This window comes from Actinophytocola algeriensis (assembly GCF_014203735.1).
Lineage (GTDB): Bacteria > Actinomycetota > Actinomycetes > Mycobacteriales > Pseudonocardiaceae > Actinophytocola > Actinophytocola algeriensis.
Genome location: NZ_JACHJQ010000001.1, coordinates 1 through 115,343 on the forward strand (window position 1 = coordinate 1; position 115,343 = coordinate 115,343).

General features: G+C 70.7%; 109 protein-coding genes and 1 pseudogene. 72 read left to right on the top strand and 38 right to left on the bottom strand.

Going from position 1 to position 115,343, the window contains the following annotated elements; all coding sequences use genetic code 11:
* Nucleotides 1-77 precede the first annotated feature (77 nt).
* Nucleotides 78-284, bottom strand: a complete 207-nt coding sequence (locus tag FHR82_RS00005) for a hypothetical protein (RefSeq protein WP_221463230.1) — start codon at nt 282-284, stop codon at nt 78-80.
* Between the two features lie 295 nt (nt 285-579).
* On the opposite strand from FHR82_RS00005, the gene trpS reads away from it, so the two are divergent.
* Together trpS and yhjD are read left to right on the top strand one after the other, a co-directional pair.
* Nucleotides 580-1,599: a tryptophan--tRNA ligase gene (trpS, locus tag FHR82_RS00010; RefSeq protein WP_184808132.1), complete on the top strand. Its 1,020-nt coding sequence runs from the start codon at nt 580-582 to the stop codon at nt 1,597-1,599.
* Between the two features lie 46 nt (nt 1,600-1,645).
* Complete coding sequence (gene yhjD, locus FHR82_RS00015) at nt 1,646-2,662, top strand: inner membrane protein YhjD (RefSeq protein WP_376706373.1); 1,017 nt, start codon at nt 1,646-1,648, stop codon at nt 2,660-2,662.
* Between the two features lie 36 nt (nt 2,663-2,698).
* Here yhjD and FHR82_RS00020 read toward each other — a convergent pair whose 3' ends face one another.
* Together FHR82_RS00020 and FHR82_RS00025 are read right to left on the bottom strand one after the other, a co-directional pair.
* On the bottom strand, nt 2,699-3,736 hold the full coding sequence (locus tag FHR82_RS00020; RefSeq protein ID WP_311770804.1) for a D-alanyl-D-alanine carboxypeptidase family protein: 1,038 nt from the start codon (nt 3,734-3,736) through the stop codon (nt 2,699-2,701).
* 382 nt (nt 3,737-4,118) lie between these two features.
* Nucleotides 4,119-4,301: a YegP family protein gene (locus tag FHR82_RS00025; RefSeq protein WP_184808135.1), complete on the bottom strand. Its 183-nt coding sequence runs from the start codon at nt 4,299-4,301 to the stop codon at nt 4,119-4,121.
* Between the two features lie 205 nt (nt 4,302-4,506).
* Between FHR82_RS00025 and FHR82_RS00030 the strand changes: the two genes are divergently transcribed.
* The 18 genes from FHR82_RS00030 (at nt 4,507) to FHR82_RS00115 (ending at nt 29,555) form a co-directional block, all read left to right on the top strand.
* Nucleotides 4,507-5,622: an ROK family protein gene (locus FHR82_RS00030; RefSeq protein WP_184809207.1), complete on the top strand. Its 1,116-nt coding sequence runs from the start codon at nt 4,507-4,509 to the stop codon at nt 5,620-5,622.
* Between the two features lie 366 nt (nt 5,623-5,988).
* Nucleotides 5,989-7,221: an ROK family transcriptional regulator gene (locus tag FHR82_RS00035; RefSeq protein WP_184808136.1), complete on the top strand. Its 1,233-nt coding sequence runs from the start codon at nt 5,989-5,991 to the stop codon at nt 7,219-7,221.
* Between the two features lie 91 nt (nt 7,222-7,312).
* Nucleotides 7,313-8,803, top strand: coding sequence for a sugar ABC transporter ATP-binding protein (locus tag FHR82_RS00040; protein ID WP_184809208.1), 1,491 nt, complete (start codon nt 7,313-7,315; stop codon nt 8,801-8,803).
* A gap of 95 nt (nt 8,804-8,898) precedes the next feature.
* Nucleotides 8,899-9,861, top strand: coding sequence for an ABC transporter permease (locus tag FHR82_RS00045; protein ID WP_311770905.1), 963 nt, complete (start codon nt 8,899-8,901; stop codon nt 9,859-9,861).
* A gap of 54 nt (nt 9,862-9,915) precedes the next feature.
* A complete protein-coding gene (locus tag FHR82_RS00050; RefSeq protein ID WP_184808137.1) occupies nt 9,916-10,968 on the top strand; it encodes a substrate-binding domain-containing protein in 1,053 nt (350 codons plus the stop codon).
* 52 nt (nt 10,969-11,020) lie between these two features.
* Nucleotides 11,021-12,175, top strand: coding sequence for a Gfo/Idh/MocA family protein (locus tag FHR82_RS00055; RefSeq protein WP_184808138.1), 1,155 nt, complete (start codon nt 11,021-11,023; stop codon nt 12,173-12,175).
* 121 nt (nt 12,176-12,296) lie between these two features.
* Complete coding sequence (xylA, locus tag FHR82_RS00060) at nt 12,297-13,457, top strand: xylose isomerase (RefSeq protein ID WP_184808139.1); 1,161 nt, start codon at nt 12,297-12,299, stop codon at nt 13,455-13,457.
* A 164-nt stretch (nt 13,458-13,621) separates the two neighbouring features.
* Nucleotides 13,622-18,190 (top strand): ThuA domain-containing protein, encoded by a 4,569-nt coding sequence (locus FHR82_RS00065; RefSeq protein ID WP_184808140.1) that lies wholly within the window; start codon nt 13,622-13,624, stop codon nt 18,188-18,190.
* Between the two features lie 87 nt (nt 18,191-18,277).
* Nucleotides 18,278-19,567: an inositol-3-phosphate synthase gene (locus FHR82_RS00070; protein WP_184808141.1), complete on the top strand. Its 1,290-nt coding sequence runs from the start codon at nt 18,278-18,280 to the stop codon at nt 19,565-19,567.
* Nucleotides 19,564-20,415, top strand: a complete 852-nt coding sequence (locus FHR82_RS00075; protein ID WP_184808142.1) for an SCO3242 family prenyltransferase — start codon at nt 19,564-19,566, stop codon at nt 20,413-20,415. Before FHR82_RS00070 ends, FHR82_RS00075 begins: the two co-directional genes overlap by 4 nt.
* Entirely contained in the window at nt 20,412-21,899 is a 1,488-nt protein-coding gene (locus FHR82_RS00080) for an EboA domain-containing protein (protein ID WP_184808143.1), read from the top strand. The genes FHR82_RS00075 and FHR82_RS00080 overlap by 4 nt, the downstream gene beginning before the upstream one ends.
* Complete coding sequence (locus tag FHR82_RS00085) at nt 21,896-22,762, top strand: TatD family hydrolase (protein ID WP_184808144.1); 867 nt, start codon at nt 21,896-21,898, stop codon at nt 22,760-22,762. The genes FHR82_RS00080 and FHR82_RS00085 overlap by 4 nt, the downstream gene beginning before the upstream one ends.
* A complete protein-coding gene (eboE, locus tag FHR82_RS00090; RefSeq protein WP_184808145.1) occupies nt 22,759-23,895 on the top strand; it encodes a metabolite traffic protein EboE in 1,137 nt (378 codons plus the stop codon). Before FHR82_RS00085 ends, eboE begins: the two co-directional genes overlap by 4 nt.
* The gene (locus FHR82_RS00095) at nt 23,892-25,280 is read left to right on the top strand and encodes an alkaline phosphatase family protein (protein WP_184808146.1); all 1,389 of its coding nucleotides are present in this window, start codon (nt 23,892-23,894) and stop codon (nt 25,278-25,280) included. Before eboE ends, FHR82_RS00095 begins: the two co-directional genes overlap by 4 nt.
* Nucleotides 25,277-26,281 carry a sugar phosphate isomerase/epimerase family protein gene (locus FHR82_RS00100; protein WP_184808147.1) on the top strand — a complete coding sequence of 335 codons (1,005 nt, stop codon included), beginning with the start codon at nt 25,277-25,279 and terminating at the stop codon, nt 26,279-26,281. The genes FHR82_RS00095 and FHR82_RS00100 overlap by 4 nt, the downstream gene beginning before the upstream one ends.
* Before the next feature lie 556 nt (nt 26,282-26,837).
* Nucleotides 26,838-27,674: a sugar phosphate isomerase/epimerase family protein gene (locus FHR82_RS00105; protein ID WP_184808148.1), complete on the top strand. Its 837-nt coding sequence runs from the start codon at nt 26,838-26,840 to the stop codon at nt 27,672-27,674.
* Nucleotides 27,675-27,726: 52 nt separating this feature from the next.
* Nucleotides 27,727-29,124, top strand: a complete 1,398-nt coding sequence (gene xylB / locus FHR82_RS00110) for a xylulokinase (RefSeq protein ID WP_184808149.1) — start codon at nt 27,727-27,729, stop codon at nt 29,122-29,124.
* An 80-nt stretch (nt 29,125-29,204) separates the two neighbouring features.
* Nucleotides 29,205-29,555: a hypothetical protein gene (locus FHR82_RS00115; RefSeq protein WP_184808150.1), complete on the top strand. Its 351-nt coding sequence runs from the start codon at nt 29,205-29,207 to the stop codon at nt 29,553-29,555.
* Between the two features lies 1 nt (nt 29,556).
* Here FHR82_RS00115 and FHR82_RS00120 read toward each other — a convergent pair whose 3' ends face one another.
* A complete protein-coding gene (locus FHR82_RS00120; RefSeq protein WP_184808151.1) occupies nt 29,557-30,021 on the bottom strand; it encodes a hypothetical protein in 465 nt (154 codons plus the stop codon).
* Between the two features lie 106 nt (nt 30,022-30,127).
* Here FHR82_RS00120 and FHR82_RS00125 point away from each other — a divergent pair, with 106 nt between their 5' ends.
* From FHR82_RS00125 to FHR82_RS00170, 10 genes are all read left to right on the top strand, one after another.
* Nucleotides 30,128-31,300 carry a saccharopine dehydrogenase family protein gene (locus FHR82_RS00125; RefSeq protein ID WP_184808152.1) on the top strand — a complete coding sequence of 391 codons (1,173 nt, stop codon included), beginning with the start codon at nt 30,128-30,130 and terminating at the stop codon, nt 31,298-31,300.
* A 163-nt stretch (nt 31,301-31,463) separates the two neighbouring features.
* On the top strand, nt 31,464-32,783 hold the full coding sequence (locus tag FHR82_RS00130) for a hypothetical protein (RefSeq protein ID WP_184808153.1): 1,320 nt from the start codon (nt 31,464-31,466) through the stop codon (nt 32,781-32,783).
* Nucleotides 32,780-33,775: a hypothetical protein gene (locus tag FHR82_RS00135; protein ID WP_184808154.1), complete on the top strand. Its 996-nt coding sequence runs from the start codon at nt 32,780-32,782 to the stop codon at nt 33,773-33,775. The genes FHR82_RS00130 and FHR82_RS00135 overlap by 4 nt, the downstream gene beginning before the upstream one ends.
* Entirely contained in the window at nt 33,772-34,158 is a 387-nt protein-coding gene (locus tag FHR82_RS00140; protein ID WP_184808155.1) for a hypothetical protein, read from the top strand. The genes FHR82_RS00135 and FHR82_RS00140 overlap by 4 nt, the downstream gene beginning before the upstream one ends.
* A 175-nt stretch (nt 34,159-34,333) precedes the next feature.
* Nucleotides 34,334-35,488, top strand: coding sequence for a BMP family lipoprotein (locus FHR82_RS00145; protein ID WP_184808156.1), 1,155 nt, complete (start codon nt 34,334-34,336; stop codon nt 35,486-35,488).
* 81 nt (nt 35,489-35,569) lie between these two features.
* Nucleotides 35,570-37,159, top strand: coding sequence for an ABC transporter ATP-binding protein (locus tag FHR82_RS00150; RefSeq protein ID WP_184808157.1), 1,590 nt, complete (start codon nt 35,570-35,572; stop codon nt 37,157-37,159).
* Nucleotides 37,156-38,247 carry an ABC transporter permease gene (locus FHR82_RS00155; protein WP_184808158.1) on the top strand — a complete coding sequence of 364 codons (1,092 nt, stop codon included), beginning with the start codon at nt 37,156-37,158 and terminating at the stop codon, nt 38,245-38,247. The genes FHR82_RS00150 and FHR82_RS00155 overlap by 4 nt, the downstream gene beginning before the upstream one ends.
* Nucleotides 38,244-39,524 carry an ABC transporter permease gene (locus FHR82_RS00160; RefSeq protein WP_184808159.1) on the top strand — a complete coding sequence of 427 codons (1,281 nt, stop codon included), beginning with the start codon at nt 38,244-38,246 and terminating at the stop codon, nt 39,522-39,524. Before FHR82_RS00155 ends, FHR82_RS00160 begins: the two co-directional genes overlap by 4 nt.
* A gap of 144 nt (nt 39,525-39,668) precedes the next feature.
* Nucleotides 39,669-40,052, top strand: coding sequence for a cytidine deaminase (locus FHR82_RS00165; RefSeq protein ID WP_184808160.1), 384 nt, complete (start codon nt 39,669-39,671; stop codon nt 40,050-40,052).
* 4 nt (nt 40,053-40,056) lie between these two features.
* Nucleotides 40,057-41,325: a thymidine phosphorylase gene (locus FHR82_RS00170; RefSeq protein ID WP_184808161.1), complete on the top strand. Its 1,269-nt coding sequence runs from the start codon at nt 40,057-40,059 to the stop codon at nt 41,323-41,325.
* A 321-nt stretch (nt 41,326-41,646) separates the two neighbouring features.
* Here FHR82_RS00170 and FHR82_RS00175 read toward each other — a convergent pair whose 3' ends face one another.
* The 6 genes from FHR82_RS00175 to FHR82_RS00200 all read right to left on the bottom strand — a co-directional run bounded on the left by FHR82_RS00175 (nt 41,647) and on the right by FHR82_RS00200 (nt 49,158).
* Nucleotides 41,647-42,948, bottom strand: a complete 1,302-nt coding sequence (locus FHR82_RS00175; protein WP_184808162.1) for a M20 family metallopeptidase — start codon at nt 42,946-42,948, stop codon at nt 41,647-41,649.
* A gap of 171 nt (nt 42,949-43,119) precedes the next feature.
* On the bottom strand, nt 43,120-43,437 hold the full coding sequence (locus tag FHR82_RS00180; RefSeq protein WP_184808163.1) for a hypothetical protein: 318 nt from the start codon (nt 43,435-43,437) through the stop codon (nt 43,120-43,122).
* Nucleotides 43,438-43,501: 64 nt separating this feature from the next.
* Nucleotides 43,502-44,461, bottom strand: a complete 960-nt coding sequence (locus FHR82_RS00185) for a DUF6183 family protein (protein ID WP_184808164.1) — start codon at nt 44,459-44,461, stop codon at nt 43,502-43,504.
* A gap of 14 nt (nt 44,462-44,475) precedes the next feature.
* On the bottom strand, nt 44,476-45,459 hold the full coding sequence (gene meaB, locus FHR82_RS00190; RefSeq protein ID WP_184808165.1) for a methylmalonyl Co-A mutase-associated GTPase MeaB: 984 nt from the start codon (nt 45,457-45,459) through the stop codon (nt 44,476-44,478).
* Nucleotides 45,443-47,629, bottom strand: a complete 2,187-nt coding sequence (gene scpA / locus FHR82_RS00195; RefSeq protein WP_184808166.1) for a methylmalonyl-CoA mutase — start codon at nt 47,627-47,629, stop codon at nt 45,443-45,445. Before scpA ends, meaB begins: the two co-directional genes overlap by 17 nt.
* The gene (locus FHR82_RS00200) at nt 47,626-49,158 is read right to left on the bottom strand and encodes a methylmalonyl-CoA mutase subunit beta (RefSeq protein ID WP_184808167.1); all 1,533 of its coding nucleotides are present in this window, start codon (nt 49,156-49,158) and stop codon (nt 47,626-47,628) included. Before FHR82_RS00200 ends, scpA begins: the two co-directional genes overlap by 4 nt.
* Before the next feature lie 87 nt (nt 49,159-49,245).
* Between FHR82_RS00200 and FHR82_RS00205 the strand changes: the two genes are divergently transcribed.
* Genes FHR82_RS00205 through FHR82_RS00225 form a run of 5 tightly spaced genes read left to right on the top strand, consistent with a single transcriptional unit; the run spans nt 49,246 to nt 54,402 of the window.
* Nucleotides 49,246-51,105: a serine/threonine-protein kinase gene (locus FHR82_RS00205; RefSeq protein WP_184808168.1), complete on the top strand. Its 1,860-nt coding sequence runs from the start codon at nt 49,246-49,248 to the stop codon at nt 51,103-51,105.
* Between the two features lie 21 nt (nt 51,106-51,126).
* Nucleotides 51,127-51,921, top strand: coding sequence for a purine-nucleoside phosphorylase (locus FHR82_RS00210; RefSeq protein WP_376706374.1), 795 nt, complete (start codon nt 51,127-51,129; stop codon nt 51,919-51,921).
* Nucleotides 51,918-53,537 (top strand): phospho-sugar mutase, encoded by a 1,620-nt coding sequence (locus FHR82_RS00215; RefSeq protein ID WP_184808169.1) that lies wholly within the window; start codon nt 51,918-51,920, stop codon nt 53,535-53,537. Before FHR82_RS00210 ends, FHR82_RS00215 begins: the two co-directional genes overlap by 4 nt.
* A gap of 59 nt (nt 53,538-53,596) precedes the next feature.
* The gene (locus FHR82_RS00220) at nt 53,597-54,010 is read left to right on the top strand and encodes a flavodoxin family protein (protein WP_221463314.1); all 414 of its coding nucleotides are present in this window, start codon (nt 53,597-53,599) and stop codon (nt 54,008-54,010) included.
* A gap of 23 nt (nt 54,011-54,033) precedes the next feature.
* Nucleotides 54,034-54,402: a VOC family protein gene (locus FHR82_RS00225; protein WP_225943988.1), complete on the top strand. Its 369-nt coding sequence runs from the start codon at nt 54,034-54,036 to the stop codon at nt 54,400-54,402.
* A 109-nt stretch (nt 54,403-54,511) separates the two neighbouring features.
* On the opposite strand, the gene FHR82_RS00230 is transcribed toward FHR82_RS00225, so the two are convergent.
* The 6 genes from FHR82_RS00230 to FHR82_RS00255 form a co-directional block, all read right to left on the bottom strand.
* Nucleotides 54,512-54,904 (bottom strand): MerR family transcriptional regulator, encoded by a 393-nt coding sequence (locus FHR82_RS00230; protein ID WP_184808171.1) that lies wholly within the window; start codon nt 54,902-54,904, stop codon nt 54,512-54,514.
* Nucleotides 54,905-54,944: 40 nt separating this feature from the next.
* On the bottom strand, nt 54,945-55,328 hold the full coding sequence (locus tag FHR82_RS00235) for a type II toxin-antitoxin system death-on-curing family toxin (protein ID WP_221463316.1): 384 nt from the start codon (nt 55,326-55,328) through the stop codon (nt 54,945-54,947).
* Between the two features lie 37 nt (nt 55,329-55,365).
* A complete protein-coding gene (locus FHR82_RS00240) occupies nt 55,366-55,572 on the bottom strand; it encodes a ribbon-helix-helix protein, CopG family (RefSeq protein ID WP_184808173.1) in 207 nt (68 codons plus the stop codon).
* 214 nt (nt 55,573-55,786) lie between these two features.
* On the bottom strand, nt 55,787-56,410 hold the full coding sequence (upp, locus tag FHR82_RS00245; RefSeq protein ID WP_184808174.1) for a uracil phosphoribosyltransferase: 624 nt from the start codon (nt 56,408-56,410) through the stop codon (nt 55,787-55,789).
* A 19-nt stretch (nt 56,411-56,429) separates the two neighbouring features.
* Nucleotides 56,430-56,966 carry a hypothetical protein gene (locus FHR82_RS00250; RefSeq protein WP_184808175.1) on the bottom strand — a complete coding sequence of 179 codons (537 nt, stop codon included), beginning with the start codon at nt 56,964-56,966 and terminating at the stop codon, nt 56,430-56,432.
* Nucleotides 56,963-57,763, bottom strand: coding sequence for a methyltransferase domain-containing protein (locus FHR82_RS00255; RefSeq protein WP_184808176.1), 801 nt, complete (start codon nt 57,761-57,763; stop codon nt 56,963-56,965). The genes FHR82_RS00250 and FHR82_RS00255 overlap by 4 nt, the downstream gene beginning before the upstream one ends.
* Nucleotides 57,764-57,786: 23 nt before the next feature.
* Between FHR82_RS00255 and FHR82_RS00260 the strand changes: the two genes are divergently transcribed.
* From FHR82_RS00260 to FHR82_RS00310, 11 genes and pseudogenes are all read left to right on the top strand, one after another.
* Nucleotides 57,787-58,437, top strand: coding sequence for a DUF1707 SHOCT-like domain-containing protein (locus FHR82_RS00260; RefSeq protein WP_184808177.1), 651 nt, complete (start codon nt 57,787-57,789; stop codon nt 58,435-58,437).
* Nucleotides 58,438-58,579: 142 nt separating this feature from the next.
* Nucleotides 58,580-59,733 (top strand): annotated as a pseudogene (locus tag FHR82_RS00265) (IS30 family transposase).
* Nucleotides 59,734-60,286: 553 nt separating this feature from the next.
* Nucleotides 60,287-61,255 carry a deoxyribose-phosphate aldolase gene (gene deoC, locus FHR82_RS00270; protein WP_184808178.1) on the top strand — a complete coding sequence of 323 codons (969 nt, stop codon included), beginning with the start codon at nt 60,287-60,289 and terminating at the stop codon, nt 61,253-61,255.
* Nucleotide 61,256: 1 nt separating this feature from the next.
* Nucleotides 61,257-62,684: an aldehyde dehydrogenase family protein gene (locus tag FHR82_RS00275; RefSeq protein ID WP_184808179.1), complete on the top strand. Its 1,428-nt coding sequence runs from the start codon at nt 61,257-61,259 to the stop codon at nt 62,682-62,684.
* Nucleotides 62,677-63,543 carry an aldehyde dehydrogenase family protein gene (locus FHR82_RS00280; protein WP_184808180.1) on the top strand — a complete coding sequence of 289 codons (867 nt, stop codon included), beginning with the start codon at nt 62,677-62,679 and terminating at the stop codon, nt 63,541-63,543. Before FHR82_RS00275 ends, FHR82_RS00280 begins: the two co-directional genes overlap by 8 nt.
* Before the next feature lie 110 nt (nt 63,544-63,653).
* Nucleotides 63,654-64,019, top strand: coding sequence for a hypothetical protein (locus FHR82_RS00285; RefSeq protein ID WP_184808181.1), 366 nt, complete (start codon nt 63,654-63,656; stop codon nt 64,017-64,019).
* A gap of 73 nt (nt 64,020-64,092) precedes the next feature.
* Nucleotides 64,093-65,190 (top strand): C40 family peptidase, encoded by a 1,098-nt coding sequence (locus FHR82_RS00290; RefSeq protein WP_311770806.1) that lies wholly within the window; start codon nt 64,093-64,095, stop codon nt 65,188-65,190.
* Nucleotides 65,187-66,251 carry a hypothetical protein gene (locus tag FHR82_RS00295; protein WP_184808182.1) on the top strand — a complete coding sequence of 355 codons (1,065 nt, stop codon included), beginning with the start codon at nt 65,187-65,189 and terminating at the stop codon, nt 66,249-66,251. Before FHR82_RS00290 ends, FHR82_RS00295 begins: the two co-directional genes overlap by 4 nt.
* A gap of 56 nt (nt 66,252-66,307) precedes the next feature.
* Nucleotides 66,308-66,718, top strand: coding sequence for a YbaB/EbfC family nucleoid-associated protein (locus tag FHR82_RS00300; RefSeq protein WP_184808183.1), 411 nt, complete (start codon nt 66,308-66,310; stop codon nt 66,716-66,718).
* The gene (locus FHR82_RS00305; protein ID WP_184808184.1) at nt 66,715-67,203 is read left to right on the top strand and encodes a YbaB/EbfC family nucleoid-associated protein; all 489 of its coding nucleotides are present in this window, start codon (nt 66,715-66,717) and stop codon (nt 67,201-67,203) included. The genes FHR82_RS00300 and FHR82_RS00305 overlap by 4 nt, the downstream gene beginning before the upstream one ends.
* Nucleotides 67,204-67,281: 78 nt before the next feature.
* Complete coding sequence (locus tag FHR82_RS00310; RefSeq protein WP_184808185.1) at nt 67,282-68,607, top strand: SatS C-terminal domain-containing protein; 1,326 nt, start codon at nt 67,282-67,284, stop codon at nt 68,605-68,607.
* 57 nt (nt 68,608-68,664) lie between these two features.
* On the opposite strand, the gene FHR82_RS00315 is transcribed toward FHR82_RS00310, so the two are convergent.
* Nucleotides 68,665-69,765, bottom strand: coding sequence for an adenosine deaminase (locus FHR82_RS00315; protein ID WP_184808186.1), 1,101 nt, complete (start codon nt 69,763-69,765; stop codon nt 68,665-68,667).
* A gap of 261 nt (nt 69,766-70,026) precedes the next feature.
* Here FHR82_RS00315 and FHR82_RS00320 point away from each other — a divergent pair, with 261 nt between their 5' ends.
* Nucleotides 70,027-71,205 carry an apolipoprotein A1/A4/E family protein gene (locus tag FHR82_RS00320; protein WP_184809212.1) on the top strand — a complete coding sequence of 393 codons (1,179 nt, stop codon included), beginning with the start codon at nt 70,027-70,029 and terminating at the stop codon, nt 71,203-71,205.
* Nucleotides 71,206-71,275: 70 nt separating this feature from the next.
* On the opposite strand, the gene FHR82_RS00325 is transcribed toward FHR82_RS00320, so the two are convergent.
* Both FHR82_RS00325 and glpD read right to left on the bottom strand, forming a co-directional pair.
* Complete coding sequence (locus FHR82_RS00325) at nt 71,276-72,484, bottom strand: glycosyltransferase (protein ID WP_184808187.1); 1,209 nt, start codon at nt 72,482-72,484, stop codon at nt 71,276-71,278.
* 233 nt (nt 72,485-72,717) lie between these two features.
* The gene (gene glpD / locus FHR82_RS00330; RefSeq protein WP_184808188.1) at nt 72,718-74,445 is read right to left on the bottom strand and encodes a glycerol-3-phosphate dehydrogenase; all 1,728 of its coding nucleotides are present in this window, start codon (nt 74,443-74,445) and stop codon (nt 72,718-72,720) included.
* Nucleotides 74,446-74,628: 183 nt separating this feature from the next.
* Between glpD and FHR82_RS00335 the strand changes: the two genes are divergently transcribed.
* The gene (locus tag FHR82_RS00335; RefSeq protein ID WP_184809213.1) at nt 74,629-75,375 is read left to right on the top strand and encodes an MIP/aquaporin family protein; all 747 of its coding nucleotides are present in this window, start codon (nt 74,629-74,631) and stop codon (nt 75,373-75,375) included.
* Nucleotides 75,376-75,395: 20 nt separating this feature from the next.
* Nucleotides 75,396-76,910 carry a glycerol kinase GlpK gene (glpK, locus tag FHR82_RS00340; RefSeq protein WP_184808189.1) on the top strand — a complete coding sequence of 505 codons (1,515 nt, stop codon included), beginning with the start codon at nt 75,396-75,398 and terminating at the stop codon, nt 76,908-76,910.
* 155 nt (nt 76,911-77,065) lie between these two features.
* On the opposite strand, the gene FHR82_RS00345 is transcribed toward glpK, so the two are convergent.
* The 5 genes from FHR82_RS00345 to FHR82_RS00365 all read right to left on the bottom strand — a co-directional run bounded on the left by FHR82_RS00345 (nt 77,066) and on the right by FHR82_RS00365 (nt 82,010).
* The gene (locus tag FHR82_RS00345) at nt 77,066-78,361 is read right to left on the bottom strand and encodes an efflux RND transporter periplasmic adaptor subunit (protein WP_184808190.1); all 1,296 of its coding nucleotides are present in this window, start codon (nt 78,359-78,361) and stop codon (nt 77,066-77,068) included.
* Nucleotides 78,361-79,575 carry an ABC transporter permease gene (locus FHR82_RS00350; RefSeq protein WP_184808191.1) on the bottom strand — a complete coding sequence of 405 codons (1,215 nt, stop codon included), beginning with the start codon at nt 79,573-79,575 and terminating at the stop codon, nt 78,361-78,363. Before FHR82_RS00350 ends, FHR82_RS00345 begins: the two co-directional genes overlap by 1 nt.
* Entirely contained in the window at nt 79,572-80,243 is a 672-nt protein-coding gene (locus FHR82_RS00355; protein ID WP_311770807.1) for an ABC transporter ATP-binding protein, read from the bottom strand. Before FHR82_RS00355 ends, FHR82_RS00350 begins: the two co-directional genes overlap by 4 nt.
* A 73-nt stretch (nt 80,244-80,316) precedes the next feature.
* Entirely contained in the window at nt 80,317-81,429 is a 1,113-nt protein-coding gene (locus FHR82_RS00360; protein WP_184808192.1) for an efflux RND transporter periplasmic adaptor subunit, read from the bottom strand.
* A 128-nt stretch (nt 81,430-81,557) separates the two neighbouring features.
* On the bottom strand, nt 81,558-82,010 hold the full coding sequence (locus tag FHR82_RS00365; RefSeq protein ID WP_184808193.1) for a gamma-glutamylcyclotransferase: 453 nt from the start codon (nt 82,008-82,010) through the stop codon (nt 81,558-81,560).
* A gap of 105 nt (nt 82,011-82,115) precedes the next feature.
* Between FHR82_RS00365 and FHR82_RS00370 the strand changes: the two genes are divergently transcribed.
* Entirely contained in the window at nt 82,116-83,519 is a 1,404-nt protein-coding gene (locus FHR82_RS00370) for an NAD(P)H-quinone dehydrogenase (RefSeq protein WP_184808194.1), read from the top strand.
* A gap of 136 nt (nt 83,520-83,655) precedes the next feature.
* On the opposite strand, the gene FHR82_RS00375 is transcribed toward FHR82_RS00370, so the two are convergent.
* From FHR82_RS00375 to FHR82_RS00395, 5 genes are all read right to left on the bottom strand, one after another.
* The gene (locus tag FHR82_RS00375; RefSeq protein ID WP_184808195.1) at nt 83,656-84,471 is read right to left on the bottom strand and encodes an ESX secretion-associated protein EspG; all 816 of its coding nucleotides are present in this window, start codon (nt 84,469-84,471) and stop codon (nt 83,656-83,658) included.
* Nucleotides 84,472-84,478: 7 nt separating this feature from the next.
* Nucleotides 84,479-85,873 (bottom strand): hypothetical protein, encoded by a 1,395-nt coding sequence (locus FHR82_RS00380; RefSeq protein ID WP_184808196.1) that lies wholly within the window; start codon nt 85,871-85,873, stop codon nt 84,479-84,481.
* A gap of 8 nt (nt 85,874-85,881) precedes the next feature.
* Entirely contained in the window at nt 85,882-86,193 is a 312-nt protein-coding gene (locus FHR82_RS00385) for a PE domain-containing protein (protein ID WP_184808197.1), read from the bottom strand.
* A 205-nt stretch (nt 86,194-86,398) separates the two neighbouring features.
* Complete coding sequence (locus FHR82_RS00390; protein WP_184808198.1) at nt 86,399-86,830, bottom strand: DUF1707 SHOCT-like domain-containing protein; 432 nt, start codon at nt 86,828-86,830, stop codon at nt 86,399-86,401.
* 69 nt (nt 86,831-86,899) lie between these two features.
* On the bottom strand, nt 86,900-88,660 hold the full coding sequence (locus FHR82_RS00395; RefSeq protein WP_184808199.1) for an acetyl/propionyl/methylcrotonyl-CoA carboxylase subunit alpha: 1,761 nt from the start codon (nt 88,658-88,660) through the stop codon (nt 86,900-86,902).
* 134 nt (nt 88,661-88,794) lie between these two features.
* Here FHR82_RS00395 and FHR82_RS00400 point away from each other — a divergent pair, with 134 nt between their 5' ends.
* Complete coding sequence (locus FHR82_RS00400; protein WP_184808200.1) at nt 88,795-89,484, top strand: hypothetical protein; 690 nt, start codon at nt 88,795-88,797, stop codon at nt 89,482-89,484.
* Here FHR82_RS00400 and FHR82_RS00405 read toward each other — a convergent pair.
* A complete protein-coding gene (locus FHR82_RS00405) occupies nt 89,468-90,088 on the bottom strand; it encodes a Maf family protein (protein ID WP_184808201.1) in 621 nt (206 codons plus the stop codon). The genes FHR82_RS00400 and FHR82_RS00405 overlap by 17 nt on opposite strands.
* Nucleotides 90,049-91,668 carry a DHA2 family efflux MFS transporter permease subunit gene (locus tag FHR82_RS00410; protein ID WP_184808202.1) on the bottom strand — a complete coding sequence of 540 codons (1,620 nt, stop codon included), beginning with the start codon at nt 91,666-91,668 and terminating at the stop codon, nt 90,049-90,051. Before FHR82_RS00410 ends, FHR82_RS00405 begins: the two co-directional genes overlap by 40 nt.
* Before the next feature lie 69 nt (nt 91,669-91,737).
* On the opposite strand from FHR82_RS00410, the gene FHR82_RS00415 reads away from it, so the two are divergent.
* Nucleotides 91,738-92,013 (top strand): hypothetical protein, encoded by a 276-nt coding sequence (locus FHR82_RS00415; protein WP_184808203.1) that lies wholly within the window; start codon nt 91,738-91,740, stop codon nt 92,011-92,013.
* A gap of 316 nt (nt 92,014-92,329) precedes the next feature.
* Here FHR82_RS00415 and FHR82_RS00420 read toward each other — a convergent pair whose 3' ends face one another.
* Both FHR82_RS00420 and FHR82_RS00425 read right to left on the bottom strand, forming a co-directional pair.
* Nucleotides 92,330-92,527 (bottom strand): acyl-CoA carboxylase subunit epsilon, encoded by a 198-nt coding sequence (locus FHR82_RS00420; RefSeq protein WP_184808204.1) that lies wholly within the window; start codon nt 92,525-92,527, stop codon nt 92,330-92,332.
* Nucleotides 92,524-94,161, bottom strand: a complete 1,638-nt coding sequence (locus tag FHR82_RS00425; protein ID WP_184808205.1) for an acyl-CoA carboxylase subunit beta — start codon at nt 94,159-94,161, stop codon at nt 92,524-92,526. Before FHR82_RS00425 ends, FHR82_RS00420 begins: the two co-directional genes overlap by 4 nt.
* Before the next feature lie 44 nt (nt 94,162-94,205).
* On the opposite strand from FHR82_RS00425, the gene FHR82_RS00430 reads away from it, so the two are divergent.
* The 9 genes from FHR82_RS00430 (at nt 94,206) to FHR82_RS00470 (ending at nt 101,365) form a co-directional block, all read left to right on the top strand.
* On the top strand, nt 94,206-95,033 hold the full coding sequence (locus FHR82_RS00430; RefSeq protein ID WP_184808206.1) for a biotin--[acetyl-CoA-carboxylase] ligase: 828 nt from the start codon (nt 94,206-94,208) through the stop codon (nt 95,031-95,033).
* A gap of 95 nt (nt 95,034-95,128) precedes the next feature.
* The gene (locus FHR82_RS00435; RefSeq protein ID WP_184808207.1) at nt 95,129-95,719 is read left to right on the top strand and encodes a PH domain-containing protein; all 591 of its coding nucleotides are present in this window, start codon (nt 95,129-95,131) and stop codon (nt 95,717-95,719) included.
* 24 nt (nt 95,720-95,743) lie between these two features.
* Complete coding sequence (locus FHR82_RS00440) at nt 95,744-96,685, top strand: hydroxymethylglutaryl-CoA lyase (protein ID WP_184808208.1); 942 nt, start codon at nt 95,744-95,746, stop codon at nt 96,683-96,685.
* Nucleotides 96,686-96,688: 3 nt separating this feature from the next.
* Entirely contained in the window at nt 96,689-97,246 is a 558-nt protein-coding gene (locus FHR82_RS00445; RefSeq protein WP_311770808.1) for a GNAT family N-acetyltransferase, read from the top strand.
* A complete protein-coding gene (locus FHR82_RS00450; RefSeq protein WP_184808209.1) occupies nt 97,243-97,836 on the top strand; it encodes an adenosylcobinamide amidohydrolase in 594 nt (197 codons plus the stop codon). Before FHR82_RS00445 ends, FHR82_RS00450 begins: the two co-directional genes overlap by 4 nt.
* 82 nt (nt 97,837-97,918) lie before the next feature.
* Nucleotides 97,919-98,368, top strand: coding sequence for a YbaB/EbfC family nucleoid-associated protein (locus FHR82_RS00455; RefSeq protein ID WP_184809216.1), 450 nt, complete (start codon nt 97,919-97,921; stop codon nt 98,366-98,368).
* Nucleotides 98,352-98,675 (top strand): hypothetical protein, encoded by a 324-nt coding sequence (locus FHR82_RS00460; RefSeq protein WP_184808210.1) that lies wholly within the window; start codon nt 98,352-98,354, stop codon nt 98,673-98,675. The genes FHR82_RS00455 and FHR82_RS00460 overlap by 17 nt, the downstream gene beginning before the upstream one ends.
* Complete coding sequence (locus FHR82_RS00465; RefSeq protein WP_184808211.1) at nt 98,676-101,099, top strand: TNT domain-containing protein; 2,424 nt, start codon at nt 98,676-98,678, stop codon at nt 101,097-101,099.
* The gene (locus tag FHR82_RS00470; RefSeq protein ID WP_184808212.1) at nt 101,096-101,365 is read left to right on the top strand and encodes a hypothetical protein; all 270 of its coding nucleotides are present in this window, start codon (nt 101,096-101,098) and stop codon (nt 101,363-101,365) included. Before FHR82_RS00465 ends, FHR82_RS00470 begins: the two co-directional genes overlap by 4 nt.
* Here FHR82_RS00470 and hisN read toward each other — a convergent pair.
* On the bottom strand, nt 101,332-102,108 hold the full coding sequence (gene hisN, locus FHR82_RS00475) for a histidinol-phosphatase (RefSeq protein ID WP_184808213.1): 777 nt from the start codon (nt 102,106-102,108) through the stop codon (nt 101,332-101,334). The genes FHR82_RS00470 and hisN overlap by 34 nt on opposite strands.
* 12 nt (nt 102,109-102,120) lie before the next feature.
* Nucleotides 102,121-102,369 carry a hypothetical protein gene (locus FHR82_RS00480; protein ID WP_225945323.1) on the bottom strand — a complete coding sequence of 83 codons (249 nt, stop codon included), beginning with the start codon at nt 102,367-102,369 and terminating at the stop codon, nt 102,121-102,123.
* 62 nt (nt 102,370-102,431) lie between these two features.
* Here FHR82_RS00480 and FHR82_RS00485 point away from each other — a divergent pair, with 62 nt between their 5' ends.
* The 6 genes from FHR82_RS00485 (at nt 102,432) to FHR82_RS00510 (ending at nt 106,619) form a co-directional block, all read left to right on the top strand.
* Complete coding sequence (locus tag FHR82_RS00485; RefSeq protein ID WP_184808214.1) at nt 102,432-103,295, top strand: helix-turn-helix domain-containing protein; 864 nt, start codon at nt 102,432-102,434, stop codon at nt 103,293-103,295.
* A complete protein-coding gene (locus FHR82_RS45575) occupies nt 103,292-103,450 on the top strand; it encodes a DUF397 domain-containing protein (protein ID WP_184808215.1) in 159 nt (52 codons plus the stop codon). Before FHR82_RS00485 ends, FHR82_RS45575 begins: the two co-directional genes overlap by 4 nt.
* Nucleotides 103,447-103,923, top strand: a complete 477-nt coding sequence (locus FHR82_RS00495) for an orotate phosphoribosyltransferase (protein WP_221463235.1) — start codon at nt 103,447-103,449, stop codon at nt 103,921-103,923. Before FHR82_RS45575 ends, FHR82_RS00495 begins: the two co-directional genes overlap by 4 nt.
* Complete coding sequence (locus tag FHR82_RS00500; protein WP_184808216.1) at nt 103,853-104,515, top strand: response regulator transcription factor; 663 nt, start codon at nt 103,853-103,855, stop codon at nt 104,513-104,515. Before FHR82_RS00495 ends, FHR82_RS00500 begins: the two co-directional genes overlap by 71 nt.
* A gap of 18 nt (nt 104,516-104,533) precedes the next feature.
* Nucleotides 104,534-105,826: a sensor histidine kinase gene (locus FHR82_RS00505; RefSeq protein WP_184808217.1), complete on the top strand. Its 1,293-nt coding sequence runs from the start codon at nt 104,534-104,536 to the stop codon at nt 105,824-105,826.
* Nucleotides 105,827-106,388: 562 nt separating this feature from the next.
* Entirely contained in the window at nt 106,389-106,619 is a 231-nt protein-coding gene (locus tag FHR82_RS00510; RefSeq protein WP_184808218.1) for a hypothetical protein, read from the top strand.
* 7 nt (nt 106,620-106,626) lie between these two features.
* Here FHR82_RS00510 and FHR82_RS00515 read toward each other — a convergent pair whose 3' ends face one another.
* From FHR82_RS00515 to FHR82_RS00525, 3 genes are read right to left on the bottom strand one after another with little or no spacing between them, the layout of a single operon-like run.
* Nucleotides 106,627-107,172: a GtrA family protein gene (locus FHR82_RS00515; protein WP_184808219.1), complete on the bottom strand. Its 546-nt coding sequence runs from the start codon at nt 107,170-107,172 to the stop codon at nt 106,627-106,629.
* A gap of 26 nt (nt 107,173-107,198) precedes the next feature.
* A complete protein-coding gene (locus FHR82_RS00520) occupies nt 107,199-107,759 on the bottom strand; it encodes a GtrA family protein (RefSeq protein ID WP_184808220.1) in 561 nt (186 codons plus the stop codon).
* Between the two features lie 51 nt (nt 107,760-107,810).
* A complete protein-coding gene (locus tag FHR82_RS00525) occupies nt 107,811-110,027 on the bottom strand; it encodes a sigma-70 family RNA polymerase sigma factor (RefSeq protein ID WP_184808221.1) in 2,217 nt (738 codons plus the stop codon).
* A gap of 234 nt (nt 110,028-110,261) precedes the next feature.
* Here FHR82_RS00525 and FHR82_RS00530 point away from each other — a divergent pair, with 234 nt between their 5' ends.
* From FHR82_RS00530 to FHR82_RS00550, 5 genes are all read left to right on the top strand, one after another.
* Nucleotides 110,262-111,098 (top strand): GGDEF domain-containing protein, encoded by an 837-nt coding sequence (locus FHR82_RS00530; RefSeq protein ID WP_311770809.1) that lies wholly within the window; start codon nt 110,262-110,264, stop codon nt 111,096-111,098.
* Between the two features lie 91 nt (nt 111,099-111,189).
* Nucleotides 111,190-112,398: a glycosyltransferase 87 family protein gene (locus tag FHR82_RS00535; RefSeq protein ID WP_225943986.1), complete on the top strand. Its 1,209-nt coding sequence runs from the start codon at nt 111,190-111,192 to the stop codon at nt 112,396-112,398.
* 10 nt (nt 112,399-112,408) lie between these two features.
* A complete protein-coding gene (locus FHR82_RS00540; protein WP_184808223.1) occupies nt 112,409-113,599 on the top strand; it encodes a 5-(carboxyamino)imidazole ribonucleotide synthase in 1,191 nt (396 codons plus the stop codon).
* A 40-nt stretch (nt 113,600-113,639) separates the two neighbouring features.
* The gene (gene purE, locus FHR82_RS00545; RefSeq protein WP_184808224.1) at nt 113,640-114,158 is read left to right on the top strand and encodes a 5-(carboxyamino)imidazole ribonucleotide mutase; all 519 of its coding nucleotides are present in this window, start codon (nt 113,640-113,642) and stop codon (nt 114,156-114,158) included.
* 37 nt (nt 114,159-114,195) lie between these two features.
* Nucleotides 114,196-115,341, top strand: a complete 1,146-nt coding sequence (locus FHR82_RS00550) for an acyl-CoA dehydrogenase family protein (protein ID WP_184808225.1) — start codon at nt 114,196-114,198, stop codon at nt 115,339-115,341.
* Nucleotides 115,342-115,343 lie beyond the last annotated feature (2 nt).

Genomic DNA, 115,343 nt, shown 5'->3' on the forward strand with positions numbered 1-115,343 from the left:
TTCACTAGCACTCCACGTCCAGGCGCAACAAGTGCTCACCCACTGGCGGCCAGACCCAAGTCTGCCCGATGACCGACTCACCACCCATTAGGCGCTTTCAGGACGTGGCCCGATGGCATGAAGGGCCCCTTCATCACACCGCGCGTTACGAAGGGGCCCTTCATCACGGTGAGCACAACGAAGGGGTCCTTCATCACGGTGAGCACAACGAAGGGGTCCTTCATCACGGTGAGCGCAACGAAGGGGTCCTTCATCACACCGCGCGTTGTGAAGGGGTCCTTCATCACGCCGGGCGCAGCGAAAGGCCCCTTCGGGACGTGTTGAGTGTCCCGAAGGGGCCTTTCGTGACATCGCAGCTGTCCGAAAAAGCGTCTTTCGGGGCCTCCTGCGGATGGGTGCGGGCGTACGGGGCAGGACCGACAGTTCCGGCCCGTCCCGTGCTCGCCTGTGGACAACCGCGCCACCTGTGGACAACCACCCGCCGCGCACGCTCGACCGTCGCGAGAGTGTCGGTGGTGTGCCGTAGCGTGGTTCGAGGGGGCCGGCGGCCACGGCGACGCGTTCTGGGAGAATCGAGCCGTGCCGGAAACGCAAGAACGTCGCCCCCGAGTCCTGTCCGGGATCCAGCCGACGGCCGACTCGTTCCACCTCGGCAACTACCTCGGCGCGGTGCGCCAGTGGGTGGCGCTCCAGGAGACGCACGAGACGTTCTACTGCGTGGTCGACCTGCACGCGATCACCGTCGAGCACGACCCCAAGCTGCTGCGCAAGCGCACCCGGGGGTCCGCCGCACAGCTGCTGGCGCTGGGCATCGACCCCGAGCGGGCCACCCTCTTCGTGCAGAGCCACGTGCCGGAGCACGCGCAGCTCGGCTGGGTCATGCAGTGCCTCACCGGTTTCGGCGAGGCCAGCCGCATGACGCAGTTCAAGGACAAGTCCGCGAAGCAGGCACAGGACCGGATCACGCTCGGCCTGTTCGGCTACCCGTCGCTGCAGGCCGCGGACATCCTTTGCTACCAGGCGAACCACGTGCCGGTCGGCGAGGACCAGCGCCAGCACCTCGAGCTGACGCGTGACCTCGCGCAGCGGTTCAACTCCCGCTTCGGCCGCACCTTCACGTTGCCGGAGCCCTACATCCTCAAGGACGCGGCCAAGATCTACGACCTGCAGGACCCGGGCGCCAAGATGAGCAAGTCGGCGTCCTCGCCGGGCGGCATCGTCGAGCTGCTCGACGACCCCAAGGTCTCCGCCAAGAAGATCCGCTCCGCGGTCACCGACACCGAGCGCGAGATCGTGTACGACCCGGAGCGCAAGCCGGGTGTGTCCAACCTGCTGGCGATCCTGTCGGCGTTCACCGGCCGCACGGCGGCCGAACTGCAGGCCGACTACGTCGGCAAGGGTTACGGCGACCTGAAGAAGGACGTCGCCGAGGCGCTCGTGGAGTTCGTGACGCCGGTCCAGGCCCGCGTGAAGTCCTATCTGGACGACCCGGCCGAGCTGGACAAGATCCTTTCGCGGGGTGCGGAGCGGGCGCGTGAGGTGGCCTCGCGGACCCTGGCGCGCACGTACGACAAGCTGGGCCTCCTGGCTCCCGCGTAGCGGTGTTCGTGCTGCGGACGCGGTCCGTGAGGGCTAGCGTTTGCCTGTGGCGGACAAAGAATCCTTCCTGACCCGGCAGCGCGGGAAGCGGCCGTGGCTCGACCACCTCGTGCGCGCGGGCGAGGCGTACACCGAGCGGTACGGCAACCACTACGCCGCCGCGATCACGTACTTCAGCGTGCTGTCGTTGTTCCCGCTGCTGATGATCGCGTTCGCCATCGCCGGTTTCGTGCTCGCGGGCAACGCGGCCCTGCTGCAGGAGATGAAGTCCGGCATCACCGAGGCGGTGCCGTCCGGCCTCGGCGAGACGATCAACGAGGTCGTGGACGAGGCGATCACCTCCCGCAGCACGGTCGGCGTCATCGGCCTGCTCGCCGCGCTGTACTCGGGGCTCGGCTGGATGTCGAACCTGCGCGACGCGCTGACCGCCCAGTGGGGCCAGGAGAACAAGCCGCGCCCGTTCCTCGCCACCACGGTCAAGGACCTGCTCGCGCTGCTCGGTCTCGGCCTGGCCCTGGGCGTGTCGTTCGGCCTGTCCGCGGCGGGCGGTGGCCTCGGCTCGTGGCTGCTCGGGCTGGTGGGCCTGGACGACGACGCGTGGGCCCTGTTCCTGTTGCGCCTGGCGACGATCGTGCTGTCACTGGCGGCGAACTGGCTGGTGTTCCTGTGGGTGCTGTCCCGCCTGCCGCGCGAGAGCGTTGGCGTCCGCTCGGCCGTGAAGGGCGCCGTCATGGCGGCGATCGGGTTCGAGGTCCTGAAGCAGGTCTTCACCATCTACCTGGCGAGCGTCACGTCCTCGCCGTCCGGGCAGCTGTTCGGCCCGATCATCGGTCTGCTGCTGTTCGCGAACTTCGTGTCGAGGTTCCTGCTGTTCATCACGGCATGGACCGCGACGGCGCGGGAGAACGTGGTCAAGACACCGCCCCCGCCGCCCCCACCCGCGGTGATCAGCCCGAGGACGGTGGTCAGGAAGGGGCCGGACGCCCGCAGCGCGGCGGGGCTGGTGGGCGTGGGAGCGGTGCTGGGTCTGTTGCTGCGCAAGAAGAAGCGCCCAGTGGAGTGACAGCGGCCCCGCCATGACTACCCCTGCTGGGACACCTCAGCCGCGCGCGGCTCGGGCGGCGCGCGCTCGGCGGCGCCGCAGCCACATGGCCAGCGTGACCAGGACCGCGACGCCCGCCAGGATCACCAGCGGCAGGCCCACGTTGCCGAACGCGGACCGCTCGGGCTCCGCCTCGGTCGTCGTCGAGGACCTGTCGTCCACCGACTCGGTGACCTCGGTCTGCTTGTTCGGGTTGGGCTTCGGCTGGGCCTCCGGCGACTGGGTGACCAGTTCGCCGACCGGTTTCGCGCCCTGCTCCGCGAGTTCGAAGCCGTAGTCCAGCAGCGACGCGCCCTGCTCCGCGAGCGGGCTCTGCTCACGTTCGCCGCGCAGGAGGACCACCACCAGGCGCTTGCCGTCGCGTTCCGCCGCGCCGACGTACGTGTGGCGCGAGTCGTCGGTGAAGCCGGTCTTGCCGCCCAGGAAACCCTCGTACGAGCCCAGCAGCCGGTTGTCGTTCGTGACCTGGAAGCCTTCCCGGCCCGCGTAGCCCGGGAAGTCGATCCGCTCGGTCTTCGCCGCGTTCGCGAACTCCTCGTGCTGCATCGCGGCGCGGAAGATCAGGCTCTGGTCGTACGCGGAGGTCATCATGCCCGGGCCGTCGAGGCCGGACGGGGTGGCCGCGCGGGTGTCCAGCGCGCCGAACTCCTTGGCCAGCGCGTTCATCTTCTCGAGCGCGGCCGCTGGCCCGCCCAGGGTCCTGGCCAGCGCGTACGCCGCGTCGTTGCCGGAGCGCATCACCAGCGCGTGCAGCAGCTGGTCGACCGTGTACTGGCCGCCGGGGCCGATGCCGACCCGCGTGCCTTCCTGGTTCGCGTCGTCCTGCGTGCCCTCGACGACCGTCTCGGGGCGCAGTTCGCGGATCACCACGATGGCGAGCAGCACCTTGATCAGTGACGCGGGGCGCTCGCGGGCGTGCGGGTCCTTCGCGGCGAGGACGGCGCCGGAGTCGAGGTCGGAGATGATCCACGTCGCCGCGGTGACGGGCGGTGGGGCTTTGCTGCCCTCCGGCTGCACGATGCCGCACTCACCCATACGAGTTCCCCCTACCGGGTCCTCGGGTACGGGGAGTGGCTCCGGGCTGGGCTCGCCGGGCTTCGGCTCCTCCGACGTGTCGATGGGCGGCGGAGGGAGCTGCCGGTTCTGGCACGCGCCCTGGGCCGAGTCGTTGTCTCCCGGAGAGGGCTGTGCGTGACGCGTGTGGCGTGCGGCGACGGCGCCAGGAGCAGCGACGATCGCGGTGGTAACCAGAGCGCACAGTGACAGGACGAGTGCCGGAACGAACCTGGTGGCTGCAAGGCGCACGGGGGCAGCCTAGGGCGTCAGCGTGGTGCGGCCGCGCCGACCCTCTGAGAAGGCCCCGAAAAGGGCTTTGCTAGCGGCCGCTTGCAAAGCCCCTTTTCGGGTGAATCCGAAATCAGGTGGTCTTGTCGTCGATCTCCGCTTCCGAGGCCGCGCGCTTGACCGCGTCGACGCCGTTGATGACGCCCGACTTGGTCTTGTAGCTCTCACCGGTGGCGACGACCTCGCCGTTGCCCGCCTTCAGGCGGAACCGGTACTCGCCCTTCGCGTCGGTGTAGATCTCGAACTTCGCGGCCATGTAGTACTCCAGTCAGCGTCGACGTGTGGGTTCGCCGCGGCCTCGGTGGGGATGACGGGGACGCGCGGGAGCCGCAGTTTACGTCCGCGGACCACGTGATTGGGGCTAGATTGGACACGTGAACGCGCCGAGCCCAGGCCAGCAGGCGAGGGTGTCCTCCCGGCAGCAGTCGCGGCTGCTCGCGCTCCTCCGTGACGAGGGCCCGATGTCGCGGGTCGCGCTGGGTGAGCGACTGGACCTGCCGCGCGCCAAGCTGACCGGTGAGCTGTCCCGGCTGGTCGACACGGCACTCGTCGAGATCGGCGGACCCGCCGCGAGCCGGGGCGGGCGCCGTTCGACGCTCGTGCACCTGGCCGACGACCTCCGGTTCGTCGCGGCCGACGTCGGTGCGACCTCGGTGAACGTGGCGGTGACCGACGGGCGCTGCGAAGTGCTCGCGAGCCAGAGCGAGGAGTGCGAGGTCCGCCTGGGGCCGACGCCGGTCCTCGGCCGGGTCGTCGACCTCGCGGAACGCGTGCTGGAGAAGGCGCCGGGCCGGTTGATGGGCGCGGGCATCGGCCTGCCGGGACCGGTGAGCTTCCGCGACGGCATGCCGGTGGCGCCGCCGATCATGCCCGGCTGGGACCGCTACCCCGTGCGCGACGAGCTGGCAGGCAAGTGGGGCTGCCCGGTCACGGTCGACAACGACGTGAACGTCATGGCGCTCGGCGAGCGGCACGCTGGGGTGGCGCGGTCGCTCGACGACCTCATCTTCGTGAAGGTCGGCACCGGCATCGGCTGCGGGATCGTGCTCGGCGGCAAGGTGTACCGAGGAGTGGCCGGCACGGCCGGCGACATCGGGCACATCCGGCTCGACGACTACGGGCCCGCGTGCGCGTGCGGGGAGGTCGGCTGCCTGGAGGCGTACTTCGGTGGCGCGGCACTGGCCCGCGACGCGCTGACGCTGGCGCGGTCGGGCCGCTCGTCGATGCTCGCGGAGACACTGACCGAGCACGGCAGGCTCAACGCCATGGACGTCGGCGACGCGGCGGTGGCGGGCGATTTCGCGGCGGCCAACCTGGTGCGCGAGGGCGGGCGGCGGCTCGGGCACGTGGTCGCGTCGCTGGTGAGCTTCCTGAACCCGGGGATGGTCGTGATCGGCGGCGGCGTGTCGCGGCTGGGGCACCCGCTGCTGGCGGAGGTCCGCAGCTCCGTGTACCGGCGGTCGCTGCCGCTGGCGACGGGGAACCTGCCGATCGTGCTCTCGGAGCTCGGCGACCTCGCCGGCGTGACGGGCGCCGCGTGGTCGGCGACGGACCGCGCCTTCGCCCCGATGAACTGAACCCCGATGAACTGAGCCCGGGCCTGCCGGCCGGCGGCTGATGCCCTGAAAGACGCTTTCAGGGCACGTCAACGTCCCGAAAGCGTTTTCAGGGCCGCGGCCGGCCGTGGGGTGGCCCGGCCGGTGTGCGCTGTGGACAACTCGCGCGCCCGGTGTTCGTCACAGGTGTCTGTGTTCTCTTTCACGGTGGGTGGCCAAAGGGTTGACTTCTCGCTGGTTTGACAGGACTTTTGCGTGGAACATGCGAAAGATCGATCGGGATGTTGCGCCAAACGGGGTATTGCGAGACCTAAGACCCCTGCGACACCCTTCTTTGTGAGTTAGAGCACCGGTCTTCGATCGGGCCCTCAACGAAGTGGAGCGCCGGTGGGCCAGAGTCGCCCAGCAGATCAGGCTGGTCTGCGCCGAGGGAACCTCGCGCTGCTCGTGCGGACCCTCCGCGAGCACGGCGCGCTGTCCCGGGCGCAGTTGGCCGTGCGCTCCGGACTCTCCAAAGCCACCGTCTCCAGCCTCGTCACCGACCTCGAGACGCGCGGGCTCGTCCACGACGCCGGGATCTCCGCCGGCGGCCAGGGCAGACCAGGACAGCTGGTCGACCTGCGGCCCGACAGCGTGTGCGGTGTCGGGCTCGACGTGCACGTCGGGCACATGGGTGCGTTCGTCACCGATCTCGGTGGGCAGGTCCTCTTCCAGCGCCGCGTCGTGTGCGACGTGCCGGGGATGGGGCCGGAAAGGGCACTGGACCAGCTCGGGGAGCTCGCCGCCGAGGCCATGGCCGGGCTGAAGAACGCCGTCGGTGTCACCGTCTCGGTGCCCGGGCTCGTCGACACCGCCGCCGGGGTCGTCACCTTCTCGCCGCGGTTGCGCTGGCGGGACGTCTCCGTCGCCGACGGGCTCGCCGCGCGGACCGGGCTGGGGCTGGACCGGATCGTCGTCGACAACGACGCGAACCTCGGGGCGCTGGCCGAGCTGGCCGACATGGACGTCGCCGACCTCGTCTACCTCACCGGGGACTTCGGCATCGGCGGCGGCGTGATCGCGGGCGGCCGCCTCGTGCGCGGGTCCATCGGGTTCGCGGGCGAGATCGGGCACATGGCCATGGACCCGCTCGGTCCCTACTGCTCGTGCGGGCGCCGGGGGTGCTGGGAGACGCAGGTCGGGCTCGGTGCCCTGCTGCACGCGTGCGCCGACCCCGACGACCCGATCCGCGACCCCGCACTCGACCTCGACCAGCGGATGCGCATGGTCCGCGCCCGCGCGGCGCAGCAGGACCGGCGCACGCTCGACGCGCTCCACCAGATCGGCACGGCCCTCGGGCTGGGGGTCTCGTTCCTGGTGAACCTGCTCAACCCGGCCGTGGTGGTGCTCGGCGGGTACTTCGCCGCGCTGCCGGAGTGGCTCGTCGAGCCGATCCGAAACCAGGTCGTGGCCCACGTTCTCGCACCAGGCGCGGGCGGCGCCCGGGTGGTCGGCTCGCGGCTCGGCTTCACCGCGGCGACCACCGGCGGCGCGCTGGCGTCGTTGCGCCGGGTGCTCGAAGACCCGACGGTCGTGCCCGTCATCCAGACCGAGGAAGAACCAGAGGAGGCGCCGGCATGAGCGGAGCTTGCGTAGCGAATCGTGGATGTGCCCGCCGCCACGGAGCGTGCGAGGTGACGGCGTGAGCGAACCTGGCGATGTGTTGCTGACGATGTCGGGCATCGTCAAGACGTTCCCGGGCGTGCGTGCCCTCGACGGCGTGGACCTCGAGGTCCGCGCCGGTGAGGTGCACTGCCTGCTCGGGCAGAACGGTGCGGGCAAGTCGACGCTGATCAAGGTGCTCGCGGGAGCGCACCAGCCGGACGAAGGCGTGATCACCTGGCGGGGCGAGCCCGCCACGCTCGGCTCGCCGGTCGCCGCGCTCAAGATGGGCGTCGCGACCATGTACCAGGAACTGGACCTGGTCGAGGGCCTGTCGGTCGCGGAGAACATCTTCCTCGGCCACGAACCCGCCACGTTCGGCTTCACGAACCGGCGTTCGGCGAACAACCAGACCCGCAAGCTGATGGCCCGCCTCGGCCACCCCGAGATCCCGCCGAGCCGCGAGGTCGGGCTGCTGTCCGCGGCAGGCCAGCAGCTGGTGTCGATGGCCCGCGCACTCGTGCACGACGCGCGGCTGATCGTGATGGACGAGCCGACCGCGGCACTCGCCGCCGACGAGGTCGACAACCTGTTCCGGGTCGTCGAGGACCTCACCGACGACGGCGTCGCGGTCGTCTACATCTCGCACCGCCTCGAGGAGATCCGCCGCATCGGCGACCGGGTCACGGTCCTCAAGGACGGCCGCACGGTCGGGACGAACATGCCCGCCGACACCCCGACCTCCGAGCTCGTGAACCTGATGTCCGGGCGGCAGGTCGAAACCGTCTTCCCGCACCGTGATGTTTCCACTGTGGACGAGGACAACGAGTTGCTGCGGGTGGAGAACCTGTCGCGCGGCGGCGAGTTCGAACACGTCAGCTTCACGGTGCGGGCGGGGGAGATCGTCGGCATCGCCGGTCTCGTCGGCGCCGGGCGCAGCGAGGTGCTCGAAACCGTCTACGGGGCGCGGAAGTCCGACACCGGGTCGGTGTGGGTGAACGGCAAGCGGCTCAAGCCGGGCAGCGTCATGGCCGCGGTCGCCGCCGGGATCGGGCTCGCGCCGGAGGAGCGCAAGAGCCAGGGCCTGCTGCTCGACCAGTCGGTGGCGAACAACGTGACGCTGGCGAGCCTGCCCGAGTACAGCAGGCTCGGGTTCACCGACCAGCGCAGGGAGTTGAAGGACTCGCGCGCGACGCTGGAGCGGCTGGACCTGCGGCCCGCGGACCCGCGCCGCGAGGTGCGCACGCTGTCGGGCGGCAACCAGCAGAAGGCGGTCGTCGCCCGCTGGCTGGTGCGGGGCACGAAGGTGCTGTTGCTGGACGAGCCGACCCGCGGTGTGGACGTCGGGGCGCGGGCCGAGCTCTACCGGCTGATCCACGAGCTGGCCGCGACCGGTGTCGCGGTGCTGCTCGTCTCCAGCGAGGTGCCCGAGGTGCTCGGGCTGTCCGACCGCGTGCTCGTGATGCGGGAGGGGCGGGTGCTCACCGAAGCGCCCGCCGGCGAGCTGACGGAGGCGGCCATTTTGGACATGGTGATGGAAGGTAGCGAGGTAATGGCGTGAGTGGGCTTGCGAACGAACCATCGACACGGGGTGACGTGAGCGAGAAGTCTCCGTCCACTGTGGAGGAATCGGTCCAGACGGGACCGACCAAGGGCGTGCGGACGCCGAGCGGGCTGCGGCTGGACATCCGGCTGACCATCCTCATCGGCGTGCTCGCCGCGCTGTGCGCGGTCGGCTACATCCTCAGCCCGGAGACGTTCCTCGGCGAGAGCAACATCTCGATCATGCTGCGGCTCGCCGCCGCGATCGGCGTGGTGAGCGTCGGCATGACGTTCGTCATCATCTCGGGCGGCATCGACCTGTCCGTCGGCTCGATGGTGGCGCTCGCGAGCGTGTGGATGACGACGCTGGCCACCCAGGAGTACGGCCTGTTCGTGATGGTGATCTGCGCGCTGGCCGTCGGTCTCGGCGCCGGGTTGATCAACGGGGTGCTGATCTCCTACGGCAAGGTCGTGCCGTTCATCGCGACGCTCGCCATGTACGCGTCCGCCCGCGGTCTGGCAGAGCGCCTGTCCGGGCGGCAGACGCAGACCGTGTCCGAACAGGGTTTCCTCGAGTTCTTCCGCGGCGACGTCCTCGGCATCCCGGTGCTGATCTGGATGCTGGCCCTCGTGTTCGCCGTCGGCTGGGTGGTGCTCAACCGCACCACGTTCGGCCGCCGCACGTTCGCGGTCGGCGGCAACGCGGAGGCCGCGCGCCTCGCGGGCATCAACGTCAGGCTGCACACGGCGCTGGTCTACGGCATCGCCGGACTGTGCTGCGGCATCGCCGCGATCATGGTCGTCGCCCGCACCACATCGGGTTCCTCGACCAACGGCATGTTCTACGAGCTGGACGCCATCGCGGCGGTCGTCATCGGCGGCACGCTGCTCTCCGGTGGTCGCGGCACCCTGATCGGCACCCTCATCGGCGTGCTGATCTTCACCGTGGTGAACAGCATCTTCACGCAGAACAACCTCGACACCGCCACCCAGAACATCGCCAAGGGCGTGATCATCGTGGCCGCCGTGCTGCTGCAGACCGCGAGCGCACGCACCCGCAAGACCGCCAAAACATAGAGACCTGCAACGAAAACCCCGACACCGTAAGACCTTCAGTACAAGGGAGTACCAATGTCCATCGACCCGTCCCTGGCCCGCCGCCGGTTCCTCTTCGGCGCTGGCGCGCTCGGCGCGAGCGCCGTCCTCGTCGGCTGCACCTCCAACGAGTCCGGCGCCGACCAGCCGCAGCAGGTCGCGCAGGGCGGTGGTGACAACGCCGCGAAGGGCAAGCAGGTCACCATCGGCTTCTCCGCGCCCGCCGCGGACCACGGCTGGATCGCGGCCATCACCAAGAACGCGCAGGCGCAGGCCGAGGCGTTCGAGGACGTCACGTTCAAGGCCACCGAGGGCACGAACGACGTCAACCAGCAGATCTCGCAGGTCGAGACGCTGATCAACGAGAAGGTCGACGTGCTCGTGATCCTGCCGCACGACGGCAAGGCGCTCACCGCGACCGGCCAGGCCGCGATGGACGCGGGCATCCCGGTGATCAACCTGGACCGCATCTTCGACACCCCGCTCGCCTACCGCACGTGGATCGGCGGCGACAACTACCGCATGGGCGTCAACGCGGGCAACTACATCGCCGAGCAGATGAAGGCGAAGGGCGTCTCGAACCCGGTCATCGGCGAGGTCGCCGGCATCGACTCGCTGCCGCTGACCCAGGAGCGCAGCAAGGGCTTCAAGGACGCGCTCGCCAAGGCCGGTCTCCAGGTCGGTCCCCGGGTGTCCGCGAGCTTCACCGTGGAGACCGGTGAGCAGGTGACGACGAACCTCCTGCAGGGTGCGTCGAAGCTCGACGCGCTGTGGAACCACGACGACGACCAGGGCGTCGGCGTGCTGGCCGCCATCACCGCGGCCAACCGCAGCGAGTTCATCATGGTCGGCGGTGCGGGCTCGAAGGCCGCGATGGACCACATCAAGGCGGACAACACCGTCCTGAAGGCGACCGTCCTCTACAACCCGTCGATGGCGTCGTCGGCCGTCTCGCTGGCCCGCCTGCTCGGGCAGGCGAAGGGCATGGGCGACCTCGCGGAGCACGAGATCCCGTCCTCGATCACGACGTACTCGGCCGTGGTCACGAAGGAGAACGTCGACGATTACCTGGACGTGGGTTTCTCCTGATCCGGCGCGGCGGTTGACGGACTTTTCTTTGTGATGACAGACGGAGGGTGAGATGACAGAGGGCAGCGGGGGACGGATCGGGGTCGGCATGGTCGGCCACGCGTTCATGGGTGCGGTGCACTCCCATGCGTGGCGGACCGCGCACCGGTTCTTCGACCTGCCGGTGACACCGGAACTCGCCGTGCTCGGTGGGCGTGACCTCGCGCGCACCAAGGCAGCCGCGGCGAAGTTCGGGTGGACCAGCGTGCAGACCGACTGGCGCGAGCTGGTCAACTCGCCCGACGTGCAGATCGTGGACATCTGCACGCCGGGCGACACGCACTGCGAGATCGCCATCGCGGCGCTCGCGGCGGGCAAGCACGTCATGTGCGAGAAGCCGCTCGCCAACACCGTCGAGGAGGCGGAGGCGATGACGGCCGCGGCGGAGGCCGCCAAGGAGCGGGGGGTGCGCTCCATGGTGGCCTTCAACTACCGCCGCGTGCCTGCCGTCGCCTACGCCCGCAAGCTCATCGAGGCGGGCCGCCTCGGCGAGATCCGGCACGTCCGCGCGCTGTACCTGCAGGACTGGCTGTCCGACGAGAACGCGCCGATGACGTGGCGGCTGCGCAAGGAGACCGCGGGCTCCGGCGCGCTCGGCGACCTCGGCGCGCACATCGTCGACGCGACGCAGTACCTCGTCGGCGACCTGCTGTCGGGCGTCTCCGCGATCACGAACACCTTCGTCACCAAGCGCCCCGACGAGAGCGGCGAGCAGGTCGACGACGTGACCGTCGACGACGCCGCCGTGTTCATCGGCCGCTTCGGGAACGGCGCGCTCGCCACCTACGAGGCGACCCGGTTCGCGCTCGGCCGCAAGAACGGCATGTCCGTGGAGATCAACGGCTCGCTCGGCTCGCTCAAGTTCGAGTTCGAGTCGATGAACGAGCTGTGGTTCTTCGACGGCGCGAACGGCGCCGAGGAAGCGGGCTTCCGCCGCATCCTCGTCACCGAGGACACGCACCCGTACGTCGGTGCCTGGTGGCCGCCGGGACATCTCCTCGGCTATGAGCACACCTTCACCCACGAGGTCGTGGACTTCGTGCGGGCGATCCACACGGGGATCGACCCAGCCCCGTCCTTCGCGGACGGGCTCCAAGTGCAGCGGGTGCTCGGTGCTGTCGAGAGCAGCGCCGCGAACGGTTCGGCATGGACGGAGATCCAGGCATGAGATTGAGCGGAGCGACGGAGCGGGCGCCGTCTGGACTGAGGAGCGCGCGCAGGCCCGAGGAACGAGGGCCGAGCACGCGACGAGGGAAGACGGCGTCTGAGCGGAGGGGCGAAGCGATCCGATGAGCACTGACTTCACACCACGACCGGAGCACAAGTTCAGCTTCGGGTTGTGGACCGTCGGCTGGCAGGGGGTCGACCCGTTCGGCGTCGCGACCCGCGCGCCGATGGACCCCGCGCACGCCGTCGAGAAGCTCGCGGAGCTCGGCGCGTACGGCGTCACGTTCCACGACGACGACCTGATCCCGTTCGGGGCGTCGGAGTCCGACCGGGAGTCGCGGATCGCGAGCTTCCGCAAGGCGCTCGACGCCACCGGCCTGGTCGTGCCGATGGCGACGACCAACCTGTTCGCCCACCCGGTGTTCAAGGAGGGCGCGCTCACCGCCAACGACCGCGACATCCGGCGATTCGCGCTGAAGAAGATCCTGCGCAACCTGGACCTCGCGGCCGAGCTCGGTGCGAAGACCTACGTGCTCTGGGGCGGCCGCGAAGGGGCCGAGTCCGCGGTCGCGAAGGACACCCGTGCCGCGCTCGACCGGTACAAGGAGTCGCTCGACATCCTGTGCGCGTACGTGCGGGAGCAGGGCTACGACATCCGGTTCGCGCTGGAGCCCAAGCCCAACGAGCCGCGCGGCGACATCTTCCTGCCGACGATCGGGCACGCGATCGCGTTCATCTCCGAGCTGGAGGAGCCGGACCGCGTGGGTCTCAACCCCGAGGTCGGGCATGAGCAGATGGCGGGCATGTCGGTCGTGCAGGGCTACGCGCAGGCGCTCTGGCACGACAAGTTGTTCCACATCGACCTGAACGGCCAGAACGGTCCGCGCTACGACCAGGACCTGCGGTTCGGCAACGGTGACGTGAAGTCGGCGTTCCTGCTGGTGGACCTGCTGGAGCACGGCGGCTACGACGGTCCGCGCCACTTCGACTTCAAGCCCGGCCGCATCGAGGACGAGGCCGGTGTGTGGGAGTCCGCGAGGGGCTGCATGCGCAACTACCTGATCTTCGCGGAGAAGGCGCGGGCGTTCCGCGCCGACCCGGAGGTCGCCGAGGCCAGGGCCGCGGCACGGGTGGACCAGCTGTCGGAGCCGACGCTCGGCGCCGGTGAGAGCCTCGCGGACCTGCGCGCCGAGGAACTCGACATCGACGCGGCCGCCGCACGCGGTGCGGGCGTGGAGAAATTGGACCAACTGGCGCTCGATCACCTTTTCGGCACCCGTTAGTCACTTCCCGACAGAAAAGCGGCGTCGCCCGACCGGCACGTCAGGCGACGCCGCAACACGGAAAGGAGCACAAGTCCTTCTCGCGGTCCCCATTCGGTGAGAACAAGGAGAAGTTACCAGTGCGAGGGTTCAGTAAGAGTAAGAACGCGGTTAAACCACCAGGGGTGAAGCGGGGGCTACGCGGCGCATCACGTTTCGCCGTGGCCGGACTGGCTTTGCTCACGGGAATTGGCGTCGCTTCGGCGCAACCGGTGAGCGCCTCTTCGGCGCAAGCGGATGCCACCATCCTGGTGTTCTCCAAGACCGCGGGCTTCCGCCACGACTCCATTCCCGCGGGTATCGCCGCCATCCAGACCCTCGGCGAGCAGAACGGTTTCGCCGTCGAGGCCACCGAGGACGCGGCCGCGTTCACCGCCGGCAACCTGTCGCGATTCGCCGCCGTCGTGTTCCTTTCCACCACGGGTGACGTGCTGAACGCGGAGCAGCAGACGGCGTTCGAGAACTACGTGGACGGTGGCGGCGGGTACGCGGGAGTGCACGCCGCGGCCGACACCGAGTACGACTGGCCGTGGTACGGATCACTCGTCGGCGCGTACTTCCAGTCGCACCCGCAGATCCAGGAAGCCACCATCGACGTCACCGCGCGGGACCACCCGTCGACCGCGCCGCTGCCGTACCAGTGGACCCGCACCGACGAGTGGTACAACTACCGCTCCAACCCGCGTGCCAACGTGAAGGTCCTGGCCACACTGGACGAGTCCAGCTACGACCCGGGCGGCGGCGCCATGGGTGACGACCACCCGATCATGTGGTGCCACGCCCAGGAGCAGGGCCGGTCCTGGTACACCGGTCTCGGCCACACGCAGGAGTCGTACGCCGAGCCCGAGTTCCTCGCCTCGCTGGCGGGTGGCATCAAGTACGCGGCGGGCCTGGAGGCCGCCGACTGCGCCCCCGACGACGGCGGGCCCGCCGAGCCGCCGGTCGACGACGACTTCGACCAGATCACCCTCGCGAAGGGCGAGCAGGTCACCGGTGAGCCGATCGCGCTGGCCGTGCTGCCCGACCGCAAGGTGATCCACACCTCCCGCGACGGTCGCGTGTGGCTGACCACACCGGAGGCCACGACCACGCTCGCGGGCCAGCTCCCCGTCTACAACCACGACGAGGACGGTCTGCAGGGCGTCGCGGTCGACCCGGACTTCGCCACGAACCGCTGGGTGTACCTGTACTACGCGCCACCGCTTTCCACCCCGGCCGGTGACGCGCCGGAGAACGGCACCGCGGCGGACTTCGAGCCGTTCAAGGGCCACAACCAGCTGTCGCGCTTCAAGCTCTCCGAGGCAGGCACGCTGGACCTGGCGAGCGAGCAGCAGATCCTGCAGATCCCGGCGGACCGCGGCATCTGCTGCCACGCCGGTGGCGAGATCGACTTCGACGGGCAGGGCAACCTGCTGCTGTCCACCGGCGACGACACGAACCCGTTCGCCTCGGACGGGTACTCACCCATCGACGAGCGCCCGACCCGCAACCCGGCGTTCGACGCCCGCCGGTCGTCGGCCAACACCAACGACCTGCGCGGCAAGATCGTCCGGATCACGGTGGGCGACGACGGGTCGTACACGATCCCGGAGGGCAACCTGTTCGCCCCCGGCACCGAGAAGACCAAGCCCGAGATCTACGCCATGGGCTTCCGCAACCCGTTCCGGTTCGCCGTGGACAAGGAGACGGGCTGGATCTACCTCGGTGACTACGGTCCCGACGCCGGTGCGGCCAACCCCGCGCGCGGCCCGGGAGGCACCGTCGAGTTCAACCTGATCAAGGAGCCCGGCAACTACGGCTGGCCGCTCTGCGTCGGGGACAACCAGCCGTTCATCGACTACGACTTCGCGACCGGCACGTCCGGTGCGGCGTTCGACTGCGCGGCGCCCAAGAACGAGAGCCCGCACAACACGGGTCTCGTTGACCTGCCGCCGGCGCGGTCGGCGTGGATCCCGTACGACGGCGGTTCCGTGCCCGAGTTCGGCACCGGTGGCGAGTCGCCCATGGGCGGTCCCGTCTACCACTACGACGCGGACCTCGAGTCGACGACGAAGTTCCCCGAGTTCTACGACGGCAAGAACTTCGCCTACGAGTGGGACCGCGGCTGGATCAAGACGATCGAGGTCGGCGCGGACGGTGAGCGCGGCGCGATCGAGCCGTTCTTCGACTCGATGACGCTGACCAGGCCGATGAACATCGAGTTCGGCCCCGAGGGTTCGCTGTACGTGCTGGACTACGGCAGCGGCTACTTCGGCGGCGCCGAGGACTCGGCGGTCTACCGGATCGACTACACCAAGGGCAACCGGACCCCGGTGGTGGAACTGAGCGCGGACAAGACGTCCGGCCCGGCGCCGCTGACCGTCCAGTTCGACCCGGCCGGCACGTCCGACCCGGACGGCGGTGAGCTGACCTACGCGTGGGACTTCGACGGTGACGGCACGACCGACTCGACCGAGGCCACACCGCAGTCGCACACCTACACCAACCCGGGTCAGTACACCGCGCACCTGTCGGTGACCGACGAGTCCGGGCTGACCGGCGCGGCGAGTGTCGTGGTCACGGCGGGCAACACGCAGCCGGCCGTGAAGCTCGACCTGCCGGTGAACGGTGGCTTCTTCGGCTACGGCGACACCGTGCCGTTCACGGTCACCGTCACCGACCCGGAGGACGGCCAGATCGACTGCTCGAAGGTGACCGTGGAGTACATCCTCGGCCACGACAACCACGGGCACCCGCTCTCGCGTGCCACGGGTTGTGAGGGCGAGATCGTGACTCCGGCCGACGAGGGCCACGGCCTGGACGCCAACGTGTTCGGCGTGATCAACGCGAGCTACACCGACACCGGTGCGGACGGCGCCCCGGCGCTGACCGGCTCGGACGAGATCGTGCTCCAGCCGAAGCTGAAGCAGGCCGAGTTCTTCACCGAGAACAACGGCACGCAGGTCGTCAACGCGACGGGTGCGAGCGGCGGCAAGCGCGTCGGCTACATCGACGACGGTGACTGGATCAAGTTCGACCCGATCAACCTGACCGGGGTGGACGCGATCGGCTACCGCATCAGCGCGGGTGGCCCCGGCGGCACGATCACGGTGCGCAAGAACGCCGTGGACGGCCCGGTGGTGCAGACCGTGCAGGTGCCGACGACCGGCAGCCCGGACAACTACCAGGACATCCCGCCCGCACCGATCACCGACCCCGGTGGCACGGGCCCGCTGTACCTGGTGTTCTCCGGCAACGGCGGCGGTCTGTTCGACGTGGACAACATCCAGGTGCGGGGTGACGGCGTGGCCGGTCCGGCCGAGCCCCAGGAGTGCACGCCGTTCACGCCGGACGAGGGCTACCGCGCCCTCTACGACGGCACGGCGGCGAGCCTCGAGGGCTGGAAGATGTCCGGTCCCGGTGCGTTCGTCCAGCAGGAGGACTGCACGATCCTGACCACCGGCGGCATGGGCCTGCTCTCCTTCGACGAGGAGTTCGGCGCCTACAGCCTGAAGATGGACTGGAAGATGGCCGGGGACGACAACTCCGGGATCTTCGTCGGCTACCCGGACCCGGGCAACGACCCGTGGGTGGCGGTGAACCAAGGCTACGAGATCCAGATCGACGCCACGGACGCGGTCGACCGGACCACCGGTTCGATCTACACGTTCCAGGCGGCGGACATCGCGGCCCGCGACGAGGCGCTCAACCCGCCGGGTGCGTGGAACTCCTACGAGATCCAGGTCGTGGGGCAGACGATCAAGGTCTTCCTCAACGGGGTGCTGATCAACGACTTCACCAGCACCGACCCGGCCCGCGACCTCACGCAGGGGTTCTTCGGCATCCAGAACCACGGCAACGGCGACGACGTCTGGTTCCGGAACATCCAGATCAAGGAGATCGTGGACGAGACCGCGCCGGTCACGACCGCGACCTTCGCCCCGCCCGCGGGCACCGGCTGGCACCCGGGCACCGTCCCGGTGTCGCTGACGGCCGAGGACGAGGGCCAGGGTGTCGACTTCGTCGAGTACAAGCTGGACGGTGGCGAGTGGACCCGCTACACCGGCGTGGTCACCGTGACCGGTGACGGTGCGCACACGCTGCTGTACCACGCGGTTGACCGGGCCGGGAACTCCGAGGCCGAGAAGGCGGCGACCATCAAGATCGACGGCACGAAGCCGACGCTCATGGTGGCCGGCGTGGCCGACGGGTACATCTACGGCGACGCGTCCGACGTGGTGCTGTCGTGGCACGCGGAGGACGCCACGTCCGGGGTCGCCTCGGTGACGGGCGCGCTGAACGGTGCGCCGATCACATCGGGCCGGTTGCTCGCGCTGTACCAGCTGCCGCTGGGCACGCACGGGTTCACCGTGGCCGCTACCGACACCGCGGGGAACGTGACGTCGCAGTCGCTCACGTTCGCGACGACCACGTCCATGCGGGACATCGGGCAGCTGCTGGACCGCTTCCGGGCGACCAACCGGCTGTCGCTGTCGGCGTACAAACAGCTGAAGAGCCTGCTCACCAAGGCCCGCAAGGCCGAGGCGAACGGGAACGACACGAAGGCGGCGCGGTACCTGGGCACGTTCAGGCAGCTGGCCATCGACGAGACGCTCGTCGGTGACGAGGATGTGCGATCGGTCCTGGACCGCGACGCCGAGGCGGTCATCGACGACCTCCAGGGGGCGGCCGAGCTGCCCCAGGCGGGTCGATGACCAGGTGAGACCGCCGGTGGGCCGGTCGCGCGTGCGGCGCGGCCGGCTCACCGGAGTCACCGTTTGGTTCGAGGAAGGATTTGCGGGATGGCGGGAACGGGTTTGTGGCTGGTCGGAGCGCGGGGCTCCGTGGCCACGACGGCGGTGGTGGGACTGCTCGCGTTACGGGCCAAGCTCGTCGAGCCGGTCGGTTGCGTGACGGAGCGCCCCGAGTTCGCGGGGGTGCCACTGCCCGCGTGGGAGGACATCGTCGTCGGAGGGCACGACGTCGTCCACACGCCACTGGAGAAGCGGGCCGAGCAGCTGGCCGATGCGGGCCTGATCCCGCACCGCGTCCTGGCCGCCACGGCGACCGGCCTGCGCGCGGTCGACGCCCGCATCCGCGACGGCTACCACCCGGCGACCCACACGGGCGCGCAGGCCGACGCCGTCGCACGCCTGGTCGAGGACATCACGACGTTCCGCGGTGAGCACGGGCTCGACCGCGTGATCGTGGTGAACGTGTCGTCGACGGAGCCGCCCGCACCGTCGCTCCCGGAGTACTCGTCCCTGGACCTGCTGGAAGCCGCCCTGGCCGACCCGGCCCGGTCGGTGCTCCCGCCCAGCTCTCTGATGGCCTACGCCGCCCTGCGGGCCGGCTGCCCGTTCGTCGACTTCACACCGTCGCCCGGTCTTCGGCTGCCGGTGCTGCACGACCTGGCCGTGTCGCTGGGCCTGCCGTACGCGGGCTCGGACGGCAAGACCGGCGAGACCCTCCTCCGTACGGTCCTCGCCCCCATGTTCACCGCCCGCGCGCTGCGGGTCCGCTCGTGGGCCGGCACGAACCTGCTCGGCGGCGGCGACGGCGCGAACCTGGCCGACCCGGTGCAGGCGGCCGGGAAGCTCGAGTCGAAGGCCCGCGGCCTGGCCGCGCTGCTCGGAGAGGGCGTGACCGCACCGCTGCACATCGACAACGTGCCGGACCTCGGTGAGCAGAAGACCGCGTGGGACCACGTGTCGTTCGAGGGCTTCCTCGGCGCGCGGATGAACCTGCAGTTCACGTGGACCGGCCTCGACTCGTCGCTGGCGGCCCCGCTGATCCTGGACCTGACCCGGCTGGTGGCCGCGGCCCACGACGCGGGTCAGTCCGGCCCGCTGGCCTCGCTGGCGTTCTTCTTCAAGGACCCGGTCGCCACGGACGAACACCGCTTCGCGCAGCAGACGGACATGCTCACCGAGTGGGCACAGGCACTTGTCCACAGCGCGGACAGTTATCCACAGGCAGACACCGACACCCCCGAAACGTCACCCCCAGCCGATAAGATGGCAAGGCGGGACGCCCCCGGGAACGGGTGGGGGTTGGGCAACGCGCGCGCGAGCGACGAGGCCTCGTCGTGAAGGCGTTCCTGCAGCTCGTGCGGGCTCCTGCCGCCCTGACCGTCATCGGTGACACCGTCGCCGGCGCGGCCGCGGCCGGCAGGCCGCTTCGCGGGCGGCGCTTGCTTCTCCCGCTGTCATCGGCATCCTTCTACTGGGCCGGGATGGCGCTCAACGACTGGGCCGACCGCAAGCTCGACGCCGTCGAGCGACCCGAGCGGCCCATCCCGTCGGGACGAGTCAGTCCCGACCAAGCGCTCGCGGTCGCCGGCGGGCTCACCGCCGCGGGCCTGGGCCTGGCCCGCGCCGCCGGCGGCCGCGACACCCTGAAGATCGCCGTGCCTCTCGCGGCGGCGGTCTGGGCGTACGACACCGTCCTCAAGAAGACCGCCGCGGGCCCCGCGGGCATGGCCGCGTGCCGCGCGCTCGACGTCCTCATGGGCGCGGGCGCTGGCAACGTGCGCAAGGCCCTGCCCAGCGCGATGGCCGTCGGCGGCCACACCTACGGTGTCACCGCCCTGTCCCGCGGCGAGGTGCACGGCGCCTCCCCGAGGACCGCGCGTGCCGCGTTCGCCGGGACCGTCGCCACCGCCGCGACCTCGATCATCGGCGCCCGCACCTGGCGCGACCGGCTCGCCGCGCTCGCGTTCTCCGGTGCCTACTCCGGACTCGTCGGCCGCGCCCAGTACGACGCCGCCCAGGACCCGTCCGCGCAGAAGGTCCGCAGCGCCACCATGGCAGGCATCCACGGCATGGTCCCGCTCCAGGCCGCGCTCGCCGCCCGCCGCGGCTCGCTGCTCGGCGCGGTCGCCGTCGCCGCCGCGCTGCCGGTCGCCAAGCGGCTCGCCAAGAAGGTGAGTCCGACATGAGGCTCGGGTACGGCACCAACGGTTTCGCGAACCACCGGCTCGACGACGCGCTGCGGATCATCGCCGACCTCGGTTACAGCTCCGTCGCGCTGACGCTCGACCACCACCACCTCGACCCGTTCGGTGACGACCTCACCAAACAGGTCGACCACGTCGCGAACCTGCTCGACCGCCTCGACCTGCGCAGCGTCGTCGAGACCGGTGCCCGCTACCTGCTCGACCCCACCCACAAGCACCACCCGACGCTCGTGTGCGACGAACCGGAGGGGCGCATCGACTTCCTCGTCCGCGCCCTGCGCATCGCCGCCGGGCTCGGCTCCGACGCGGTGTCGTTCTGGTCCGGCATCCGGCCCTCCACCGTGGACCCGGAGACGGCGTGGCGGCGGATGCGCGCCGGGGTCGGCGAGGTCCTCGAGGCGGCGGCCGACGTGGACGTGCCGCTCGGGCTCGAACCAGAACCCGGCATGTTCGTCGAGCACCTGTCCGACGCGCTGCGCCTCCGCGAGGAGCTCGGCGCGCCTGCGCTGTTCGGCATCACGCTCGACGTCGGCCACTGCGTCGCCGTCGAACCGGTCGACGCGCCGACGTGCATCCGCCGCGCGGCCGACCTGCTCGTGAACATCCAGCTCGACGACATGCGCCCCGGCGTGCACGAGCACCTCGAGTTCGGCGAGGGCGAACTCGACCTGCGTGCCACCCTCGCCGCGCTGTCGGAGATCGGCTACACCGGCGTCGCGGCGGTCGAACTGCCCCGGCACAGCCACGCGGCCCCGGTCGTGGCCGCCCGCGCGTTCTCGGCACTACAGACAGCGCTGCACCACGCGCCGGCGCCGGTGACCCCGGCGACCGGCGATGACCACGATCCGGAGTGGGTGAGCACCGTGGACCATCCATGGCTCGTCGAGGCCGAGCAGAAAGTGCGCCGCGACCCGAAATCGGTCGCCGCGCTGTTCCCGGCCGTCGGCCGCAAGGTCGGCCGCGCACCGCTGCGGCCCGAGACCGATCCGCAGGGCCTGGTGCACGGCACCGTCGACGACCTCGCCCGCACGCGCCTGCTGACCGTGCTCAGTGAGGTCCTCGACAGCGACAAGGACAGTGGGAAGCTGTCCGAGGAGATCGCGCAGCTCTACCGGTACGGCGACGACGCCGAACGCCGCGGTGTGCTCCGCGGCCTGTCCGCGCTGCCCGCCGCGACCGTCCCGGCCGGGGTCGAGCTGGTCAAGGACGCCTTGCGCGCCAACGACATCCGGCTCGTCGCGGCCGCCATGGGCGACTTCGCGGCGGCCCACCTCGACGCGCACAGCTGGCGCCACGGCGTGCTGAAGTGCCTGTTCGTCGGCGTGCCGCTCGCCGCCGTGTCCGAACTGGACAGTCGTACCGACGACGAGCTGCTGCGCATGGTCGGCGACTACGCCGAGGAACGCAGGGCGGCGGGCCGCGAGGTCCCCGCCGACGCCGTGACACTGCTGGAGGCACGACCGTGAGGATCTTCGACCCGCACATCCACATGACCTCGCGGACCACCGACGACTACGAGGCCATGTTCTCGGCAGGCGTCCGCGCACTGGTCGAGCCCGCGTTCTGGCTCGGGCAGCCACGCACGAGCGTCGCGTCGTTCACCGACTACTTCGACTCGCTCATCGGCTGGGAACGCTTCCGCGCCGCGCAGTTCGGCATCCGTCACCACTGCACGATCGCGCTCAACCCCAAGGAAGCCAACGACCCGCGCTGCCGCGAGGTGCTCGACGTGCTGCCCCGCTACCTCGCGAAGGACGGCGTGGTCGCGGTCGGCGAGGTCGGCTACGACTCGATGACGCCCGAGGAGGACGAGGTGTTCACCCGGCAGCTCGCCCTCGCCGTCGAGCACGAGCTGCCCGCGCTCGTCCACACCCCGCACCGCGACAAGCTCGCCGGGACCAAGCGGACCCTGGACGTCGTGAAGGAGTCCGGCATCGACCCCGGCCGCGTGCTCGTCGACCACCTCAACGAGCCCACCGTCGGCGTCGTCCACGAGTCCGGGAGCTGGATGGGCTTCTCGATCTACCCGGACACGAAGATGGACGAGATCCGGATGGTCGCGATCCTGCGGGAGTACGGCACCGAGCGCATGATCGTGAACTCGGCCGCCGACTGGGGCCGGTCCGACCCGCTGAAGACCTACAAGACCGGGCTCGCGATGCTCGACGCCGGTTTCACCGAGGCCGACGTCGACAAGGTGCTGTGGCAGAACCCCGTCGAGTTCTACGGCCAGTCCGACCGGCTCGTCCTCGACGAACTGCCCGGGTTCTCCTCGTCGACTGAAACGTTCGCGGGCAACTCGGTGCTCCGTGGCGGCGGGAACACATGACGCCCCTGTCCTACTGCACCAACGTGCACCCGGCCGAGGACCTGGCCGGTGTGCTGGCGCAGCTCGACCGCTACGCCGAGCCCGTCCGGCGCCTCGTCGGCGTCGACGTGCTCGGCCTCGGCCTGTGGCTGCCCGCCGCACTGGCCGGGGAGCTGGCGGCCGCACCCGAGCTGCGCGCCAAGTTGCGTGCGGAGCTGGACGCCCGCGGGCTCGAGGTGTACACGCTCAACGCCTTCCCGTACGGCGGTTTCCACGACGACGTCGTCAAACACTCCGTCTACCGTCCGGAGTGGACGGACGAGGCGCGGCTGCGGTACACGGTCGACTGCGCCACCGTGCTCAACGACCTGCTGCCCGACTCCGCGGTCTACGGCTCGATCTCGACGCTGCCGCTCGCGTGGCGCACCCCGTGGTCGGCCAAGGACGACGAGGTTTCCTCAGCCGCCCTCGCGTCCCTGACCAGGACGTTGGACGAGATGGCGACCGCGAACGGGCGGCCGATCCGGTTGGCCGTCGAGCCGGAGCCGGGGTGCGTGCTCGACACGGTCGCCGACGCCGTGGCCTGGCTCGCGCCCCGCGTCGACCCCCGCTACATCGGGCTGTGCCTGGACACCTGCCACCTCGCGGTGTCGTTCGCCGACCCCGCATCGACCGTCGCCGACATCTACCGGTCCGGGCTCGAGGTCGTGAAGGTGCAGGCCTCGGCGGCGTTGCAGGTCGAGGACCCGGACACCGGCCCGGCCCGGCTCGCGCTCGCCGACTTCACCGAACCCCGCTACCTGCACCAGGTGCGGGAACGGACGTCGTCCGGTGACGTGCTCGCCGCCGACGACCTGCCGCAGGCGCTGTCCGAACTGCCCGGCCGCAACCCGTGGCGCGTGCACTTCCACGTGCCGCTGCACGCCCGCCCCGCCGCGCCCCTGTCGGCGACCACGGACGTGCTGCGCGCCGCCATCGCCGCCTTGCAGTCCACAGTGGACGGTACACTGCCGCACGTCGAGGTGGAGACCTACACGTGGAGCGTGCTGCCGGAGACCGCCGGGAACGGTGGCGACACGGCACTCATCAGGGGGATCGCCGCGGAACTGCGCTGGGCCGTGGCGAACCTGCTGGAACCGGGAGGAGTTCGATGACACAGGTGGTCGTGGTCGACGTCGTCGGTCTGACGCCGAAACTGCTGAAGCACATGCCGAACCTGCAGTCGCTCGCGCGCACGGGGTGGCAGGCCGAGCTCGGCACGGTGCTGCCCGCGGTGACGTGCAGCGCACAGTCGACGTTCCTGACCGGCGCCATGCCGCGCGACCACGGGATCGTCGGCAACGGCTGGTACTTCCGCGACGTCGGCGAGGTGCACCTGTGGCGCCAGCACAACAAGCTGGTGCTGGGCGACAAGGTGTGGGAGACCGCGCGTGCCGCGAACCCGGACTTCCAGATCGCGAACGTGTGCTGGTGGTACGCCATGGGCGCGACCACCGACATCACGGTGACGCCGCGGCCGATCTACCACGCGGACGGGCGCAAGTCGCCGGACGCGTACGTGCGGCCGCCCGCCCTGCACGACGAGCTGACCGGCGCCCTGGGCGAGTTCCCGCTGTTCCAGTACTGGGGCCCGACGGCGGCGCTGGCGTCGAGCGAGTGGATCATCGGGGCGTCGCGGAAGATCCTGCGCGAGCACCATCCGGACATGCTGCTGGTGTACGTGCCGCACCTGGACTACGACCTGCAGCGGTTCGGCCCGGACTCGGCCCAGGCCATCCGCGCCGCGCGGGAGATCGACACCGCGCTGAAGCCGCTGCTGGACGACGCGCGCGACGCGGACGCCACGGTGGTCGCGCTGTCCGAGTACGGCATCACCGACGTGCGGCGGCCGGTGGACATCAACCGGTTGCTGCGCCGCGAGGGCCTGCTCGAGGTGTACACGCAGGCCGGCATGGAGTACCTGGACCCGTGGGTGTCGCGCGCGTTCGCGGTGGCCGACCACCAGGTGGCGCACGTGTACGTCGCCGACTCCTCGGACATCCCGCGCGTGCGGGACATGCTGTCCTCGCTCGCCGGGGTGGACGAGGTGCTGGACCGGTCGGAGCAGGCCCGCTACGGGATCGACCACGAACGCTCTGGTGAGCTGGTCGTGGTCGCCGACCCGGACGCGTGGTTCACCTACTACTACTGGCTCGACGACGACCGCGCGCCCGACTTCGCGCGCGGCGTGGAGATCCACCGCAAGCCCGGCTACGACCCGGCGGAGCTGTTCTTCAACCCCGAGGACAAGCTGGCGAAGGCCAAGGCGGGGCTGAACCTGGTGAAGAAGAAGGTGGGCCTGCGGTACGCGATGCAGGTCGTGCCGCTCGACCCGGCGCCGGTCCGCGGCTCACACGGCCGTCTGCCGCTGTCCGCCGACGACGGCCCGGTGCTGCTGTGCTCGGTCCCCGACGCGGAGCCCGGCGGCGCCGTGGCGGCGACCGAGGTACGCGATCTTTTGTTGCAGTTGCAGGGTATTCCGGAGGGAGTTCGACGATGAGTCGACCAGTCACGTTGTTCACCGGCCAGTGGGCCGACCTGCCCTTCGAGGAGGTGTGCAAGCTCGCCGCGCAGTGGGGTTACGACGGGCTGGAGATCGCTTGTTCCGGTGACCACTTCGAGGTGGACCGGGCCCTGGCGGAGGACGACTACGTCCAGAAGAAGTTGGAGCAGCTGGCCTCGCACGGGTTGAAGGTGTGGGCCATCTCCAACCACCTGGTGGGCCAGGCGGTGTGCGACGACCCGATCGACGAGCGCCACAAGAACATCGTCCCGTCCCGCATCTGGGGCGACGGTGACCCGGAAGGCGTCCGTCAGCGCGCGGCGGAGGAGATGAAGGACACCGCCCGCGCCGCGGCGAAGCTGGGTGTGGACACGGTCATCGGCTTCACGGGCTCCAAGATCTGGAAGTACGTGGCGATGTTCCCGCCGGTGTCGCAGGACGTCATCGACGACGGCTACGCCGACTTCGCCCGCCGCTGGAACCCCATCCTCGACGTGTTCGACGAGGTGGGCGTCCGCTTCGCCCACGAAGTCCACCCGTCCGAGATCGCCTACGACTACTGGACGACGAAGAAGACCCTCGACGCGGTCGACAACCGGGAAGCGTTCGGCCTGAACTGGGACCCGAGCCACTTCATCTGGCAGGACCTGGACCCGGTGGGCTTCATCCTGGACTTCGCGGACCGGATTTATCACGTGGACTGCAAGGACACGAAGAAGCGCTTCGACGGCCGCAACGGCCGCATGGGCAGCCACCTCGCATGGGCCGACCCCCGCCGAGGCTGGGACTTCGTGTCCACCGGCCACGGCGACGTGCCCTGGGAGGAGTCGTTCCGAGCCCTGAACTCGATCGGCTACACCGGCCCGATCTCCGTCGAGTGGGAGGACGCGGGCATGGACCGCCTGCGTGGCGCGGAGGAAGCGGTGACGTTCATCCGCGCCCACCTGTTCGACAAGCCGGAAGCCGCCTTCGACGCGGCTTTCTCCACAAAGGACTGACGGTGCGCGGGGCGGGGCGGCGGCCGGTCGCCCCACCCCTGTCCCCGTGCCTGGCTTGGCCTCCGGCCCCCGATTTCCAGCCTACGGCGGGGCACCGACAAACCGGCGGCTGAGCGAGCAGTTGTCCACACCCTGCCTTCGACTCCCGGGCAACTGCGCTCAGCCACCTGGTTTGCCGCACAACTCCATCCGGCAGCACACTCGCGGCGGGCTCCCCGGCATGCGCGGCGCCCAAGGCGAATGCCGTCACACCGACGCCGCGAAGCCGATCACCATCGGCGTCCTGATCTCAGCGGTGCCGAATCCAGGGGTCCGGATCCGAGGGGAGCTGAACCCGAAGGTCCTGATCCCAGGGGGCCGACCCGCGTTCCGAACCGTGTCCTCAACCCGTGCTCCGAAACCGCCCTTCAATTCGTGTACCTGCCCCGTCGTCTGCGTCCGGCCCGGAGAGGGTCGCGCGGTCGTCATCCGCGTCCGGTCACAAACCGGCTCGTTGTTCACCCCATCTCCACCCGTCCCAATGGAGGGATCTGTCGTGGCTATTTCTAGAAGGTCCATGCTTCGTGGTGCCGCCGGCGCCGCACTCGCGGTCGGCGCCGCCGGGGTTCTGCCCGGTGTCGCGTCGGCTGAACGGGGCGGGCACGGTGGGCACTGGGGCCTGCGTGTGCCCAAGGACAAGATCAGCATCCAGCTGTACACGCTGCGGTCGATCCTCGAGAACGATCTCGAGGGGACGCTCGACGCGCTCGCCGACATCGGGTACCGCAAGGTGGAGCTCGCAGGCACGTACGGGCGCAGCGCCGAGGAGTTCCGGAAGCTGCTGGACGCCCGCCGCATCAAGGCGACGTCGACCCACGTCGGGATCGACGGGGACATCGACCAGGCCATCGCGGACGCGAAGGTCCTCGGCAACCGGCGCAGCAATGTGGCGTGGGCGAACTTCGGGACCATCGCGGAGTGGGAGACCTTCGCCGACCGGCTCGAGGCCGCCGGCAAGGCCTACCGCCGCGCGGGCATCGGGTTCGGCTACCACAACCACGACCACGAGTTCCAGGCCATCGACGGTGTCCGGCCCTACGACGTGCTGACCCGCCGGACCTCGCGGCGGAACGTCAGCCTCGAGATGGACCTGTACTGGGTCGTGGTCGCCGGTGCCGATCCGGTGCGGGAGTTCTACAAGATCGCGGGCCGCGTCAAGCAGTACCACGTGAAGGACCGCGCGCCGGACGGAGGATTCGCCGACCTCGGTGAAGGCAACATCGACTTCAGGCGGATCTTCCGCGCCACCCGGCCGCTGGAGGTCGAGGAGTACATCGTCGAGAACGACCAGCCGGTCGACGCGCTCAAGTGTGCCGAGACCGGTTACAACTACCTCGCCAACCTGCGTTTCTAGGCGGTCCGGCGACCGCCGAACCCGCATAGACTCGATCTCGGAGGTGTTGACCATGCCGCTGGTGGCCGGGGTCGATTCGTCGACCCAGTCCTGCAAGGTGGTTGTGCGTGACGCGGAGTCGGGCGCCCTCGTGCGCAGTGGTTCCGCACCGCACCCCGACGGGACCGAGGTGGACCCGGCGGCGTGGTGGACCGCGCTGCGGTCGGCGATCGACCAGGCGGGCGGCATCGACGATGTCGCCGCCGTGTCGGTCGCCGGCCAGCAGCACGGCATGGTGTGCCTCACCGAGTCCGGCGAGGTGGTCCGGCCCGCGTTGCTGTGGAACGACACCCGTTCCGCCCAGGCCGCGGCCGACCTCGTCGACGAACTCGGCGGCGGCGCGGCGTGGGCCGACGCGGTCGGCGTCGTCCCGGTCGCGTCGATGACGGCGAGCAAGCTCCGCTGGTTGCGCGACCACGAACCGGAGTCCGTGGCCCGCACCGCGGCGGTGTGCCTGCCGCACGACTACCTGACGTGGCGCCTGTCCGGCGGCGGCCTGGACCGCCTGACCACCGACCGCGGCGACGCGTCGGGCACCGCGTACTTCTCCGCTGCTACCGGCGCATATCGCACCGACCTCCTGAAACTCGCGTTGGGCAAGACCCCGGCGCTGCCGAGGGTCCTCGGTCCTTCCGACGACTCGGGCCGCACCCCGGCGGGCGCCCTCCTCGGCGCGGGCACCGGCGACAACATGGCCGCCGCGCTCGGCGTCGGCGCCGAGCCGGGTGACGTCATCGTCTCCATCGGCACGTCCGGCACCGCGTTCGCGGTCGCCGACAAGCCGTGTGCCGACGCGGCCGGCCTGGTGGCCGGTTTCGCCGACGCGACAGGACGGTTCCTGCCGCTGGTGTGCACGTTGAACGCCGCCCGCGTACTGGACGCGGTCGCCCGCATGCTGGGCGTCGACCACGACCGGTTCGCCGAGCTCGCGCTCACCGGCCCACCGGGCGCCGACGGCCTGACGCTCGTCCCGTACCTGGAGGGCGAGCGCACCCCGAACCTGCCGGCCGCCACCGGTGCGCTGCACGGCCTGCGCCTCGCGAACGCGACCCCGGCACACCAGGCCCGCGCGGCCGTCGAAGGCATGCTGTGCGGCCTCGCGGACGCACTCGATGCTCTTGTGGCACAAGGAGTCCGCACCGACCGGGTGCTGCTGGTCGGCGGCGGCGCCAGGTCCGCCGCCGTCCGCCGCATCGCCCCGACCGTGCTCGGCCGCCCGGTGCTGGTGCCCGAGCCGGGTGAGTACGTGGCCGACGGCGCCGCCCGCCAGGCCGCGTGGACCCTCGCCGGTGGCAACGCCCCACCCAACTGGCGGCTGGGCGCGACACAGCGCCTCGAAGGCGACCCGACCCCTGGCCTACGCGAGCGCTACGCGGAGGCGAGGGAGAAGATCGTGGACCGCCCGAGCTGAGTCGGACATATCGAGCCTGCTAGAACTGCCTGTACCAACGGGCTGACCCGCGGCCTGGCCGACCAAGGGAGATCGTTCTCGTGGAGTTCGTCCGCCTCCTTCTGGTGTTCCTGCACCTGCTGGGCATGGCGCTGCTGGTGGGCATGTTCCTGGTCCAGCGCCGCGCCGCCGCCGATGCGCCGCTCAACAAGGGCTGGCTGCACGTCGCCGCGCTGCAGCTGATCACCGGGCTCGCGCTGCAGCTCCTGGCCCCGGCCACGGACCAGGACTACAACGGCATGAAGCTCGGCATCAAGACGCTGATCCTGCTGGTGATCGGTGCGCTCGCGCTCGTGTACGTGATCCGCCGCGTGCCCGCCCCGAAGTGGCTCCCGCCGACGATGGTCGGTCTGGTCGTCGTGAACGTGGGCATCGCGGTCTTCTGGACGTGAGTTATGCGGACTTGCTGCGCAGGATGCTGAGCACCTCGGCCATCTGACCATCGATCGCGTCGAATCGACGGTCCTGCGCGGCGAACCGCTCGTCGTGCGCGGTGAACAGCTCCTTGTGGTTGTTGAGTTCGTTCATGTGGTCCAAGGTGTAGCGGCTGTAGACGTTCATCTTCGTGTTGAGCAGACTGAGCGTCTGCACGTCCGGAGGTGGCAGCGACGGGTCGTGTTCGTGTGCGGGCTGTTCGAGGAGTCGCTCCAGCCGATCGAAGCGCTCCTCGACGTGGCTCTTGAGAGCGCGGACCTCCGTGGTGAGGTTGTCGGCTTTGCCGTCGAGTCCGTCGACGCGCGAGATGAGGGTGTCGACCTTGGCTTCTGTTTTCCTGCCTTGTTTGTAGAGGTCCTCGATGTCGTTCTTGTTCTGCTTGTACTGGCGGTTCAGCTCTGCGGCTGTGCTGCGGAAGGCCACGGATCGGATCCTAACTGCGGGGTGGTCGCGCTGGGCGGCGTCACATTTCTGTCGGTAGGGTGGCTACTCGTCGGTAGGTTTTGGGGTTCGTGGAGGGTGTTCGCGCATGTCAGTGGGGCGGGAGTTCGACGTCGTTCTCTTTGGTGCCACCGGGTTCACCGGTGGGCTCACGGCCGAGTACCTGGCGGCGCATGCGCCCAACGGTTGTCGGTGGGCGATCGCCGGTCGGTCGCGGGAGAAGCTCTTGGCGGTGCGGAAGCGGCTCGCCGAAATCAACCCCTCGTGTGCTGATCTCGAGTTGCTCGTCGCCGACGTCACCGACCGTGAGGCGTTGCGGGCCGTGGTCTCGCGAGGGCGGGTGGTCGTCACCACCGTCGGTCCGTATCTCCGTTACGGGGAACCACTTGTGGCGGTGTGTGCGGAGACGGGGACCGACTACCTCGACCTCACCGGTGAGCCCGAGTTCGTCGACCGGATGTACCTCGACCACCACGAGACGGCCGTCGCGAGTGGAGCGCGGATCGTCCACTCCGCGGGGTTCGACTCCATTCCTCATGATCTCGGGGTGCTGTTCACCGTCAAGCGGTTGCCGGAAGGGGTTCCGCTCGACGTGCAGGGGTACGTGTCCGCGTCCGCGACCTTCTCCGCCGGGACCTACCACTCCGCCATCACCGCGTTCTCCCGCCTGCGCGAGATGGCGGCCGTCGCCAAGCGGCGGCGGCGGGTCGAGGGGCGGCCCGGCGCGCGGACCATCCGTGGTGCCAAGGGGCGGCCCCGGTTCGAGAAGGACGCCGACGCGTGGGTGCTGCCCGCGCCGACCATCGACCCGCAGATCGTGTTGCGGTCCGCGCGTGCCCTCGAGCGGTACGGGCCCGCGTTCCGGTACGCGCACTACCTCGCGGTCAGGAAGCTGCCCGTCGCCGCCGGGATCGTGGGTGCCGTGGGTGCCGCGGTGGTGCTCGCGCAGGTGCCGCCGGCCCGGAAGTGGCTGCTGTCGCGCATGTCCTCCGGGGACGGGCCCACGCAGGAACGCCGCGACAAGGCCTGGTTCCGGGTGCGGTTCGTCGGTGCGGGTGGTGGTCGCCGGGTGGTCACCGAGGTGTCCGGGGGTGACCCCGGCTACGGGGAGACCGCCAAGATGCTCGCGGAGTCGGCGCTCTGCCTCGCGTTCGACGATGTGCCGAAGAGCGCGGGGCAGGTGACGACGGCCGTCGCCATGGGGGACAGGTTGATCGACCGGCTGGTGCGGGCCGGGCTGACGTTCCGGGTCGTGGAGTAGTGGAGTTCATGGCGTCGATCGTGCCCGGCGGGGGCGACGGGTGCGATCGGGCGACGTGGATCTGTGGACAAGTCCGGTGGCTGTGGACAACTGCCACGAACGGCCGGGTCTGATTCGGCGAACTGTCGGTCGTGCGTGGTAGGCGCGTGAGAGGCTGCGGCGCGTGCGTGTGGTGAGAACGCTCGCCGGCCTGCTCCTCGCCGGCGGCGTCGTAGCGGGGGCAGCGCCGCCGGTGATGGCCCAACCCCAGGAGCGACCGCCCGTACTGGACGTCGGACAGGCCCTGGACGACCTCGCTGACCAGCGGATCGTCCGGGCGCCCGGTGCCGTCGCCCACCTCGACGACGACCTGGTGCGGTCGGCTCTCGGCGACGACACCTACGTCATCCTCGCGCCCTACACGGGCCGCATCGAGGAGGGCGGCAACTACCCGGACGGCGAGACGCACGACAAAGTGGTGAGCGAACCGCTCCAGTCCTGGGCCGAAAAGAACCGGAAGAACCTGGTTCTTGTCGAGGGCATCGGCGTGACCCTCTACGGCGAGACGCGCATCGGCGCCTCCGTGGCGAACATCCCCGAACTACGGCAGATGACCGCCTACCTCGACGTCACGATCCCGGTGGTCTACGCGGCCCGGTACGCCCACGACGAGGACACGGCGGCCGACTTCGACGGCCCGGTCGCCGACCCCGTGACACCGTCCGCGGCGCAGGTCGACGACCTCGCCGGGCACCTCCGCGACGCCCCGGTCCACAACGCACCCGGCCGCGACGACCCGGTCGACCCCCGCATGGCGCGGCTCGCCACGGAGTACGGGATCGGTGTCCGCATCGCCGCGCTCCCGGCGCTCGAACCGGGGCAGCCGTTCGTCGACTACGCCCCCGCGCTGCTCGAACGCTTTCCCGACGACGTCGTGATGGTCGCGCAGGGCCGGTGGCTGGACATCGCGGCGCGGGACCAGGCCAAGGCGACCTCCGCCCGCGACTACGCCTACGGCCGCTTCGAGTACGGGAGCTTCCGCCAGGGCAGCCTCATGCAGGACCGCGTCGGCACGGTCCTCGAACGGCTCCGGTTCCTCCTCAAGAACAACGCCTACGGGCGGCCGCAGCCACAACCCCAGCCGAGGCCGCAGCCCTACGACGTGCGGCAGACGATCAACGACCTCACGCCGTGGGTGCTGGTCGGCGCGGCGCTGGTCCTCGGCGGTGTCGGGCTCTACAGCTGGCGCCGCGTCCAGACCGACCGGACGGACGCCGAGCGGAGGGCCATGCGCCGGGAGAGCGCGCGGGCCATGGCCAAGATCGGGGAGCTGGGCGCGGCGCTGCTCGCCGCCGAGGAACGTGGAGAGGCGGCCGACCCGGCGGCGGCCGAACGGTACGCCACGGCCCGCGCCCTCTACGACGAGGCGCTCACCGCGAAGGCGATGGCCGAGGTCACCGGTGTTGCCGAGGAAGGGCTCGCCGAGGGGGTGCCCGCGTCGTGAAGGCCAGTACGAAGAAGCGGCTCCTGATGGAGCTGCGCAAGGACCACTGGTTCGGGGTGCCGCGCTGGTTGGTCGTGGCCGTCGCGGTGGCGGTGCTGATCGGTTACGGCACGTTCGGCAGGCCGTCCAACGGTCCCGCGCCGGTGTCCGCCGAGGTGCGGACGATCGTCGAAGGGCTGCGGACGACCTCGGTCTACGAGGCGCCGGACGCGCCGGGCAAGGTCGACGCCGAGCGGGCGCGGGAGCTGATCGGCGACCGGCCCATCGTGCTCGTGCTGCTCGACGAGGACACGCGGTCCACGTGGGACCCGTTCGAGGACCACGGTGACGACCTGTGCGAACAGGTCGCGAACGTCGTCACGACCTCGCTCGTGATCCTCTACGGGCGGGAGTACCGCGGCGACTACGGACCGGACTTCTGCGTCGGCCCCGAGTTCTCCAACCCGCAGAACCCGGTCGAGCCCGGCAACTACGACTTCGTGCTGATCGCCAAGGCGGAGCTCGGGTGGAAGTACCGGGTGACCGAGGACGACATGTTCGCGCAGGTCGAGGAGTTCGTGTTCGCGTTCGACGAGCAGGCCGCCCAGGACTACCCGGGCGGCGTGCCGCGCAGGGCCGTCGTGGTCCCGCCGCCACCGGCACCGGACTCCCTGCAGACCTGGCAGATCATCCTCTCGCTCGCCGGCATCCTGCTCGGCACGATCGCGGCGTTCGTGGGGCTGCGGCTGGTCGGCCGGGTGGTCGCGCGGCGGGCCGCCCACGGCGCCGACCTGCGCACCAGGAACGAGGCGGCGAGCGCGCGACTGAACAAGCTCGCCGACGTCGTCCTGCACCCGCCGCGCCCGAAGACGGCGGCCGACGCCCGGTGGCAGGCCGACCTCGCGGGTGAGTACGTGCGGGTCCTGGCGGAGTACGAGGGGGCGAACACCCGCTCGAAGCTCGCCGCGCTGGGCGGGCGGCTGACGGAACTGGAGAAGGAGGCGGCCAGGTGATCTGGGTGTGGATCGGCATCGCCGTGGTGCTGGTGGCGGCCGGGGCGCTCGTGCCGGTGCTGTCCGGCAGGGACCACCGGCTGCGGAGCAACGACGAGGCGGTCGCCGCGCGTTCGCGGTACCACCAGCTCGGGCACTACGTCGAGGACACCGTAGGCATGGGTCCAGTCGAAAGTCTCGAAGACGAAAAGGCCATGGCATTGCTGCGAACGGCCCATGAGCGCTACAACACGGCGGGCGCCACCCTGGCCCGCGCCACAACGGAGGAGGACTTCCTGCTGGCGCTGCGTATCGCGGAGGAAGGCCTGGCCGCGGTGGCCGACGCGTACACCAGAATCGGGCGAACGGGGCCGCGGATCAAGAAACAAAGGCGTCACAAATGACCGCTGAGCACGCAGGCGATCACATTCGGTACTAGTCTGCGCGCGCTCGAAGAACGATTGGGTCACGCGGGTCTACGCGGCGGTAGCAGTTTCGCGACCGCAGAGTACGGTCTCGCCAATAAGTCGGCGTCCGGCGCTCGGCCGGGCGTGTTCATGAAGGCGGAGGGAGAAAGCCTTGCGCTTCAAGCGGGGAGTCGCGGTCGCCGCGATCGCGCTGACCAGCGTGCTGTCCGTGGTCGGTTGTGCGAAGGATTCGGGATCCTCGAACAGCGGTTCGGGTGGCGGCGACAACGCCACGGGCTGCAAGACCGTGGACAAGCCGGCGGCGGCGTCCGGAGAGACCACCACGACCGATGCCGGTGCCAAGGTGGACGGCAGTGCGCTCAAGGTCGGTCTGGCCTTCGACATCGGTGGCCGCGGCGATGCGTCGTTCAACGACTCGGCGGCGGCCGGCCTGGACAAGGCCGTCTCGGACATCGGGGTCAAGAAGGAGAACACCAAGGAGCTCACCGCGACCGACCAGGAGAGCGAGGACGCGAAGCTGACGCGTCTGCGCCAACTGGCGCAGGAGGGCCACAACCCGATCGTGAGCGTGGGCTTCGCGTACTCGGACGCGACCGCCAAGATCGCCGCGGAGTTCCCGAACACCCAGTTCGCCGTTGTCGACGGCTTCGTCGACAACGCGCCGGCCAACGTCACCTTCCTCGGCTTCGCCGAGCAGGAGGGCTCGTTCCTCGTCGGTGTCATCGCCGCGCTGAAGAGCGAGAGCTGCACCATCGGCTTCGTCGGCGGCGTGAACGTGCCGCTGATCCAGAAGTTCCAGGCCGGTTTCCAGCAGGGTGTCGAGACCGTCGCGCCGGACGCCAAGGTCGTCTCGAAGTACATCACCGAGGCTGGTGACCTCACCGGTTTCGCCGACGCCCCCAAGGGCCAGGTCGCCGCCAAGGGCCTGATCGACCAGGGCGCCGACGTCGTGTACCACGCCGCCGGTGCTTCCGGTAAGGGTGTGTTCGCCGCCGCGAAGGAGGCGAACGTCCAGGCCATCGGCGTCGACTCCGACCAGTACAACCAGAAGACGGTCGCCGAGTACAAGGACGTCATCATCACGTCCATGCTCAAGCGCGTCGACGTCGCGGTGTTCGACTACATCGCCGCGGTCGCGTCGAACAACCTGACGGGTCTGCCCCCGGTCTTCGACCTGAAGGTGGACGGCGTCGGCTACTCGACGTCCGGCGGGAAGATCGACGACGAGACCAAGGGCTGGGTCGAGGCGTACAAGCAGCAGATCATCGAGGGCAAGATCAAGGTCTCGGACACTCCGAGCAGCTGAGTCCCGAAAGTGTGTGACGCCCGTGGGTGTGCGGTGAGGCAGCCGCGCACCCACGGGTCTTTCCTGTGAGGAAGGGTCTCCATGACCGACACCGAGGTCGACACGGCGACCGACACGGACGCGCAACCCGTGCCCGCCGTCGCGCTCGCCGGCATCACGAAGCGGTTCCCCGGCGTCGTCGCGAACAGCGACGTCGACCTGACCGTGAGAGCGGGCGAGGTGCACGCGCTCTGCGGCGAGAACGGCGCGGGCAAGTCCACCCTCATGAAGATCCTGTACGGGATGCAGCCCCCGGACGAGGGCACCATCACGGTGAACGGCGAGCAGGTCCGGTTCAAGTCCCCTTCGGACGCGATCGCGACCGGCATCGGGATGGTCCACCAGCACTTCATGCTGGCCGACAACCTGACCGTGCTCGAGAACGTGGTGCTGGGCGCCGAGAACATGCACGGGATCGGCAAGAAGGCCAGGGCGAGGGTCCGCGAGCTGGGCAGCGCGGTCGGGCTCTCGCAGGACCCGTCGACGCTGGTCGAGCGTCTCGGCGTGGCCGACCGGCAGCGCGTGGAGATCCTCAAGGTCCTCTACCGCGGCGCGCGGATCATCATCCTCGACGAGCCGACCGCCGTGCTCGTCCCGCAGGAGGTCGACGAGCTGTTCGACACGCTGCGGACCATGCGGGCGGACGGCTACACCTTCCTCTTCATCTCCCACAAGCTCGACGAGGTCCGCGCCATCGCGGACTCGATCACCGTGATCCGCCGGGGCACGACCGTCGGCACGGTCGACCCGACGACGGTCACCACCCGCGAACTCGCCGAGATGATGGTCGGCTCGGAGCTGCCCAGCCCGGAGACCCGCACCTCCACGGTCACCGACAAGGAGGTCCTGCAGGTCGAGGGCCTCGTGCTGGAGACCCCGGACGGCCGCCGCATCCTGGACGACCTGGACCTCGTGGTCCGCTCCGGCGAGGTGCTGGGCATCGCGGGCGTCGAGGGCAACGGCCAGACCGAGCTGGTCGAGACCCTCATGGGCATCCGCAAGGCCGCGTCCGGCCGGGTGTCGCTGAACGGCCGCAACCTCACCAGGGCGGGCACGCTGACCCGTCGCGAGGCAGGCATCGGCTACATCCCCGAGGACCGCACCCGCCACGGCCTGCTGCTCACCGAGCCGCTGTGGAAGAACCGCATCCTCGGCTACCAGACTCGCAAGCCCACGTCGCGCGGCGCGTTCCTCGACATCGCGGGCGCCCGCGAGGACACCAGGCGGATCGTCGAGCAGTTCGACGTCCGCACCCCCGGCATCGAGGTCGCGGCGGCCTCCCTGTCCGGCGGCAACCAGCAGAAGCTGGTGATCGGCCGGGAGCTGTCCGGCGACCCGGTGCTGCTGATCGCCTCCCACCCGACCCGCGGCGTCGACGTCGGCGCGCAGGCCGCGATCTGGGACCACATCCGCAACGCCCGCGCCGCGGGCCTCGCCGTGCTGCTCGTGTCGGCCGACCTCGACGAGCTGATCGGCCTGTCCGACTCGATCAAGGTCATGCTGCGCGGCAAGTTCGTCGCCGACGCCGACCCCGCGACCGTCACGCCGGAGGACCTCGGGTCCGCCATGACCGGCGCCGGTGTCGTGGACGAGTCGGGTGTGCTCGTGACGGAAACTGGAGGAACCCCATGAACGCCCGGCTGCGCTCGTCGCTGCTGGCGCCCGGACTCGCCATCGTCTTCTCCGCGGTGCTGTGCGCGGTCGTGCTGCTGGTCTCCGGCGCGAACCCCGCGAGCGCGCTCGGCGCGATGATCGGCCAGGTCGGCGAGGGTCAGGTGGCGGTCGACATCGTCAACTCGACGGCGATCTACATGCTGGCCGCGCTGGCCGCCGCCATCGGCTTCCAGATGAACCTGCTGAACATCGGGATCGAGGGCCAGTACCGCGTCGGCGCGCTGGTCGCGGCCATCGTCGGCGGCGCGATCGTGTTGCCGCCGGTGCTGCACTGGCTGGTGATCCTGGTGGTCGCGGCCGTCGCGGGTGCCGCGTGGGCGACACTGCCCGCGATCCTGAAGGTCACGCGCGGGGTGCACGAGGTGCTCTCCACGATCATGATGAACGCGATCGCGTTCGGTCTGGCCGCGTACCTGATCCGCCGCGACCAGTTCGGCATCCTGGTCGGCAACAACGTGTCGACCGAGCCGATCGCCGACTCCGGCCAGGTGCCGGGCATCGAGATCGGTGACCGGGGCACGGTCTTCGGCCTGGTGTTCCTCGCGGTCGTCGCGGCCGCAGTCTACGGCGTGGTGATGAACCGGACCCGGTTCGGGTTCGAGCTGAAGGCGTCCGGTCTCTCGCCGACCGCCGCCGCGGCCGGTGGTGTGAACGCCAAGAAGATGATCGTGGTGTCGCTGCTGGTCTCGGGTGCCGTTGCCGGTCTGGTCGGCATGCCGGAGATCCTGGGTCGCGACCACGCGTACACGCTGAACTTCGCGTCCGGCTACGGCTTCGCGGGCATCGGCATCGCGCTGCTCGGCCGCAACCACCCGGTCGGCATCGCGTTCGGGTCGCTCCTGTGGGCGTTCCTGGAGAAGGCGAAGGGCGCGCTGGACAACGAGGGTGTGCCGAGGGAGATCGCGACGATCATGCAGGGCTCGATCGTCCTGTCGGTGGTCGTCGCGTACGAGATCGTGAAGCGGATGGAGCTGGCCGCCGAACAACGGCGGGTCGGCCAGGCCACCGGCACCGCTGAACCTGTCGGGGAAGGTGCTGCCAAATGAGCATGGTCGATGTGCAGCCGACGGCGCCCTCGGGCATGACGATGGCGCCGCCCCCGCGCAAGCGGATCATCCCCGGCTGGGCGACGTTCGCGCTCGGCATCGTCGCGGTGGTCGGCGTGCTCGCCACCACCTCGTACCTGACCGGCGAACCGGCGCTGACGTCGTCGTCGACGATGCAGAACACGGTCACGCTGGGCCTGCCGATCCTCCTCTGCGGTCTCGGTGGCATCTGGGCCGAACGCTCGGGCATGATCAACATCGGTCTCGAGGGCATGATGATCCTCGGTACCTGGGGTGCGGCGTGGGCAGGCGTGCTGGGGCTTGGCCCGTACGGCTCGGTGTTGTTCGGCGCGGTCTTCGGTGCGCTGGGCGGTCTGCTCCACGCGATCGCGACGGTGTCGTTCGGCGTCAACCACATCGTGTCCGGGGTGGCGATCAACCTGCTCGGCGCCGGTGTCGCGAAGTACCTGTCGACGCTGATCTTCGCGCCGCTGTCGGACAACCCGCGTGACTCGCCGCCGATCGAGCGGTTCGACACGTTCTCCGCGCCGGGCCTCGGCGACTGGCTGGGCGAGCTGGAGTCGGAGCAGCGCGCGGTGATCTCCGACGTGGCCGGCCTGCTGCGCGGGCTCGTCACGCGGGTGTCGCCGATGCTGATCATCGGCATCCTGCTGGTGTTCGTGACCTACCTCGTGCTGTGGCACACCAGGTTCGGCCTGCGGCTGCGGTCGTGCGGCGAGAACCCGGTCGCGGCCGAGTCGCTCGGCGTGAACGTGTACCTGCACAAGTACGTGGCGGTTGTCGCGTCCGGCGCGCTGGCGGGCATCGGTGGCGCCGCGCTGGTGCTGGGGTCGAGCCCGTCGATCTACTCGGAGGGCCAGACCGCGAACCGCGGCTTCATCGGCCTCGCCGCGATGATCTTCGGCAACTGGCGCCCCGGCGGCACGCTCGCGGGCGCGGGCCTGTTCGGGTACGCGGACGGCCTGCGGCTGTCGTCGGGCCCGGAGACGGTGCACTCGCTGCTGTACGCGGCGGTGATCTGCGCCGGCCTGCTGGTGATCTGGCAGCTGTTCCGCCGCAAGTGGACGACGGCGGCGCTGGCCGCGGTCGGCGCGGTCGCGGTGTACGTGCTGTACTACGCGACGGACGAGCTGCCGACGCAGTTCCTGCCGTACACGCCGCACATCATCACGCTGGTGGTGCTGGCGCTGGCGGCGCAACGACTGAGGCCACCCGCGGCCGATGGAATGCCGTACAGGCGAGGTGAGGGTGACTGAGCGCAGCTTGCGGAGCGAACATCATGACTTTGCGCAGCTTGCGGAGCGAGCATGTGACTTTGCGCAGCTTGCGGAGCGAGCATGTGACTTTGCGCAGCTTGCGGAGCGAGCATGTGACTTTGCGCAGCTTGCGGAGCGAACATCATGACTGATTGGGAGAAGCTGAGGGCCGTCGCTGTGGAGGCGGCCCAGGCTGCGTACTGCCCGTACTCCGGCCTGCAGGTCGGCGCGGCGGCGGTGTGCGACGACGGCCGGATCGTGACCGGCTGCAATGTCGAGAACGCGTCGTACGGCGTCGGCCTGTGCGCGGAGTGCACGATGGCGGGCCAGTTGCGCCTGACGGGCGGCGGCCGGTTCGTGGCGGTCGCGTGCCGTTCCGGTACGGGTGACTTGCTGATGCCGTGTGGCCGGTGCAGGCAGATCCTGTACGAGTTCGGCGGCCCGGACTGCCTCATGGACACCCCGGACGGCCCGGTGCCGATGTCGGAGGTCCTGCCGCACGCGTTCGGCCCGGCTGATCTACCGTGACGAGGTGAAGCACACGGCGGTCGACGTCATCCGGACCAAGCGCGACGGCGATGTCCTGTCGGACGCCCAGATCGACTGGGTGATCGACGCGTACACCCGGGGCGAGGTGGCCGACGAGCAGATGTCGGCGCTGGCCATGGCGGTCTTTCTCAACGGCATGACGTTCGAGGAGACCGCCCGCTGGACCCAGGCGATGATCGACTCGGGGGAACGGCTGTCGTGGCCGGTCCCGACGGTCGACAAGCACTCGACGGGCGGTGTCGGCGACAAGATCACGCTGCCGCTGGCCGCGCTGGTCGCGACCTGTGGCGTCGCGGTGCCGCAGCTGTCCGGGCGGGGTCTCGGGCACACGGGCGGCACGCTGGACAAGCTGGAGTCGATCCCGGGCTGGCGGGCGCAGCTGTCGACGGAGGAGATCCGCGCACAGCTGTCCGACGTCGGTGCGGTGGTGTGCGCACCGACCACGGGCCTCGCGCCCGCCGACCGCAAGCTGTACGCGTTGCGGGACGTGACGGCGACTGTCGAGTGCGTGCCGTTGATCGCGTCGTCGATCATGTCGAAGAAGATCGCCGAGGGCGCGGGTGCCCTGGTGCTGGACGTGAAGGTCGGCTCTGGCGCGTTCATGCGCTCGATCGAGGACGCCCGTGAGCTGGCGAAGGCGCTGGTGGCCATTGGGGTGGCCCACGGCCAGAAGGTGTCGGCACTGCTGACGGACATGTCGGTGCCGCTGGGCCGAGCGGTGGGCAACGCGGTCGAGGTGGCGGAGGCGGTCGACGTCCTGCGCGGCGGCGGCCCGTCGGACGTGGTGGAGCTGACGGTGGCACTGGCGTCGGAGATGCTGTCCCTCGCGGGCGTGTCGGCGGACCCGGCGACGGTACTGGCGTCGGGCGCGGCCTATGAGACGTGGGAGAAGATGATCTCCGCGCAGGGCGGTGACCCGTCGGCCGAGCTGCCGTCACCGAAGCACGTGCACGTCGTAGCGGCACCCCGGGACGGGGTGCTGACCAGGCTCGACGCGCTGGGCGTCGGGGTGGCGGCATGGCGTCTCGGTGCCGGGCGGGCGCGGAAGGAAGACCCGGTGCAGGCGGCGGCAGGCATCATCTGCCACGCGAAGCCGGGGGATGTGGTGACGGCGGGCGAGCCGCTGCTGGAGCTGCACACGGACACCCCGGACGCGGTGGACGGTGCGCTGGCGTCGCTGGACGGCGCGTACGAGATCGGCGACGAGGCCGCGGCGCGGGACGGCCTGGTGATCGAGGTGGTCCGGGGCTAGCGCCACCGAAGACGCTGTCGAGACAGCTGCAATGCCATGAAGGGGTCCTTCGTCACGCCCGGCGTGATGAAGGACCCCTTCGTTGTGCTCAGCGTGATGAAGGACCCCTTCGTAACGCCCGGTGTGATGAAGGGCCCCTTCATGCCATAGGGCCACGTCCTGAAAGCGCCTTTCACGGCACGAAGGCCACCGAGCACGGGGCAGACCCGCAGCCAAACAACGAAACCGAGGAGCCATCCCAGAGACCTGCCCTCCGGCGAGGAGCCTCCGGAGGGCACCCCATCCGGCGCGCGGATCCAGGCTGAGTGCCCCGAATGCGTCTCAGGCCAGGGCGGCCAGCGCTGTGTGCGTCAGCACGCGGACCCCCGTCAGCAGGGCCCGCTCGTCCAGCACGAACGTCGGCTGGTGCAGATCCGGCGGCGTACCCTCCCCGGACCAGACACCCAACCGGGCAAAGGATCCGGGCACGTTCTCCAGGTACCACCCGAAGTCCTCGCCACCGGACGACTGCTTGGTGCCGGTCACGGCCTGCTCACCCAGCGCGGCCTCGACCCCGGCCCGGAGCACCGCCTCGGACTCGACGTCGTTCACCACAGGCGGCACGCCGCGCCGGTGTTCCAGCTCGAACCCGACCCCGGTGGGGGCGAGCAGCGACTGCACCAGCCCGGCCACCAACGGCTCCAGGTCGGCCCACACCTCGTGGTCACCGGTGCGCAGCGTCCCCCGCAGGACTCCGTCCTGCGGCACGGCGTTCGGCGCCTCACCGGCGTGCACGGCGCCCCACACGAGCACGGTCCCGGACCGCGGGTCGATGCGGCGCGACAGCAGCGCGGGCAGCCCCGTGATGACGGTGCCGAGCGCGTGCACCAGGTCCGCCGTCAGGTGCGGTCGCGACGTGTGCCCGCCGGGCGAGGTGAGCCGCAGCTCGAGCAGGTCCGTCGCCGACGTGATGGCACCGACGCGGGTGCCGACGCTGCCGACCCTGAGCCGGGGGTCGCAGTGGAGGCCGAAGATGGCGTCCACTCCGTCAAGTCCGCCCGCGGCGATGACGTCCAGCGCGCCGCCGGGCATGACCTCCTCGGCGGGCTGGAACACCAGCCGGACCCGGCCGGGCAGCTCGGGTGCGGACGCCAGCGCGAGACCGGCGCCGAGCAGCATCGAGGTGTGGCCGTCGTGGCCGCAGGCGTGTGCCGCGCCGGGCACGGTGGAGGAGAACGGCAGGCCGGTCAGCTCGGTCAGCGGCAGCGCGTCCATGTCGGCGCGGAGGGCGACGCAGCGGTCGCCACCTCCGTTGTCGCCGCCGATGTCGCAGATCAGGCCGGTGCCGGTGTCGAACACCTTCGGGTGCAGGCCCGCGGTGGACAGCAGGCCGGCCACCAGCTCGGTCGTGTTGTACTCGCGCCTGGACAGCTCGGGGTTGGCGTGGATGTGCCGGTACCAGGCGAGCACGTCCGGCGCGTTACGTGTCAGCCAGTCGTCGAGCCATTCCGGCCCGCGACCGGCTCCGATGTCATCCACACTGGGCATACTGACGCCCTTGTCGGTGATCAGCACGCCGGCCCCATTCGCGGCAGCTGAGCCGCCGTCCTTGGGCACGTCGGATCGCGAGTCGAGCACGGTCACGCGATCCTCCCAAGGTCCCGTGAGTGATTCATGATTCGTCAATCCTGCACCATCAGTGGTGGTGGATCGCACGAGGTTTCCTGGTCTACCGGTTGCCGGTACCACCAGAGCGCCGAGCGGTGGGACCGCTTCAGCCTCGCTAAACGATCACTGTCGGCCAGCGGCCGTTGGCTACTTCTTGGGCTTGGCCTTCTTACGCCGGATGCTTCGGCCCCAGATCACGACGCCGATCAGCAGTGCGGAGGCGACGCCCATCACGATCTTCCGCCGCGACTCGGCCCGGTCCGACTCCGTCTCAGCGGGGTCGAGCTCGACCGTCGGCGCGCTCGGCGCGGTGGACGGCCCGGTGGGCGGCGGCGCCGGCTGGTGCCCGGCGACGAGGCCGTACTCACGGTCGGAGGGGTGCGACTCCGCGACCGCGTGAACCGGAAGCAGCGCGACGACGAGCCCCGTGAGTGTCACGACGAGTAGTCGAACCGCGCTGCGCATGAGACAAGCCTATCGAGAAGGTGAACAGTCGATCAGCGGCCGTGTGGGTATTGATGCGAGATCGTCAGTCCGCGTCGGTGGTGGCGAGCACCGCGATCCCGCGCCCGCCGGGCCGCAGGCACAGCACACCGAGGTCCCACGAGATCCGCTTGAACCAGTCGTTCGCCGCGTCGAACAGCCACCACGCGCACCCCGCCACAGCCCCGCCTGCCAGCGCTTTCACCGACCGCCACGCCGCCAGCCTGCCGTACGCGCCGCCCTGCCCCCGGTCGTACGCGCCACCGTCGGCGGCCGCGGTGAACAGCGTCGTCACGACCTGCGGCAGCGTCGCGCGCCGCAATGCGAGCCCGTTGCCGGCGAGGCAGTCGAGACCCAGCGACTCGACCGTCCGGATCCCGACGTCCGTCGCAGCCAGTGGTGCGGCCACCGTGAACACCGCGGCCTCGGCCCGTCCGTTCGACTCGGTCAGCCACGTGGTCACGGCCGAGGTGATGTCCGCCGGGCTGGTCAGACGGGTCGCGGACGGCACCGCGCCGGCCGCCGTGATCAGCTCCGACCGCGTGGTGGCACCCGTTTCGCCGGGCGGTGTTTCCCCGGGCAGTGGCGTCAGCGGCAGCTCGCCGAGCGGGTGCCCGGCCAGCCGGGTCCGCCACTCCGGACCCACCGGTACCCCGCGCAGCACCAGCTCGTGCACCAGGCACGCCCCCAGCTCCCGCGGCAGGTCCAGCGACAGCAGCACCGACGCGGGCTGGCCGGTCGCGAGCAGAGCCGCCGTCGACCGCACCCGCCGCGCGGGCAACCGGGCCGCGAGCCGGACCACGGCCGCCGCCCGCGATGCGGACGGGGTCAGCGCAAGCAGCCGCTCCACGTGGTCGAAGACGCTGTCGTAGGTCAGGTGACCTGGATCCGCGAGCAGCGCGTGCGCCAGCTCCTCCAGCCGAGGCACCTCGTCCGCCGACGACCAGCGGTCCAGCTCCGCGTAGTACGGCCGGACGTCGGCCTTGCCACGCAGCGCGGACAGCATCGTCTCGATCGAGGTCAGTTCGCGAACTCCTTCAGTAGGCGTTCCGCGGCCAGGGTCGGCGTGAGCGTGCCGTCCGCGACCTGCTGTTCCAGCGACGGCGCGAGCGCGCGGACCCCGGGGTGCTCGGACAGCCTGGTCAGCAGCGTGTCCCGCACCATCGTCCACGTCCAGTCGACCTGCTGCCGCCGCCGCTTCTCCGCCAGCGCACCCGACTCGGTCAGCGTGTCGTGGTGCCGTTTCACCTGTTCCCACAGGGTGTCCAGCCCGGCGCCGGTCATGCCGCTGCACGTCAGCACCGGCGGGGTCCACCCGTCCGACGACGCCTGCAGCAACCGCAGCGCCCCCGACAGCTCGCGGGCCGCCTTGCGCGCGGGGAGCTCGTGGTCGCCGTCGGCCTTGTTCACCGCGATCACGTCCGCCAGCTCGAGCACGCCCTTCTTGATGCCCTGCAGCTGGTCGCCGGTGCGGGCCAGCGTGAGCAGCATGAAGCAGTCGACCATGTTGGCGACCGAGATCTCGGACTGGCCGACGCCGACGGTCTCGACCAGCACCACGTCGTAGCCCGCGGCCTCCATCAGCACGATCGTCTCGCGGGTCGCGCGGGTGACGCCGCCGAGCGTGCCGGACGTCGGCGACGGGCGGATGAACGCCGACGGGTCCACCGACAGCCGCGCCATCCTGGTCTTGTCACCCAGGATCGAGCCGCCGGTGCGCGACGACGACGGGTCGACGGCCAGCACCGCGACCCGGTGCCCGGCGCCGGTGAGCTGGGTGCCGAGCGCGTCGATGAACGTCGACTTGCCCGCCCCCGGCACCCCGGTGATGCCGACCCGGTGCGCGCCACCGGCGTGCGGCAGCAGCTCCACCAGCAGCTGCTGTGCCAGCGTGCGGTGGTCCGGCCGCCGCGACTCGACCAGCGTGATCGCCTTGGACAGCGTGCCGCGGTCACCCGCGAGCACACCCTCGGCGTACGCCGCTACGTCAACGTCCCGCGGCATTGATGAGCTTCCGCAGCAGGTCGGTGGCCGCCTCGGCGATCACCGTGCCGGGACCGAAGATCGCGGCCGCGCCCGCGTCGTGCAGCTCGTCGTAGTCCTGCGGCGGGATCACGCCGCCGACGACGATCATGATGTCGTCGCGGCCGAGCGTGGCCAGTTCCGCGCGCAGCGCGGGCACCAGCGTGAGGTGCCCGGCGGCCAGCGAGTTGACGCCGACGATGTGCACATCCGCCTCGACGGCCTGCCGCGCCACCTCCGCCGGGGTCTGGAACAGCGGGCCCACGTCGACGTCGAAGCCGAGGTCGGCGAACGCGGTCGCGATCACCTTCTGGCCGCGGTCGTGTCCGTCCTGGCCCATCTTCGCGACGAGGATGCGCGGGCGCCTGCCCTCCGCCTCGGCGAACTCGTCCACGACCCGGCGCGCTTCCTCCACATTGGACACGTCGCCGACCTCCTCCGAGTAGACGCCGGAGATCGTACGGATCTGCGCCGAGTGCCGTCCCCACACCTTGCCGAGCGCCTCGGAGATCTCGCCGACGGTGGCCTTCGCGCGGGCCGCGTCGATCGCCAGCGCGAGCAGGTTGCCCTCGCCGTTCGCGGCTGCCGACAGCGCGTCGAGCGCACTGTCCACGGCGGACTGGTCGCGTTCCGCGCGGAGCCGGCGCAGCTTCTCCAGCTGCTGCGCCCGCACGCCCGCGTTGTCGACCTTCAGCACGTCGATCCGCTCGTCCGCGTCCGCGAGCCGGTACTTGTTCACACCGATCACCGGCTGGCGGCCGGAATCGATGCGTGCCTGAGTTCGCGCGGCCGCCTCCTCGATGCGCAGCTTCGGGATGCCCGCGTCGATCGCGCGCGCCATGCCGCCCGCCGACTCGACCTCCTGGATGTGGCCCCACGCCTTGCGCGCCAGGTCGTGGGTGAGCCGCTCGACGAACGCGCTGCCGCCCCACGGGTCGATGACGCGCGTGGTGCCGGACTCCTTCTGCAGCAACAACTGCGTGTTCCGCGCGATGCGGGCGGAGAAGTCGGTCGGCAGGGCCAGCGCCTCGTCGAGTGCGTTGGTGTGCAACGACTGCGTGTGCCCCTGCGTGGCGGCCATCGCCTCGACGCACGTGCGGATCACGTTGTTGTAGACGTCCTGCGCGGTCAGCGACCAGCCGGACGTCTGACAGTGCGTCCGTAACGACAGCGACTTGTCGGACAGCTTCTGCCCGGCCGGCTCGAACTGCTTCACGAGCTTCGCCCACAGCAGCCGCGCGGCACGCAGCTTCGCGACCTCCATGAAGAAGTTCATGCCGATGGCCCAGAAGAACGACAGCCGTGGCGCGAACGCGTCCACGGACAGCCCAGCCTCCACCCCGGCGCGGATGTACTCGACCCCGTCGGCCAGCGTGTACGCCAGCTCGAGATCGGCGGTGGCACCCGCTTCCTGCATGTGGTAGCCGGAGATCGAGATGGAGTTGAACTTCGGCATGTGCCGGGACGTGTGCGAGAAGATGTCGGAGATGATCCGCATCGACGGCTGCGGCGGGTAGATGTAGGTGTTGCGGACCATGAACTCCTTGAGGATGTCGTTCTGGATGGTCCCCGTGAGCTTGTCCTGCGGCACACCCTGTTCTTCGGCCGCCACCACGTAGAGCGCGAGGATCGGCAGCACGGCGCCGTTCATGGTCATCGACACCGACATCTTGTCGAGCGGGATGCCGTCGAACAGCTGGCGCATGTCGTAGATCGAGTCGATCGCGACGCCCGCCATGCCGACGTCACCGGCGACGCGCGGGTGGTCGGAGTCGTAGCCGCGGTGCGTCGCGAGGTCGAACGCGACCGAAAGGCCTTTCTGACCGGCGGCGATGTTGCGGCGGTAGAAGGCGTTCGACTCCTCGGCGGTGGAGAAACCCGCGTACTGGCGGATGGTCCACGGCTGATTGACGTACATCGTCGGGTACGGGCCGCGCAGGTACGGCACGATGCCCGGGTAGGTCTCCAGGAAGTCGAGCCCGGCCGTGTCCTCGCGGGTGTACAGCGGCTTGACGCCGATGCCTTCCGGTGTCTCCCACATCAGCGCGTCCGGGCCCTTGCCCGTGGCGTCCTGCACGGCCGCCTGCCAGTCGGCCGCGGACCCGGCGTCCGGCTCGCCGAGTGCGATCTCGGAGAAGTCGGGGATGCTCATGACCGGGCCTCCAGCGCCGCCTCGAACGGTTCCGCGTACCGCACCCTCGGCAACCCGCCCGACGGCGGCGCCGGTTCCGGTTGGCGCGTCAGGGGTTTCTCGTCCTTGTCGGGGAAGACGGTCACGCCGGTGATCGCCTCCTCGCCCGCGTCGAGCCGCGCGGTGCGGGCCGCGCGGGTGGCTGCGAGCTTCTCCTCGACGAGCCCGGAGTCGAGCGCGGCGACGATCCCGCCCGCCTTCTCGATCTCCTGGAACACGGCCCAGCCCGCGTGTGCCAGCTCGTCGGTGTGCCGCTCCACGTACCAGGAACCACCCGCCGGGTCGATCACTCCGGCGACCCGCGACTCTTCCAGCAGGATCGACTGGGTGTTGCGGGCGATGCGGCGCGCGAACGCGTCCGGCAGGCCGATGGCCGCGTCGAACGGCTGCACCGTCACCGCGTCCGCACCGCCGACGCCTGCGGCGAAGCAGGCGAGGGTGGTGCGCAGCATGTTGTTCCACGGGTCGCGGCGGGTCGTCATCGTGGTGGAGGTCACGGCGTGCTGCGGCACGGCTGCGCGCGGCGCGCCGCAGACCTCCGCGACCCGCGCCCAGAGCCTGCGCGCGGCCCGCAGCTTCGCGATGGTGCCGAACTGGTCGGCGGTGGCGGCGAACCGGAACTCCAGCTGCCGCGCCGCCTGCTCGACCGACAGCCCGGCGCCGGTCAGCGCACGCAGGTAGGCGACGGCGGTCGCCAGCGCACAGCCCAGTTCCTGCCCGTCGGACGAGCCCGCCTCGTGGTACGGCAGGGCGTCGACGACCACGGACCGCAGGTTCACGTGCCGCTCGGCGATCCGCTTGGCCAGGCCCGCGGCGCCGTCGAGGTCGGCCGGGGTCCCGGTGCGGGCGCGGTGGCCGAGCGGGTCGGCGCCGAGGTTGCCGAGCACCGCGCCGGCCGGGACACCTTTGTCGTCGTGCACCGCGAGCAGCGCGTCCGCGGCGGCCACGAAGTCGGCGCCCGCGTCGAGGGTGACCGGGGCGAGGTCGGTGTAGACGTCGGCGAGCACGTCCGGCAGCGCGTCGACGGGCAGCCCGGCCGCGCCGACGACGAGCCACAGTGACGCGACACCGTTCTCCAGGTCGGCCAGCACCGCGCGGCGGGTGGTGCCGACGTCCGGGTCGGCGTGGCGCTGGCGGACGTCCCAGCCGATGGCGGCCGCGCCGTCGGGCCTGCTGCCCCTGGTGGACGGGGAGTCGCCGGGGAAGCCGGGGGCCATCGCGGTGGCGATCGTGCCGTCGGGCGCGCTACCCCTGGTGAACGGCGGCAGGCCGGGGAAGCCGGCGTCGGGGGCCGCGTCGTCCGCCGTGTAGAGGGGCTGGATGGCGAAACCGTCGTAGGTGGCGCTCGCGAGGAGGTCCTCGAGGGGGCCCTCGTGGGCGTCGACGTCTGCGCCCGACCTGCGCAGCACCTTGTCGACCATGGCCCGCCACTGGTCCCTGGTCGCCGCGTCGAACTCCGATGCCAGCCGCAACTGGTCCGCCGAGGTCATACCCCGCAATGCTACGGACGCCTGGTGCGAGCGCCAGGGCACGCGAGTGTGAGGCTGATCGCCGACGATCCGGTGTTTACCGGCACAATGTCGTGCGTGTCCAGCACTGGGGAGCGGGTCGTCGCCGGGCGCTACCGGCTACGCCGGCAGCTCGGCCAGGGCGCCATGGGCACCGTGTGGGAGGCCTACGACGAGTTCCTCCACCGGACCGTGTCGGTGAAGGAGGTCCTCCTCCCGCCCGGTGTGCCCGAGGCGCAGGCCGCTGAGCTGCGCGAACGTACGCTGCGTGAGGCGCGCGCCATCGCCGCGCTGTCCCATCCGAACGTGATCACGCTGCACGACGTCGCCCGCGAGAACGGCGAACCGTTCGTCGTGACCGAGTACGTGCTCGCGCACAGCCTGGCGACGTTGATCAACGTGCTCGGCCCGCTGCCGGAGCAGAAGGCCGCCGCGATCACCGACGCGGTGGCGGCCGGGCTGGCCGCCGCCCACCAGGCGGGCATCACGCATCGTGACGTCAAGCCCGGGAACGTGCTCATCGGGGTCGACGGCCAGGTGAAGCTGACCGACTTCGGCATCGCCCGCAACGTGTCCGAGCAGACGCTCACCAGCACCGGGATCATGCTCGGCTCACCCGCGTACATCTCCCCGGAGGTCGCCGCGGGCCGCGAGGTGACACCGGCGGCCGACCTGTGGGGCCTTGGCGCGACCCTGTTCGCGACGATCGAGGGCAGGCCGCCGTACGACGTGGACGGCGCCGTGCTCGAGACGGTGAACCAGGTCGTGCACGGCGACATCCCGCGGCCGTCGACCGAGGGCGCGCTCGGCGAGATCATCGCCGCGCTGATGGTGAAGGAACCGGAGGAGCGGATCACGCTGCGCGAACTGCGCAACCGCCTCCACCCCCTGCTGCCGCCGCCGAGCACCCCGCTGCTGACCGACGAGGACCTGGCACGCCTGAAGGAAGCCACCGACGATCCACAACCGGCGAGTAATCCACAACCCGCCGGTAACAACGAGGATTCGTCACCCCCAGCCGATAAGATGGCAAGGCGGGACGCCCCCGGGAACGGGTGGGGGTTGGGTGACGCGCGCGCGAGCGAAATCGGCGAATCCGACAGCGATTCCGGTGATGCGGCTCCTGCTCAGGCCCCCAAGGACGACGACGCGCCAGTGCTCGCCGCCGCGCCCGGTCCGCTGCCCTTCGACGTCACCGTTCGCGCACCGGTCGGCCGCGAACGCGGCTCCGTCGCCACCGCCCTCGTCGCGTTCTTCTCGGTCCTCTTCTTCTGCGCCGCGGCGGCGGGCGGGTTCGCGCTCTCCCGTTACGTCGGCGGCGAGCCGATCATGCCGCCAGCCCGGCAGACCACCCCGTCGCAGACCACGACCTCCGTCGAGGACGACGCGGGCGCCCTCGCGCCGAGGAGCGGCAACGCCGCCAGCACCACCCCCGCCCAGGGCGGCGGTTTCCAGGTGCCCGTGCCGCGCGACTGGGTCGAGTTCACCGAAGAGGTCACCGGCGACGACCTGCCCAACAGCACCCGCTTCTACTACGTCTCACCCGACGGCACCCAGCTGCTCACCGTCGAGCGGATCGTCGACTTCTACCCCGACCACGAGATCGAGGAGTACGTCGACATCCGGACCGAACGCGGCCCCGAGGTGGTCACCCAGGAGATCGAGGAGAAGCCGGCCAACGGCATCACCCCGCCGGGCGTCGAACCCCGGGAACCCGCGAGGGAACTCTTCTACCGCACGATCACCAGCGCCGCGGAGCTCGCGCCCGGCGACCCGAACGCCCGGGACGTGTACCAGGGCACCTTCGCCCGGCTGCTGCCCCTCGCCCGCGACCTGTGGGTGGTGTCGATGACCGTGCTCATCGACCGGGAAGGCCCCAGCAGCGAACTGTTCACCGACATCGCGAACGGCTTCAAGGTCACCGGCTGACCGGTGGCCTATCCTCCCCGGGTGACCGACATCCAGGACCACTCCTCGGCCGCTGCCGCGGCGCTTGCCAAGGCCACCGGCGTCGATACCCATGACGTCGCGGTCGTACTCGGCTCCGGCTGGCGACCCGCCGCCGACGTGCTCGGCGACCCCGACCACGAGGTGCCCATCGGCGACCTGCCCGGGTTCGCCGCGCCGACCGTCGCCGGCCACGGCGGCACGCTCCGCTCGCTGCGCGTCGGCGACAAGCGCGTGCTGATCCTGCTGGGCCGCACCCACCTGTACGAGGGCCGGGGCGTCAGCCCCGTCGTCCACGGTGTGCGGACCGCCGCCGCGGCCGGGTGCCGCACGGTCGTGCTGACCAACGCGGCCGGCTGCCTGCGTGACGGTGTCGCCGTCGGCCAGCCGGTGCTGATCAGCGACCACCTGAACCTGACGGCCACGTCCCCGCTGGTCGGTGCCCAGTTCGTGGACCTGACCGACCTGTACTCGCCGCGCCTGCGCGCACTGGCGAAGGAGATCGACCCGACGCTCGTCGAGGGCGTGTACGCCGGACTGCCCGGCCCGCACTTCGAGACCCCCGCCGAGATCCGCATGCTGCGCACCATGGGCGCGGACCTGGTCGGCATGTCGACCGTCCTCGAAGCCATCGCGGCCCGCGCCGCCGGAGTCGAGGTGTTCGGCCTGTCGCTGGTGACGAACCTGGCCGCCGGTGTCACGGGCGAGCCGCTCAACCACGACGAGGTCCTCGAAGCGGGCCGCGCGTCGGCCACCCGCATGGGCGCGCTGCTGAAGTCGCTGGTGGAGCGGTCGTGAGTCTCCCGTCGGCGCTGCGCGACCGCGCGTTCCGCTGGATCGCCGACGACCCCGACCAGGCCACCCGCACCGAACTGCAGCAGGTCGCGGCCCGCGCCATGGGCGGCGACCAGGCGGCCGTCGACGAGCTCGCCGACCGCATGAACGGGACGCTCGCGTTCGGCACCGCGGGCCTGCGCGGCCCGGTGCGCGCGGGCTCCAACGGCATGAACAAGGCGGTCGTCCTGCGCGCCACCCACGGCGTCGCCGCGTGGCTGACGTACCAGGGCCACACCGGCGGCACGGTGATCGTCGGCCGCGACGCCCGCCACGGCTCGGCCGAGTTCGCGGAAGCGGCCGCGTCGGTCCTCGTCGCGGCGGGCTTCGTCGTGCGCACCATGCCCGGCCCGCTGCCGACGCCCATGACCGCGTTCCACGTGCGCGCACTCGGTGCGGTCGCGGGCATCCAGATCACCGCGTCGCACAACCCGCCCGCCGACAACGGCTACAAGGTCTACACCGATGACGGCGCGCAGATCGTCCCGCCGGACGACGCGCTGATCGAGACCGGCATTCGGGAGGCGCCGCCAGCGGTGTCGGTCCCGGTGGCGCCCGGCGCCTCGCCTCTCGCCGACGTGTCCGGGTACGTCGCCAGGATCGCCACCCTGCCCCGCGGCGTCGCCCGCGACCTCCGCGTGGTGCTCACCCCGATGCACGGCGTCGGTGGCGAGACCGCGCTGGAAGCCTTGCGGGCAGCGGGTTTCACCGACGTTCGCCTCGTCGAGCAGCAGGCCGCCCCGGACCCGGACTTCCCGACGGTCGCGTTCCCGAACCCGGAAGAACCGGGCGCCGCTGACCTCCTGCTGGGCTTCGCGTCCGAAGTGGACGCCGATCTGGCCGTCGCGCTGGACCCGGACGCCGACCGGTGCGCACTGGGCGTCCGCGACGAGAACGGCTGGCGCATGCTGCGCGGCGACGAGACCGGCGTGCTGCTGGGTTCGCACGTGTTGTCCACAGTGGACCGACCGGACCCGTTGGTGGCGTCGACGATCGTGTCGTCGTCGATGCTGTCGCACGTGGCGGCCGCCCACGGCGCACGCCACGTCGAGACGCTGACGGGGTTCAAGTGGCTGATGCGCGCGGGCGAGGGTTTGGTGTTCGCGTACGAGGAGGCGCTGGGCCTGTCGGTGGACCCGGACCACGTGCGCGACAAGGACGGCATCTCGGCGGCGGTGGTGGCGTGCGACATGGCGGCCACGCTGAAGGCGTCCGGCCGGACGCTGCTGGATGTCCTCGACGACCTGTACACCGCGCACGGCGTGCACCTGACCGACCAGATCTCGCTGCGGTTCGCGGACGTCACGGCGATGCTCCCCTTGGTGGCGGGCCTGCGGTCGGCGCCGCCGGAGCAGTTGTGCGGCGTGCCGGTGAGCGAGGACGGCCCGGCCGCGGACATCGTCCGCCTACGCGGCGAGGGCCTGCGGGTGGTGGTCCGCCCGTCGGGCACCGAGCCGAAGGTGAAGGCGTACCTGGAGGTCGTGACCCCGGTGACGGGCACCCTGGCCGACGCCCGCTCGCAGGCCGCGACCCGCCTGGTCACCTTGCGCGACGAGGTGACGGCACTGCTGAAGGACTGACTCAGGAAGGTCGTCGCGTGGCCAGGTTGTTGATCGTGCACCACACGCCGTCGCCGTCCATGCAGGCGATGTTCGAGGCCGTGGTGGCCGGGGCGACCACCGGCGAGATCGAAGGCGTCGAGGTCGTGCGGCGGCCTGCGCTCGCGGCCACCGTGTCCGACGCGCTCGAGGCCGACGGCTACCTCCTCGGCACGCCCGCCAACCTCGGCATGATGTCTGGCGCGCTCAAGGTGTTCTTCGACCTCGCCTACTACCCGATCCTCGACGCCACCCGCGGCCGCCCCTTCGGCCTCTACGTGCACGGCAACAACGACACCACCGGCGCGGTCCGCGGCATCGAGTCGGTCACCACCGGCCTCGGCTGGGAGAAGGTGGCGCCGGTCGTGAGCGTCACCGGCGAGCCAGGCAAGGCCGACCTCCAGGCCTGCTGGGAACTCGGCGCCACCGTCGCGGCGGGCTTGACTCTGACGTAACTGGAGACTCGACGCTCGACGGCATGACCGAGTACGTCAGCCCCGTGCCCATGCCCGCTCTCGACGCCGTCGCCCCGGAGGTCTACCGCGGCATCTACGGCATGCCGATGTTCGTCACCCTGCCGACCACCGATCTGGCGGCCTCTCGGGACTTCTGGCTCCGCGGCCTCGGCTTCATCGACCTGTTCTCCATTCCAGGTCAGCTGACCCACGTCCGGCGCTGGGCCTTCCAGGACGTGCTGTTCGTGCCGGGCGAGCCGGCCGACAGCACAGCGAGCATCAGCTTCGCCTGCGTCCTCGACCAGCTCGCCGAGATCGCCGCGCGCTGCGAGGCGATCGCGCCCGGCTGCACCAGCGGGCCGGAAGAAGGCCCTGGAACTCCGTCGAGCTGACGGTCGTGACCCCTGAGCGCGCACGGGTCGTCATGACGGCCGCCAAGCCGCTCGACCCGCACAGCCCCGCCGCGGACCGCCTGCGGGAGATCGGCATCGCGGTGCCGGACTAAGCAGACGCGGCCTGCGGCTCGGTCACCACCGCCCGCTCGCAGTTCTCGTAGTTGGCGATCTTGTAGTTCAGCACCTCGAGGCACGAGTTCAGCTCGGCGATCCGGCTCAGCACCTCGGTCCGCTGTTCCACCAGGATCTGCTTGCGCCGCCCGGCGCTGGCCACGCCCTGGTGGCGCAGCTTCGCGTACTCCCGCATCATGCGGATCGGCATGCCGGTCGTGCGCAGTTTGGTCAGGAACTCGAGCCACACCAGGTCGTCGTCGTTGTAGGCGCGGCGGCCGCCGGAGTCGCGGGCCGGCGGCTCGATCAGCTGGATGCGCTCGTAGTAACGGAGTGTGTCGATCGACAACCCACTGCGGTGGGCTGCCTCGGCGATCGCATAAGTCACGGCTTCGACCGTAAGAGCTGGAGTGCACTCCAGGTCAAGCTCATAAGTCGCTCTCCTTCGGATGCGCCCACTCCTCGAGCCGCGCCGCCATCTCCGGTACGCCGACGTTCCCCCGGCCGACCTCGCGGACCAGGTCGAGGGCCTCGTCCTCGTCGGCGTCGATCCACCAGCCGTTCATGTCGCAGATGGTCACGGCCGCGACCCAGCCGAGCCGCCAGTTGCCCTCGACGAGGGGTCGCGTGCACACGATCGAGTCGAGCAGCGCGGCCGCCTTCAGCCACAACGACTCGTACGCCTGCACCCCGAGCACGGTCGCGCGGGGCCGGTGCGCGGCAGCGTCGAGCAGGCCGAGGTCGCGCACGACAAGATCACCACCGGTCACGGCAGCGGCCAGCACGAGCAGGTCACTGGCGTCCAAGTACATGATCACGCAGGGATCATCTCAGACACCACCGACAGTTTTAGGCCGTTCCGATCCGGTCCAGCAGCCCTTTGTAGCGCGGTAGGACCCGGCCAAGAACCTCGCCCAGCTGCTGTTCCTTCTGCAGCCGTGACCAGCGGTCGGCCAGCGCCAGCCGCAGGATCTCCTGCTTCGACCTGCCCTCGGCTTCGGCCAGCTGGGCGAGGTGGGCGTTCTCCTCGTCCGACAGCCTCAGAGTCATCGCCATGCTGCCGACGGTACCACCGTGATACCAACCGCTCCAGGTGTCGCGTTGCGGTCTCAGTCGACGAAACCGCCGCCCGCGGCGGTCGCGAGGTCCGGGCCGAACACGGCCGCCGGCGGGCGGGACGACTTCGCGGCCTGTGTGGAGGCGGTCGTCACGTCACTCCGCGACGCGTTGGCCGAGGACCCGCCGCCGTCCGCTAGACCGTGCGGTACCGCTAGACCGTGCCGTACTGCCGGTCTCCGGCGTCACCGAGTCCCGGCACGATGTAGCCGGAGTCGTTCAGCCGCTCGTCGATGCTCGCCGTGACCAGCCGGACCGGCAGTTTCGCCTCCGAGAGGTGCTTGATGCCCTCGGGTGCCGCCAGCGCGCACACGGCCGTCACGTCGGTGGCGCCGCGGTCGGTCAGCAGCCGGATCGTGTACTCCATCGAGCCGCCGGTCGCGAGCATCGGGTCGAGCACGAACACCGGCCGCCCGGCGAGGTCCGCGGGCAGCGACTCCATGTACGGGGTTGGTTCGAGCGTCTCCTCGTTGCGCGCCAGGCCGACGAAACCCATCTGTGCCTCGGGGATCAGCTTGTGCGCCTGGTCGGCCATGCCGAGGCCCGCCCGCAGCACCGGCACCAGGAGCGGCGGGTTCGCGAGCCAGTAGCCCTCGGTGCGGGCGACCGGGGTGTGGATGCGCTCGGTGCGCACCGGCGCCTCCCGCGTCGCCTCGTAGATGAGCATGACGGTCAGCTCGTGCAGCGCCGCGCGGAACACGGCGTTGTCGGTGCGGGCGTCCCGCATGACGGTCAACCGCGCCTTGGCGAGCGGGTGATCGACGGTGAGCACATCCATGTCGCGACACGTTAGCCGTTCAGACCGACCACACCTCGGCGGTGGCGAGAAACGCGGACGACGACGGCCGGTGCTCGGTGCCGCCGACGGTGACCGTGCCGGGCACCCGGTGCCCGTCGACCGTGATGGCCGCTTCCGCGACCGGCGCCAGCAGCAGCTGCAGCGAGTGCGGGACGCCGTCGAGGGAGAAGCTGTCGGTGGCGAACGTGCGGCGTCCCAGCACATCTGACATGGAAACCTCGACACCGCCGCCACGCGCGGTCAGTCCGGTCGTCAGGTCCAGCTCGACGGTCACCGGCGCCGCGTCGACCTCCGGTGCCGGCCACGGCAGCCCGTCCACTTCGGGGAAGTGCCGCACGAAGTACTGCGCGAGCCACTCCGCCAGCGCCGGGTCGCTGCCCACGGCACGGACCCGGTCGCCGTGCCACAGCACGAGGGCGGTGCCCGCGCCGCGGACCGACCAGTCCACGGTCCACACCGACGCGAACGCCGTCACCACGTCGCCGTCGGTGAGCCGTGCCCCGGGGTTCGCCCCGGTGAGGATCACCGCGTTCATCGGTGCGCCAGCACGGCGAACATGGTCACCGACATGTGGAAGTCGCCGTTCTCCGCGCCCGCGGCCAGGTCGATGAGGAACCGCTCGCAGTCCTCGGCGCCGATCACGCCGCGGTCGACCGCCATCCTGCCGAGCATCCGCACCAGCGGCCCGGTCGCCGCCTCGGGTGACTGGACGAGTGCCTGCGAGCCGATGTCGTCGACGGTGAGGCCGGCCCCGCTGAGCTGTCCAGGCAGCCGCCGCGCGGCCTGGGGGTTCACCACACCGCCGCGCATCGACTCCGTCATCACGCGCACGATCTCCGGTTCACCGGGATGGATGATCGCTGTCGCCCAGTCGGTGTCGGTCACGACCACGCGTCCACCGGGCCGCAGTACGCGGGCGATCTCCGCGGTCACCTTCTCCGGGTGGTCGAGGTGCTGGAACACGCGCTCGCAGGTGACCGCGTCGAGCGACGCGTCGGGGAACGGCAGCCCGTAGGCGTTGCCGTCGACGAACCGTGCGCGGGGCGCGCGCCGCGCCGCCTCCGCGCGCATGCCGGGGTTCGGGTCGACGCCGACGACCTCGCCGCCCGCGCCGACGGTCTCCGCGAGGAGCCGCGCCAGCTCACCGGTGCCGGACCCGATGTCGAGCACCCGGTCGCCGGGTTTCAGGCCGAGCACCGCGATGGTCCACGCCCGCAGTCGGGGAATACCGGGCAGCCGGTTCTGCTGGTCCAGCGTGGCGATCTGCTTTGCCAGATCAGTGGGCGAGATCTCGTCGGCGTGGAAAAGACCGCGCCGGGCACCATCGGGCATGTGCGCACGATAACCTCACCCGCGTGAGTGAACCGCCAGCCGTGCCAGACCCGCGGGAGATGCGGGTGTCCAACGATGACCGCGAGCGGGTGGCGCAGGTTCTGCACGACGCCATGGCCGAAGGCAGGCTGACGGTCAACGAGCTCGAGGAGCGTCTGGACAAGGTCTACGCGGCGAAGATCTTCCGCGACCTGGAGCCGCTGGTGCGGGACCTGCCGGTGGGCGGCCAGACGCCGAGGCTGCCGCTGCCCGCCGCCGCACCCCTGCCCGCGGTGTCGAACCGGATCGGCGGTCGCGGCACGTCGAGCGCGGCGGTCGCGGTCATGTCCGGCTCGGTGCGCAAGGGCGTGTGGACGGTACCGCCCACGTTCACGTCGTTCGCGCTCATGGGCGGCGTGGAGATCGACCTGACCGACGCGCGCTTCGAGGACGCCGAGACCACCATCCAGGCGTACGCCTTCATGGGCGGCATCGAGATCTTCGTGCCAGAGGACGTCGTGGTGCAGGTCAACGGCGTCGGTTTCATGGGCGCGTTCGAGAGCACCATCTCCGAGTCCGGCCAGCCGCGCCCCGGTGCGCCGCTGGTGAAGGTCAACGGCCTGGCCTTCTGGGGCGCCGTCGAGGTCAAGCGCAAGAAGCCGTCGAAGAACGACAGGCGCCAGCTCGAGGAGTAGCGCGGCGGACGGCTGAAGCCCTGAAAGCCGCTGTAGAGACAGCTGCGATGCCACGAAGGGGTCCTTCGTTCCGCTCGGTGCGATGAAGGACCGGCGGAATCACTCGGTCGTCGCAACACCCTCTGTGAGCTGGGAGTTTGTGATGTCGGGTGGGTTGCCGTTGGGGCGGTCGGTGCGGGTGCGGTTTTGGGGATTGGTGGCGGCGGGTCACCGGGTGTGGCCTGCGAGTGGGCTGGCTGGTGTGTCGCATGAGACGGGGCGGCGGTGGTTCCGTGAGGCTGGTGGGGTGATCGGGAACGCGCCACGCCCGTTGAGCGGGCGTTATCTATCGTTGGCTGAGCGGGAGGAGATCTCCCGTGGTTTGTCCGCGGACCGGCCGTATCGGGAGATCGCCCGGGGGTTGGGCCGTGAACCGTCGACGGTGAGCCGGGAGGTCACGAACAACGGTGGCCGGGATGGGTATCGGGCGTACCGGGCGGAGGTGGCGGCGCGGGAGCGGGCGAAGCGACCCAAGACCGCGAAGCTGGCCGAGACCGGTAACCGCGAGTTGCGGGATCATGTGCAGGCGCGGTTGCGGTGGAAGTGGTCTCCGGCGGAGATCTCGGCCAGGCTGGCGGTGGAGTTCCCCGACCGGCCGGAGATGCGGGTGTCCCACGAAACGATCTACCAGTCGTTGTATGTGCAGAGCCGGGGAGCGCTGCGCCGCGACCTGACCCGCTGCCTGCGGACCGGGCGGGCACTGCGTAAACCCCACCGGCGGGCAGCGGCGCGGCGGTCGAGGATCCCGAATATTGTCGAGATCAGCGAACGTCCCGCCGAAGCCGCGGACCGGGCGGTCCGGGGCATTGGGAAGGTGACCTGATCCTCGGCGCCGGGAACAAGTCCGCGATCGGCACCCTGGTCGAACGCTCAACCCGCTACGTGATGCTGCTCCACCTCCCGAACGGATACGACGCCACCCAGGTCCGCGACGCGATGATCGACACAATCCACACCCTCCCGGCCGAGCTACGCCGGTCGATGACCTGGGACCGCGGCAACGAGATGGCCCGCCACACCGACATCACCCTCGCCACCGACATGGCCATCTACTTCTGCGACCCCCACTCACCCTGGCAACGCGGCAGCAACGAGAACACCAACGGCCTGCTCCGCCAGTACTTCCCCAAAGGCACCAACCTCTCCCAGCACAGCCTCGAACACCTCACCGAAGTCGCCGCCGAACTGAACAGCCGACCCCGCAAAACACTGAACTGGCTTACCCCACAAGAAAAACTCACCCTGCTACTGTCCTAACCAGACCACGTTGCAACGACCACGTGAATCCGCCACCCCTTCGTTGCGCTCACCGTGATGAAGGACCCCTTCATCACGCCCGGTGTGACGAAGGGCCCCTTCATGCCATCGGCACAGCCCCGAAAGCGCCTTCACGGCACGAAAGCCAACCGAGCACGGGCGAAAGCCCGCCACAAGGGGCTCCCTGCCATCCCGTCGACCTGGCGAAGCCCGATCACACCGGCTCAAGGGGGCACCACCAACGGAACCGGCGGCAAAGCTGGGAACGCCCCCTTGAGCCGGTGTGATAGCCCGTAGGGAGGTCGACGGGATGGCAGGCAGACCCGCACCCAACCGCAGCCAAACAACAAAACCCCAAAGCCATCCCAGAGACCTGCCCCTCCGGCGAGGAGCCCCCCGGAGGGCAGCCCGCCCCTCCGGCGAGGAGCACGCCCGTCCAGCAAGGAGCCCCGGGAAGGCAGCCCGCCCCTCCGGCGAGGAGCCCCCGGAGGGCACACCGGCCGAGGGCCCGACCCGACGGTCCAGGTCGGGGGTGCCGCCTAGACTCGGGCACATGGCAGCACCCTCAACGGCGAGCACCGGGTTACCGCCCGCACTCGCCGACGCGACCCGGGACGAGATGTCCCTGCGGCGGTTCCTCCACGGGCTACCGGGCGTGGACCAGGTCGGCGTCGAGCAGCGGGCGGCGGGCCTGGCCACCCGCAGCATCAAGAAGGCCTCGAAACTGCAGGCCATCGACACCGCGATCGGCCTGGTCGACCTGACCACCCTCGAAGGGGCCGACACCGTCGGCAAGGTCCGCTCGCTGTGCGCGAAGGCGCGGCGGCCCGACCCGGAGCGGCCGGACGTCCCCAGGGTGGCGGCGGTGTGCGTCTACCCCGACATGGTGGCGACCGCGGCGGCGGCGACCGCGGGCAGCGGCATCGACATCGCGAGTGTGGCGACCGCGTTCCCGTCGGGGCGCTCGACCAGGGAGATCAAGCTCGCCGACACCCGGTTCGCGGTCGAGAGCGGCGCCACCGAGGTCGACATGGTGATCGACCGGGGTGCGTTCCTCTCCGGGCAGTACGGGCGGGTCTTCGACGAGATCGTGGCGGTCCGGGAGGCGTGCGGACAAGCGCACCTCAAGGTCATCCTCGAGACCGGTGAGCTGGTCACCTACGACAACGTGCGCCGCGCGTCGTGGCTCGCGTTGCTGGCTGGCGGGGACTTCATCAAGACCTCCACCGGCAAGGTCAGCCCCGCGGCGACGCTGCCCGTCACGCACGTGATGCTGCAGGCCGTCCGCGACTGGCACACGCAGACCGGCGAGCACCGGGGCGTGAAACCGGCGGGCGGGATCCGCAACACCAAGGACGCGATCCGGTACCTGGTCGCCGTCAACGAGGTCGCCGGGCCGGACTGGCTCACCTCGAAACTCTTTCGCTTCGGTGCGTCCAGCCTGCTCAACGACCTGCTGATGCAGCGGCGTGCCCAGCTCGAAGGCCACTACAGCGGCCCTGACTACGTGACGGTGGACTGACATGTGGGAATACGCGCCCGCTCCCGAGAACCGGGACATCGCGAACCTCAAGCCCAGCTACCGGATGTTCCTCGACGGCGAGTTCGTCGAGGGCGCCGGTGAGCCGCTGAAGACGGTCAACCCCGCCACCGAGGAGGTGCTGGCCGAGGTCAGCACGGCCGACAAGAACGACGTCGACCGCGCGGTCAAGGCCGCGCGCCGCGCCTACGACCGGGTGTGGGGGAAGATGCCGGGCGCCGAGCGCGCCAAGTACATCTACCGGATCGCCCGCATGATCGCCGAGCGCGCGCGCGAGCTCGCCGTCCTGGAGAGCCTCGACAACGGCAAGCCGATCAAGGAGTCGCGGGACGTCGACGTGCCGACCGCGTCCGCGCACTTCTTCTACCACGCGGGCTGGGCCGACAAGCTCGGCTACGCGGGCCTCGGGCCGGACCCGAGGCCGCTGGGTGTCGCGGGCCAGGTCATCCCGTGGAACTTCCCGCTGCTGATGGCCGCGTGGAAGATCGCGCCCGCGCTGGCCTGCGGGAACACCGTGGTGCTGAAGCCCGCCGAGACGACGCCGCTGACGGCGCTGGTGCTCGCCGAGATCATCCAGCAGGCCGAACTGCCGCCGGGCGTGGTCAACATCCTGCCCGGCGCCGGGGACGTGGGTGCCGAGCTGGTCAGCCACGCCGGTGTCGACAAGGTCGCGTTCACCGGCTCCACCGACGTCGGCAAGCTCATCCAGCGCTCGCTCGCGGGCAAGGGCAAGAAGGTCACCCTCGAGCTGGGTGGCAAGGCCGCCAACGTGGTGTTCGACGACGCGCCGCTCGACCAGGCCGTCGAGGGCATCGTCAACGGCATCTTCTTCAACCAGGGCCACGTGTGCTGCGCGGGCTCGCGGCTGCTGGTGCAGGAGTCCGTCGCCGACGAGCTGATCGAGAAGCTGCACGCCCGCGTCTCCACGCTGCGGATCGGTGACCCGCTCGACAAGAACACCGACGTTGGCGCGATCAACTCGCGCGAGCAGCTCACGAAGATCACCGAGCTCGTCGAGTCCGGGGAGAGCGAGGGCGCGGAGAAGTGGGTGAGCCCGTGTCCGTTGCCGGACAAGGGTTTCTTCTTCGCGCCGACCGTGTTCTCCGGTGTCAGCCAGGCCATGCGGATCGCCCGCGAGGAGATCTTCGGGCCCGTGCTGTCGGTGCTGACGTTCCGCACCCCGGACGAGGCCATCGCCAAGGCCAACAACACGCCCTACGGCCTGTCCGCGGGCATCTGGACGGAGAAGGGCTCGCGCATCCTCTGGGCGGCGAACAAGCTCCGCGCCGGTGTGGTGTGGGCCAACACGTTCAACCGCTTCGACCCGACCGCGCCGTTCGGCGGCTACCAGGAGTCCGGGTTCGGCCGCGAGGGCGGCCGCACGGGGCTGGAGGCATATCTCGATGTCTGACCGTCTGTCCGTCGCGAAGACGTACAAGCTCTACATCGGCGGCGCGTTCCCGCGTTCCGAGTCCGGCCGCTCCTACGTGGTGCGCGACAGCAAAGGCGGGTTCCTCGCCAACGCGGCGCAGGGCTCTCGCAAGGACGTCCGCGAAGCGGTCGTCGCCGCGCGCAAGGCGTTCGGCGGCTGGTCCGGCGCCACGGCGTACAACCGCGGCCAGGTGCTGTACCGGGTGGCGGAGCTGCTGGAGGGCAGGCGTGAGCAGTTCATCGCCGAAACCGCCGCCAGCGAAGGGATCGCCACCAAGAAGGCACAGTCCACTGTGGACGCGGCGATCGACAGGTGGGTCTGGTACGCGGGCTGGACCGACAAGATCGCGACCGTCCTCGGTGCGTCGAACCCGGTCGCCGGGCCGTACTTCTCGTTCTCGGTGCCGGAGCCGACCGGTGTCGTCGGCGTGCTCGCGCCGCAGGCCTCGTCGTTGCTGGGGCTCGTGAGCGTGGTCGCGCCGGTGATCGCCACCGGCAACACCGCCGTCGTGATCACCTCGCAGGACCGGCCGCTGCCCGCGATCACGCTGTCCGAGGTGCTCGCGACGTCCGACGTGCCGGGCGGGGTGGTCAACATCGTCACCGGCCGGACCGCGGAACTGGCGCCGTGGCTCGCCTCGCACGCCGACGTCAACGCACTCGACCTGGCCGGTGCGCCCGAGTCGATGCGGGCCGAACTGGAGGGCGCGGCGGCCGACACCGTCAAGCGGGTGCTGCGGGCCAGGGCCACCGAGCCGGACTGGACCGCGCAACCGGACATGTCCCGGCTGCGCGCGTTCGTCGAGTCGAAGACCGTCTGGCACCCGATGGGAGTCTGATCGGGGTCTGATCGGCGGATTCTCCCGCACGTCGGGGCCGAGTTGACCTACTCTTTCACGCGGGGAGCCACCGGGGGCTGGTGTGCGTCAGACCCGTCAGGAGGGGACAGATGACGAACCACGACGAGCCGTTGCCGCCGCCACCACCGCCGCCGGGTTACGACGCGGACGGGGACGCGTTCGCGAGCTTCACCAGGGGATACCGGCCGCTGGCCGACGACCTGAACCGGGCGACGGGCAACAACCTCGGCGCGCACACGTCGCTGGACGGCAACGCGTTCTCGCGGGTCGGCAACGAGGTCGGGCTGTCCGACGCCATCCGCAACGCGACGCAGCGCCAGCTCGACCGCGTGAACGGCCTCGCGGGCAACACCACCGCGATGGCCGACGCGGTGGACCAGACGTGGACGAACTACGTCGACATCGAGGACGAGGCCGGCAGGCGGGTCCGGCGGGCGGCGGGTGAGATCTCGTGAGCGGAGCTTGCGGAGCGAACAATCAGACGCAGGGCGACCACGAGCGGCCGCCCCGAGCCTGTGAGGAGCGGTCGTGAGTCCCACGACGGTTCCGCTCGTCACGCCACTGGTCCAGCCCGCTGCCGACGCGCAGCGCCAGCTCGCGACCGACGACGGCGCGATCGAGGGTGTCGGCCAGGCGCACGGCAACGTCCAGAACGCGCTGTACACCTACGACACGGACGCGGGCAGCCAGACGCGCACGCTGCAGGGCGGCTGGGAAGGCAGCTCCGCGGACCGGCAGGCCGCCGACGTGCGCACGATGAGCACCACGTCCAAGGACATCAGCGAGTACAGCGCTGAGGTCCAGTCCGCGGTGCGGGACGCGGCGGGCATCCTCAAGGTCGGCCAGAACACCAACCAGCAGCTCATCGACAACTTCATGGACAAGGCGGCGGAGCTGCTGTCGGCCGCGTCCGCCCTCCGCGCGGCCGGTGACCACGCGGGCGCGCAGGCCAAGATCTCCGAGCTGATCCGCCTCGGCGCCCAGGTCAGCGGCGAGAGCAGCACGAACCTCGAAGCCGTCATGTCGCAGCTGACCGGCGTGGTCGACCGCCTGAACGGCGGTGGCGCGACCACCCCGGCGAGCGCCGAGAACCAGCCGCCCGCCGCCTACAACAGCCCCGGCGGTGGCGGTGGTGGTGGCGGCGGCGGAGATGGTGGTGGCGGGGGAGGCGGCGGTGGCGTCGTCACCAAGAAACGCCTCCCGGTCGCGATCCCGCCGCAGCCCGGCACGGGCGTCGCGGTGAACCTGCCAGACGGCAGCACGGTCATGGCCCCGAACGAGACCGCGGCGAAGGCCGTCCGCGCGGCGCTGGGCCAGCTGGGCGTCCCGTACGTGTGGGGCGGCACCGCCCCGGGCGTGGGCCTCGACTGCAGCGGCCTGACCCAGTACGCGTACGGCGAGGCCGGCCTGGACATCCCCCGCACGTCCCGCGAACAGGACATCGGCGCGGAGGTCCCGTCCGCGGACCAGCTCCTGCCCGGCGACCTCGTCTGCTGGGAAGGCCACGTCGCCATGTACATCGGCAACGGCCAGATCGTCGAGGCGGGTGACCCGGTCCAGGTCGGCGACCTGCGCACCACCAACTCGGGCATGCCGTTCGTGGGCTTCTACCGTCCAACGGGATGACGAACCTGGAGTTCTTCGTCGACCTGGCGGTCACGGGCACCGTGCTGGGGCTCGACCACACGAGCACCTTGGCGGAATTCGAGGCCTGCTTCGCGCTGACCCACGCCTCGGCGTACCCGGACTCGCTGGTCACCGACGCGGGACTGGTGGAGTTCGGCTGGCAGCGGTGGCACGGCGGTGACCCGTGGACCGCCACGTACTTCGGCGCCCAGGCCCACCGGCTCGACCGCCTCGTGGAGCAGGAGCAGGTGGAGTCGCCGCTTCAGGCGCGGTACGGCGAGTTCCCGGCCCGGGTGCACGTCGACGACCTGCTGGCGGCCACGGCCGCCGCCGGGTACCCGCTCCGGCAGGTGCCGGAGCGCGACGAGAACTGCGTCGCCTACTGGTCTCCGGTCTCGGACATGCATGTGCTCGCCACGGCTGGGAACAGCACTGACCAGAACAGCACCGACCGGAACAGCACCGACCGGAACAGCACTGACCAGAACGGCACCGGCGACCCGGTGCCGCCCGGCACCGTGCTCAAGATGCTGGGGCCGCAGCCGTGGTGGCCGTGGCACCGGTACCTGGGCAGGGAACTGGAGTTCGCCGCGCACGCACGACAACTGCTGTCGGCAGAGCGGTCGGCATGGCTGGACGCGCACGATCCGGTCGACGAGCCGCCCGAGGTGCGCAGGGACTGGTGGGGCTGCCTCACCACCATGGTGTGGCGGAAGACCAAGGAGCCCGGGCCGGTGGTCGCGCTGCACCGCGAGGCCGCCGAACGCGCCGTGTGCACGGTCGCGGAGGCCGCCCTCGCCGAGATCGGCGTGCTGGTCCGCGCACACGGCAAGGGCGTCCCGGCCGGTTCGACCGACGAGGCCACCACGCGCTGGCTCGCGCATGTCCCGCCCGCCGGTGACCTGCGGTCCGACCGCGTGCTGCGCAACCAGATCCACGAGGTGGGCCAGGGTCTGCCGCACCTCGCCGACCCGGCTCTGGCCGAGGCGGTGCGGCCGTGGCTGGACCTGCGGCCGGAGTTGCTCGCGGACGGGCGCGTGCCCCGGCTTGTCACGGACTAGCGCGCTTGTCGGACCTTTCGGGCACACTTGTGCGGTACCGGGGATCAGGAGGGGTCGTGGAGATCGACATCGACCACGAGTTGGCGGCGTTGGACCGCAAGGTGGCGCAGGCCGACGAGCAGGCGCGGACGCAGGTCGCGCGCGTCGGCCGGGTCACGGGCAAGGCCAGTTCGCCCGACGGCGGCATCGAGGTCGTCGTGGCGCCTGGCGGGCTGCTGACCGGGTTGCGGCTGTCCCCCGCCGCGGTGTCGGGGGACATGGAGACGTTGGCCCGCAACATCACCTCGCTCGTCGACCGGGCGACCCGGCGCGCGGGCAGCAACATGCACAAAACGCTGTCGCCGGTGCTCGGTGAACGTGGCGAGAAGCATCTGGAGTCACTGGGCTACGTGCCGGTGGACGACGAGGAGGACGCGGCGGAGGGCGACTTCTCCGACCCACTGAAGCACCTCGGGGGCAGGCGGTGATCGAACGCGAGCCGGTCAACCGCACCACGCGGCAGCTGATCGAGGACGGCCGGGCCCGGCAGGACGCACTGTCCAAAGTGGACGAGATCCTGGCGACGGTCACCGGCACCGCGCACGACCGCAACGACACCGTCGAGGTGACCGTCGACGGCCGGGGCAAGCTGAAGCGGCTGTGGCTGGCGCAGGAGGCCGCGCGCTACGGCGCCGACGGGCTCGCGCAGCTGATCGTGAAGGTCGCGGCGGTCGCCATGGACGACGCGACCCAGACGGGTTACAACAAGGTCGCGCTCCTGCTCGGTGACAACCTGACCTACGCTTTGGAGCAGCTGTCGGGCCGGGCCGCGCCCGCGCGGCGGCCCGGTGACGAGGGCATCACCGCCGAGGAGTTCCAGGAACGGCGTGACAGAAGGGTCGGTGCGAACGCACCGGATTCATCCGATGAACTCGACTCGTTCGACCCCTCGTCGCTACGGTCCGACCGGTGATCCACCCAGTTTCCCCGACCACGTAGGCTTCCCGTCGTTCTGAGTGCCCCACGTGTTGCCTGACCTGGAGGTCCAGCAATGTCCCAGGACATCGTCTCGATCGAGCTCGGCCTGCCCCAGGGCGATGTCGTCACGTTGTGGGCGCCGCGCTGGCGGGAGGACGGCGAGGAGTGGGAGGCCTTCCTCGGCCATGAGGAAGACCTGTACGCGTTCCCGGACGCCGCCCACCTCGCCGCGTTCGTCCGCACCGTCGACGAGCACGACCTCGCCGACCACCCGGCATGGGACGTCGTGCCCGAGCTGTCCGTGCCGGAGCTGTTGCCGGACGAAGCACACACCTACGACCTCGTCGGCGTGCCGGAGCTGGCCGCCGAGGAGCCGGACACGTGGACGATCGGCGAGCTCGCCGACATCATCTCGATCGTCCGGTCCCTCGCCGACGTGTGCGAGCTGGACGAGGTGCACGAGGTGCTGAACTCCGCGGCCGGGTTCGCGGTGCTGGAGCAGGGCACGTTCCCGTTCACCGGCCGCGAGGGCGAGAAGCTGTGGACCGACCTCGCCGAGACCATCTCGGAGCGGTGGGACGAGGTGCTGGACGCGATCGACGAGGTCGTCGTGGTCCCGGACGTCGACAAGGCGACGCTCGACGAGACCACTGACGAGCTGGCCGCGTTCCAGGCCGAGTCGGCCGAGGCGGAGAGCGCGCTGGACGCGGAGGACGCCGACGACGCGGACGACGTAGTCGAGGACGAGTCCAAAAAGGACGATGACACCGACGACGACGCGGACGACGAGGCGGCGGCCGCCGAGGACGAGGACGAGGAAGAAGAGGACGCCGAGCCGGAGCCGGTCGGCTTCTGGGCCGAGGTGGGCATCGACCCCATCAAGATCATCACGGCGGAGGCGGAGTACTACACGCTGCGCTGCTACCTCGACGACGAGCCCATCTTCCTCGGCGCCAAGGGCAAGATCGTGGTCACGAAGTCCCCGCGTGCGCTGGCCAAGCACATCGCGCAGGCGGCCAACGAGGACAACGACCTCGCCGAGGTCTCCACGTGGGACGACGTCGCGACCAAGGCGACCGACGGCAGCCTCGAGATCGAGGTCGAGACCGACAACACCTACGTGCTGAGCGGCCTCGGTGAGGACATCGAGGAGGGCCCGGACGCGGTCGACCCGGTGCAGCTCGACCTCGCCGTCGAACTGCTCAACGACGCGGCCGACTGGGCGGGCGACAAGAGCGTGTCCGAGGGGCTGGCCCAGTCCGAGAGCCTCGGCTGGCTGGTCTCGTTCGTGCTGCGGCCCGACCCGACGCGCCTGGCGCCGAGCGCGCCGTTCGACGCGGAGGTCGAGTCGTGGCGCAAGCTGGTGAGCGAGTTCGAGGAGCGCCTCGACATCCAGTGACCTGCCACGAAAGACGCTTTCGGGGCGTTGAGTGTCCCGAAAGCGTCTTTCAGTGCGTCAGCTCGTCAGCGCGGCGTAACCCGGCTTGATCACCTCGTTGATGATGGCGAGCCGCTCGTCGAACCCGATGAACGCGGACTTCATCGCGTTGATCGTGAACCACTGCAGGTCAGCCCAGTCGTAACCGAACTGGTCCACGAGCGCCGCCATCTCCGACGACATCGAGCAGCCCGACATGAGCCGGTTGTCGGTGTTGACCGTCACCCGGAAACGCAGCCTCGTGAGCAACCCGATCGGGTGGTCGGCGATCGACGGCGCCGCACCGGTCTGCACGTTGGACGACGGGCACATCTCGAGCGGGATGCGGCGGTCGCGGACGTAGCTGGCGAGCCTGCCCAGGTGCACGGTGCCGTCACCGTCGACCTTGATGTCGTCCACGATCCGCACGCCGTGGCCGAGCCGCTCGGCGCCGCAGTGCTGGAGGGCCTCCCAGATCGACGGCAGGCCGAACGCCTCGCCCGCGTGGATCGTGAAGTGGTGGTTCTGCTGGCGCAGGTACTCGAACGCGTCGAGGTTGCGCGTGGGCGGGAAGCCGGCCTCCGGGCCCGCGATGTCGAAGCCGACGACACCGGTGTCGCGGTGCCGGACGGCGAGTTCGGCGATCTCCAGCGAGCGCGCGTTCTGCCGCATGGCGCACAGGAGCGTGCCGATCCGGATCCGGCGGCCCGCCTCCTGCGCGCGCTGGGCGCCGAGCCGGAAGCCTTCCTGCACGGCTTCCACGATCGTGTCGAGACTGAGCCCGTTCTCACAGAACAGTTCCGGTGCGTAACGCACCTCCGCGTACACGACGCCGTCCGCGGCGAGGTCCTCGGCGCACTCGGCGGCCACCCGGACGAGTGCGTCGGTCGTCTGCATGACGCCGCACGTGTGGGCGAACGTCTCGAGGTAGCGCACGAGTGAGCCCGAGTCGGCCGACTCCGTGAACCAGCGGCCGAGTTCGTCGACGTCGCTGGTGGGGAGCTCGCGATAACCGATGGCATCAGCCAGCTCGATCACCGTCGCGGGACGCAGACCACCATCCAGGTGATCGTGGAGAAGAACTTTCGGCGCGGATCTGATGGCCTCCGGGGTCACCGGAACGGGGTTCATGCTCGACATGGTGCAACGGTACTCGGAGGGTGGTGTCATTCGATCGGGTAACCAAAGCACCACGTAAGGTCATGCCCGGTCGTGGCATTCGCGCTACGGCCATCCTCCGAACGGCCCAACCAGTCGCGTCTGGGCCTGCAACGAACTAACGGGTGGTGTATGGACGCGTTCTGGGAGTGGCTAGGCTCCCCAACGTCGGCCCTGCCCCTCCCCACGACGAAGGTCACCTCCGTGAACGAGAACAACAACTCGACGGTCTCCTTCGACCGGATGCGCAACATGCTGGTGCGCGCGGCCGAGATCCGTGAGAGCGAACAGCAGCAGATCTTCGACACGCTGGACGAGATCCACGCCAGGCTGTCGCCGCTGGAGTCCATCGGGGCGGTGCGCAAGCGGCTGTCCGAGATCCCGGACCGCACGGACGTCACCGCGCTGGCGTCGCGGGTCGAGGACGCGATGGCCAAGCTCGAGGCGCAGGACACCGCGCTGGCGGCCCTGACTCGTGCCGTCGAGGGCATCGTGGACAAGCTGGCCACGCCGTTCGCGCAGCTGGACGGTCGCCTGGACGGGGTGACCGGCCGCTTCGAGGGTGTCGCGGGCCGGATGGACGGGCTCGAGGACAAGCTCGCGAACATCCACCGCCGCATCGACGAGCTCGACGCGAACATCGACAAGCACCTCGACAAGCAGGACGCGAAGCTCGACGCCCTGCCGGGCACGGTGACCGGCCCGGTGCGCGAGCGCATCGACGCCGCCGAGCAGACGCTGCGCGAGCGCGTCGAGGGCGCGGAGAACAACGTCCGCGGCCGGGTGGACGAGGTCGGCGCCGCGGTCCGCGGCCAGCTCGACTCGACCCGCGAGTCGGTCCGCCAGTCCGTCACCGAGGTTTCGGAGACCGTGCAGGGCAAGCTGGCCGAGGCGGCCGAGGGCCTGCACGCGAACGTGGACCAGAAGTCGACGTCGCTGTCGATGAAGGTCGAGGCGTCCCGCAAGGCGCTGCAGGACTCGATCGACGAGACGAAGACGACGGTCGACGGCACCGAGCGGCTCGAGGAGCTGGCGGTGCGCCTGGAGCAGGTCACCGGCCGCCTGGACAGCATGACCAGCAGGCTCGACGCGGTCGAGGACGGCTTTACCGACAAGATCGCCGACATGGGCAAGACGCTCGCCCAGAGCCTCTCGACGGTCGAGGTCATGGTCACCAAGCAGCCGGACACCGAGTCCGTCGTGTCGCTGGTGAAGAAGAGCAACGAGGAGTCGGAGCGCCGCATCGGCGGTCACCTGGACGAGGCCATGGCCACGTTCGCGGAGCTGATGATGGGTGGCGGCGGGCAGCCGCCGCGCCCGCCCGCCACGCTGCCGCGCCAGACCGCGCGCCGCCGCAACGGCAAGCCGCAGAAGAACACCCCGAGGAACGACGACCACGACGAGGCCGAGGTCTCGAGCTGAGCCTGGTCTGATCTGCCTGTGGTGAGGCCCCCACCGCGTCGCGGGACGCGGTGGGGGCCTCACCATGTCGTTACCTGCTGTCCAGCAGCAGCTTCGCGGCAGCCGTCGCCCCGTCGGTGCGGACAGTGGCGGCGACGGCGGCCGCCCGTGCGCGGGCCTCGGGGGCCAACACCGTCGTGAGCGCGGCCGACAGGGACTCGAAGGTCGGCTTCGGCCCGTCGTGCGCCACCCCGACGCCCAGAGCGGCGACCCGGCCCGCCCAGTACGGCTGGTCGGCCGCCTGCGGCACCACCACCTGGGGTGCACCGGACCGCGTGGCTGTCGTTGTCGTGCCTGCGCCGCCGTGGTGCACGACCGCCGCCGCCCGGCCGAACAGCACCTGGTGGTTGACCTCGTCGACGAACAAGCAGTCGTCCCGCTTGTAGATCAGGTCCAGGTCGGCCCACCCGCGCTTGACGACCGCGCGACGGCCGTGCGCGCGGATCGCGTCGACGGCCACCTGGGCGACGTCCGCGGCGGCGTGCATGGGCATGCTGCCGAACCCGACGTACACCGGTTCCGCGCCGGCGTCCAGAAACGTGACGAGGTCGGCGGGGAGCGGTCGCTCGTCCGGGAGGAACCAGGCGCCGGTCTGGACGGGTTCGATGCCGGCGGGCGGTAGCCACGGGTCCAGGACGGGGTCCGTCGCGAGCCAGGGGTGCTCGCCGAGCACGTAGCCCCGGACGTCGTCGACGGGCGGGAGCCCGGCGCTCGCCCGGCTGGTGTTGAGGGCGTCGCCGAACAGGACGTTGGCGCTCTCGGCGTTGAGGTCCCACAGCACCCGGTTGTCGGTGATCTCCGGCGGGTACGGCCTGCCCGGGTAGGCGAGGGGCGAGTGGTGCGGCGAGGGCAGGTCGAGCTGCTGGAAGACCACCGACACGGACCGGATGCCGAGCCTCTCGGCGACCGACAGCGCCCCGGCCGCGGCGGGCAACATGCCGGTCGCGACGAGCACGTCACACCCCTGCGCCGCCGCGGTGATCACGTCGAACTGCGTGGCGATCAGCTGGGCCGCGCGCTCGGGCAGGGACGAGGGCGGCGGCGCGGACCTGGTCAGCTCCCGCGCCGACCAGCCGACGGGCACCAGCGGCACGTCGACGTCGGCGAGCCGCTGCCGGAAGTCCTCGTCCGGCGGCGCGCACATCCGCACCTCCGCACCGAGTTCCCGCAACCGCACCGCGAGCCCGACGAGCGGCTCGACATCCCCACGCGACCCGTAGGTCGACAACAAGACACGCACTTTTCGTGACTCCCCAATTCGAAGGTGTCCGGGGATTCTGCGGCACGAAGTGGGTCTTGTGGCAAGCCCGGGGGTGCGCTATAAGTTGACAATGGAGGGAGCGATTCCGCTCCGTTCTCCACTCCCACGCTCCGCTGTCGACTGTCCACTGTGGACCAGTGCCCTTCGGGGCAGCGTGGGCGACCCAGCCGCATCAGGGCGACCCGCGTTCGCGAGTCGCCCCGATGGCTGTCTCAGGCTGGTTCCGGTTCCTTCAGCTCCGGGCGGGCTTCCGGAGCCGCCGCCCGGATGGCGTCCGCCGCCTCGTCGTCCGGTTGGGTCTGGCTGTCGCGTTCGGCTTCCACCCGGGCCTTGTAGATCTTGACCTCGCGGTTCGTCGTTTCCTGCGGCCAGCCGAGGACATCGGCCATCAGCTCCGCCACCTGTTGCGCGCAGTCGACGCCCCGGTGCGGGTACTCGATCGAGATCCGGGTCCGCCGCGCGAGGGTGTCCTCCAGGTGCAGCGCGCCCTCGTGCGACGCCGCGTACACGATCTCCACCTGCAGGTAGTCCGGCGCCGCGGTCAGTGGCTTCAGCAGCTCCGGCCTGTCCTCCGCCAGCGCCAGCACCTCGTGCACCAGCGACCCGTAGCGGTCCAGCAGGTGTCGCACCCGATAGGGGTGCAGGCCGTGCCGGGCGCCCAGCTGGTCGACCTGGTTCACCAGCGCGTGGTAGCCGTCCGCGCCCAGCAGCGGCACCTTGTCGGTGATCGACGACTGCAGTCTGCCCGGCAGGTCCGGCGACGCCGCGTCCACCGCGTCCGCCGCCATCACCCGGTAGGTGGTGTATTTGCCGCCTGCGATCGCGACCAGGCCCGGCGCCACCCGTGCCACCGCGTGCTCACGCGACAGCTTCGACGTCTCCTCGCTCTCCCCGGCCAGCAGCGGCCGCAGTCCCGCGTACACGCCCTCGATGTCGTCGTGCTTCAGCGGGGTCGCCAGCACCGAGTTCACGTGTTCGAGGAGGTAGTCGATGTCGTGTTTCGTCGCCGCCGGGTGGGCCAGGTCGAGATTCCAGTCCGTGTCGGTGGTGCCCACGATCCAGTGATTTCGCCACGGAATGACGAAAAGCACCGATTTCTCTGTCCGCAGAATCAGGCCCGATTCGGCCACGATCCGGTCGCGCGGCACGACGATGTGCACGCCCTTCGACGCCCGCACCCGGAACCGCCCGCGGGAACCGGAAAGCCGCTGCAGCTCGTCTGTCCACACGCCCGTGCAGTTGATCACCGCGTTGGCCTGGACCTCCTGGGTGCGACCGTCCTCCACGTCGTGGATCCGTACGCCCGACACCCGGTCCGCTTCCCGGACCATGCCCGTGACCTGCGTGGACGTCCGGATCACGGCCCCGTAGTGCGCGGCTGTCCGCGCGACGGTCATGGTGTGCCGCGCGTCGTCGGCCTGCGCGTCGTAGTACCGGATGCCACCGATCAGCGCCGAGCGCTTCAGTGCGGGCACCAGCCGCAGCGCACCGGCTCTGCTCAGGTGTTTCTGGCCCGGCACGGACCGCGCGCCACCCATGGAGTCGTACATGAACAGTCCCGCCGCGGTGTACGGGCGCTCCCACACGCGATGTGTCAGTGGGTAAAGGAAACTGACCGGCTTGACCAGATGGGGTGCCAGCCGGGTGAGCATCAGCTCGCGTTCCCGCAGTGCCTCGCGCACGAGTCCGAACTCGAGCTGTTCCAGGTAGCGCAGCCCACCGTGGAACAGCTTCGACGACCGGCTCGACGTGCCGGAGGCGAGGTCACGCGCCTCGACGAGTGCGACGCGGAGCCCTCTGGTCGCGGCGTCCAGCGCCGTCCCGGCCCCGACCACGCCGCCGCCGATCACGACCAGGTCGAACGTCTCCGAGCCCAGCCGCCGCCAGGATTCCTCACGCTCAGCAGTACCGAGCTGACCGCCCGTGGTGTCCGCTGTCACGGCGCCTCCTCGTCCTATAAGTTCCGGACGAGAACCACGCTACCGGCCTGACGGGTGTCCCGATATCTGGACAAGTTGACCTTGTGAGCCGTAGCGTCTGCCTCGCTCAGGGTAGGCACCGGCGCCCCACCCTTCAGGCCGACGGCTGCCTACTCACTTCAGCGTGAAGGAGTGGTCGTGGATCTGAACTTCGGCGAGATATTCCTATGGGAAATGCTGGGCACCGCCACACTGATCCTGCTCGGTGCCGGTGTGGTCGCGAACCGGGTGCTGAAAAAGGCGCTCGGCTTCGGCGACAGTTGGTTGTTCATCGCCATCGGCTGGGGTTTCGCGGTGTTCGTCGGCGCGAGCATCGCGAATCCGAGCGGCGCGCACATCAACCCGGCCGTGACGCTGGGCCTCGCGGTCGCGGACAAGACCGCATGGGCCGACGTGCCCGCCTACGTCCTCGGCCAGCTGGTCGGTGCCTTCATCGGTGCCGTGCTGGCCTGGCTGACCTACAAGCTGCAGTTCGACACCCACGACGAACCCGAGAACACCCGCGGCATCTTCTGCACCGGCCCGACCGTGCCGAACTACGCGTGGAACGTCGTCACCGAGCTCATCGCCACCTTTGTGCTGATCTTGTGGATCCTGCTGAGCCCGGGCGCGACGGTTGGCGACGACGGTGTGCCGGTGTTCGGCAACGGCGCGCTCGGCTACGCGGCCGTCGCGTTCGTCGTCATCTCGATCGGTGCCTCGCTCGGTGGTCCCACGGGGTACGCCATCAACCCGGCACGTGACCTCGGGCCACGCATCGCGTACGCGGTACTGCCGATCAAGGGCAAGGGCAGCGCCGAGTGGAACTACGCGTGGGTGCCGGTGGTGGGCCCGATCGTCGGCGGTGTCCTCGCCGGTCTCCTGTTCCAGATCCTGCCGGCCAGTTCCTGAGGTAGAGAGGCTTTCGCACAATGACGAGCTATGTGGCCGCCATCGACCAGGGCACGACGTCCACCCGCTGCATGATCTTCAGCCATGCGGGTGAGGTCGTGGCGGTCGACCAGAAGGAGCACGAACAGATCTTCCCGAAGGCGGGCTGGGTCGAGCACGACCCGGAGGAGGTCTGGCGCAACACCCGTGAGGTCGCGGCGGGTGCGCTGGCGAAGGCGGACCTGTCGGCGAAGGACATCGTCGCGGTCGGCATCACCAACCAGCGCGAGACCGCGGTGGTGTGGGACAAGTCGACCGGCAAGCCGGTGTACAACGCGATCGTCTGGCAGGACACGCGGACCGACAAGATCTGCGCGGAGCTCGAGGGGCTCGGCGGCGGGCAGGACCGGTACAAGGAGAAGACCGGTCTTCCACTCGCGACGTACTTCTCCGGCCCGAAGGTGCGCTGGATCCTCGACAACGTCGACGGTGCGCGGGAACGGGCCGAGGCAGGGGAGCTGCTGTTCGGCAACATGGACACGTGGCTGCTGTGGAACATGACCGGCGGCCCGGCGGGCGGCGTGCACATCACCGACCCGACCAACGCGTCCCGCACGCTGCTCATGGATCTGTCCACTTTGGCCTGGGACGAGTCGATCGCGGCGGACATGAGGATCCCGCTGTCGATGCTGCCGGAGATCAGGTCCTCGTCGGAGGAGTACGCCAAGGTGCGCGAGCGGGGTGCGCTCGCGGGCGTGCCGATCGCGGGCATCCTCGGTGACCAGCAGGCGGCGACGTTCGGGCAGGCGTGCCTGTCGCCGGGCGAGGCCAAGAACACCTACGGCACCGGCAACTTCGTGCTGCTGAACACCGGCACGGAGAAGGTGATGTCGCAGAACGGCCTGCTCACCACGGTCTGCTACAAGATCGGCTCGAACGACCCGGTGTACGCGCTCGAGGGTTCGATCGCGGTGACAGGTTCGCTGGTGCAGTGGCTGCGCGACAACCTGGGCATGATCGTGTCGGCGCCGGAGATCGAGAACATGGCGTCGGCGGTCGACGACAACGGCGGCTGCTACTTCGTGCCCGCGTTCTCCGGTCTGTTCGCGCCGTACTGGCGATCGGACGCGCGCGGCGCGATCGTGGGTTTGACGAGGTATGTCAACAAGGGCCACCTGGCGCGGGCGGTGCTGGAGGCGACCGCGTTCCAGTCGCGCGAGGTGATCGACGCGATGAACGCCGACTCCGGGGTGCCGCTGACGGCGCTGAAGGTCGACGGCGGCATGGTCGTCAACGAGCTGCTGATGCAGTTCCAGGCCGACATCCTCGGCGTGCCGGTGATCCGCCCGGTGGTCGCGGAGACGACGGCTCTGGGCGCGGCGTACGCGGCGGGCCTGGCGGTCGGGTTCTGGGAGGGCGAGGACGACATCCGCAACAACTGGGCGAAGGACAAGGAGTGGACCCCGTCGATGGACGACGCGGCCCGCGAGAAGACCTTCGGCCAGTGGAAGAAGGCCGTGACGAGGACCTTCGACTGGGTGGAGGCCGACGACTGAGGGCTTGGCCGCTGGCCTCCGGCCCCCGGTTTCCACGCTACGGCACTCCACCGACAACCCGCCCGCCGTTTCCCCTTGCGGCGGGCGGGTTGTCCACAGGGCACTGGGTTGTCCACAGGCGACCCGTCGACCTGGCGAATGGAGGGAGCGGCGCTTCAGCCAGCCGGACGCATCATGCGCACCGGCCCGCCCCCAAAGCCTCCCTGCCCGGTCTGCTGGTCGTTCGTCGGCACCGGCGAGTCCAGATCAGCCAGCACCACCTCATCGCCCTCCGCCAAACCCTCCTTGATCTCCGTCCGCGACGGCCCCACCGCGCCCACCGTCACCCGTGTCGGTGACGTCTGCTCTCCCGACAGCACAGTCACCACGCCCCCGCGCACCGCGGACGTGGGCACCGTCAGCACGTCCTTCGCCGTAGCCACCGTTACCGACGCTGTCGCCGAACTGCCCGCCGCCATCGACGCAGGCGGGGACGGGACCGTGATCGTCACCGGGTACGCCACCGATTCCGAAGCGGCGGCGGGCAGCGTGCCCACCGACGTCACCGTTCCCGGGACCGCCGCTGTCGCGCCGACCGGTGTCACCGTTGCCTCCTGGCCCACCGTCAGCTTTTCCAGCTGCTCCACCGGAACCGTGGCCGACACCTCCGCCGCTCCCTCGCCGATCACCGTCACCACCGGTGAACCCGCCGACACCGCGGCTCCGGCCGACGACGTCACCGCGCCCACCGTGCCCGTGATGGGCGAGACCAGCGTCGCCCCGGACAGGGCCTGCTCCGCCTCCACCAGCTTCGCCGTCGCCTCCTCCACCGACGCCTGGCCCTCCGCCACCGCGTTCGCTGACTCCGGTTGTGCCGGCACCGTGCCCGCCAGTGCGTCGATCGCCGTCTGTAGTGCCGTTTGGGCTCGTTGCACCGCTTCCTGTGCCGACCGGGTCACCGTCACCGCCGTCGTGCACTCCGCCGACGACGGGGTCGCGCATGCCGAAGCCTGTGCTGCGAACGCGGCGGACGCCGCGGTCAGCGCCCGGGACGCCGTCGTCTGCGCCGCCTTCACTTCTCGTTGCCGCGCCGCCAGTTCGTCCGACGCGCCGGCCGCCTCCTCCTGCGCTTCCTCGTCCGAGGCCAACGCCGCTTCCGCCGCGGTCACCTCCGCCGACGCCTGCGACACCGCCGCCTCCAGGGCCGTCGTGTCGAGCGTGCCCAGTTCCTGCCCCGCGGTCACCGCCTCGCCCGGCGACACCGTCAGTGTCGCGATCGTGCCGTCGGTGCCGAACGTGACGTCGGCGCGGTTCACGTGGTCCACCGTGCCGGTGACCGTCACCGTTTCGGTCACCTCGCCCGCCGTCGCCGTCGCCACCCGGTAGCGAGGCGCTGGGGACGCGTTCGCCGCCACCGCCACGCTCCCGCCGGCCACCAGCACCGCCGCCACGATCCAGATCAGTCGCTTCATCACTCGCTCCGCAACGCGTCGATGGGGGTCAGCCGGGCGGCCCGCGACGCCGGGTACACGCCGAAACCGATGCCGATCGCCAGCGCGACCCCGATGGCCGCGGCGATCGCGGGGACCGACACGCTCACCGGCTGCCCCAGCAACCCCGGCAGCGCGAACGCGCCCGCCACGCCCAGCGCGACACCCAGCAGACCGCCGCACGTGCCCAGCACGCCCGCCTCCACCAGGAACTGGCGGCGGATCGCCGACGGGGTCGCGCCCAGCGCCTTGCGCAGCCCGATCTCCCTGATCCGCTCGGTGACCGCCACCAGCATGATGTTCATGACGCCGATCCCGCCCACCAGCAGGGAAATCGCCGCCACGCCGCCCAGCAGGACGGTCAGCGTCCTGTTCGTCGCGTTCGCGGTCTCCAGCAGCGACTCCTGCGAGGCGATCGAGAAGTCGGTGTCGCCGTGCAGGTTCGCCAGCAGTGCGTCGATCTCCTGGTACGCGGCCGACAGCACGTCCTCCGACCGCGCCTGCACGTAGATGGCCGACACCGACGACGACGGCGCACCCGCGAGCGAGCGGGCCGTGTCCATGGGCACCACCGCCACGTCGTCGTCGCTCGCAGGCTGGGACGAGGTGGCCGACGACGCGCCCGTCGACGCCAGCACACCCACCACCGTCATCGGCCGGCCGGACACCGTGACCTGCTGCCCGACCGCGGACCGGCCGCCGAACAGCTCGCTCGCCGTGTCCGGGCCCAGCACCACCGCGTCGGTGTCCACCGCCGTCAGGAACCTGCCCGCCGACAGCGTGCGGTTGCGGACCGGCAGCCACGACGGCGACGTGCCGACCAGGCTCGACGTCCAGTTCGTCGTACCAGCCACCAGCGTGGTCTGGGCCTGCGTCACCGCAGCCACCGCCGCCACGTCCGGTGCCGCCGCCGGGTCGGACAGTGCCGCCGCGTCCTCGGTCGTCAGCGTCGACGCCGAACCGAAGCCACCCCGCACGCCGGACGACGACGTGCTGCTGCCCGGCGACACGATCAGCAGGTTGCTGCCCAGCGCGTCGATCTGCGCCCGCACCTGGTCCTGCGCGCCGAGCCCCAGCCCGACGGTCAGGACCACCGACGAGATGCCGATGACGATGCCCAGCATGGTCAGCACCGACCGCAGCCGGTGCGCGCGGATGGCCTCCAGGCCGCTCGCGAACGTGTCCCGCCAGTTCACGCCGCGAGCCGCCCGTCCCGGATCAGCACCGATCGCTGTGCACGGCGCGCCACGTCCACCTCGTGCGTGATCAGCACGATCGTGCGGCCGACCGCGTGCAGCTCGTCGAACAGCGCCAGCACGTCCGCCGACGCGGCCGAGTCCAGGTTGCCGGTCGGCTCGTCCGCGAGGATCAGCGCCGGGTCGGTGACCAGCGCCCGCGCCACCGCCACCCGCTGCTGCTGTCCGCCCGACAGTTCACCCGGTCGGTGCGCCAGGCGGTCGGCCAGACCCACCCGGGTCAGCGCCTCGACCGCCCTGCGCCGCCGCTCGGACGGCGTGACGCCCGCGTAGGCGAGCGGCAGCTCCACGTTCCGGCACGCCGACAGGCTCGGCAACAGGTTGAACTGCTGGAACACGAACCCGATGCGGCGGTTGCGGATGTCGGCCAGGTGCGCCTCCGGCAGCGTGGTCACGTCGCCGCCCGCCAGCACGTACTCGCCGGACGTCGGCACGTCCAGGCACCCGATGATGTGCATCAGCGTCGACTTGCCCGACCCCGACGGCCCGGCCACCGCCACGTACTCGCCCTGCGCGATCCGCAGCGACACCCCGCGCAGCGCCGCCACCTCGAGCGCGCCCGTCGCGTACGTCTTCCGCACATCGGTCATCTCGATGATCGCGTTCACGACCGCTCCTCGCATGCTCCGAGCGGCCGTTCACGGTCGCCCTGCGTCTGATGGTTCGCTCCGCGAGCTCCGCTCACCGGCCGCCGCCATCCTTGATGACCAGGCCACCGGGACCGCCGCCCATCGGACCGCCGCCGCCACCGGGGAAGACCGTGTCCCCGCCGCCGCCGCCACCACCGCCGGGTGCGCGGTTCTGCACGTTCGCCCGCACCTCGACCTCGTCGCCTTCGGCCAGGCCCGACGTCACCTCGGTCTGCATGCCGAACGCCTCGCCGGTCGTCACGCCGGTGCGGACCGCCGTGCCGTCGACGACCTTGTTCACGTACGTCGTGCCGCCCTCGGTGTGCAGCGCCATGGCAGGCACCGTCAGCACGTTCTCGCGTTTCGCCACGACGATCACGGCCGTCGCCGACGAACCCGCGTACAGGTCGTCGCGGGTGCCCGTCACGTCGATGGTCACCGGGAACGTCGCCGCGCCCGACTCGTCGGCCGACGCGACCAGGCCGACCGTGCGGACCGTGCCCTCGACCGGCTCGTCCGCGCCGACCGGCGTGATCTCGGCCGCGAGGCCCTGCTTGACCTGGGCCGCGTCGGCGGCGCTCACGCTGGCCGCCACCACGAAGGTGCCCGTGGAGACCACGGTGATCTGCGCCGTGGCGTCCTCCGCGCCGTTCTGCTGCGTGGTGCCGACCCGGTCGCCCACCGCGAGGTCCACCGCCGCCACCGTGCCCGCCATGGGCGCGGTCAGCGTCGCCTGGTCCACCGCATCCTGGGCGGCCGCCACGTCGCTCTGGGCGGACACCACAGCCGCGTCGTCGGCCGCCGCTGTGGCGTCGTCAGAGTCGGCGGCCTTGTCCTCGGCCGCGTCCAGCCGCGCCTGCGCGGCCGTCAGCTGGGCAGCCAGCAGCGTGTCGTCGACCGTCGCGAGCGCCTGGCCCGCCGTGACCGCGTCACCTTCCTGGACGAGCACGCCGGTGACCTCGCCGCTCACCGAGAAGCTCAGGTCCGCCCGCTGCGCGGGCTCCACCGTGCCGGACGCCGACACCGTCTGCCGCTGCGTGCCCACCGTGACCGGCACGACCACCGGCGCGGCCGTCGCCTCCGCCGGTTTCAGCAGCCACCACGCCGCGCCGCCACCCGCGGCCACCACGACCACGCCGGCCAGCACCAGCAGCCTTCGTCTCACCCGTTGCTCCTCGGCTCTCGACGGTTGTCGTCGGAGAGCCTCGGGGCGGCGGCTGTGCGGTCGCTGCGGCGACGCTGTGAATCAGATGTGAGCGGAGCTCGCGGAGCGAACCACGGGCGCGCAGGGAGCTACGGCCCGATGCCCTGGCACGGTCTGGTGCGCAGGTCGGACACGTAGTCCGCGGGCGCCCCGGCCGCCTCGGCCGCGTCGGACACCACGCCGAGGTAGCGCGCCGAGGGCAGGCCGCCCTCGTAGGCGTCCAGGGCGTACAACCACGCGAGCACCGAACCCTCGAGCGTCTGCACTCTCAGTCTGATCTTCGAGTGCAGACCCAGCTCGGAGCCCTCCCACCGGTCGAGGCGGGTCTCATCCTCCTGGGTGACGTCGTAGAGCACCACGAACACCTGCGACTTCGGGTCCTCGACGATCGTGGCGAGCGCGCCTTCCCAGCCGATGTCCTCACCGCCAAAGGTCAGGCGCCAACCAACGAGCCAGCCGGTACCCGCCATCGGGGAATGCGGGGCTCGCTCCATCATCTGGGCGGGATCCATGTTGGACCCGTACGCGGCGTAGAGCGGCACGACCGACAGCGTAGCGATACCCCGGATCATGCGCTGTCACTTGGCCGCGCCGCGCCGCGTACCGTTTGTCCCGGAATGCCTCACAGGAGCAGAGGGGAGCGACCGGTGACCCGGATCGTGATCATGGGTGGGGGCCCGGCGGGTTACGAAGCGGCGCTGGTCGCCGCCTCGCACGGCGCCGACGTCACGATCGTCGAACGGGACGGGCTCGGCGGCGCGTGTGTGCTGTACGACTGCGTGCCGTCCAAGACGTTCATCGCGTCGGCGGGCGCCCGCTCGGCCTTCCACAACGCCGATGAGCTGGGCATTCGTGTCGAGAACGACATCCCGTCGGTCGACCTGCCCGCCGTGCACAGCAGGGTGCGGGGGCTCGCGCTCGCCCAGTCCGCCGACGTGCGCAACCGCGTGCAGCGCGAGGGCGTGCGGATCATCCACGGCCTCGCGCGCTTCTGCGACGACAAGCCGGGGCTCGCCGCGCACCGGGTGGTGGCGGAGGCACACGACGGCACGTCGGAGGTGCTGGACGCCGACGTCGTGCTGATCGCGACCGGTGCGACCCCGCGCGTGTTGCCCGGTGCCGAGCCGGACGGGGAGCGGATCCTCGACTGGCGGCAGATCTACGACCTGCCGGAGCTGCCGGAGCACCTCGTGGTGGTCGGGTCCGGGGTCACCGGTGCCGAGTTCGTGTCCGCGTACACCGAGATGGGCGTGCGGGTCACGCTGATCTCGTCGCGGGACCGGGTGCTGCCGCACGAGGACGCCGACGCGGCCGCCGTGCTGGAGGACGTGTACGCGGCGCGGGGCACCGAGGTGGTCAAGCACGCGCGCGCGTCCAGGGTGGAGCGGACCGCCAAGGGCGTGGTGGTGCACCTGGAGTCGGGTGGGACGGTCGAGGCGTCGCACGCGCTGATGACGGTCGGGTCGGTACCGAACACGCAGGACATCGGGCTCGACAAGGTGGGTCTGGCGACCGGGCCGGGCGGGTTCGTTTCGGTGGACCGGGTGTCGCGGACCAGCGTGCCCGGCGTGTACGCGGCGGGTGACTGCACCGGCCTGCTGATGCTCGCGTCGGTGGCCGCGATGCAGGGCCGGATCGCGATGTGGCACGCGCTGGGTGAGGGCGTGGCGCCGATCAAGCTGAAGACCGTGGCCGCGAACGTGTTCACCCACCCCGAGATCGCGACCGTGGGCATCTCGCAGCAGTCGATCGACTCCGGCGAGGTCCCGGCGCGGACGATCATGCTCCCGCTGGCGACGAACGCGCGCGCGAAGATGGAAGGCCTGCACAGGGGCTTCGTGAAGCTGTTCTGCCGCCCGGCCACGGGCGTGGTCGTGGGCGGCGTGGTGGTCGCTCCGATGGCGAGCGAGCTGATCCTGCCGATCGCGCTGGCCGTGCAGAACCAGCTGACGGTGGAACACCTGACCCACACGTTCTCGGTCTACCCGTCACTGTCGGGCTCGATCACCGAGGCGGCCCGCCGCCTCATCCGCCACGACGACCTGGACTAGGACTAGTCCGCCTCCCCGCATTCAAAAGTGTTGGTCCCGCCCCAGCGACACCTGCGGACCGCAGGCGGTTGGTGGCTGAGTGCCGTCACGTTCCCCTGAGGTAACTGCTGACCAGGCACGGACCTCAGCACAAAGATCAATGAGACACGCCCTGGCTCGGGCGTTCGTCGTGTAGTTCGGTCAGGTGTTGCAGCAGGCGGCGGGGACTGGCCGGGGAGATCGTCGTCCACGGTTCGGTGTCCTCCGACTCGCGGCGGACCTGCAGGTAGCGGCCCGCTTCCGTGTCGAAGAAGCTGATCACCCGGCCGGCGCGGACGCGGCGGCCCCACTTGTCGCGGTGCGCGCTGCCGTACTGGCCGCGGCGCACGATGTCGCCGATCATGTCGGCCAGCGCCTGCGCGTCGCTCGCCCGCACCCCGCGTTCGCGGAGCGCGACGGCCAGCTCCTCCTGCTTGCCGGCCTCCTTGGCCGCGGCCTCGAAGTCGGCGGTCGGCAGCGTGATCGACTGACCGGGGCCGGCCGGTGCCTCCGGCAGCACCGACAGCGCGAAGCGCGGCAGGCCGGTCGCGTCCGCGGGGCGCAGCGCCAGCCTGCCGTTCGTCAGCACCGCCAGCACGGCCTGGTCACCGGTCGCCGCCGCCAGCAGCCGCACCTCGCCGCCCAGCCACAGCCTGCCGTCGATCTCCAGGTCCGGCTTGCGCAGCAGTGACAGCAGGGTGGTGAGCCCGGGGTGCGCGTCGACGGGTGTGCCGAGGCCGCGGCTCGCGAGCCCGTCCCAGGCGGCGCGGACGATGCGCTTGCGCTCGTCGTCCGTGCGGCCTGGTGACGGCACCCGCAACACCAGCGGCATCTGGGCGTCGCCGTGGTGGTGCTCCCACAGCACGTCGAACTCGAGCGTGCTGATGTCCACCGGGTCGGTCTCGACGCCGCCGATCGTGCTGCCGATGGTCATACCGCGATCATCGGCCGCCCTCGCCGATCACCGTGGGCGGCAGCTTGTGCTCCTCGTCCAGGATCGAGACGGACTCGGTCACCTCGGCGGACTCCCGCAGGTCGAACCGGCGCTTCGGGCTCTCGCCGACCGCGGGCTCGTCGGAGTCGCCGAACCACTGGCTGGACCCGATCGCCTCCATGCCGAACCGGCGCAGCGCCATCTTCTCCTGGCCACCGCTCACCGGACCGGTCGTCGGCGCCATCGGCGCACCGGGGTGCGCGGCGTTGGCCGCCGCCTGGCTCGCCGCGGCCGCGTGCTGCAGTTCGCTCGGCGGCAGACCGCCAAGGCTCGGCGACCCGCCCTTCGACGGGACGGCACCGTTCCCGCTGCTCGACCCGGCCCCGGGCGCACCGCCACTGCCGTTCCCGCTGCCACTGCCGTTCCCACTGCCGGCAGCGCTGCCACGGCCGGCCGCCCGCTCCCGCGAGCCACCGGTCGAGCGCGGCGCGCCGAGCAGCGGGTCCGTGGACACGCCCATGGTCTTGCCGGGCGCGGGTGGTGGCGATACCACCGGCCGCCGCGACTCCTCCCAGTGCGAGGAGGAGCCACCGGTCGACGGCGAGTGCCAGTTGTTGTTGTGGTTGCGCCAGTCGTTGCGCGGGCGGTCGTCGTGGTGGTGGTGACCGCCGCCGCCGAGCAGCCCGGCGGCCACGGTCGGCAGGAGACCGAGCAGCCCGCCGCCGTTGCCCTGGTGCATCCCCGAGTTCGGCAGGAGCTGCTGCGGTGTGTCGAAGGTGGCGAGCGAGGTCGTGGTCGCCTTCGTGTTGGTCTCGTAGACGTTCATCACCTCGACGGCCCGCTCCTCGGCCGACGACGCCGCGGTCTCGGCCGGTTCGGCGTCGACCTGCGTCTGGAGCACCTGCATCGCGGGTGCGACGGCCGGGTCCGGTGCCACCGGGGTCACGCCCGCCGGCACCGGCATGTCAGCACGGGCCTTGGCGATGTGGTCGCCCTGGTCCTCGACGGCGGTGCGCATGACCCCCGCGCCCGCGCCCGCGTCCTCCGCCCACACGACCGTCGTCGACAGCCGGTCGTAGGCGGCGCCCGCGGCCCGGCCCTCCCAGGCCGTGTTGGTCAGTTCGAGCGCCTTCTTGAGGTCCTGCCCGATCTCGGTGAGGGTCGAGGAGATCTCCGCCCACCGGCGCGACGGCGACGCGGACGCGCCGGCGCCCGGACCGTCGTGGAGCATCTGGTAGAGCTCCTTGTGGGTGTAGCCGCGCCAGCGCGCGCCCTCGCCCGGGTCCGCCGATGTCTCTCCGGCCGGCGGCGCCGCCGGTGGTGGTGTGGCGGCGGGCGGGGTGGTCGCGGGTGGCGTGTTGCCCGCCGGAGTGCCCTCCGGCGGGGTGACGGTGTCGGTCATGTCGCCCCTCAGCCTTCGTTCTTACCGACGCCGTGGACGTTGTCCCCATCCGTCTTGGCGTACTGCTGAGCGGTCTTGTCCAGGTTCTGGACCGCGGCGTCCAGCTGCGCGCGATAGGCGCGCAGGGTGTCCAACGCGGACCGGTCCGACTCGACCGACCGGTCGTTGAAGAGGACGGTCGCGCCCTGGCTCACCGGGTCCTTGGCCCATGAGGTGACCCGGAGTTCCGCCTCCGCCAGCTCGAGTTGACGGTCCACCCTGTCGAGCGCGTCGGCGAACGCCGAACGCAGTCCTGGGACCGCGTCGGGATCGACCTTCACGATGTCGTTCTGGGTACCCCCACCCCCGTGCTTACCTGGCACTCGGTTGCCCTCCCAACCAGATCCCCTGTGGTCGATCAACCATATCCAATACGGATGATCGGATTCGATGGTTCACCCCGATTTCGTGAGATCTTTTTCAGGAGTCTGGCAATCGGGTTCGCGCCGGGCAATCCGCCGATCGGCCCGCGACCTTCGGCGGGTGTCAGTAGCCGCGTTCGTGGCGCATCCTGCGCCGCTGGTCACGCCCCCGGCCCTGGCCGTGCCAGCGACCGTTCACAAACAGAAAGAAGAAGAGCAGGGGCACGAAGAACCCGATTTTGAGCACGATCAGCACGGCGCCGATGGCGAGGATCGCGGCCACGGGGATCGCGACGGGCGTGAGTTTCTCGACGAACCCGCGCTCCCGGGGCGCGAGGGCACCCTGCGGCCTGCCGAAGGCGGGCTTGGGTTCGGGCAGGTCGCCGAAGAGGGCGAGCAGGTCACCACGGGTCTTGGCGGTCGCGACCCGCGCGGAGCGATCCCCGTACTCGTCGATGTCCAGCCGGCCAGCGCTCATGTGCTCGCCGAGCTTGGTGAGGGCCTCTTCGCGCTCGGCGTCACTCACCCGGATGTCCGACGGCTGGTACTCGCTCACCCTTCGATCGTACGTCTGTAATCGGGTAATCAGCCGTGACAGATGTCGTGACCTGAGGGTTCTCTCAGCTCAGTCCTTCAGTTCGCAGAGGACGCTGCCCTGGGTGACCGTCTCGCCCGCCGACACGGACAGCCCCGTCACCGTGCCCGCCTTGTGCGCGGTCACCGGGTTCTCCATCTTCATGGCCTCCAGCACCACGATCAGGTCACCCGCGGCGACGGTCTGCCCGTCCTCGACCGCGATCTTCACGATCGTGCCCTGCATGGGCGCGGCCACTGCGTCGCCGGACGCGGCGGCCGACTTGCCGCCCGTGCGCTTGCGGGGCTTCGCGGACGGACGGCCCGCGGCGGGGGCGGCGGCCGCGAAACCGGACGGCAGCGACACCTCGAGCCGCCTGCCGCCGACCTCGACCACCACCGTCTGCCGTTCGCCCTCCTCCGGCAGTTCGGCAGGGGCCGCGAACGGCTCGATGCGGTTGTCGAACTCCGTCTCGATCCAGCGCGTGTGGACCGAGAACGACTTCCCGTCGCCGACGTAGGCCGGGTCGCGGACGATCACGCGGTGGAACGGCAGCACGGTCGCCATGCCATCGACGACCATCTCGTCCAGTGCCCGCCGCGACCGTTCCAGGGCCTCGTCGCGGGTCGCGCCCGTCACGATGACCTTCGCCAGGAGCGAGTCGAACTGGCCGCCGATCACCGTGCCCGACTCGACGCCGGTGTCGACCCGCACCCCGGGGCCGTCCGGCGGCACGAAACGCGTCACCGTGCCCGGCGCCGGGAGGAAGTTGCGGCCCGCGTCCTCGCCGTTGATGCGGAACTCGATCGAGTGACCCCGCGGCTCGGGGTCCTCGGTGAAACGCAACGGCGAGCCCGCCGCGATCCGGAACTGCTCCCGCACGAGGTCGACCCCGGCCGTCTCCTCCGACACCGGGTGCTCGACCTGCAGCCTCGTGTTGACCTCCAGGAACGAGATCGTCCCGTCCTTGCCGACCAGGTACTCGACGGTGCCCGCACCGGAGTAGCCGGCCTCCTTGCAGATCGCCTTCGCCGAGGAGTGGATCTCCGCGCGCTGCTCGTCGGTCAGGAACGGCGCGGGGGCCTCCTCGACCAGCTTCTGGTGCCGCCGCTGCAGCGAGCAGTCCCGCGTGCCGACCACGACCACGTTGCCGTGCTGGTCGGCGAGGACCTGCGCCTCGACGTGCCGCGGCTGGTCCAGGTAGCGCTCCACGAAGCACTCGCCGCGCCCGAACGCCGCCACCGCCTCGCGCACCGCCGAGTCGAACAGCTCGGGGATCTCCTCGATCGTCCGCGCCACCTTCAGCCCGCGGCCGCCGCCGCCGAACGCGGCCTTGATCGCCACCGGCAGGCCGTGCTCCTCCGCGAACGCGACGACCTCCTCCGGCCCGCCGACCGGCTCCTTCGTGCCCGGCACCAGCGGCGCGCCCGCCCTGGTCGCGATGTGGCGTGCCGTCACCTTGTCGCCGAGGTCGCGGATCGCCTGCGGGCCGGGGCCGATCCAGGTCAGGCCGGCGTCCATCACGGCCTGCGCGAACTCCGCGTTCTCCGACAGGAACCCGTAGCCGGGGTGCACCGCGTCCGCACCCGCGCGGGCGGCCACGTCGATGAGCTTGCCGATGTCCAGGTAGCTTTCGGCGGCCGTCGCACCGCCGAGCCCGAACGCCTCGTCGGCCAGCCGCACGAACAGCGCGTCCCGGTCGGGGTCGGCGTAGACCGCCACACTCGACAGGCCGGCGTCCTTGCACGCACGGATGACCCGGACCGCGATCTCGCCGCGGTTGGCGACCAGGATCTTGCTGAGCTGGGGCACGCCCTCACTCCCTCATCGACGAGGCGGCACACTTGTTACTGGTGGGGAAGTTTACGGACCCTGTGCTGGCATGGGGCGAGAGCAAGGTCACGGGGGTGAGGTGACGGGTGACACGTTCGGGGAGGCCATGGGCCGTGGTCGTCACTGCCATCGTGTGCGTGCTGGTCGCGCTCGGTGCGCTGGTGACGGCCGCTGTGCTGCGCAACGAGCGGGCGAACGACGCTCAGCAGGGAGAGCCGACGACACCGCCGACGACCACGTCCGGTGCCGGTGCCAACGGGTGCCTGGTGGACCCGTGCACGGTCGTCGGGCCGATCCCGATCGGCGGCATCACGGTGCAGCTGGTCGCGGACGCGGGCGGCCGGTCGGGCCGGGTGCAGATCGGTGGCGGCGGCGCCAGCGACGTGATCGAGGTGACCATCACCAAGCTCGGCGCGGTCCTCGGCCCGGATTCGCTGCAGTGCGCGGCCGGTTCGCTGTCGGCGTGCGTCGTGCGCGGCGCCACCGCCGACGGGATGCTCGGCCAGGTCGTCGTCGGCCGGTCCGCCAAGTGGGCCTCGCTCGACAAGCCGTTCGGGTCCGACGCCGGGTACGTCGGGGTGCAGGAGGTCACCGGGCGGCAGACCGGGCCGGAGGTCCTCGTCGCACAGCACCGCTGCGACCCCTCGACCACCGCCGACTGCTCGGCCACCCCGGTCTACGTGCAGTTCTTCACGCTGAAGAGCGAGTCGCTCGGCTGCACGCGCAACTACGCGCGGCTCGAGTCGATCCCCGGCTGGCCCGCCGTGGACCTGGCCGACGTGACGTTCAGGGACTGCCCGTAGCCCACAGGTCGACCACCCGCACACCGATCTCGGCGAGCAGCTTCCTGGTCAGCGGCAGGCTGATGCCGATCACGCTGGACGGGTCGCCGTCGACCCCGTCGACGAACCAGCCGCCGAACCCGTCGAGCGTGAACCCGCCCGCGACCGACAGCGGCTCACCGGTCCCGACGTACGCCTCGACCTCGTCCTCGGTCGGCGAGCCGAACCGGATCGTGGTGGCGACGGTGCCGGTGGCGACCGCCTCGACCACCCCGTCGCGGACCCGCAGCACGGCGTGACCGGTCATGAGCCTGCCCTCGCCGCCGGCCATGCGCTTCCACCGCTCGCGGGCGCGCTCCGCGGTCCCCGGTTTGCCGACCAGCTCGCCGCCGTGGGACAGCATCGAGTCGCAGCCGACGATCACCGCGTCGGCGTGCCCCGGCGCCACCTCGCGCGCCTTCGCCTCGGCCAGGGTGACGACCACGTGCTCGTGCGGCGCGTTCTCGGGCAGCGCGGCGGCGATGGCGTCCTCGTCGACCCCGGAGACCTGGACGACGGGTTGGATGCCCGCGGCGCGCAGGACCATCAGGCGGGCGGGGGACTGTGATGCGAGGACGAACTCCACGGCTGCGACTCTAGATCGTCCGCCTTGGTCTTGATGCGGATGCCCGTCGCCGCCACGATGCCCAGCAGCAGGACCGCGATGGGCAGCATCAGGCTCGCCTTCGCGGCGACCGTGAAGCCGTCGTGGAACACGCCGGTCACGATGCGGCGCACGATGTCGGCGACGTCCGGGTCCAGATCGGACGGCACGGGCGGGTGCGAGGAGTCGAACTGGCTCGCCGTGTTGGCCGCCTCGGTGATGCGGTCGACGAACTCCTCCCGGTACCGCACGGGCAGGCGCTCCGCGTACTGGCGCGCGGCGTCCGGCACCGCGAACGCGACACCGAGCTGCAGCACCAGCCCGGTCGCCGCGCTGCCGAGCACGCCGCCGACCTGGCGGGACGTGTTGAACACGCCGGACGCGGCGCCGGTCAGGTGGGGTGGCATGCCCGCGGTCGCGGCGGTCGTCAGCGGCGAGAACACGAACCCGATGCCGAGGCCGGCGAGCGCGAGACCGGGGATGAGCGTGGCCGGGTCTATGTCGGGTGCTGCCTGGTAGACGAGGACGCCGACGGCCACGGCGAGCGTGCCGAACCCGCCGATGATCAGGTTCCGCGCGCCGATGCGGTGCCACAGCGCGCCGGACAGCCCGGCCGCACCCGCCGCGGTGAGCGCCATGGGCAGGGCCAGCGCGCTGGACTCGAGCGCGGACATGCCCAGCACCGTCTGCAGGTAGAGCACCAGCGGCAGGAACATCCCGGTCATGGCGAAGCCCATGGCCGCGTGCGCGAGGTTGGCGTAGGTGAAGACCGGGTCGCGGAACACCTCGTTGGGCACCAAGGGCTCCCGGGTCCGGACCGTGACCTGGCGCCAGACGAACGCGACGAGCAGCAGCACCCCGGCGATGAGGATGTGGACGATCGTGAACGGTCCGGCGACCGTGCTCCAGTGGTAGTGCTGGCCGTTCTGGACGCCGAACACGAGCGCGAGGAGACCGGCCGCGCACAGGACCGTGCCGAGCGGGTCGAACCGCAGCTCGCGGCGCGGCTGCCAGTTCGGGAGGGCGACGAGTGCGATCAGCAGGCTGATGACGCCGATCGGGATGTTGATCAGGAAGATCCACTGCCAGCCGACGTGCTCGACCAGCAGCCCGCCCAGCACCGGTCCGGCGAGCGTCGCGACACCGGCGACCGCGCCCCACACGGAGATCGGGACGCCGCGCTTCTCCGGCGGGAACAGGCGGGTGATGAACGACAGCGTCTGCGGCGTCATGAGCGCCGCGCCGAGGCCCTGCAGTGTGCGGGCGGCGATCAGCTCACCCGCGCTGGTGGCCAGCCCGCTCCACGCGGACGCGACCGTGAACGCGACGAGCCCGGCGACGAGGACGTTCTTCGGCCCGAACCGATCACCGAGCCGGCCCGTGATGAGGAGGGGGACGGTGTTCGCGAGGAGGTAGACGCTGTTGACCCACACGATCTCGTTCAGGTTCGCGTTCAGGTCGGTGAGCATCGTGGGGATCGCGACCGTGACGATCGTCGAGTCGAGCATGATCATGAAGAAGCACGCGCAGAGTGCCCACATGGCGGTCCACGGGCTTCTCATGCGGTGCAGTGTGTCAGTTCGGCTTCGGTGCCTTGTCGGGAATCGTCACCGGCGGTGAGGATGTGAGATATGCGGCACCTCGATCGCGCCGTGCAGCTGCCAGCCAGCGCCAGCGGGAACAAGTTGTGCCGCCACCGCATCGCGGGCGGCTGCAGCCGCTGGTGCTCGTACAAGCTGTTCGCGAAGGTCATCACCGGCACCGTGCTGGTGCTCGCCCTGATCTGCGGCGGCATCTGGCTCGTGGGCGAAGGAGATCGCGTCCGCGAGCTCCTGTACGGCGTCGCGATCTACTTCGCCCTGATCGTCCCGGGCATCATCTGGGCCAACGGCCGCGACCGAGACTGACCGCCAAGACCGCCCGCGCAGGATGCCCCGAAGACGCTGTCGAGACCGCTGCGATGCCACGAAGGGCCCCTTCGTTGCGTCCGGCGTGATGAAGGACCCCTTCGTTGCGCTCGGTGCGATGAAGGACCCCTTCGTAACACCCGACGCGATGAAGGACCCCTTCGTTACGTCCGGCGTGATGAAGGGCTCCTTCGTTGTGCTCACCGTGATGAAGAACCCCTTCGTAACGTCCGGTGTGATGAAGGGGGCCTTCATGAGCCCAACCACGCCCAACGCCCCGAAAGCGTCGTTCAGGGCATCGCCCACGAGGCCCGGATCAGCGCGGGAAGGCCGACGCGCGCCAGGCGCCGGGCCCGTGGGCCAGGGGCTCACGGACCAGCGCCCGCCGGTCCGACCAGGCGGACCGCGGCGGCGGCTCGGTTTCCTCGCCAGGACCCAGCGCGGCGACGACCGCCACCAGGGCGGCCACCTCCTCGTCCGTCGGGTTGCCGCGGACCACGCGCAGGTGGCTCACAGCGGGATGTTCCCGTGCTTCTTGGGGGGCAGGGTCTCGCGTTTGTCGCGCAGCAGGCGCAGCGCCCTGGCCACGTGGCCGCGGGTGTGCGACGGCGGGACCACCGCGTCCACGTACCCGCGTTCGGCCGCCACGTACGGGTTGCACAGCGTGTCCTCGTACTCCTGCTGCAGCCGGGCCCGCAGCGCGTCCACGTCCTCGCCGGAACCGGCCGCGGCGGCCAGCGTCTTGCGGTGCACGATGTTCGCCGCGCCCTGGGCGCCCATCACCGCGATCTGGGCGGTCGGCCACGCCAGGTTGACGTCCGCGCCGAGGTGCTTGGACCCCATGACGTCGTACGCGCCGCCGTACGCCTTGCGGGTGATCACCGTGACCTTCGGGACCGTGGCCTCGGCGTACGCGTAGATCAGCTTCGCGCCGCGGCGGATGATGCCGTTCCACTCCTGGTCGGTGCCCGGCAGGAAGCCCGGCACGTCCACGAACGTCAGCACCGGCACGTTGAACGCGTCGCACGTCCGCACGAACCGGGCCGCCTTCTCCGACGCGTCGATGTCCAGGCAGCCCGCGAACTGGGTCGGCTGGTTCGCCACGATGCCGACCGCGTGCCCCTCGACGCGGCCGAAGCCGCACAGGATGTTCGGCGCGAACATGGACTGGACCTCGAGGAACTCGCCGTCGTCGAGCACCCGCTCCACGACCTCGTGCATGTCGTAGGGCTGGTTCGGCGAGTCCGGGATCAGCGTGTCCAGCTCGAGGTCGGTCTCCGAGACGTTGTCGGCCACCGACCCGTCGGCGGCGAACCCCGGGAACACCGGCGCGTCGGACATGTTGTTCGACGGCAGGAACGACAGCAGCTCCTTGACGTACGCGATCGCGTCGTCCTCGTCGGCACCCATGTAGTGCGCGTTGCCGGACTTCGTGTTGTGCGTCCGCGCGCCGCCCAGCTCCTCGAAGCCGACGTCCTCGCCGGTCACCGTCTTGATCACGTCCGGGCCGGTGATGAACATGTGCGAGGTCTGGTCGACCATCACCACGAAGTCGGTCAGCGCGGGCGAGTACACGTGGCCGCCCGCGTTCGCGCCCATGATCAGCGAGATCTGCGGGACGACCCCGGACGCGCGGGTGTTGCGGATGAAGATCTCGCCGTACAGACCCAGCGAGACGACACCCTCCTGGATGCGCGCGCCGCCGCCCTCGTTGATGCCGATGATCGGCCTGCCGGTCTTCATCGCCAGGTCCATGACCTTGACGATCTTCTCGCCGTACACCTCGCCGAGCGCGCCGCCGAAGACCGTCACGTCCTGGCTGAACACGCATACCGGGCGGCCGTCGATGGTGCCGTGCCCGGTCACCACACCGTCGCCGTACGGGCGGTTGCGCTCGAGCCCGAAGTTGGTGGACCGGTGCCGCGCCAGCTCGTCCAGCTCGACGAACGACCCGGGGTCGAGCAACGCGTCGATGCGCTCGCGAGCGGTTTTCTTGCCCTTCGCGTGCTGCTTCGCCACCGCGCGCTCGGACCCGGCGTGGACCGCCTCGTCACTGCGGCGGTACAGGTCGGCCAGCTTGCCCGCCGTGGTGTGGATGTCCGTTTCGCCGGTCGGCACCTCACCGAGCGGTTCCGTCGCGCTGCTCATGCTCGGGAGCCTAGTCACGGGTGCGGACGGGTAAGTTCTGGAATGTGACCGAGAACAAGCTGGACGTGCTGGTCCTCCGCGAGCAACTGGTCGCGCCGAACGGTCCGTACGCGGCCCTCGACGTGGTGGCGTCGACCGGTTCGACCAACGCCGACCTGCTGGCGGCCGCCGCCGAGAACGCGGCGGACCGGACGGTGCTGGTCGCCGAGGAGCAGACCGCGGGCCGTGGTCGCCGGGACCGCACCTGGGTGTCGCCGTCCGGCTCCGGGGTCTACCTGTCCGTGCTGGTCCGGCCTTCGTCGGTGCCCCCGGCACGGCTCGGCACGCTCGGCATGGTCGCCGGCCTCGCGCTCATGCACGCCGCGACGGAGACCGCCGGGATCGACGCGGTGCTGAAGTGGCCCAACGACCTGCTCGTCGGCGCCGAACGGAAGAAGGCGGCCGGTGTGCTGTCCGAGGTCGTGTCCGACGCGGCGGGCCAGGCGGCCGTCGTCGGCGTGGGGTTCAACGTGACCGCCCTGCCCGAGGGCGCCGAGCCGGGGCCCGGTGGGCTACCGCCGGGGTCGTTCGCGGACGCGGGCGCGAAGGTCACCGACCGGACGGAGCTGACGGCGAGCTTCCTGCGCGCGTTCGTGGAGCTGGAGGCCGTGTGGCGGCTGAACGACGGTGACGTCGAGCGGTCCGGCGTGCTCACCGGGTACCGCGAGGCGTGCGGCTCGATCGGTCAGCGGGTGCGCGCGGAGCTGCCGGACGGCGCGCTGACCGGGGTCGCGGTGGACGTCGATCCGGAGGGCAGGCTGCTGCTCAAACTGGACGACGGGACCCCCAAGGCGGTGTCGGCGGGCGACGTCGTGCACCTGAAGGCGGACTAGCGAACATTCTTGCGGGTCAGCCCCCGAACTGTCGGTCCTCCTCGGTACGGTTACCGCGACACGATCGCTGAGGCGGTTTATTTCGGGAGGACGCCGTGGCATACCCAGAGGATCTGCTCAGCGAGGGCGAGAGCGTCATCCTGCACAAACACTCGCACTGGAAGATGCTCCTCCTGCCCTACATCGTGCTGATCGCGGTGCTCGGGGTGGGCGTCTGGCTCACGCTCCTCGTCTCGGACACCTCGTGGAGCACGGCGGGCTTCATCGCGATCGGCGCGGTCGCGCTGATCCTGCTGGTGTGGCTGTTCTTCATCCCCTTCATCCGCTGGCGCACCACGCACTTCGTGGTCACGACCGACCGGGTGATGGCGAAGGAAGGCGTCATCAAGACGACCGGCATCACGATCCCGATGAACAGCATCAACAGCGTCCGGTTCGAGCACGGCCTCGTCGACCGGATCTTTGGCTGCGGCACGCTGATCATCGAGTCCGCCTCCCAGGAGCCGCTGGAGTTCGACGACATCCCGGCGGTCGAGAGGGTGCACACCCTGCTCTACCGCGAGATCAACGACAACCCGCACGACGACTTCCGGCCGGGCGGTGCCGTGGCCACCGACTTCAACGCCCAGCAGGGCGTCGCGCCGACCCAGCCGTACCCGCCGCAGGGTGACCGGCGCCGCCGCTGAGCGGAGCTTGCGGAGAACATGGTCATGACCGCGCGCGACCTCGGCCTGCCGTCCCGGGTGCCCGCACCCGGGCTGCCGGAGCGCGTCACGATCTGGGAGGTCGGGCCGCGTGACGGGCTGCAGAACGAGGACGCGGTCGTCCCGGTCGAGGTGAAGCTCGAGTTCCTCGACCGGCTCGCCGACGCCGGGCTGACCACGGTCGAGGCCACCAGCTTCGTGCACCCCAAGTGGGTGCCGCAGCTGGCCGACGCCGAGGAGCTGCTCGCCGGGCTGACGCCCCGCGACGGTGTGCGGTACCCGGTGCTGGTGCCGAACGAGCGGGGGCTCGACCGCGCGCTCGCCGCCGGGGTCCGGCACATCGCCATCTTCGCGAGCGCCACGGAGACGTTCGCGAACCGCAACCTCAACCGCACCCTCGACTCGCAGATGGCGATGTTCGAGCCGGTCGTGAGCCGGGCCGTCGCCGAGGGGCTGGACGTCCGCGGTTACGTGTCGATGTGCTGGGGCGACCCGTGGGAGGGCGCGGTCGAACCGGGCGCGGTCGTCTCGGTCGGCAGGCGGCTGCTCGACATGGGCTGCTCGCAGCTCTCCCTCGGGGACACGATCGGTGTCGCCACCGCGGGCCACGTCGCCGCGCTCGTCAACGCGTTCACCGACGCGGGCACGCCGGTGTCCGCGCTCGCCGTGCACTTCCACGACACCTACGGGCAGGCGCTCGCCAACACGGTCGAGGCGCTGCGGCACGGGGTGACCACAGTGGACTCCTCGGCCGGCGGCCTCGGCGGCTGCCCGTACGCGGAGTCCGCCACCGGCAACCTCGCCACCGAGGACCTCGTGTGGTGCCTCGACGGCCTCGGCGTCGACACCGGCGTGGACCTGGACAAACTCGCCGACACCAGCGCGTGGATGGCCACGAAGCTGGGGCGGCCGAGCCCGTCCCGCGTGGTCCGGGCCCTGCGGGGCTGAGCCGTGCGGCTCGTCGAACTGACCCGCGAGACCTGGCCGACGCTGGAAGAACTGTTCAGTGCCAACAAAACCGTCGGCGGGTGCTACTGCACGTGGTTCATGCGCACGGGCCCGGAGATGGAAGCCCAGTGGGGCGCGGGCAACAAGAAGTTCCTGCATGAGAAGGTCCGGGCCGGTGAGCCGCTGGGCCTGCTCGCGCTGGCGGACGACCGCCCGCTCGGCTGGGTCGCCGTCGCGCCCCGGTCGACGTACCCGAGGCTCGACCGCTCCAGGACCACCGCGTCCGACGCGGGTCCGGACGCGTGGTCGGTGACCTGTTTCTTCGTGCACCGCTCCGCTCGCGGCCGTGGCCTCGCCCGCACACTCGTCGACGCCGCCGTGGACTTCGCCGCGGCGCGCGGCGCCCGCGTGGTCGAGGGGCACCCCGTCGACACGGAGGGCCGGAAGAGGTCGTCCGGCGACCTGTACCACGGCACGCTCGACCTGTTCCTGGCCGCGGGCTTCACGCTCGTCGAGCGCCGGGGCACCCGGCGCGCGCTGGTACGCAAGGACCTGACGTGATCACCGACGTGGACGGCTCGCCGGTGTACGTGTGGCAGGCCGGATCGCCGTGGCTCGCGGTGTCGTCCGGCGTGCTGGGCGGCGGGATCGGGATGCGGTCCTGGGTGATCAACGCGACCGTGTCCAACACCTACCACCGCCTCGACCCGGACCGCCACCTCGCCGAGCTCGCCGCGTCGCTCGGCCTGACCGGTGACGGTATCGGGCTGCTGACCGCCGTTGACGTACATGAGGTCGTGCACCGCGAGGACAGTGGTGTGCGCGTCGCGGTCACCACCGGCATCGGCGCGCACCCGACGTGGGCCGCCGGTCCCGCCGCCGTGCCGGAACCGGTCGGCACGATCAACGCGATCTGCTGGCTGCCGGTCCGGCTCACCGAGGCGGCACTGGTCAACGTGGTCGCCACGGTCGCGGAGGCCAAAGCACAGGCACTGTTCGAGTCTGGTGTGCCGGGAACCGGCACCCCCACCGACTCCGTTGTCGTGCTGTGCCCGCCGGACGGACCCGCGGAACCGTTCGGTGGTCCACGATCGGTGGTTGGTGGTGCACTCGCCCGCGCGGTGCACGGCGCGATCCGCGCGCGACTGTGAAAATCCACGGGAACCGTCGACGCGCGCCACGCGTCCAACGCGAGACCGAGACCAATGCCGTCCCCCAGCGGAGGTGGCCGTGGTGGCCGACCACAGAGCTCAGGTCGAGGACCTGCTAGCCGGCTACCGGCGTAGCCGGGAGCAGTTGGGGGCAGTGCAACGGTCGCTTGCGACCGTGCGCGAGACCGTGACCAGTGACGACGGCCAGGTGGCCGTGACCGTGTCCGCATCGGGCACGCTGGTCGACCTGTCGATCAACGACGACGCCTACCGCGTGCTGCGTCCCGCCGACCTCGCCGACCTGATCGTCCGCACCACCGCCGAGGCCACCGCCCGTGCGACGCGCCAGGCGAGCGAAGTCCTCGCCCCCGTGCTGCCCGCCGAAACGGACCCGGCCGCGTTGCTGCGCGGCACCGCCGACCTCGCGGAGCAGGAGCTGACACCGGAGCCCGAGCCCGAGTCACCGGACGAGACGTTCGAGGACAAGTCCTGGATGCAGTCTGGGGGCACGCGCGATGCACGGCGGGTTTGAGGGTTTCGAGGTCGACGCCGAGCGGCTGGCCGGTGAGGCGCGCCAGTTCGAGCCGTTGAGCACCAGGGTCGCGGCGATCCACAGCGGCCTCGCCGACGCGCTGTCCGACGGTGCCTGCTGGGGCACGGACGCGGTGGGCCAGAGCTTCTCGGCCGTCCACGCCCAGCCCGCGGACGACGTGGTCAGTCGCCTGTCGTCGCTGTCGGAGCGGCTCGGGTCGGTCGGCACCCGCCTGTCGGACACCGCGACCACCTACGGCGCCGGTGAGCAGGCGGCGGTCGACAACCTGAAGGCCGCGGAGCAGTAGATGGGCATCGAGCTGCCGTCGGAGCTGGCGGACGTCGCCGCGCAGGCCGGTGTCGTCTGGCCGGAGGCCGACGAGGACGCCATGGCCAGACAGGCCCAGGCCTGGCGCGACACCGCGACGAGCATGTCCAGCCTGGCGCGGGACGCCGACACGACGGCCCGCGCGGCACTGTCGTCGGTGACCGGCGACGCCGGGGACGCGGCGTCGCGGGAGTGGAAGACCTTCGTCGACGCGGATTCCGGTCACCTGACCTCCGTCGTCCGCGACGCCAACGCCGCCGCCGACCGGCTGGAGCACGCCGCCGACCAGATCGGCACGGCGAAGGTGGAGATCGTCCGGAACCTGGTGCACCTGGCGCAGAACTCGGACGCCGCGCACGCGGCCGCGTCGGCCGGTCACCCGACGGCACTGGCCGGTCTGGACACGGCGGTCCGCGGCACGGCCGCGAACGTGGCGCACATCGAGTCGCAGCTGGTCAGCGCCGTGCAGCCCGGAGCGGGCGTGGACATGGCCGCGGTGCACAACCCGGTGAACCCGAACCCGGGCCACCACCTGCCGGCTGGCGTCACGACCACGGTGGCCGACGTGACAGGCACCGTGACGAGCACAGTGACCGACACGGTGACGAGCACAGTGACCGACACGGTGACGAACACCGTTGACCAGGCCACACAACTCCCCGCTGACGCGGTCCGCCCCGTCACGGGCGCGGTGGGCGACACGGTGGACGCGGTCCGCCCCGTCGCCGACAACCTGCTGCCCGGCCACCCGGGCAACCTGCTGCCCGGCGCCCCCGGCCAGCCGGGCGATGTGCTGCCCGGCCATCCAGGTGACCTGCTGCCGGGCCGCCCCGGGGATGTGCTGCCCGGCCGCCCCGACGTGGTGCCGGGTCATCCCGGTGACGTGCTGCCCGCGGACCCGGACAGCACGGGCCCGGTCCCGGCCGACACCATCGACGGCACGATCGACGACACCCCGACCCCGCCGACGGGCCAGACCGTGCAGGCGGGTTTCGCGGGCGGCCTGGAACCGGCGGCGGCACCACAGAACCTCCCACCCTCGGCAGCCGCGGCACCGCCACTGGCGGCGAACCCGGCCGCGCCACCGGCCTATGGCGCCCCGTTCGCAGGAGCCCCCGCGGCCCCGGTGGGCGGCGGCCCGGCTCCGGCCGCTCCTGGCGCCCCGGCCCCCGGCGTCCCGGCGCCCGCCCGCCCAGCTCCGGCGGCCCCGGTCGCCTCCGTCGTCGCCGCGCCCGGTCGCCAGGCCGCGGCGTTCGCCCCGGCAGCGGTCCCGGTGGACCGCCCGGCCGACCCGGCGCCCCGCGCCGCCAAGCCCATGGCAGGCCCACCCGGCGCGCCGCCACCCGCGAAGGGGGAGCGGAACGAGGTACTGGCGGCGTTCTGGCTCCACATGTTCCCGATCGGCCACCTGCCGGTCGCGTCGTACCGCCCCGCGCGGCAGGTCCCGGCCCCGCCGCCGGAACTCGACTACGCGGCGGGCATCCGCTTCGAACCGGGCGACCACCCGGACCACGACCTCGTCGACGACCGCCCCCGCCTCGCGGACCTCCACGAAGGCATCGCCCACCGCGCGGCCGCCAAGGCCGCCCCGGAGACCCTGCCCCCACCGGCGACACCCCAGGGCTACGCCCCGCCGTCGACGTACCAGGGTCAGGGCTACCCGGGCGCTCCCGGCCACCACGCCTACCCGCCACAGCCCGCGGCCTACGCGCCGCAGTCCTCGGGGACGATCTCCGGTCCACCCGTGCCTGCGCCGCAGCCCGCCGACGCGGGTTCCGGCGGACAGCCCGGCTACTCGCCGCAGGTCATCGGTGCCCCGGCACCCGGGGCCGAGCCGGTCGTGCTCCCGGTGCCGCCCCCGCCCGCTGAGCCCCCGGCCGCCGCGGACCCCGCCACCATCCCGAAGTTCCGGCCCGTCAACCCGAGCGCGGGCATCACCGCCGACCACCCCACCGTCCAGGCGCTGCTCGAGAACCACGACCCCCTCGGCCACTCAGGCGAACGCGACTGGGACCGCCGCTACCTCGTCCGCCTCGGCAGCGTCACGGCGCAGGGCATCAGTCCCGAGGGTCTCGAGTACAACTGGCCGACCAGCGAGCAGTACCCCGAAGGCGGCAGTGCCCCCGGCGAACCAGAGACCCTCGCGGAAGACACGGTCATCGACCGGTTCGGGTCGGCGCACGGCCGGGTGTTCGCCGCCGACGGGACCACGTTCGCGCAGCGTTCGCTGCCGCCCGCGCACAAGGACACCGGGTACCGCCGCTACCGGGTGCTCAGGCCGTTGCCGGTGTGGCGGGCGGTGTCGGCGGCCTGGTTCGGGCAGCCGGGTGGCGGGGTCCGCTACCGCACCACCCACTCCGCGGTGGAACTCGTCGCGCTGGGCTACCTCGAGGAGATCGCATGAACGCCGAGTCCATCACCGAGTGGCTGGCCGCCGTCGGCGTGCCTGCCGAGGTCGTGTCGGTGGGCGCCGAGGCCGACAACGCGTGGTGCCTCGTCCGCGACGACACCGCCGACGACGACGGCAACTACGCCTGGGAAGTCTTCTGGCGCGAGCAGGGCAACCGCTACGACTGGGCCCGCTTCACCAACGAACAGGTCGCCTGCCACTACCTCTTCGGCAGACTCACCTGGGCTCAGGTCGTGCGCGGTGCGCTGACCCCCGCCTGAAGCACGCCCAGCGCCGCGTCGTGCAGCAGCCCGTTCGACGCGAGCCCGTCGCCGCCGTCGAAGCGTGGTTCGCCGCGCAGGTCGGTGAACCGGCCGCCCGCCTCCGTCACGATCACCTGCACCGCCGCGAGGTCCCACGCGTACGCGATCGGGTCCGCTGAGATGTCCAGCGCGCCCTCCGCCACCAGGACGTGCTGCCAGAAGTCGCCGAACGCCCTGGTCTCCCAGCACGCGTCCATCAGCGCCAGGTAGTTCTCGCGCGGCTCCCACAACCGGACGTCCGTCGTGGACAGGTACGCGTCCGCCAAAGAAGACACCCCCGACACCCGCAACCGCCGCTCCCCGCACCACGCGCCCTCACCCGCGGACGCCCACCACCGCCGGGGAAACGCGGGCGCCGACACGACGCCCACGACCGGCACCCCGCCCTCCACCAGCGCGATCAACGTCGCCCACACCGGGTTGCCGCGCAGGAAGTTCTTCGTCCCGTCGATCGGGTCGACGACCCACGTCCGCCCGTCCCCGACGGCCCCGCCCCGTTCCTCGCCCAGGACGTCGTCACCGGGCCGCAGCTCGGCGATGATCTCCCGCACGGTGTCTTCCACGGCCGTGTCGGCGTCGGTCACGGGCGAACGGTCCGGCTTGCGGTCGACCACGAGGTCGGACGCGCGGAACCGGGCCATGGTGATCTCGTCGGCGGCGTCGGCGAGCCGCAGTGCGACGGCGAGGTCGTCAGAGTGCATGCGGGAATGCTGTCACGTGTATGACAACAGGGCTCCAGGGACGTTCTCCAACCCCCGTACCGCTTCGAGGAGATCGATCAGCTCCCGGAAGTGCGCGTGGATCCGCGCGAACGGTTCCGTCGGCCAGTCGTCCCGGTACTCGATTTCCTCTTCGGGGTCCGGCGGTGCCGTTGAGACGGTCATCGTCCAGTTCGCGTAGGCGCCTCGTACGGTCCAGGTCATTTCCATGCCGCACAACGTCTCCCCGCGCCGGACGGTCACGCAAATTTCCGTTCGGGTGACACGACTTTCGTGCCACCGTGGCATGACGGGATCGTGTCGGAATGGCACGGCGAAAAGGCATCTCCGTACGACAGCGACGCGTGTCGACGGAGCTGCGGACCTGGCGCGTCCGACGAGGTTTGAGCTGTAAGGACGTCGCGCGGGCGTTGGGTTGGTCGGAGAGCAAGGTCAGTCGTATGGAAACCGGAGAACGCGGTCTCTACGTGGATGACGTGGCGGCCGTGCTGGGATTTCTGCGCGTCCCAGCCGAAATCCGGCAAGACCTCCTCGACCTGGTCCGAACCGGAGACGAACGAAACTGGCACGAGATCGGCGGCGACGCCCCCATCTCCCGCCTCCTCAGCGACCTCATGCGTTTCGAGAGCGAAGCGATCACCATCCACAACTTCGAGCCGCTCCTGTTGCCGGGCCTCGTGCAAACCGCCGAATACGCCCGAGCCATCATGCGCAGCGCCGCCCCCACCTGGGGCGAGCACGAGATCGAGATCATGGTGGCGGTTCGGATGAACCGCCAGCGAGTGCTCGACCAGGCCAACCCGCCGCGACTGAGCCTCATCATCGAGGAGATGGTCATCCGTCGGACGATGGACGATCCCGAGATGATGGCCGGGCAGCTCCACCACCTCCTGGCGGCTAGCGCCCGCCGCCACATCAGCGTTCGCGTCTTGCCATTCGACACCGAGGCGGCCATCGCCGCCCAAGGCTCGCTGATCATGCTTGATTGCCCCGATCAGCCAACTCTCTGCTACGAGGAGAGCCGAACCACCGCCGCCTTTCTGGAAGAGGAGGAGTTCATTGGCAGGGCTAGGCTTGTCTGGCAGACGCTGTCAGCCGCCGCCCGTTCGGAAGAGGACTCCCGGCGGCTGATCGCGGAACTCGCCGCCAAGCTGAGGAGTGCTACGTGAACGAGTGGCGTAAGAGCAGCCGCAGCACTGCGCAGAACGCCTGCGTCGAGGTGGCGTTCGTGCCGAGGGCTGTCGCGGTGCGGGACTCCAAGAACACTTCCGGGCCGACTCTTGCCTTCCCCGTCCGGAGCTGGGCGGCGTTCGTCAAGCGGTGAACCTCGCCAAGGAAGTCGATGAACGCTGCCGCGTCAGCGGCACGTTCACGCTCCGCTCCGGCCGCACGGCCACCGAGTACTTCGACAAGTACCAGTTCGAAGCCGACCCCGTCCTCCTCGACGCGATCGCCGCCGAGCTGGCGACACTCGTCCCGGCGGGCACCGAGGTCCTGGCCGGTCTGGAGATGGGCGGCATCGCGATCGTCACCGCCCTATCGCGGCACACCGGCCTGCCGTGCGCGTTCGTGCGCAAGCAGGCCAAGCCGTATGGCACGGCCCGGCTCGCGGAAGGTGCCGAGGTCTTCGGCAGGCGGGGCGGAAATGCTCGAACAGGACAGAATCACCCTGTTGCCGCTCTTCACCCGGGCCGACCTGGACGCCGCGCGGGCATAGGCTGTCGCCGTGAGTGTGGTGTTGCTGGCCGAGGACGACGCGGCGATCGCGGATCCGCTGTCCCGCGCCTTGAACCGTGAAGGGTACGAGGTGCAGGTCGTCAGCGACGGGCACCGTGCGTTCGAGACCGCCAACGGTGGTGGCGTCGACCTGCTGGTCCTCGACCTGGGGCTGCCCGGGATAGACGGACTGGACGTGTGCCGCAGGCTGCGGGCCGCGGGGCGCGGGCTGCCCGTGCTGATGCTGACCGCGCGTGCCGACGAGGTGGACTTCGTCGTCGGGCTGGACGCGGGCGCGGACGACTACGTGGCGAAACCGTTCCGGCTCGCCGAGCTGCTGGCCCGCATCCGGGCGCTGCTGCGGCGCCAGGCACCGGGGACGATCGAGGTCAACGGCGTGAAGATGGACCTCGCGGCGCGACAGGTGATCGTCGACGGCGACGAGGTCACGCTCGCGAACAAGGAGTTCGAGCTGCTGCGCGTGCTGATTCAGCGGGCGGGCCAGGTCGTCACGCGCGAGGAGATCCTCGACGAGGTGTGGGGCGGGCCGGAGCTGCGGACCAGCAAGACACTGGACATGCACATGTCGTGGCTGCGCCGCAAGGTCGGCGGCCGGGGCGGCGCGCGGATCGCGACCGTCCGCGGTGTGGGCTTCCGGTTCAACACAGACTGAGACGACGGACCAGCATCCATGCGCCGCCGCATCCTCATGGCGATCCTGCTCGCGGTCACGGTCACCGCCTGTGCGCTCGGCATCCCGCTCGGCTGGTCGGCGACGGCCGTCGTCGAGAGCCTGACGCGCCAGGAGCTGGGTGCGCGCGCCCGGCAGATCGCGGCGGACCTCGACGACCAGGTCACGAACGGCAGCGAGCTGGACCTGAACCGCGTGCAGCTGCTCGTGCCGCCCCGAGGGCACCTGCTGGTCGTGCTGCCGGACTCGGGCGTGCGGCAGGAGTTCGGCACCGAGCTGACCGGCGACACGGTGTCGGAGGAGGTGCCGATCGTCCAGCACGGCAACGTCGTCCTCTCCATCGACGCAGGCCCCATGCGCACCACACAGACACAGGTCACGCTGCTGGTGGTGCTGGTCGTGATCGCGGCGATCGGCGGCGGCGCGGCAGTGGCGACCGTGACCGCGAGACGGTTGGCCCGCCCGCTGCGCCACGTGGCCGACCGCGCGGCGCGGCTCGGCGCGGGCGACTTCCGGCTCGACCGGACCCGCTACGAGGTCAGCGAGCTGGACTCGGTGGCCGAAGCGCTGGACGCGTCCGCGACGGCGCTCGCGCAGCTGGTGCAACGGGAACGCGAGCTGGTCGGCGACGTGTCCCACCAGCTGCGGAGCCGCCTGACGTCCCTGCAGCTGCGGATCGAGGAACTGACCGCGGTCCCGGACAAGGAGATCGCGGGAGAGGCCCAGGCCGCGCTGGAGCAGGCGGAACGCCTGGCGGACGTGCTCGACGAACTGATGGCCGCGGCCCGCGAAGCCCGCGCGACCGGCGCCGAGCCGGTCGACCTGAGCAGTGAGCTCGTCGGCATCACCGAGGAGTGGCGCGCGCCGCTGCGGGCCGGTGGCCGGTCGCTGAAGGTGAAACTGCAGGACAACCTGTTCGCGAAGGTGTCGCCGGCCCGCTTGCGCGAGGTGGTCGGCGTGCTGCTGGACAACGCCCTGCGCCACGGCAGCGGGACGGTGACGCTGACCGCGCGCGAGGGCGTGGTGGCGAGCGGGGACACGGTGGTCATCGAGGTGACCGACATGGGCGCGGGCGTGCCCGATGAGCTGGCAGAGCACATCTTCGAACGCGGCTTCTCGGGCGGCGGGTCAACGGGGCTCGGTCTCGCGCTGGCCCGCGCGCTGATCGACTCGGACGGCGGACGGCTGGAACTGTCGGCGAAACGGCCGGCGACGTTCGCGGTGTTCTTGCCGGTACCGCGTGCGGGGGACGTGCAGGGCGTCCGCTGGCCCGCGGAACGCTCACCACGCTGAGGGCCTCTGGTCTCGGTTGCTGGTTGGTGTCTTCGGCGGACGGGTGTGTGCGCTCCGGGGGCTCCTCACTGGTGTGCCCTCCGGGGGCTCCTCGCCGGAGGGGCAGGTCTCCGGGGTGGCGGGGGTGGTTTGGTTGCGTTGGGTGCGGGTCTGCCTGCCATCCCGTGCTCGGTTGGCCATCGTGCCGTGAAAGGCGCTTTCAGGACGTGGCCCGGTGTCATGAAGGGGTCCTTCATCACGCCGGGCGTTACGAAGGGGTCCTTCATCACGGTGAGCGCAACGAAGGGGTCCTTCATCACGCCGGGTGTTACGAAGGAGCCCTTCATCACGCTGAGCGCAACGAAGGGGCCCTTCGTCACGCTGGGCGCAACGAAGGGGCCCTTCGTCACGCTGAGCGCAACGAAGGGGCCCTTCATCACGCTGAGCGCAACGAAGGGGCCCTTCGTCACGCTGGGCGCAACGAAGGGGTCCTTCGTGACATCGCGGCTGTCTCCACAGTGTCTTTCAGGGCATCGGCAATGTCGCCAAGGGAAGCTGGCCTCGCATCACTAGCATCAGCGGGGTGAGTGAAGCGAGCGAGCCGAGCGGCGTGGTGGGCCGCACGGTGTGCCACGGGTGCCGACAGATCACCCAGTACCGGGGCGACGACGGCGTGATCCGTCCGATGGTCCTGCCCGGCTCCGGCGTCGTGTTCGCCGAGAAGTCGCCCGGGATCATGGTGGAGCTGCCCTGCCCGGTGTGCGGCGACTCCGACGACCCGGGCTGGGTTCCGGGGTTCGTTCCGCCGGTGTGACCCGCCGCTAGGAGTGGCCCAGCTCTTCCGCGGGGTCGTCCGGAAGGGCGCTGCCGCGGCGTTTGTGGCCAAGTTCGTCCGGGAAGACCCACCGCTTGAAGGCCCAGAAGCGGAAGAACATCGCGAGCAGCATGCCGATGATCGAGCCGCTCGCGAAGTCGGCCACCTCCTGCACGAGCCGCGACACGTGCGGCTCCTCGAAGTGCAGGACGTACCGCGAGATCCACAGGGGCCCCGAGTTCAGCCCGACACCGACTCCGCTGATCAGGAAGAACAGCGCCGCCTCGTGGGCCCGTTCCCTGCCTCCCCTGGTGCGGAAGGACCATTCGCGGTTCAGCACGTACGACACGATCGTCGCCACGATGATGGCGATGATCTTCGCCGTGACCGGCTTCTCTTCCAGGACCGTGAGTTTCAGCAGGTACCAGATGCCGTTGTCGATGATGAACGTCGTGCCGCCGACGATCGCGAACTTCAGCAGTTCGCGGTGCTTGAGCAACAACCTGCGCAGTGGTTCCGGCACGCGCGAGAGCACGGAGTCGACGACGGTCACCAGCGCAGTCTACGGAGCGCGACGGGTCACGCCGCTTCGTCGTCCTCCGTCAGGACGGCGAGCCGCTGGCCGCGGCGGCCGACCCGGACAATTCGGGGACGGGCGTCGGTCTGCGGGAACACCCATTTCCGGAAGGCCCACCAGCGGAAGACCATGGCGATCGCCGTGCCGAGGATGATGCCGCTCGCGAAGTCCGCGACCTCCTGCACCAGCAGCGTGACGTGCGGCACCTCGAGGTTGAACATGTACCGCGACACGAACAGCGGCGCCGAGTTCAGCGCCACGCCCATGCCGCTGATCAGGAAGAACAGCGCGGCCTCGTGCTGGCGCTCGCGGCCGCCGCGAGTCCGGAAGGACCATTCGCGGTTCAGCACGTACGACACGATCGTCGCGATGATCACCGCGATCGCCTGTGCCGTCACCGGGTTGTCGTTCAGCACCGTGAACTTCAGGGTGTAGTTCACGGTCACGGTGACCACGAAACAGACACCGCCGACAACCGCGAACTTCAGCAGCTCCTTGTGCTTCACGAGCACGTCCCGCACCGGCTTCGGCAGGCGCGAGAGCACCCGGTAGAGCAAGCTCATGGCGGCGGAGTCTATCCACGCGCCGTGACCGTGCTGTGACCAGCCGGGGACTCAACCGCCCAGCAGCCACCTGAGCAGGCCGCCCATTCCGCCCTGTCCGTTTCCGGGTGGCGTCGGCTCGGGCGGGGGTGTGGTGGTGTTCGCCGGTGGTTGTGGTGGCGTCGGAGTCGTGGTCGGCAGTGTGGTGGTCGCCGGTGGCGTTGTGGTCGACGTCGGGTCGGTCGGCTTCTCCGGCAGGGTCGGCGCCATCGGCGGCTTGTGGGTCGGGTGCTCGCCCTCCGGCGGGTTCGACGGTGTGGTCGGCTGGGTCGGCTCCGGAGAGGGAACCGGCGGGCACAGCCAGTGCCACAGCGTCACGTTCTCGCTGTCGGTCGCCGCGCCCAGCTTCGCCGACACGGCGAGCTGGTCACGGCCAGGCTGGTGCTCCGGCCACGGGTCGGCGTGGATCCGCAGCACCGTCTTGAGCGTCTCGCCCGGCGCCAGCTCGGACGCGGTGGTGCACGTGGTGCCGCCGCCGACGGAACACGCCACCTCCTGCGACGACCACCGCACCTTCGCCGGCTGGTCCAGGTGCAGCGTCACCGGCCGCGAGCTGGTGCCGGTGTTGGTGACCGCCACCTCGACGACCGGGTGCACCCACAACCCGAACAGGCCGAACACGTCGGACTTCACCGTCACCGACAGGAGCACCATGTCGGTGGTCTCTTCCGGCTTCACCTCCACCCGGACGGAGACGTTCACCCGCACGCTCGTGCCCGCCGACACCGATCCGGTGATCTGGCCGCCCTGGCTGTCCTCCGCGGCCTGCAACCGGAACAGCAGCGTCACGGACTCACCCGGCTGCAGCCCGGTGCCGCTGGAACACCGCACCGTGCCCGTGCCGCCGGGGCAGTCGACCGTGCCGGCCTTGGCGCCGTTGAGGTTCAGCAGGCGGGGCGCGGCGAACCCGTCGACCGGGACCGCGGACACGCCCGCCGGCAGGTTCAGCACGGCGGTAACCGGCTCGGACACCGTGCCGCCCGTGTTCCGCACGGTCAGCGGCAGGTCCGTCGGCGCACCGCCCGCGATCAGCGACACGGGTGTGGCCGGGCCGCTCGCGTCGAGCTGCGGCGGCAGGGGCAGTTGCGGCGGTGCCACCGGTGGCGGGTTCTCCTCGGCCGGTGGCTCCGCCGCCGGCGGCTCGGCCGGGGGCGGGTTCTGCGCGGGTGGCTGCTGTGGCGGGCTCTGGGGCGGCGGCGGGATCTGCCCTGGTGGCGGCGCTTCCTGCGAGGGCACCGGCGCGGCGGCCGGGATCTCCGGCGACTCGCCGCCCGCGGTCAGGCCGACGACCATCGCCGCGGCCAGCGCGACGCTCGACGCGGCGACCCCGAGGAACTGGCGTGGCCCGGCGGCCGCGGCACCGGCCGCACCCGCCGCACCGGACGCCGTCGCGGCCGTGCCGATCGTCGCGACCTTCACCACCCCGGTCGCCGCGATGTATCCGGCGGCGGCGACGCCCAGCACCAGCGGGGCCACGTAACCGCGCATGGCGCCGTTGACGTCGGCCAGCTCGGCGGCGAGCGCGCGGCAGCGGACGCACGTGTCGAGGTGCGCCTCGACCTGGGCCTTCTCGCGCTTGGCGAGACCGCCCCTGGTCCACGCGCCGAGCCGTTCGGCGGCCGCGCGGCAGTGCCGGTCGGTGGTCTCGGCGAGGTGGACCTGCAGGTAGGCCTGCCGCAGACCCTCGCGGGCGCGGTAGGCGAGCGCGGAGACGCCGTTGGCGGTCAGGCCCAGGATCGGCGCGACCTCGGCGGGGGACTGGCCCTCGATCTCGGTGTGCCAGAGGACCGCCTGCCACCGTTCCGGCAGACGCGCAAACGCTTGCGCGGCGAGTGACCGGTCCAGGCCCTTGACGGCGGTGTCGTCGAACTCTTGACTGACCGCTTCGACCGAGACGCCGGAGACCGTGGAGACGTCGTCCGACAGCTCCAGCTTCCTCTCTCGCCGCGTCTTGTCGTAGGCGGTGTGCCGAAGCGCGGTCAGCAGATATGCCCGAAAGGCTGAATCCGGACCGCGCCCTGCACGGAGCGTGTCGAGAACCTTGGCGAAGGCCTCGGAAACGAGGTCGTCCGCCTCGGCGGGTGAGCGGGAGAGCTGGCGTGCGAGGTTGTATGCGGAGGCGACGTGGCGTTCGTACAACGCCCCGTACGCGGACACCGTGCCCTTGCGCACGGCCTCGATCAGCTCGGCGTCGCCAGGCCCGTCAACGTCGGCTGGAACGGTGGCCACGATCCTCCTCGAACTCACATGCGTACAGCGCCGGGACCTCGGTGTTCATGGTCCGGCCCCCTACTGGACGCGCTCCCGCGGACAGTGTGACGCCAAAAGCCACAGAGGGCATCATCCGATCACCGGAATGGCCGTACACCAGGGTGGTCCTCTGGCGATTTCCCCCGAACGGCGTCACGGCCATCACCCGTCGACGTTTCTCATCCGACGGGCACGGCGGAGGGAAGAGCGACAGTGACAGTACGTGAGGCGGACCCGCGCTCACATCGTGGCGACGCGGAGGGTACTGGTCACGAACTGCGTATCCTCCGCGCCCGCTGGCGTACGGCCAGCATCGCGGCGGGGTGGCGGTTCCCCAGTGACTGGGGCGTACCCGAGGTGGACGAGGTCTGCCTGTCCGCGGTGCGCAGGGGAGACCTGGTGACGGCGCTGTCCGGGCTGGGCCGGGCACGCGCCGAGGCCGGGGCCGGACTGGACGAGACACTGACCGACCTGGCCGCGCTGCACGCGGTCCTGACCAACGCCGACGTGCGTGACGGTCTCATCGCCACCGACCCCAACGCCGCGCCGACCCGGCTCGTGCGGGCGGCGGCGCTCGCGTGGGCGGAGGCGTCGTTCGGCGAGCTGCGCAACGCGGAGACCACGGAGAACCTGACCAACCTGACGACGCTCGCGTACCTGCGGACGCGCCTGGATGAGGTGTACCGGCAGGCCGTGCGGCTCAGGTCGCCAGCGGCGGAGACGCACGCGCTGCTCGTGGTGACGCTGGACCTGTCCTCGGTCACGGGCTGGGCGCGGCTGATGGCGATGGTCCTGGTCGCGGACGCGCTGCGGGAGATCTTCGACGGCGGCGAGAGCATCGCCCTGCTCGGCCCGTCGGTGGCCGCGGTGCTGGCCGAACGCGACTCCGGCTTCGGTGACCGGGCCCTGGGCGCGGGCTGGCTGATCACGGAACGCCTCGCGGTGGACCCGCAACTGAAGTCCACCAGACGTCCGGTGGTCCGCCTGGAACGCCTCCCGGACACCCACGAAGACGCCCGCGAGCTGCTGAACTCGATAAGCCGCGCCTGACCGACGGGCGCGTCCGGGCGCGTGGTTTGCTCTTCGGGTGCTGGTGGACGTTCCGGTTCGTCGGGGTTGGCTCCCCGAGTCGTTGCGGCGGTTGTTCGCACGGCCTCGCTTGGTCGTCGCGCTGTTCGCCGTGCCCGCGGTGGTGCTCGCCGCCGGGATCGTCAGCTGGGTCATCGACTGGCGGCTCGGTGTCGACAGCGCCGTCTACCGCTCGGGCGCGGTCGCGCTGCTGACCGGGGAACCGTTGTACGACAAGATGTTCCTGTCCGCCGAGCCGCCGTGGGCACGGCTGCCCTTCACCTACCCGCCCACCGGTGCGCTGTTGTTCGTGCCGCTCGCGCTGTTCCCCACACAGGTCTCCTGGGGCATCCTCGGCGCGCTGTCGGTGCTCGGGCTCGCGACCGTCGTCCGCGTCGCCATCCAGAACGTGCCCACCCGCCCGGCCTGGCTGCGGCCCGCGCGGACCACGATCGTCGTCACCGTCCTGGCGCTGGGCCTCGAACCCGTGTGGCGCACGCTGTTCCTCGGTCAGATCAACCTGATCCTCATGGCGCTCGTGGTCGTCGACGTCCTCGTCCTCGGCCGCTCGCGCCACTTCGGCGGCGTGCTCATCGGTGTCGCGGCGGCGGTCAAGCTCACGCCGCTGGTCTTCGTGCCGCACCTGTGGTTCACCGGCCGCCGCATGGACGCCGTGCGCGCGGTCGTCACGTTCGCGTTGCTGCAACTGCTGATCTTCGCGATCATCCCGCACGACGTCCGGAAGTTCCTGACCGTCACCGACCCCGAGCGCACCGGGCCCACGTTCTGGGCAGGCAACCAGGGTCTCAACGGTCTCGTGCAACGCCTGTCGGACCTGTCGCCGCACTCCAACGTCATCTCGATCGTGATCGGCGTGGTGCTCGCGGTGCCCGCGTTCATCCTCGCCCTGCGGTTCCACCGGGCTGGGCAGCCGCTGCCCGCGCTGCTGGTCACCGCGTTCTTCGGGCTGCTGTTCAGCCCGGTCAGCTGGTCCCACCACTGGGTGTGGGTCGTGCCGCTGCTCGTCTACCTGCTGTCGCGCCTGCCCGACCGGCTGCCGCACGGCTGGGCCCGCGTGAAGGCCCTGTCGGGCGTCGGGTCGGTCGTGCTCGTGTTCGCCAGCTGTGTGTTGCTCATCATGCGCACGTCCGACCCGAACCGGCCCGCGGGTGAGAAACCCGAGCTGGAGTGGACTCCGCCAGAGGTGGTCCTGGGCAGCGCGTACCTGCTGGTCCCGCTCGTGGCAGGCGTCCTGGTGCTGGTCCGTGCCCGGCGCGGATAGATTGACCTGCGTGGATACTCGTACCGGCTTGCCGATCGTCGGCATGGTGGGTGGTGGGCAGCTCGCGCGCATGACCCACCAGGCGGCGATCGCGCTCGGCCAATCGCTGCACGTGCTCGCCGTGTCGCCCGACGACCCCGCTGCGCTGGTGTCGCCGAACATCACGCTCGGCTCGCACACCGACCTCGGCGCGCTCACCGCGTTCGCGAAGAGCTGCGACGTGCTCACGTTCGACCACGAGCACGTCCCCGGCGAACACCTCCGGGCGCTGGCCGACCAGGGCGTCCACGTCCGGCCCGGCCCGGACGCGCTGCTCCACGCGCAGGACAAGCTCGTCATGCGGCGCCGCCTCGGCGAGCTGGGGCTGCCGATCCCGCCGTTCGCGGAGGTCCGGAGCGTCGAGGACGTGGTCGCCTTCGCGGGCGAGCACGGCTGGCCGTGCGTGCTGAAGGCCGCCCGCGGCGGCTACGACGGCCGCGGCGTGTGGATGCTGAACGGTCCGCACAGCGCCGGTGACCTGGTGCCGACGCTGCTCGAGGCGGGCACGTCGTTGCTCGTCGAGCAGCGGGTCGCGATGCGCCGCGAGCTGGCGGCGCTGGTCGCGCGGTCGCCGTTCGGGCAGGGCGGGGTGTGGCCGGTCGTCGAGACGGTGCAGTCCAACGGCATCTGCGTCGAGGTCCTCGCGCCCGCGCCGGGCCTGTCCGAGACCGACGGCGACGCGGCGCAGGAGCTGGCGCTGCGGATCGCGTCCGAGCTGGGCGTGGTCGGTGTGCTGGCGGTCGAGCTGTTCGACACCGACGCCGGTCTCGTGATCAACGAGCTGGCCATGCGCCCGCACAACTCCGGGCACTGGACCATCGAGGGCGCGCGGACCTCGCAGTTCGAGCAGCACCTGCGTGCCGTGCTCGACTACCCGCTCGGCGCGACCGACGTCATGGCCCCGGCCGTGGTCATGGCGAACGTGCTCGGCGCCCCGGACGCGCCCGCGATGAGCCCCGACGAGCGGCTGCACCACCTGCTCGCCCGGTTCCGCGACGCGCACGTGCACTACTACGGCAAACAGGAACGTCCCGGCCGCAAGATCGGCCACGTGACGATGCTCGGGGCGTCGATGGCCGACGTGCGGGAGCGGGCCAAGCTCGCCGCGCACTGGCTGTCGCACGCCGAATGGCTTGACGGATATGACATTCATGGGAGCTGAGCGACGGAGCGAAGTGACCGAATCAAACACAGGAGCTGACATGGCGCCGTTGGTCGGCGTGATCATGGGGAGCGACTCGGACTGGCCGGTCATGAAGGCCGCGGCAGAGGCGCTGACCGAGTTCGAGGTGCCGTACGAGGTCAGCGTGGTGTCCGCGCACCGCACGCCACAGCGGATGCTCACCTACGCGCAGACCGCGGCCGACCGCGGCCTGAAGGTGATCATCGCGGGTGCAGGCGGGGCCGCGCACCTGCCGGGCATGGTCGCGTCGGCGACGACGCTGCCGGTCGTGGGCGTGCCGGTGCCGCTCAAGTACCTCGACGGGATGGACTCGCTGCTGTCGATCGTGCAGATGCCGGCCGGCATCCCGGTCGCGACGGTGTCCGTCGGCGGTGCCCGCAACGCCGGTCTGCTGGCGGTGCGCATGCTGTCGGTGGCCGACGAGAAGCTGCGGGACCGGCTGGCGCGGTTCGCGGCGGATCTGGAACAGCTCGTGCTCGACAAGGACGCGCGCCTGCGTGACGGGCTCGACACCGCCGGGGACGCTAACGCCCGCTAACATCGGGGCCGAAGGATCCCACGTCCGGAGGTGTGCGGTGTACGAGCTGAGCGAGGAGCACGAGGCGCTGCGGGAGGCCGTGCGCGCGCTCGCGGAGAAGGAGATCGCGCCGCACGCCGCGGAGGTCGACGAGCAGGAGCGGTACCCCTCGGAGGCCCGCGACGCGCTGGTGAAGGCCGGTTTCCACGCGGTGCACATCCCGTCGGACTACGACGGCGAGGGAGCCGACGCGGTCGCGGCCTGCATCGTGATCGAGGAGGTCGCCCGCGTCGACGCGTCGGCGTCGCTCATTCCCGCGGTCAACAAGCTCGGCACCCAGCCCATCATCCTGTCCGGTTCCGAGGACGTGAAGAAGCTGGTGCTGCCGGTCATCGCGGCAGGCGAGGCGTCGGCGTCGTACGCGCTGTCGGAACGCGAGGCAGGCTCGGACACCGCGTCGATGCGCTGCCGCGCTGTGCTCGACGGTGGCAAGTGGGTGCTGAACGGCACGAAGGCGTGGATCACCAACGCCGGTGAGTCTTCCTGGTACACGGTCATGGCCGTGACCGACCCGCAGGCCGAGAAGAAGGCCAACGGGATCTCGGCGTTCGTGGTGCACCGCGACGACCCGGGTTTCTCGGTGGGCCCGAAGGAGCGCAAGCTCGGCATCAAGGGCAGCCCGACGCGCGAGATCTACTTCGAGAACTGCGAGATTCCTTCGGATCGGATCATCGGTGCGCCGGGCACGGGTCTGAAGACGGCGTTGCGCACGCTGGACCACACGCGGCCGACGATCGGTGCGCAGGCGCTGGGTATCGCGCAGGGGGCGCTGGACGCGTCGCTCGCGTACGTCAAGGACCGCAAGCAGTTCGGCAAGAGCGTCTCCGAGTTCCAGGGCGTCCAGTTCATGCTGGCCGACATGGGCATGAAGATCGAAGCGGCTCGGCACCTGGTGTACGCGTCGGCGGCGGCGACCGAGCGCGGCGACAAGCGCGCCGGTTTCATGGCTTCGGCGGCGAAGACCTACGCGTCGGACATCGCGATGGAGGTCACGACCGACGCGGTCCAGCTGTTCGGCGGCGCCGGGTACACGAAGGACTTCCCGGTGGAACGCATGATGCGCGACGCGAAGATCACCCAGATTTATGAGGGCACCAACCAGATTCAGCGGATGGTGATGGCTCGGGCGCTGCTGAAGGGCTAGAG

What these genes read in the sequence shown, in the direction of transcription:
- FHR82_RS00005 (WP_221463230.1), bottom strand. Translation starts at nt 284, where the DNA reads ATGAAGGACCCCTTCACAACGCGCGGTGTGATGAAGGACCCCTTCGTT.
- FHR82_RS00020 (WP_311770804.1), bottom strand. Translation starts at nt 3,736, where the DNA reads ATGGGTGAGTGCGGCATCGTGCAGCCGGAGGGCAGCAAAGCCCCACCG.
- FHR82_RS00025 (WP_184808135.1), bottom strand. Translation starts at nt 4,301, where the DNA reads ATGGCCGCGAAGTTCGAGATCTACACCGACGCGAAGGGCGAGTACCGG.
- FHR82_RS00030 (WP_184809207.1), top strand. Translation starts at nt 4,507, where the DNA reads ATGTCGCGGGTCGCGCTGGGTGAGCGACTGGACCTGCCGCGCGCCAAG.
- FHR82_RS00040 (WP_184809208.1), top strand. Translation starts at nt 7,313, where the DNA reads ATGTCGGGCATCGTCAAGACGTTCCCGGGCGTGCGTGCCCTCGACGGC.
- FHR82_RS00050 (WP_184808137.1), top strand. Translation starts at nt 9,916, where the DNA reads ATGTCCATCGACCCGTCCCTGGCCCGCCGCCGGTTCCTCTTCGGCGCT.
- FHR82_RS00055 (WP_184808138.1), top strand. Translation starts at nt 11,021, where the DNA reads ATGACAGAGGGCAGCGGGGGACGGATCGGGGTCGGCATGGTCGGCCAC.
- xylA (WP_184808139.1), top strand. Translation starts at nt 12,297, where the DNA reads ATGAGCACTGACTTCACACCACGACCGGAGCACAAGTTCAGCTTCGGG.
- FHR82_RS00070 (WP_184808141.1), top strand. Translation starts at nt 18,278, where the DNA reads ATGGCGGGAACGGGTTTGTGGCTGGTCGGAGCGCGGGGCTCCGTGGCC.
- FHR82_RS00080 (WP_184808143.1), top strand. Translation starts at nt 20,412, where the DNA reads ATGAGGCTCGGGTACGGCACCAACGGTTTCGCGAACCACCGGCTCGAC.
- eboE (WP_184808145.1), top strand. Translation starts at nt 22,759, where the DNA reads ATGACGCCCCTGTCCTACTGCACCAACGTGCACCCGGCCGAGGACCTG.
- FHR82_RS00095 (WP_184808146.1), top strand. Translation starts at nt 23,892, where the DNA reads ATGACACAGGTGGTCGTGGTCGACGTCGTCGGTCTGACGCCGAAACTG.
- FHR82_RS00100 (WP_184808147.1), top strand. Translation starts at nt 25,277, where the DNA reads ATGAGTCGACCAGTCACGTTGTTCACCGGCCAGTGGGCCGACCTGCCC.
- FHR82_RS00105 (WP_184808148.1), top strand. Translation starts at nt 26,838, where the DNA reads ATGCTTCGTGGTGCCGCCGGCGCCGCACTCGCGGTCGGCGCCGCCGGG.
- xylB (WP_184808149.1), top strand. Translation starts at nt 27,727, where the DNA reads ATGCCGCTGGTGGCCGGGGTCGATTCGTCGACCCAGTCCTGCAAGGTG.
- FHR82_RS00125 (WP_184808152.1), top strand. Translation starts at nt 30,128, where the DNA reads ATGTCAGTGGGGCGGGAGTTCGACGTCGTTCTCTTTGGTGCCACCGGG.
- FHR82_RS00150 (WP_184808157.1), top strand. Translation starts at nt 35,570, where the DNA reads ATGACCGACACCGAGGTCGACACGGCGACCGACACGGACGCGCAACCC.
- FHR82_RS00155 (WP_184808158.1), top strand. Translation starts at nt 37,156, where the DNA reads ATGAACGCCCGGCTGCGCTCGTCGCTGCTGGCGCCCGGACTCGCCATC.
- FHR82_RS00160 (WP_184808159.1), top strand. Translation starts at nt 38,244, where the DNA reads ATGAGCATGGTCGATGTGCAGCCGACGGCGCCCTCGGGCATGACGATG.
- FHR82_RS00165 (WP_184808160.1), top strand. Translation starts at nt 39,669, where the DNA reads ATGACTGATTGGGAGAAGCTGAGGGCCGTCGCTGTGGAGGCGGCCCAG.
- FHR82_RS00180 (WP_184808163.1), bottom strand. Translation starts at nt 43,437, where the DNA reads ATGCGCAGCGCGGTTCGACTACTCGTCGTGACACTCACGGGGCTCGTC.
- FHR82_RS00185 (WP_184808164.1), bottom strand. Translation starts at nt 44,461, where the DNA reads ATGCTGTCCGCGCTGCGTGGCAAGGCCGACGTCCGGCCGTACTACGCG.
- meaB (WP_184808165.1), bottom strand. Translation starts at nt 45,459, where the DNA reads ATGCCGCGGGACGTTGACGTAGCGGCGTACGCCGAGGGTGTGCTCGCG.
- scpA (WP_184808166.1), bottom strand. Translation starts at nt 47,629, where the DNA reads ATGAGCATCCCCGACTTCTCCGAGATCGCACTCGGCGAGCCGGACGCC.
- FHR82_RS00200 (WP_184808167.1), bottom strand. Translation starts at nt 49,158, where the DNA reads ATGACCTCGGCGGACCAGTTGCGGCTGGCATCGGAGTTCGACGCGGCG.
- FHR82_RS00205 (WP_184808168.1), top strand. Translation starts at nt 49,246, where the DNA reads ATGTCGTGCGTGTCCAGCACTGGGGAGCGGGTCGTCGCCGGGCGCTAC.
- FHR82_RS00220 (WP_221463314.1), top strand. Translation starts at nt 53,597, where the DNA reads ATGCAGGCGATGTTCGAGGCCGTGGTGGCCGGGGCGACCACCGGCGAG.
- FHR82_RS00225 (WP_225943988.1), top strand. Translation starts at nt 54,034, where the DNA reads ATGACCGAGTACGTCAGCCCCGTGCCCATGCCCGCTCTCGACGCCGTC.
- FHR82_RS00235 (WP_221463316.1), bottom strand. Translation starts at nt 55,328, where the DNA reads ATGTACTTGGACGCCAGTGACCTGCTCGTGCTGGCCGCTGCCGTGACC.
- FHR82_RS00240 (WP_184808173.1), bottom strand. Translation starts at nt 55,572, where the DNA reads ATGGCGATGACTCTGAGGCTGTCGGACGAGGAGAACGCCCACCTCGCC.
- upp (WP_184808174.1), bottom strand. Translation starts at nt 56,410, where the DNA reads ATGGATGTGCTCACCGTCGATCACCCGCTCGCCAAGGCGCGGTTGACC.
- FHR82_RS00250 (WP_184808175.1), bottom strand. Translation starts at nt 56,966, where the DNA reads ATGAACGCGGTGATCCTCACCGGGGCGAACCCCGGGGCACGGCTCACC.
- FHR82_RS00255 (WP_184808176.1), bottom strand. Translation starts at nt 57,763, where the DNA reads ATGCCCGATGGTGCCCGGCGCGGTCTTTTCCACGCCGACGAGATCTCG.
- deoC (WP_184808178.1), top strand. Translation starts at nt 60,287, where the DNA reads ATGGCAGCACCCTCAACGGCGAGCACCGGGTTACCGCCCGCACTCGCC.
- FHR82_RS00275 (WP_184808179.1), top strand. Translation starts at nt 61,257, where the DNA reads ATGTGGGAATACGCGCCCGCTCCCGAGAACCGGGACATCGCGAACCTC.
- FHR82_RS00280 (WP_184808180.1), top strand. Translation starts at nt 62,677, where the DNA reads ATGTCTGACCGTCTGTCCGTCGCGAAGACGTACAAGCTCTACATCGGC.
- FHR82_RS00285 (WP_184808181.1), top strand. Translation starts at nt 63,654, where the DNA reads ATGACGAACCACGACGAGCCGTTGCCGCCGCCACCACCGCCGCCGGGT.
- FHR82_RS00295 (WP_184808182.1), top strand. Translation starts at nt 65,187, where the DNA reads ATGACGAACCTGGAGTTCTTCGTCGACCTGGCGGTCACGGGCACCGTG.
- FHR82_RS00310 (WP_184808185.1), top strand. Translation starts at nt 67,282, where the DNA reads ATGTCCCAGGACATCGTCTCGATCGAGCTCGGCCTGCCCCAGGGCGAT.
- FHR82_RS00315 (WP_184808186.1), bottom strand. Translation starts at nt 69,765, where the DNA reads ATGTCGAGCATGAACCCCGTTCCGGTGACCCCGGAGGCCATCAGATCC.
- FHR82_RS00320 (WP_184809212.1), top strand. Translation starts at nt 70,027, where the DNA reads ATGCGCAACATGCTGGTGCGCGCGGCCGAGATCCGTGAGAGCGAACAG.
- glpK (WP_184808189.1), top strand. Translation starts at nt 75,396, where the DNA reads ATGACGAGCTATGTGGCCGCCATCGACCAGGGCACGACGTCCACCCGC.
- FHR82_RS00345 (WP_184808190.1), bottom strand. Translation starts at nt 78,361, where the DNA reads ATGAAGCGACTGATCTGGATCGTGGCGGCGGTGCTGGTGGCCGGCGGG.
- FHR82_RS00375 (WP_184808195.1), bottom strand. Translation starts at nt 84,471, where the DNA reads ATGACCATCGGCAGCACGATCGGCGGCGTCGAGACCGACCCGGTGGAC.
- FHR82_RS00380 (WP_184808196.1), bottom strand. Translation starts at nt 85,873, where the DNA reads ATGACCGACACCGTCACCCCGCCGGAGGGCACTCCGGCGGGCAACACG.
- FHR82_RS00410 (WP_184808202.1), bottom strand. Translation starts at nt 91,668, where the DNA reads ATGAGAAGCCCGTGGACCGCCATGTGGGCACTCTGCGCGTGCTTCTTC.
- FHR82_RS00415 (WP_184808203.1), top strand. Translation starts at nt 91,738, where the DNA reads ATGCGGCACCTCGATCGCGCCGTGCAGCTGCCAGCCAGCGCCAGCGGG.
- FHR82_RS00425 (WP_184808205.1), bottom strand. Translation starts at nt 94,161, where the DNA reads ATGAGCAGCGCGACGGAACCGCTCGGTGAGGTGCCGACCGGCGAAACG.
- FHR82_RS00440 (WP_184808208.1), top strand. Translation starts at nt 95,744, where the DNA reads ATGACCGCGCGCGACCTCGGCCTGCCGTCCCGGGTGCCCGCACCCGGG.
- FHR82_RS00460 (WP_184808210.1), top strand. Translation starts at nt 98,352, where the DNA reads ATGCACGGCGGGTTTGAGGGTTTCGAGGTCGACGCCGAGCGGCTGGCC.
- FHR82_RS00465 (WP_184808211.1), top strand. Translation starts at nt 98,676, where the DNA reads ATGGGCATCGAGCTGCCGTCGGAGCTGGCGGACGTCGCCGCGCAGGCC.
- FHR82_RS00470 (WP_184808212.1), top strand. Translation starts at nt 101,096, where the DNA reads ATGAACGCCGAGTCCATCACCGAGTGGCTGGCCGCCGTCGGCGTGCCT.
- hisN (WP_184808213.1), bottom strand. Translation starts at nt 102,108, where the DNA reads ATGCACTCTGACGACCTCGCCGTCGCACTGCGGCTCGCCGACGCCGCC.
- FHR82_RS00485 (WP_184808214.1), top strand. Translation starts at nt 102,432, where the DNA reads ATGGCACGGCGAAAAGGCATCTCCGTACGACAGCGACGCGTGTCGACG.
- FHR82_RS00505 (WP_184808217.1), top strand. Translation starts at nt 104,534, where the DNA reads ATGCGCCGCCGCATCCTCATGGCGATCCTGCTCGCGGTCACGGTCACC.
- FHR82_RS00520 (WP_184808220.1), bottom strand. Translation starts at nt 107,759, where the DNA reads ATGAGCTTGCTCTACCGGGTGCTCTCGCGCCTGCCGAAGCCGGTGCGG.
- purE (WP_184808224.1), top strand. Translation starts at nt 113,640, where the DNA reads ATGGCGCCGTTGGTCGGCGTGATCATGGGGAGCGACTCGGACTGGCCG.